The sequence below is a fragment of the Rhizobium halophilum genome (genome assembly GCF_021648825.1).
GTDB lineage: Bacteria > Pseudomonadota > Alphaproteobacteria > Rhizobiales > Rhizobiaceae > Neorhizobium > Neorhizobium halophilum.
In genome coordinates this window covers 272,226-363,191 of record NZ_JAKJHS010000004.1, presented here as the reverse complement: position 1 = coordinate 363,191, position 90,966 = coordinate 272,226, and the positions used below count along the sequence as shown (strand labels likewise).

At 60.7% G+C, this 90,966-nt stretch carries 90 protein-coding genes and 1 tRNA gene; 42 read left to right on the top strand and 49 right to left on the bottom strand.

The features are described from left to right. Window positions 1-138: 138 nt before the first annotated feature. From LXM96_RS11285 to LXM96_RS11275, 3 genes are all read left to right on the top strand, one after another. Window positions 139-309, top strand: a complete 171-nt coding sequence (locus LXM96_RS11285; RefSeq protein ID WP_239998553.1) for a hypothetical protein — start codon at window positions 139-141, stop codon at window positions 307-309. 219 nt (window positions 310-528) lie between these two features. Then, window positions 529-1,233, top strand: a complete 705-nt coding sequence (locus LXM96_RS11280; RefSeq protein WP_239998552.1) for a ribonuclease activity regulator RraA — start codon at window positions 529-531, stop codon at window positions 1,231-1,233. Beyond that, the gene (locus LXM96_RS11275; RefSeq protein ID WP_239998551.1) at window positions 1,230-2,156 is read left to right on the top strand and encodes a dihydrodipicolinate synthase family protein; all 927 of its coding nucleotides are present in this window, start codon (window positions 1,230-1,232) and stop codon (window positions 2,154-2,156) included. The genes LXM96_RS11280 and LXM96_RS11275 overlap by 4 nt, the downstream gene beginning before the upstream one ends. 42 nt (window positions 2,157-2,198) lie before the next feature. Here the strand turns inward: LXM96_RS11275 and xth are convergent, their stop codons facing one another. Then, window positions 2,199-2,975 (bottom strand): exodeoxyribonuclease III, encoded by a 777-nt coding sequence (gene xth, locus LXM96_RS11270; RefSeq protein WP_239998550.1) that lies wholly within the window; start codon window positions 2,973-2,975, stop codon window positions 2,199-2,201. Window positions 2,976-3,202: 227 nt separating this feature from the next. Between xth and LXM96_RS11265 the strand changes: the two genes are divergently transcribed. The 3 genes from LXM96_RS11265 to nadE are packed head-to-tail and all read left to right on the top strand — an operon-like array spanning window position 3,203 to window position 6,016. Next, window positions 3,203-3,460, top strand: coding sequence for an acyl carrier protein (locus LXM96_RS11265; RefSeq protein WP_239998549.1), 258 nt, complete (start codon window positions 3,203-3,205; stop codon window positions 3,458-3,460). Between the two features lie 10 nt (window positions 3,461-3,470). Next, complete coding sequence (locus tag LXM96_RS11260) at window positions 3,471-5,021, top strand: class I adenylate-forming enzyme family protein (RefSeq protein WP_239998548.1); 1,551 nt, start codon at window positions 3,471-3,473, stop codon at window positions 5,019-5,021. Next, a complete protein-coding gene (nadE, locus tag LXM96_RS11255) occupies window positions 5,018-6,016 on the top strand; it encodes an NAD(+) synthase (RefSeq protein ID WP_239998547.1) in 999 nt (332 codons plus the stop codon). Before LXM96_RS11260 ends, nadE begins: the two co-directional genes overlap by 4 nt. Window positions 6,017-6,027: 11 nt before the next feature. Here nadE and LXM96_RS11250 read toward each other — a convergent pair whose 3' ends face one another. Together LXM96_RS11250 and LXM96_RS11245 are read right to left on the bottom strand one after the other, a co-directional pair. Continuing rightward, window positions 6,028-7,143, bottom strand: coding sequence for a hypothetical protein (locus LXM96_RS11250; protein WP_239998546.1), 1,116 nt, complete (start codon window positions 7,141-7,143; stop codon window positions 6,028-6,030). Between the two features lie 110 nt (window positions 7,144-7,253). Further along, window positions 7,254-7,646 carry a PRC-barrel domain-containing protein gene (locus LXM96_RS11245; RefSeq protein ID WP_239998545.1) on the bottom strand — a complete coding sequence of 131 codons (393 nt, stop codon included), beginning with the start codon at window positions 7,644-7,646 and terminating at the stop codon, window positions 7,254-7,256. 206 nt (window positions 7,647-7,852) lie between these two features. On the opposite strand from LXM96_RS11245, the gene LXM96_RS11240 reads away from it, so the two are divergent. Beyond that, the gene (locus LXM96_RS11240) at window positions 7,853-9,550 is read left to right on the top strand and encodes a long-chain fatty acid--CoA ligase (RefSeq protein WP_239998544.1); all 1,698 of its coding nucleotides are present in this window, start codon (window positions 7,853-7,855) and stop codon (window positions 9,548-9,550) included. 74 nt (window positions 9,551-9,624) lie between these two features. Next, the gene (gene pgi, locus LXM96_RS11235; RefSeq protein ID WP_239998543.1) at window positions 9,625-11,250 is read left to right on the top strand and encodes a glucose-6-phosphate isomerase; all 1,626 of its coding nucleotides are present in this window, start codon (window positions 9,625-9,627) and stop codon (window positions 11,248-11,250) included. Between the two features lie 42 nt (window positions 11,251-11,292). Here pgi and LXM96_RS11230 read toward each other — a convergent pair whose 3' ends face one another. The 3 genes from LXM96_RS11230 to pyrC all read right to left on the bottom strand — a co-directional run bounded on the left by LXM96_RS11230 (window position 11,293) and on the right by pyrC (window position 14,099). Continuing rightward, window positions 11,293-12,219 (bottom strand): carbohydrate kinase family protein, encoded by a 927-nt coding sequence (locus LXM96_RS11230; RefSeq protein ID WP_239998542.1) that lies wholly within the window; start codon window positions 12,217-12,219, stop codon window positions 11,293-11,295. Window positions 12,220-12,272: 53 nt separating this feature from the next. Next, window positions 12,273-12,968, bottom strand: coding sequence for an orotate phosphoribosyltransferase (locus LXM96_RS11225; protein WP_239998541.1), 696 nt, complete (start codon window positions 12,966-12,968; stop codon window positions 12,273-12,275). A 90-nt stretch (window positions 12,969-13,058) separates the two neighbouring features. Next, window positions 13,059-14,099: a dihydroorotase gene (gene pyrC / locus LXM96_RS11220; RefSeq protein WP_239998540.1), complete on the bottom strand. Its 1,041-nt coding sequence runs from the start codon at window positions 14,097-14,099 to the stop codon at window positions 13,059-13,061. Window positions 14,100-14,323: 224 nt separating this feature from the next. Between pyrC and LXM96_RS11215 the strand changes: the two genes are divergently transcribed. After that, on the top strand, window positions 14,324-15,253 hold the full coding sequence (locus LXM96_RS11215) for a tetratricopeptide repeat protein (protein ID WP_239998539.1): 930 nt from the start codon (window positions 14,324-14,326) through the stop codon (window positions 15,251-15,253). Window positions 15,254-15,309: 56 nt separating this feature from the next. On the opposite strand, the gene LXM96_RS11210 is transcribed toward LXM96_RS11215, so the two are convergent. The 3 genes from LXM96_RS11210 to LXM96_RS11200 form a co-directional block, all read right to left on the bottom strand. After that, window positions 15,310-15,386, bottom strand: a tRNA-Arg gene (locus LXM96_RS11210). Window positions 15,387-15,518: 132 nt separating this feature from the next. Then, window positions 15,519-17,021, bottom strand: coding sequence for an ATP-binding protein (locus tag LXM96_RS11205; RefSeq protein ID WP_394801943.1), 1,503 nt, complete (start codon window positions 17,019-17,021; stop codon window positions 15,519-15,521). Window positions 17,022-17,157: 136 nt separating this feature from the next. Next, the gene (locus LXM96_RS11200; protein WP_239998538.1) at window positions 17,158-19,200 is read right to left on the bottom strand and encodes a HAMP domain-containing methyl-accepting chemotaxis protein; all 2,043 of its coding nucleotides are present in this window, start codon (window positions 19,198-19,200) and stop codon (window positions 17,158-17,160) included. Between the two features lie 450 nt (window positions 19,201-19,650). Between LXM96_RS11200 and rpmH the strand changes: the two genes are divergently transcribed. The 5 genes from rpmH (at window position 19,651) to argB (ending at window position 23,735) form a co-directional block, all read left to right on the top strand. Further along, window positions 19,651-19,788, top strand: coding sequence for a 50S ribosomal protein L34 (gene rpmH, locus LXM96_RS11195; protein ID WP_239998537.1), 138 nt, complete (start codon window positions 19,651-19,653; stop codon window positions 19,786-19,788). A gap of 27 nt (window positions 19,789-19,815) precedes the next feature. Next, on the top strand, window positions 19,816-20,208 hold the full coding sequence (gene rnpA, locus LXM96_RS11190; RefSeq protein ID WP_394801935.1) for a ribonuclease P protein component: 393 nt from the start codon (window positions 19,816-19,818) through the stop codon (window positions 20,206-20,208). After that, a complete protein-coding gene (gene yidC / locus LXM96_RS11185; RefSeq protein ID WP_394801942.1) occupies window positions 20,208-21,998 on the top strand; it encodes a membrane protein insertase YidC in 1,791 nt (596 codons plus the stop codon). The genes rnpA and yidC overlap by 1 nt, the downstream gene beginning before the upstream one ends. Before the next feature lie 122 nt (window positions 21,999-22,120). Next, complete coding sequence (gene yihA, locus LXM96_RS11180; RefSeq protein ID WP_239998535.1) at window positions 22,121-22,783, top strand: ribosome biogenesis GTP-binding protein YihA/YsxC; 663 nt, start codon at window positions 22,121-22,123, stop codon at window positions 22,781-22,783. Between the two features lie 64 nt (window positions 22,784-22,847). Next, a complete protein-coding gene (gene argB, locus LXM96_RS11175; protein WP_239998534.1) occupies window positions 22,848-23,735 on the top strand; it encodes an acetylglutamate kinase in 888 nt (295 codons plus the stop codon). A 2-nt stretch (window positions 23,736-23,737) separates the two neighbouring features. Here the strand turns inward: argB and LXM96_RS11170 are convergent, their stop codons facing one another. Beyond that, window positions 23,738-24,652: a DMT family transporter gene (locus tag LXM96_RS11170; protein ID WP_239998591.1), complete on the bottom strand. Its 915-nt coding sequence runs from the start codon at window positions 24,650-24,652 to the stop codon at window positions 23,738-23,740. 101 nt (window positions 24,653-24,753) lie between these two features. Here LXM96_RS11170 and LXM96_RS11165 point away from each other — a divergent pair, with 101 nt between their 5' ends. Further along, window positions 24,754-25,464: a pyrimidine 5'-nucleotidase gene (locus LXM96_RS11165; RefSeq protein ID WP_239998533.1), complete on the top strand. Its 711-nt coding sequence runs from the start codon at window positions 24,754-24,756 to the stop codon at window positions 25,462-25,464. A 102-nt stretch (window positions 25,465-25,566) separates the two neighbouring features. Beyond that, window positions 25,567-26,175: an EF-hand domain-containing protein gene (locus tag LXM96_RS11160; protein WP_239998532.1), complete on the top strand. Its 609-nt coding sequence runs from the start codon at window positions 25,567-25,569 to the stop codon at window positions 26,173-26,175. Window positions 26,176-26,237: 62 nt separating this feature from the next. Here LXM96_RS11160 and LXM96_RS11155 read toward each other — a convergent pair whose 3' ends face one another. After that, window positions 26,238-27,098 carry an LOG family protein gene (locus LXM96_RS11155; protein ID WP_239998531.1) on the bottom strand — a complete coding sequence of 287 codons (861 nt, stop codon included), beginning with the start codon at window positions 27,096-27,098 and terminating at the stop codon, window positions 26,238-26,240. A 130-nt stretch (window positions 27,099-27,228) separates the two neighbouring features. On the opposite strand from LXM96_RS11155, the gene dapD reads away from it, so the two are divergent. The 3 genes from dapD to LXM96_RS11140 are packed head-to-tail and all read left to right on the top strand — an operon-like array spanning window position 27,229 to window position 29,869. Next, on the top strand, window positions 27,229-28,083 hold the full coding sequence (dapD, locus tag LXM96_RS11150; protein WP_239998530.1) for a 2,3,4,5-tetrahydropyridine-2,6-dicarboxylate N-succinyltransferase: 855 nt from the start codon (window positions 27,229-27,231) through the stop codon (window positions 28,081-28,083). Window positions 28,084-28,092: 9 nt separating this feature from the next. After that, window positions 28,093-29,289 carry a succinyl-diaminopimelate desuccinylase gene (dapE, locus tag LXM96_RS11145; protein WP_239998529.1) on the top strand — a complete coding sequence of 399 codons (1,197 nt, stop codon included), beginning with the start codon at window positions 28,093-28,095 and terminating at the stop codon, window positions 29,287-29,289. Further along, window positions 29,273-29,869, top strand: a complete 597-nt coding sequence (locus LXM96_RS11140; RefSeq protein WP_239998528.1) for a hypothetical protein — start codon at window positions 29,273-29,275, stop codon at window positions 29,867-29,869. Before dapE ends, LXM96_RS11140 begins: the two co-directional genes overlap by 17 nt. A gap of 3 nt (window positions 29,870-29,872) precedes the next feature. Here the strand turns inward: LXM96_RS11140 and truA are convergent, their stop codons facing one another. The 3 genes from truA to def form a co-directional block, all read right to left on the bottom strand. Then, a complete protein-coding gene (truA, locus tag LXM96_RS11135; protein WP_239998527.1) occupies window positions 29,873-30,628 on the bottom strand; it encodes a tRNA pseudouridine(38-40) synthase TruA in 756 nt (251 codons plus the stop codon). Next, on the bottom strand, window positions 30,628-31,563 hold the full coding sequence (gene fmt, locus LXM96_RS11130; RefSeq protein WP_239998526.1) for a methionyl-tRNA formyltransferase: 936 nt from the start codon (window positions 31,561-31,563) through the stop codon (window positions 30,628-30,630). The genes truA and fmt overlap by 1 nt, the downstream gene beginning before the upstream one ends. A gap of 68 nt (window positions 31,564-31,631) precedes the next feature. Beyond that, window positions 31,632-32,147, bottom strand: coding sequence for a peptide deformylase (gene def / locus LXM96_RS11125; RefSeq protein WP_239998525.1), 516 nt, complete (start codon window positions 32,145-32,147; stop codon window positions 31,632-31,634). A gap of 181 nt (window positions 32,148-32,328) precedes the next feature. Here def and LXM96_RS11120 point away from each other — a divergent pair, with 181 nt between their 5' ends. Then, window positions 32,329-33,480: a DNA recombination protein RmuC gene (locus tag LXM96_RS11120; RefSeq protein WP_239998590.1), complete on the top strand. Its 1,152-nt coding sequence runs from the start codon at window positions 32,329-32,331 to the stop codon at window positions 33,478-33,480. A gap of 51 nt (window positions 33,481-33,531) precedes the next feature. Next, window positions 33,532-34,431 (top strand): ribokinase, encoded by a 900-nt coding sequence (locus LXM96_RS11115; protein ID WP_239998524.1) that lies wholly within the window; start codon window positions 33,532-33,534, stop codon window positions 34,429-34,431. 17 nt (window positions 34,432-34,448) lie between these two features. Here LXM96_RS11115 and LXM96_RS11110 read toward each other — a convergent pair whose 3' ends face one another. Continuing rightward, complete coding sequence (locus LXM96_RS11110; protein WP_239998523.1) at window positions 34,449-35,393, bottom strand: nucleoside hydrolase; 945 nt, start codon at window positions 35,391-35,393, stop codon at window positions 34,449-34,451. Between the two features lie 157 nt (window positions 35,394-35,550). Here LXM96_RS11110 and LXM96_RS11105 point away from each other — a divergent pair, with 157 nt between their 5' ends. Both LXM96_RS11105 and LXM96_RS11100 read left to right on the top strand, forming a co-directional pair. After that, on the top strand, window positions 35,551-35,979 hold the full coding sequence (locus LXM96_RS11105; RefSeq protein ID WP_239998522.1) for an Hsp20 family protein: 429 nt from the start codon (window positions 35,551-35,553) through the stop codon (window positions 35,977-35,979). Between the two features lie 47 nt (window positions 35,980-36,026). Next, window positions 36,027-36,284 (top strand): BQ00720 family protein, encoded by a 258-nt coding sequence (locus tag LXM96_RS11100; RefSeq protein WP_239998521.1) that lies wholly within the window; start codon window positions 36,027-36,029, stop codon window positions 36,282-36,284. Between the two features lie 3 nt (window positions 36,285-36,287). Here the strand turns inward: LXM96_RS11100 and trmB are convergent, their stop codons facing one another. From trmB to LXM96_RS11020, 16 genes are all read right to left on the bottom strand, one after another. After that, window positions 36,288-36,989 (bottom strand): tRNA (guanosine(46)-N7)-methyltransferase TrmB, encoded by a 702-nt coding sequence (gene trmB, locus LXM96_RS11095; RefSeq protein WP_239998520.1) that lies wholly within the window; start codon window positions 36,987-36,989, stop codon window positions 36,288-36,290. A gap of 84 nt (window positions 36,990-37,073) precedes the next feature. Further along, window positions 37,074-38,318: a methionine adenosyltransferase gene (gene metK, locus LXM96_RS11090; protein ID WP_239998519.1), complete on the bottom strand. Its 1,245-nt coding sequence runs from the start codon at window positions 38,316-38,318 to the stop codon at window positions 37,074-37,076. A gap of 163 nt (window positions 38,319-38,481) precedes the next feature. After that, window positions 38,482-38,901, bottom strand: a complete 420-nt coding sequence (locus LXM96_RS11085; RefSeq protein WP_239998518.1) for a helix-turn-helix domain-containing protein — start codon at window positions 38,899-38,901, stop codon at window positions 38,482-38,484. Window positions 38,902-39,040: 139 nt separating this feature from the next. Beyond that, window positions 39,041-40,633, bottom strand: coding sequence for an apolipoprotein N-acyltransferase (gene lnt / locus LXM96_RS11080; protein ID WP_239998517.1), 1,593 nt, complete (start codon window positions 40,631-40,633; stop codon window positions 39,041-39,043). Window positions 40,634-40,720: 87 nt separating this feature from the next. Further along, window positions 40,721-41,899, bottom strand: coding sequence for a transporter associated domain-containing protein (locus LXM96_RS11075; protein WP_239998516.1), 1,179 nt, complete (start codon window positions 41,897-41,899; stop codon window positions 40,721-40,723). Window positions 41,900-41,908: 9 nt separating this feature from the next. Further along, window positions 41,909-42,418, bottom strand: coding sequence for an rRNA maturation RNase YbeY (ybeY, locus tag LXM96_RS11070; protein ID WP_239998515.1), 510 nt, complete (start codon window positions 42,416-42,418; stop codon window positions 41,909-41,911). 15 nt (window positions 42,419-42,433) lie between these two features. Beyond that, a complete protein-coding gene (locus tag LXM96_RS11065) occupies window positions 42,434-43,489 on the bottom strand; it encodes a PhoH family protein (RefSeq protein ID WP_239998514.1) in 1,056 nt (351 codons plus the stop codon). A 36-nt stretch (window positions 43,490-43,525) separates the two neighbouring features. Next, entirely contained in the window at window positions 43,526-44,926 is a 1,401-nt protein-coding gene (miaB, locus tag LXM96_RS11060) for a tRNA (N6-isopentenyl adenosine(37)-C2)-methylthiotransferase MiaB (RefSeq protein WP_239998513.1), read from the bottom strand. Window positions 44,927-44,970: 44 nt separating this feature from the next. Further along, entirely contained in the window at window positions 44,971-45,765 is a 795-nt protein-coding gene (locus LXM96_RS11055) for a lysophospholipid acyltransferase family protein (protein WP_239998589.1), read from the bottom strand. After that, complete coding sequence (locus tag LXM96_RS11050) at window positions 45,765-46,193, bottom strand: Fur family transcriptional regulator (RefSeq protein WP_239998512.1); 429 nt, start codon at window positions 46,191-46,193, stop codon at window positions 45,765-45,767. Before LXM96_RS11050 ends, LXM96_RS11055 begins: the two co-directional genes overlap by 1 nt. A gap of 38 nt (window positions 46,194-46,231) precedes the next feature. Beyond that, complete coding sequence (locus LXM96_RS11045) at window positions 46,232-46,726, bottom strand: GNAT family N-acetyltransferase (protein WP_239998511.1); 495 nt, start codon at window positions 46,724-46,726, stop codon at window positions 46,232-46,234. Window positions 46,727-46,731: 5 nt separating this feature from the next. Continuing rightward, window positions 46,732-47,391 carry a tRNA (adenosine(37)-N6)-threonylcarbamoyltransferase complex dimerization subunit type 1 TsaB gene (tsaB, locus tag LXM96_RS11040; protein WP_239998510.1) on the bottom strand — a complete coding sequence of 220 codons (660 nt, stop codon included), beginning with the start codon at window positions 47,389-47,391 and terminating at the stop codon, window positions 46,732-46,734. 15 nt (window positions 47,392-47,406) lie between these two features. Further along, window positions 47,407-47,973 (bottom strand): NifU family protein, encoded by a 567-nt coding sequence (locus tag LXM96_RS11035; RefSeq protein ID WP_239998509.1) that lies wholly within the window; start codon window positions 47,971-47,973, stop codon window positions 47,407-47,409. A 113-nt stretch (window positions 47,974-48,086) separates the two neighbouring features. Continuing rightward, the gene (locus tag LXM96_RS11030; protein ID WP_239998508.1) at window positions 48,087-48,578 is read right to left on the bottom strand and encodes a universal stress protein; all 492 of its coding nucleotides are present in this window, start codon (window positions 48,576-48,578) and stop codon (window positions 48,087-48,089) included. Window positions 48,579-48,679: 101 nt separating this feature from the next. After that, window positions 48,680-49,744, bottom strand: a complete 1,065-nt coding sequence (gene trpS / locus LXM96_RS11025) for a tryptophan--tRNA ligase (RefSeq protein ID WP_239998507.1) — start codon at window positions 49,742-49,744, stop codon at window positions 48,680-48,682. Between the two features lie 50 nt (window positions 49,745-49,794). Continuing rightward, the gene (locus LXM96_RS11020; protein ID WP_239998594.1) at window positions 49,795-50,307 is read right to left on the bottom strand and encodes a hypothetical protein; all 513 of its coding nucleotides are present in this window, start codon (window positions 50,305-50,307) and stop codon (window positions 49,795-49,797) included. On the opposite strand from LXM96_RS11020, the gene LXM96_RS11015 reads away from it, so the two are divergent. After that, a complete protein-coding gene (locus LXM96_RS11015) occupies window positions 50,200-50,634 on the top strand; it encodes a YcbK family protein (RefSeq protein ID WP_239998588.1) in 435 nt (144 codons plus the stop codon). The two genes, LXM96_RS11020 and LXM96_RS11015, sit on opposite strands and share 108 nt — an antisense overlap. Before the next feature lie 2 nt (window positions 50,635-50,636). Here the strand turns inward: LXM96_RS11015 and murJ are convergent, their stop codons facing one another. The 3 genes from murJ to LXM96_RS11000 form a co-directional block, all read right to left on the bottom strand. Beyond that, window positions 50,637-52,208: a murein biosynthesis integral membrane protein MurJ gene (gene murJ, locus LXM96_RS11010; RefSeq protein ID WP_239998506.1), complete on the bottom strand. Its 1,572-nt coding sequence runs from the start codon at window positions 52,206-52,208 to the stop codon at window positions 50,637-50,639. Next, the gene (locus LXM96_RS11005) at window positions 52,205-55,048 is read right to left on the bottom strand and encodes a [protein-PII] uridylyltransferase (RefSeq protein ID WP_239998505.1); all 2,844 of its coding nucleotides are present in this window, start codon (window positions 55,046-55,048) and stop codon (window positions 52,205-52,207) included. Before LXM96_RS11005 ends, murJ begins: the two co-directional genes overlap by 4 nt. A 125-nt stretch (window positions 55,049-55,173) precedes the next feature. Next, window positions 55,174-55,983: a helix-turn-helix domain-containing protein gene (locus tag LXM96_RS11000; RefSeq protein ID WP_239998504.1), complete on the bottom strand. Its 810-nt coding sequence runs from the start codon at window positions 55,981-55,983 to the stop codon at window positions 55,174-55,176. 457 nt (window positions 55,984-56,440) lie between these two features. Between LXM96_RS11000 and LXM96_RS10995 the strand changes: the two genes are divergently transcribed. Further along, a complete protein-coding gene (locus LXM96_RS10995; protein WP_239998503.1) occupies window positions 56,441-57,316 on the top strand; it encodes an alpha/beta hydrolase family protein in 876 nt (291 codons plus the stop codon). Between the two features lie 215 nt (window positions 57,317-57,531). Here the strand turns inward: LXM96_RS10995 and mutS are convergent, their stop codons facing one another. After that, on the bottom strand, window positions 57,532-60,174 hold the full coding sequence (gene mutS, locus LXM96_RS10990) for a DNA mismatch repair protein MutS (protein ID WP_239998587.1): 2,643 nt from the start codon (window positions 60,172-60,174) through the stop codon (window positions 57,532-57,534). A 202-nt stretch (window positions 60,175-60,376) separates the two neighbouring features. Here mutS and LXM96_RS10985 point away from each other — a divergent pair, with 202 nt between their 5' ends. After that, complete coding sequence (locus LXM96_RS10985; RefSeq protein WP_239998502.1) at window positions 60,377-62,656, top strand: NADP-dependent malic enzyme; 2,280 nt, start codon at window positions 60,377-60,379, stop codon at window positions 62,654-62,656. Window positions 62,657-62,683: 27 nt separating this feature from the next. Here LXM96_RS10985 and LXM96_RS10980 read toward each other — a convergent pair whose 3' ends face one another. The 4 genes from LXM96_RS10980 to LXM96_RS10965 form a co-directional block, all read right to left on the bottom strand. Further along, window positions 62,684-63,502, bottom strand: a complete 819-nt coding sequence (locus tag LXM96_RS10980) for a GNAT family N-acetyltransferase (protein ID WP_239998586.1) — start codon at window positions 63,500-63,502, stop codon at window positions 62,684-62,686. Between the two features lie 204 nt (window positions 63,503-63,706). Further along, the gene (gene lspA / locus LXM96_RS10975) at window positions 63,707-64,207 is read right to left on the bottom strand and encodes a signal peptidase II (protein WP_239998501.1); all 501 of its coding nucleotides are present in this window, start codon (window positions 64,205-64,207) and stop codon (window positions 63,707-63,709) included. Next, the gene (locus LXM96_RS10970) at window positions 64,204-65,064 is read right to left on the bottom strand and encodes a TrmH family RNA methyltransferase (protein WP_239998500.1); all 861 of its coding nucleotides are present in this window, start codon (window positions 65,062-65,064) and stop codon (window positions 64,204-64,206) included. Before LXM96_RS10970 ends, lspA begins: the two co-directional genes overlap by 4 nt. Then, entirely contained in the window at window positions 65,061-66,188 is a 1,128-nt protein-coding gene (locus LXM96_RS10965; protein ID WP_394801934.1) for a class I SAM-dependent methyltransferase, read from the bottom strand. Before LXM96_RS10965 ends, LXM96_RS10970 begins: the two co-directional genes overlap by 4 nt. 68 nt (window positions 66,189-66,256) lie before the next feature. On the opposite strand from LXM96_RS10965, the gene LXM96_RS10960 reads away from it, so the two are divergent. The 3 genes from LXM96_RS10960 (at window position 66,257) to ptsN (ending at window position 68,112) form a co-directional block, all read left to right on the top strand. Next, a complete protein-coding gene (locus tag LXM96_RS10960) occupies window positions 66,257-66,715 on the top strand; it encodes an SRPBCC family protein (RefSeq protein WP_239998498.1) in 459 nt (152 codons plus the stop codon). Window positions 66,716-67,003: 288 nt separating this feature from the next. After that, window positions 67,004-67,579, top strand: a complete 576-nt coding sequence (hpf, locus tag LXM96_RS10955) for a ribosome hibernation-promoting factor, HPF/YfiA family (RefSeq protein WP_239998497.1) — start codon at window positions 67,004-67,006, stop codon at window positions 67,577-67,579. Between the two features lie 68 nt (window positions 67,580-67,647). Beyond that, window positions 67,648-68,112: a PTS IIA-like nitrogen regulatory protein PtsN gene (gene ptsN, locus LXM96_RS10950; RefSeq protein WP_239998496.1), complete on the top strand. Its 465-nt coding sequence runs from the start codon at window positions 67,648-67,650 to the stop codon at window positions 68,110-68,112. Between the two features lie 78 nt (window positions 68,113-68,190). Here ptsN and grpE read toward each other — a convergent pair whose 3' ends face one another. Beyond that, window positions 68,191-68,853, bottom strand: a complete 663-nt coding sequence (gene grpE / locus LXM96_RS10945; protein WP_239998495.1) for a nucleotide exchange factor GrpE — start codon at window positions 68,851-68,853, stop codon at window positions 68,191-68,193. Window positions 68,854-68,940: 87 nt separating this feature from the next. Then, complete coding sequence (gene hrcA, locus LXM96_RS10940) at window positions 68,941-70,014, bottom strand: heat-inducible transcriptional repressor HrcA (RefSeq protein ID WP_394801933.1); 1,074 nt, start codon at window positions 70,012-70,014, stop codon at window positions 68,941-68,943. 179 nt (window positions 70,015-70,193) lie between these two features. Between hrcA and rph the strand changes: the two genes are divergently transcribed. Genes rph through hemW form a run of 4 tightly spaced genes read left to right on the top strand, consistent with a single transcriptional unit; the run spans window position 70,194 to window position 73,175 of the window. Continuing rightward, window positions 70,194-70,913, top strand: a complete 720-nt coding sequence (gene rph / locus LXM96_RS10935) for a ribonuclease PH (protein WP_239998493.1) — start codon at window positions 70,194-70,196, stop codon at window positions 70,911-70,913. A 15-nt stretch (window positions 70,914-70,928) separates the two neighbouring features. Beyond that, complete coding sequence (locus LXM96_RS10930; RefSeq protein WP_394801941.1) at window positions 70,929-71,336, top strand: VOC family protein; 408 nt, start codon at window positions 70,929-70,931, stop codon at window positions 71,334-71,336. A gap of 9 nt (window positions 71,337-71,345) precedes the next feature. After that, a complete protein-coding gene (rdgB, locus tag LXM96_RS10925) occupies window positions 71,346-71,990 on the top strand; it encodes an RdgB/HAM1 family non-canonical purine NTP pyrophosphatase (protein WP_239998492.1) in 645 nt (214 codons plus the stop codon). Window positions 71,991-71,996: 6 nt separating this feature from the next. Next, complete coding sequence (hemW, locus tag LXM96_RS10920) at window positions 71,997-73,175, top strand: radical SAM family heme chaperone HemW (protein ID WP_239998491.1); 1,179 nt, start codon at window positions 71,997-71,999, stop codon at window positions 73,173-73,175. 55 nt (window positions 73,176-73,230) lie between these two features. Here hemW and dnaA read toward each other — a convergent pair whose 3' ends face one another. The 4 genes from dnaA to mutM all read right to left on the bottom strand — a co-directional run bounded on the left by dnaA (window position 73,231) and on the right by mutM (window position 77,766). Beyond that, a complete protein-coding gene (gene dnaA / locus LXM96_RS10915) occupies window positions 73,231-74,799 on the bottom strand; it encodes a chromosomal replication initiator protein DnaA (RefSeq protein ID WP_239998490.1) in 1,569 nt (522 codons plus the stop codon). 822 nt (window positions 74,800-75,621) lie between these two features. Then, window positions 75,622-75,888: a 30S ribosomal protein S20 gene (rpsT, locus tag LXM96_RS10910; RefSeq protein ID WP_239998489.1), complete on the bottom strand. Its 267-nt coding sequence runs from the start codon at window positions 75,886-75,888 to the stop codon at window positions 75,622-75,624. Between the two features lie 187 nt (window positions 75,889-76,075). Further along, window positions 76,076-76,852 (bottom strand): enoyl-CoA hydratase, encoded by a 777-nt coding sequence (locus LXM96_RS10905; protein ID WP_317208224.1) that lies wholly within the window; start codon window positions 76,850-76,852, stop codon window positions 76,076-76,078. A 23-nt stretch (window positions 76,853-76,875) separates the two neighbouring features. Continuing rightward, window positions 76,876-77,766 carry a bifunctional DNA-formamidopyrimidine glycosylase/DNA-(apurinic or apyrimidinic site) lyase gene (gene mutM / locus LXM96_RS10900; RefSeq protein ID WP_239998488.1) on the bottom strand — a complete coding sequence of 297 codons (891 nt, stop codon included), beginning with the start codon at window positions 77,764-77,766 and terminating at the stop codon, window positions 76,876-76,878. 149 nt (window positions 77,767-77,915) lie between these two features. Here mutM and ubiE point away from each other — a divergent pair, with 149 nt between their 5' ends. From ubiE to LXM96_RS10880, 4 genes are all read left to right on the top strand, one after another. Next, window positions 77,916-78,692 (top strand): bifunctional demethylmenaquinone methyltransferase/2-methoxy-6-polyprenyl-1,4-benzoquinol methylase UbiE, encoded by a 777-nt coding sequence (gene ubiE, locus LXM96_RS10895; protein WP_239998487.1) that lies wholly within the window; start codon window positions 77,916-77,918, stop codon window positions 78,690-78,692. 42 nt (window positions 78,693-78,734) lie between these two features. Next, a complete protein-coding gene (ubiB, locus tag LXM96_RS10890) occupies window positions 78,735-80,297 on the top strand; it encodes a 2-polyprenylphenol 6-hydroxylase (protein ID WP_239998486.1) in 1,563 nt (520 codons plus the stop codon). Window positions 80,298-80,396: 99 nt separating this feature from the next. After that, on the top strand, window positions 80,397-81,701 hold the full coding sequence (locus LXM96_RS10885; protein WP_239998485.1) for a hypothetical protein: 1,305 nt from the start codon (window positions 80,397-80,399) through the stop codon (window positions 81,699-81,701). After that, the gene (locus LXM96_RS10880; protein ID WP_394801932.1) at window positions 81,698-82,489 is read left to right on the top strand and encodes a COG3904 family protein; all 792 of its coding nucleotides are present in this window, start codon (window positions 81,698-81,700) and stop codon (window positions 82,487-82,489) included. The genes LXM96_RS10885 and LXM96_RS10880 overlap by 4 nt, the downstream gene beginning before the upstream one ends. 2 nt (window positions 82,490-82,491) lie before the next feature. Here the strand turns inward: LXM96_RS10880 and LXM96_RS10875 are convergent, their stop codons facing one another. Next, entirely contained in the window at window positions 82,492-82,683 is a 192-nt protein-coding gene (locus LXM96_RS10875) for a hypothetical protein (protein ID WP_239998484.1), read from the bottom strand. Window positions 82,684-82,748: 65 nt separating this feature from the next. Further along, window positions 82,749-83,144: a hypothetical protein gene (locus LXM96_RS10870; protein WP_239998483.1), complete on the bottom strand. Its 396-nt coding sequence runs from the start codon at window positions 83,142-83,144 to the stop codon at window positions 82,749-82,751. A 124-nt stretch (window positions 83,145-83,268) separates the two neighbouring features. Here LXM96_RS10870 and coaBC point away from each other — a divergent pair, with 124 nt between their 5' ends. Next, entirely contained in the window at window positions 83,269-84,480 is a 1,212-nt protein-coding gene (coaBC, locus tag LXM96_RS10865; RefSeq protein ID WP_239998482.1) for a bifunctional phosphopantothenoylcysteine decarboxylase/phosphopantothenate--cysteine ligase CoaBC, read from the top strand. Here the strand turns inward: coaBC and LXM96_RS10860 are convergent. After that, window positions 84,477-85,271, bottom strand: coding sequence for a class II glutamine amidotransferase (locus LXM96_RS10860; RefSeq protein WP_239998481.1), 795 nt, complete (start codon window positions 85,269-85,271; stop codon window positions 84,477-84,479). The two genes, coaBC and LXM96_RS10860, sit on opposite strands and share 4 nt — an antisense overlap. Window positions 85,272-85,454: 183 nt before the next feature. Here LXM96_RS10860 and otsB point away from each other — a divergent pair, with 183 nt between their 5' ends. Together otsB and otsA are read left to right on the top strand one after the other, a co-directional pair. Beyond that, on the top strand, window positions 85,455-86,294 hold the full coding sequence (otsB, locus tag LXM96_RS10855) for a trehalose-phosphatase (RefSeq protein WP_239998480.1): 840 nt from the start codon (window positions 85,455-85,457) through the stop codon (window positions 86,292-86,294). Continuing rightward, window positions 86,291-87,670: an alpha,alpha-trehalose-phosphate synthase (UDP-forming) gene (gene otsA, locus LXM96_RS10850; protein ID WP_239998479.1), complete on the top strand. Its 1,380-nt coding sequence runs from the start codon at window positions 86,291-86,293 to the stop codon at window positions 87,668-87,670. Before otsB ends, otsA begins: the two co-directional genes overlap by 4 nt. 54 nt (window positions 87,671-87,724) lie before the next feature. Here the strand turns inward: otsA and LXM96_RS10845 are convergent, their stop codons facing one another. Continuing rightward, window positions 87,725-89,308 carry a peptide chain release factor 3 gene (locus LXM96_RS10845; RefSeq protein WP_239998478.1) on the bottom strand — a complete coding sequence of 528 codons (1,584 nt, stop codon included), beginning with the start codon at window positions 89,306-89,308 and terminating at the stop codon, window positions 87,725-87,727. Between the two features lie 86 nt (window positions 89,309-89,394). On the opposite strand from LXM96_RS10845, the gene dut reads away from it, so the two are divergent. Together dut and cysK are read left to right on the top strand one after the other, a co-directional pair. Further along, the gene (dut, locus tag LXM96_RS10840) at window positions 89,395-89,859 is read left to right on the top strand and encodes a dUTP diphosphatase (protein ID WP_239998477.1); all 465 of its coding nucleotides are present in this window, start codon (window positions 89,395-89,397) and stop codon (window positions 89,857-89,859) included. Window positions 89,860-89,988: 129 nt separating this feature from the next. Further along, the gene (cysK, locus tag LXM96_RS10835; protein ID WP_239998476.1) at window positions 89,989-90,957 is read left to right on the top strand and encodes a cysteine synthase A; all 969 of its coding nucleotides are present in this window, start codon (window positions 89,989-89,991) and stop codon (window positions 90,955-90,957) included. Window positions 90,958-90,966: the final 9 nt, after the last annotated feature.

The window sequence follows — 90,966 nt, the reverse complement described above, 5'->3', positions numbered from 1 at the left end:
CATCAACACCTCCCGCAAAACGGAAAGTGTTACCCATGTCCCCGGTACGTTTCGTCACCTATCTCTCAGGTCGGGCACCTCAGTTCGAACCATCAACGCTGCTGATCGTTCTCCAACCATCACAATGGGAGAATGAGCATGCGTGATCGATCCGACAAATCAGAGCAGAAGCAGCAGACAGCCGACGATGCGGCTGTGTCGGCCAATGCGCCTACGCAACCCGTCGAGAACTTCGATCCGGGCAAGATCGACAAAGACCGGCGGATGTTCCAGAATGGCGATACGGACCGGACGACGGAGCAGGATTAACCCGCTTCGCCCCCGCGTGGGCACCGCATTGGCGTGACGTGTGGGGTTCTCGACGCCTGCCTCGCACGAGCGTCCGCCGCCATCCCCACGAACGCGGATGCTTTGCGACTTCTGAAGTGAGAAGCCAGAAAGCAGACCTTCCTTCCTTGACGCGCTGCAAAGGGCAATCGAATATCCCGCGCCGTGAAGGATTTGCCTTCCGCCGCGCGAGGAGATTCCATGCCGCCTGATCCGAAGATCGTCGAGACGTTGAAGAACGTCTCCACCGCCACGTTGACGACCGTCCTGCTCAAGAAGGGGCTGCGCAACGTCTGGATGCGCGGCACGAAGCCGCTGAAGCCGGGACAGGCGCGTGTGGTCGGCCCAGCCTTCACGCTGCGCTTCGTTCCTGCCCGCGAGGACCTGGCAACGCCGGAAAGCTGGGCCTCCCCCATCTCGACCCGCGCCGCAATCGAGGCCATGCCGGAGGGCTGCGTGGCGGTTGCCGACGCCATGGGCGTGCTGGACGCCGGCATCTTCGGCGACATTCTCTGCTCGCGCATGGTCAAGCGCGGCGTCGCCGCGCTGGTGACCGACGGGGTCGTACGTGACGCAGAGGGCGTGCTCGGCACCGGCATGGACGTTTGGTGCGAAGGCGTTGCCGCTCCGCCTTCGGTTGCCGGCCTCACCTTCGTCGGCTGGCAGGAGCCGATCGCCTGTGGCGGCGTCGCCGTCTTCCCGGACGACATTGTCGTCGCCGACCAGGATGGTGCCGTCCTGATCCCTGCCAAATTCCTTGACGCGGTGCTGGCGGAGGCTCCGGAACAGGAGCAAATGGAAGCGTGGATCATGACGGAGGTGGACCGGGGGGTCCCGCTGCCTGGCCTTTATCCGATGAATGCCGAGACGAAGGCGCGCTACCAGGCGTGGAAGGACGCACGATGAGCTTCTCTGCAGATTCCAAAGGCGTCTACGCCATCGCCACGACGCCATTCCTGCCGGACGGCGCGCTCGACACGACCTCCATCGACAGGCTTACAGATTTCTACCAGGACAGCGGCTGCACCGGCATCACCATCCTCGGCATCATGGGCGAGGCGCCGAAGCTGGAACCGGCGGAAAGCCGGGCAATCATCCGACAGGTGGTGGGCCGGTCGAAGGTGCCTGTCATCGTCGGCGTCTCGGCGCCCGGCTTTGCTGCCATGCGCTCCCTCGCCCGAGATGCGATGGACATGGGGGCGGCCGGCGTGATGATCGCGCCGACACCGGCGCTTCGGACGGACGAGCAGATCGTCAACTACTTCGGCCAGGCGGTGGAGGCGGTCGGCGAGGACGTGCCCTGGGTGCTGCAGGATTATCCGCTGACGCTCAGCGTGGTGATGTCGCCGAGTGTGGTGGCGAAGATCATCTCGAACCACCCGTCCTGCCTGATGCTGAAGCACGAGGACTGGCCGGGCCTTGAAAAGATTTCCAGGCTCCGCGCCATGCAGAAGGCCGGCGAGCTACGGCCCTTCTCGATCCTTTGCGGCAATGGCGGCATGTTCCTCGACTTCGAGCCGGAGCGCGGTGCCGATGGCGCGATGACCGGATATGGTTTTCCGGACATGCTGGTGGAACTCGTCGGCCTCCTCGCCGACCGGAAGCGGGACGAGGCGCACGACCTCTTCGACGCGCATTTGCCACTGATCCGTTACGAGCAGCAACTCGGGATCGGCCTTGCGGTGCGCAAGCATGTGCTGATGCGGCGCGGCGTCATCACGTCGGATGCGCAGCGTAAGCCGGGGCTGGCACTGACGGACACGGCGCGTGCGGAGGTGGACTATTTGCTCAAGCGGCTGGGCCGGCGCGACAAGCGGGCGATACTTTAGGCTCAATTCCTGGGGGCGGCGCTTAGGTGCGTCGCCGCCTCCCTAAGCCTTAGACAGCTCAATCCAGGTGGGTGCGTGGTCGCTTGCGTGCTCCCAACCACGCACCTCGCGATCCACTCCCGCCCGCTCCAGGCGATCGGCGATCGAGGGGCTCAGGAGCAGATGATCCAGCCTCAAGCCCGCGTTGCGTCCCCAAGCGTTTCGAAAATAGTCCCAGAAGGTGTAGATCCGTTCTTCGGGATGAAGTTGCCGAAGCGCATCTGTCCAACCCTGCTCCTCCAAGCGGCGAAATGCCTCGCGCACCTCGGGACGGAACAGCGCATCATCCCGCCATCGCTCCGGCGCATAGACGTCGCGATCGGTGGGCATGATGTTGTAGTCGCCGGCCAGTACTACCGGAGCCCCGCTCTCCAGCAGATGCTGCGCATGCGCCAGAAAGCGTTCGTACCAGGCAAGTTTGTACGCGAACTTTGGGCCGGGTGCGGGATTGCCGTTCGGCGCATAAAGGCAGCCGATCAACACGCCGTTCACCGCCGCTTCGATGTAGCGGCTATGGCTGTCTTGCAGATCACCGCCGAGCCCGCGACGCGTTTCGATCGGCTCCGCGTCATAAGCAAGAATCGCGACACCGTTCCAGCGTTTCTGCCCGTGCCAGACGGCACCATAACCGGCTGTCTCAATGGCAGAGAGGGGAAACTTCTCCTGGGGAGCCTTCAGTTCCTGCAAACAGACCACGTCCGGCCGCGTCTCGTTCAGCCAGCGCAGGAGGACCTCAAGGCGCCCATTGATCCCATTGACGTTGAAAGTGGCAATCTTCATTGCCTCTCCGCTCCCGAAACTTGTCTTGACGCCACCGACTGTCGCTATCGATCACTCTTGGTCGTTTGCGCCATAACGCCGGCAGTTCAGGATCGATGCAGTTTTGCAAAGTCTTTACGATGCCGTTTAGCAAAAGATTCAGTCAGGCATGACAGGGTGTCAGCTATTAGGGATGTCGCACCGCATTTGGATGGGGCGTCAAGAACAGTTCAAGTGGAGCGGTTGTTATGGCCCAGAGATTTCATTCTGCGGTGCGTGAATTCATTTCCGAGAATTTTCTGTTTCGGGCGGATGCTGATATTACTGACAGTCAATCGCTCCTCGAGGGAGGCATTATTGACTCCACTGGCGTCCTCGAACTGATCGCTTTCCTCGAGGCCACCTATGGGATCACAATCGCCGATGAGGAAATCATCCCGGAAAATCTCGACAGCATCGATAACATGACGTCCTATCTGGCACGTAAGCTGCCCGTGGCTGCGTAGACGCCAAGCCATGCGCATCGAGGCAAGGCTTGGCAACAGCGTGGAACGGTTTGCAGGGAAAACTGCTGTCGTCGCTGGCGAGAGCCGCCTCAGCTATGCCGACATTGATGATCGTTCCGGCAGTCTCGCCGCTGCACTGGTGGCAATGGCTGTGAGGCCAAACGACCGGATTGCCTTCCTGCTCGACAACGACGGTGAAGCACCCGTCAGCTTCTTCGGGACCTGGAAGGCGGGCGCCATCGCCTGCCCACTCCACCCATCGATGAAGGCACAAAAGCTTGCCGCCATCTTCTCCAGCACTGAACCTGCGGCTGTCATCACGCACGCGCGGTATCTTCCAAACGTCCGCGCTGCGATCGCCTTGTCGGGCAGGAAGATGGTCGTCATCGCGACACAAGCACCTTCGGATTTGGGTGGAGATCATCTGCGGCTTGAGGAGCTCTTGCGCAGGACGCAAACAAAATCGCTTCCGCGATTTCTCGACGATACCGCTCTTGCCCTCCTGATCCACACCTCCGGATCTACCGGCGACCCCAAGGGGGTAATGCTGACCCATGCGAATGTGGATGCGGCCTGCCAGTCGATCATCAGCTACCTGGAAAACACGGCCAGCGAGATTGTGCTGAGCGTGCTTCCGCTTTCCTTCGGCTACGGCATCACGCAGTTGGTGACGATGGTCTGCGTTGGTGGGACGCTGGTGCTTGAGAAAAGCTTCGCTTTCCCGCGAAAGATGATGGACCGGCTGGCTGAAGAGAAGGCCACCGGTCTTCCGCTAGTCCCTGCGATGGCCGCGTTGATCGCCGGGACGAAGGACCTTCCTGAGGGCTTTCTTCCGCACCTGCGATACGTGACCAGCGCCGCAGCTGCCCTGCCGCCTGTGCTGAGTGCGCGCCTCCAAGAGATCCTGCCGCAGACGAAGGTCTTTGTCATGTATGGTCAGACGGAATGTCTGCGGGTGAGCTATCTCTCACCAGAAGAGCTCGCCAAGCGTCCCACCTCCGTCGGCAAGGCAATCCCGGGCACGCGCGCTTTCGTCGTCGATGAGGAGGGCTTGCCTGCGACCCCAGGCACCATAGGGGAACTCGTGGTGGAGGGGCCGCACGTAATGGCCGGCTATTGGTGCGACGCGGAAACCGCATTGCAGGAGCTCAGGACTGCGGACAGGGAAAGACGTCTATCAACGGGCGATCTTTTTCGGACGGACGAAGAGGGCTTCCTCTATTTCGTCAGCCGGAAGGACGACATCATCAAGACACGCGGCGAGAAGGTCAGCCCTCAAGAAGTTGAGCGGGTGCTTTACGCGCTTGACGGTGTTCGCGAAGCTGCCGTGACCGGTGTCGAGGATCCGGTCTTCGGCCAGGTCGTGCGTGCCCATGTGGCGCTGGAAGAGGGGCGCCAGCTTTCGGAGAGGGATGTCATCCGTCACTGCGCCCAATACCTTGAAGACTACATGGTGCCGAAAAGCGTCGAGTTCCGGGCAGCCTTGCCCCGCACGACGACCGGCAAGATCAGAATGAGCGTCGGCGTCGAGGCCGAACCACAACTGGAGAATGCCGTATGACTCAGAGCATGAAGCACTTCGCGCATGAGATGTCCTTCTCTCCTGAAAGCCTCCGGCTCGACGCTGAAGCGGAGATCGAACGCATCTGCGCCTGGATCCGCACGGCGGTGCTGAAGGACCTGCGCAAGCGAGGCGTCGTTCTGGGACTATCAGGCGGCATAGATTCTAGCGTTACGGCGGCCCTGTGCGCTCGTGCCCTGGGGCCGAGAAAGGTCACGGGCATCTTCATGCCCGAGCACGATTCCGATCCCGAGAGCCTGCGTCTGGGACAGTCGCTCGCAACTGCCACAGGGGTGGAGACGGTGTTGGAAGACATCGGTCCGGCCCTTGCCGCCTCTGGCTGCTACGCGAGACGCGACGGGTTCATTCGGCAGATTGTTCCTGAGTTCGGTGAAGGCTGGGGGTGCAAGGTCGTGCTCGAGAATGCCCTTTCCAGCCGCGGTTACAACATTTCCTGGCTCGTCGTTGCCTCGCCGTCCGGAGAGCAGAGCCGTCATCGCATGCCGCTCGATGTGTACCTCGGGATGATCGCCGCTGCGAACATGAAGCAGCGGACACGCAAGCAGATCGAATACTACCATGCGGACCGGCTGAGCTATGCAGTTGCCGGCACCCCCAACCGGCTGGAATACGATCAGGGCTTCTTCGTGAAGAACGGTGACGGCGCGGCGGACTTCAAGCCGATCGCCCATCTCTACAAGACGCAGGTCTACCAGCTTGCCGAAGCGCTCGGCGTGCCGGAGGAGATCCGGCGGCGACCACCTACGACGGACACCTGGTCCCTGCCGCAGGGGCAGGATGAATACTACTTCTCGCTCCCGTACGACCGGATGGACGTGTGCCTCTATGGCCTCAACAATGGCATTCCGCGCGAGGCCGTCGGCGAGGCCGCTGGCCTACTCCCTGATCAGGTCGATGCGGTCTGGCGCAACATCGGTTCGAAGCGGAAAGTGGCAGAGTATCTTCATGCGATGCCGGCGACGATGCTCGACTGAAGGCGACGGCGTCAGTCGAAGCTATCGCCTATCAGTCGCATCCAACTCTCGCCCGCCAACCCACTGATCAAGGCGCGGCCTAAGCGGATCGGCTCCAATAGAGACTGGTCACGAGCATGAGCAAGATAGAAGGCGCGGCCGTGAAAACTCGTCTTGCGGGTGATGAGCTCCGGCGTCAGCCAGGGATGACCGGCACCGCGAAGACCCGCGCATCCTGCAGCATCGGCATGAGCAAAAAGGTCCTCGACGAGATCCCCGGCAGCGTCGGGGCTACAAAGCGCCTGCAGCAGCCAGCCAAGGCTCCCAGCGCGGCCGAAATAGGCATAGGCCCCTACGAGACCTCCCGCTCGGGTCTCCCCCACGCGCCAGAAAGGCGTCCCCAAGTGCCTCTTCTGAGCGGCCTGATCGATCAGCCAATCGAGCGAGGGAATGTCCCACTGCGGCCGCAGCGGAAACTGGTCCTTAAGGATCAGGGCGGCATCGCGAAACTCTGCGCACGTAGCCTCCCGGAACCGGATGCGCGGAGTCCGTGACTGAGGCTGGAAACGAAGAGTTGAGAGCCTTGTGTTCGCTGCGATCATGTCGGCCACGGATGCCATCGGCTTGAATACGCGTGCTGCACCTACGTTCTTTTCCATCAAGCGCACCGCGGTCGTGGCTGGTCGGAAGACGCGCAGCCAGTTCAGGCTGTAGCCGACATCGAAGGGCAAGGAGAGCTTCTGCCACATGCCAAGCGCCGTCGCATTGGCTGTCTCGGTCAGCGATAGGTCCTGCGGTCCGGCCAGAAAGGCGCGGATCAGGCGAGCGCCCGCAAGCGGGTTCGCCTCGGGGTTTTCTACCATCAGCGAGCCAGCGAAGGCGGCTCGTAGCGATCGACCGCCAAGTTCCAGACGGCCAGGAAAGACGCCGATGAACCCTTGTATTTGGCCGCTCTCCGACACCAGGATCTTTGAAGGAAGATCGCTGTCCTGCCACGGGTGCGCGAAGAGTATTTCGTGGAGGTGAGCCACCAGAGACGGCGGCGTGTGCTCCGATTTCCGGAACGTCTTCTGGAAAAGTTGAGCAACAGCAGGCAGGTCCTCGCGCTCCAGATCGCGCACTGATGCCTTTTCGGACCTCTGCAGCATGATGTTCCCTCGCCAGCCTTTTTCTAGGCGACGGGGGATGATTGCCACGAAGGCCTTAAACAAATGGAAAGAGGCCCCATGGGCCTCTTCAAGTATCTCTGCCGAACGTTCTACATCCAGTACGGCGGAACGCCGTAGTAGTCATAGATGGTGCGGCCCTTGTCCTGATACCAGCTGTCATCCTCGAGATCCTGATAACGCGGCGCTCCAGTGATCTGGTCCTTTGTCAGGTCGATGCGATAGCCGTCCAGTTCCTCGTCATATGTCAGCTTTTCCCATGGCAACGGATAGTAGTCATCGCCGATGCCAAGGAAACCACCGAAGCTCAGGACAACATAGGCAACGCGGCCGCCGCGCTTCTCTAGAAGCATGCGCTGAACCGAGCCAATGTGCTGACCATCGGCCCCATACACGCGGGTGCCTTCCACCTTGTCGCTGGCGATCAGCGAAGGGGTTTCTTTGGTGTAGGGATCCTGTCCTACACGCGGTTCATGATGGACCATCACGTACCTCCTCACGGTTGGTTGAGGTTCCAAAGGAAGGAACTCGTGCACCCGCGCTTCGTTCCCATTGACGCTTACGTCAAGGTTATATACCAAAATGTGAGAAGATGGCCTGGGGATGAGGACCGTGGCATAGTGAGACTCTGCAAGCAGAGCACTCTGCGCCCGGGAAGCAGGACAAGAACAAAAGGGAAGAGGAGGCCCCAATGAGCGACGTTTCAGTGAGAACAGGCGATCTATCAGAGAAGCTTTGGCTCGTTTCATATCCACCTTCCGTCCCTGCGGAGATGCCTGCGCTATCCTACAAGTCTCTGGCGGAACTTTTCGAAAGCTGCTGCTACGCATATCTTCCGCGCGTCGCCTTTTCCAGCATGGGCCGGGAGATGACCTACCGCGAGCTTGAAGCGGAGACGCGCAAGATTGGCGCCTGGCTGCAAGCGCAAGGCCTTGCGAAGGGCGACCGCGTCGCGGTGATGATGCCGAACGTTCTGCAAAACCCAGTGGCCACCTACGGCATTTTGCGCGCCGGCTTCGTGGTGGTGAACGTCAACCCTCTCTATACGCCGCGCGAACTCGAGCATCAGTTGAGGGACTCGGGCGCGAAAGCGATCTTCGTTCTGGAGAATTTTGCCCACACGGTGCAGCAGGTCGCGAGTAATGTGGGTCTTCGGCACATTGTTGTCACCTCAATGGGCGACATGCTCGGCCTCAAGGGCCACGTGGTGAATCTCGTGGTGCGCAAGGTAAAGAAGCTGGTACCGGCATGGTCCATTCCATCGGCTATCTCCTTCAAGAAGGTCTTGGCAGAGGGCGCGCATCATCCCCTGAAGCCCGTCGACATCGACAGCGATGATGTCGCCTTCCTGCAATACACGGGTGGGACCACGGGCATCTCAAAAGGGGCGACGCTGACGCACGCCAATCTGATCGCCAACAAGATGCAGATCTCGATGTGGCTCGACGCTGCCTTCCAGAACCGCCAGCGGCCGGAGGTGTTGAACTTTGTGTGTGCCCTGCCGCTCTATCACATCTTCGCACTGACGGTGAATTCGCTGATGGGGATCGCCATGGGCGGCCACAACATCCTGATCGCCAACCCGCGCGACATTCCCGCCTTCGTGAAAGAACTGCAGAAGCACAAGGTGCATGTCTTCCCTGGGCTCAACACGTTGTTCAACGCGCTGATGAACAATGCCGATTTCGCAAAGGTAGACTTCTCCTCCCTGATCCTGGCACTTGGCGGAGGCATGGCGGTACAGCGGCCGGTCGCGGAGCGCTGGCAGGCAATGACGGGGACGGCGATCACCGAAGGCTATGGACTGTCGGAGACTTCACCGGTCGCAACAGCGAACCGCTTCGACAGCCAGGAATTTACCGGCATGATCGGGCTGCCATTACCATCCACCGACATTTCGATCCGGGATGAAGAGGGCAACGCTCTACCAGTCGGCGAAGTCGGCGAGATCTGCATCCGCGGTCCGCAAGTCATGGCTGGTTACTGGCAGCGGCCGGACGAAACGGCCAAGGTGATGACCGAAGATGGTTTCTTCCGCTCCGGTGACATGGGCTATATGGACGAACGCGGTTACACGAAAATAGTCGACCGCAAGAAGGACATGATCCTTGTTTCCGGCTTCAACGTCTATCCGAACGAGGTGGAGGAGGTCGCGGCCATGCACCCGGGTGTGCTGGAGTGCGCGGCGGTCGGAGTCCCCGATCCGCATTCGGGCGAGGTCGTGAAACTATTCGTCGTCAAGAAGGATCCGGAGCTGACGGAAGAGGCGCTGAGGGAGCATTGTGCGGCCAACCTGACCGGCTATAAGCGGCCCCGGCTGATAGAATTCCGCAACGAGCTGCCTAAGTCGAACGTCGGCAAGATCCTGCGGCGGGAGCTGCGCGGCTGAAGGCGCGACGCGGCTTGATTTGGAAGTGAAAGCTTATAGGTTCCCGTGCATCCCCTGGATCACGAGGACCTTCCATGCAGGCCATCATCAAAGACCTGAAGAACACAGTTGCCGCAACGAACGCGACCGATCTTCGGGCGGCATTCGCCGCCGATCCGCGCCGGTTCGAGCGATACAGCGCGTCGCTCGATGACCTGCTGATGGATTTCTCGAAGATCGCCATCAATGAAGACATCCTGGGCCTGCTGGAACGTCTGGCTGACGAGGCGGGCGTCGCGGCGAAGCGAGAGGCGATGTTTTCCGGCGAGGCGATCAATTTCACCGAAGAGCGAGCTGTACTGCATACGGCGCTTCGAAACCGCACCGGCACCCCGGTCATGGTGGACGGCACGGACGTGATGGCAGACGTCGAGGCGGTGCTTCGCGCCATGGCTCGCTTTTCCGACGGCATTCGCTCTGGTGCGCTGAAGGGCGCGACTGGCAAGGCCATCACCGACATCGTCAATATCGGCATCGGAGGCTCTGACCTGGGCCCGGTGATGGCGACACTGGCGCTGGCACCTTTTCATGACGGCCCCCGCGCGCATTTCGTTTCCAATGTTGACGGCGCCCATATCGCCGATACTTTGAAGCTGCTGAATGCAGAATCGACGCTGTTCATCATCGCCTCGAAGACCTTCACGACAATCGAGACGATGACGAATGCCGCCACGGCGCGCGCCTTCATTGCCGAGAAGCTTGGCGAGGACGCGGTCAAGCACCATTTCGCGGCCGTCTCAACCGCGCTCGACAAGGTGGCGGCCTTCGGCATCGAGAGCGACCGCGTGTTCGGCTTCTGGGACTGGGTCGGAGGGCGCTATTCCATCTGGTCAGCGATCGGCCTGCCGCTGATGATCGCGGTCGGCCCGGAGAACTTCGGGCGCTTCCTTGATGGTGCTCACGCCATGGACAAGCACTTCCGCGAGGCGCCGGTGCGGCAGAACCTGCCGATGCTGCTTGGTCTCATAGGCTTCTACCATCGCAACGTGCTGGGCTACCCTTCGCGCGCCATCCTGCCCTATGACCAGCGGCTGCTGCGCTTCCCGGCCTATCTGCAACAGCTCGACATGGAATCAAACGGCAAGGGCGTCACCGTCGACGGCACGCCGGTCGACGGGGATTCCGGCCCCGTCGTCTGGGGCGAGCCCGGCACCAACGGCCAGCACGCCTTCTACCAACTCATCCATCAGGGCACGACGGTCATCCCGGCCGAATTCATGATCGCGGCGAACGGCTTCGAACCGGACCTGAGGCACCAGCACGAGTTGCTGATCGCCAACTGCCTCGCCCAGTCTGAGGCACTGATGAAGGGGCGGACGCTCGAGGAAGCCAAGGCGCAGCTGACGTCGAAGGGCGTGGACGAGACGAAAGCGGACTTTATCGCGCCGCACCGCGTGTTCCCCGGCAACCGCCCCTCGATCACCTTCGTTTACGACCAGCTGACGCCGTTCGCCCTCGGTCGCCTAATCGCGCTTTACGAACATCGCGTCTTCGTCGAAGGCGTGCTCTTCCGCATCAACTCCTTCGATCAGTGGGGCGTGGAGCTTGGCAAGGAGCTGGCGACAGGCCTGCTGCCGATCGTCGAAGGCAAGGAGAGCGCCGACGGGCACGACTCCTCGACGCAAGGGCTGGTGAAGGCGCTGGTGGGACTGAAGGCGTAGCCCCGGCCTCTTGTGCCGGCGGCGGAGCCTGCCGGGAGGAAACTAGAGGCCAATCTCATGGGCAAATGGTGGATTGGCGCCTGCCCTCGATACCGTGACGGCGGCCGCCTTGGCACCCAATGCCAGGGCCACCCTCACCTGATCTTCGGTCAAACTTGCCACCTTCTCCTTCGTCAGCAGGTCCTGCATCTTGAAGGAGGCCAAGATACCGGCGTCGAAAGTGTCGCCAGCACCGACGGTGTCGATCACCGTCACCCGCTCGCTTGGCACGGACGTCTTGAAGCTGCTGGTGTAGGCGGTCGCGCCTTCGGCGCCACGGGTCAGGACGACCAGCTTGGCACCCTTAGACAGCCAATAATAAGCACGGGCGTCGTCGTCACCTTCCAGGCCAAACCAGTCCAGGTCCTCGTCGGAGAACTTGATGATGTCGGACATCGCGGCCATGCGGGCGACGCGATCGAGGTGTTTCTGCTTGTCCTTGATGAAGCCGGGACGGATGTTCGGGTCAAAGGAGATGACGCGCTTCTCGTGCTCGCGTGCCATCAGCGCCTCATAGGTCGAGCCGCAGGGTTCCGGAATGAGGCTGATCGCACCGAAGTGGAGCGCCTCGCAATCATCGCCGAGCATCGGCAGGTCCGCTTCGGTGATCATGCGTCCCGCCGTGCCTTCATCATAGAAGGCATAGCTTGCCTGACCGTCGACCAGCTTGACGAAGGCAATGGTAGTCGGCCGTGAGGAGACGGCGGCGAAGCTGGAATCGACATGGCTGGCCGCCAAGGTCTCGCGCAGGATGTCGCCCATCATGTCGTCGGAAAGACCGGTGAAGAAGCCGGTCGGCTGGCCGAGGCGGCCGAGGGCGATCGCGGTATTGAAGACGGCACCACCGGCGTAGGGGGCAAAGCCCTTTTCCCCCAGCATCGTCTCGCGCGGCAACATGTCGATCAGCGCTTCACCACAACACAAGATCATGCTGGTCCTCCCAGAACTGCTGCGCTTTCGATACGTGAGCTTTTGTCGCTTGGCTAGAGCGAAAGCTCACTTACGCCGCCGTTTCGACCTGACCAGGCCAGGGGGGCGTCGAGGAAGGCTTCAACCTCGGCGAGAGTGTTCTCGTCGAAAAGATTTTGTGCCCGGGCAACCGAAAGCACGTTGCGCCAGGTGGCGATGTGATGCAGCTGGACCTTTCCCTCCGCGAAGCGCGCTTCGGCCTCCGAAAAGATGCCGTAAAAGAAGAGTGCGATCCCATGGTCAACCGTTCCGCCGGCGGCGCGGATGGCATCGATGAACTTGAACATGCTGCCGCCTGCAGTGGTCAGATCTTCGATAACAAGCACCCGTGAGCCTTCCGGCATATGTCCCTCGATCTGCGCGTTTCGACCGTGCCCCTTGGGCGCCTTGCGCACGTAGATCATCGGCAGGCCGAGCCGCTCGGCAAGGAAGGCCGCAAAGGGGATGCCTGCGGTCTCTCCCCCTGCAACGCAGTCAAACATCTCGAAGCCTGCATCGCGCACGACGGTGGCCGCCGCGAAGTCCATGATGGTGGAACGAATGCGGGGGTAGGAGATGAGCTTGCGGCAATCGATATAGACCGGGCTCATCATGCCGGAGGACAGCTTGTAAGGCTTATCGGCCGAGAAGTGCACGGCCCCGATCTCCCACAACATCCTCGCCATCAGCTCGGCCATGGTGCCGCGGTCGGTAAAGGTGGTCTGGATCATGCTGCCGCTCCTTCGTGTCCCTCTTCGAGGAGCGCCATAGCAGCATGCCGCTTCAGGCGCCAGATGGCTACACTGCGGCCAGCGCCTGCGTCAGGCCTCGACTTCCCAGTAAAGCGGGAACAGCGGATCGAAGACTGTGATGGCGCCCGCGCCTGTTTCGCGCTTCTTCGGAAACTGTAGCGGCTCGTCCCGCCTAACCAGCGTCATCCTTTCCTCGTTCGGCGGGAGTCCATACCATGCCGGACCGCTGAGCGAGGTGAAGGCCTCCAACTGCGCGAGCGCATTCTCCTCTTCGAAGACATGGGCAAGGCAACTCATCGTGTTGGGCGAGGTATAGATGCCCGCGCAGCCGCAGGCACATTCCTTCAGCGGATCCACATGCGGAGCAGAGTCGGTACCGAGAAAGAAGCGAGGATCACCGGACGTGGCGGCGGTTCGCAGCGCCAGTCGATGGTGCTCCCGCTTGGCGACCGGCAGACAGTAGTAATGGGGGCGGATGCCGCCGACAAGGATGGCGTTGCGGTTGATGATGAGGTGGTGCGTGGTGATCGTTCCGGCCAGGTTGGCGGAAGAGTTCTTGATGTAGTCCACACCCTCCTTCGTAGTGACGTGCTCCATCGTAATCTTCAGTTCCGGTAAACGCTTGCGCAGCGGATCCAGCACCGTTTCGATGAACACGGCCTCGCGGTCGAAGATGTCGACCTCGGCCGTCGTCACCTCGCCATGCACACAGAGCGGCAGGCCGATCTCAGCCATACGCTCCAGAACTGGCATCGCCTTGTCGATGTTGCGTACACCGCTGCTGGAGTTGGTGGTCGCCCCAGCCGGATAGAGTTTAACCGCTGTGATAAGGCCCCTTTCCTTTCCGGCTGCGACATCCTGAGGATCCGTCCCTTCCGTCAGGTAGAGCGTCATCAGCGGCTGGAACCGGTCACCGCTCGGCACTGCGGCCATAATCCGCTCCCGATATGCTGCGGCGTCAGCCGTTGTTACCACCGGCGGAACCAGGTTCGGCATGATGATGGCGCGCGCGAAGTGGCGGCTGGTGTCTTCGATCACGCCGCTCAACACCTCTCCGTCTCGCAGGTGCAGATGCCAATCGTCAGGGCGGCGGATGGTGAGCGTCTTCATCAGGAGCCTTCACAAGTCTTCGCTTGCGCTCGCATAGCATCAACCATGGGAAGGAAACAATCTCTGCTTCATCGTCCTTGAAGCAGCAGAACGTTCAATCAATCGCGAAAAAGTGTCGCCCTCTGTTACCCGCTCAAAGGGTCGAGGAACGTCACTGAGGAACCGGTACGCGATTCGAGCGTTCGATTAGCGAAACGTGAAGAATATGTGAATCGGAGCAGACAATGAAATCCCAGATATCGAAAGTCAACCGGGGTTTTGCATTTGCCACAAGCACGGCAGCAATTCTTTTGTCGATGGCAGCTGCTCCCGTGGCCGAAGAACAAGGCAGTGCACTGATTGCGCAAGGCGCTCAAGAAGAATGCGACCGTATGGCTGGAAGCGCCGCTGACAATCAGCGCAACACTGCCTTCAGTCCTGTGCCCGTAGGCAATATTGATCTTGCCGCTGTAGATGCTTGCCAGACCGCCTACGAGCAATCTGGCAATCCGCGTTTCGCTTACCAACTGGGCCGTGCGCTGAACCAGGCGCAGGAGATTAATCAAGCAATGGAGGCCTACCAAGCCGCTGTTGACGCGGACTACGCGGCGGCCAAGGTGAATTTCGGGATGCTGATGGGCCGCCTCGGCGATGCTGAAGCAGAGTTCAACATGTATTCCGAGGCTGCACAGAGCGGTAACGTGCTTGCGTCCTACAATCTCGGTGTCGCCTATCGTGATGGACTTGGAACGCAGCCGGACGTCAACAAGGCCCTGTACTGGTTCGAAAAGGCCGCCGCAGCCGGAGACAATACCGCGGCGTTCAACATCGGCGTCATCTATGATGAGGGGCAGTTAGTGCCAGCCGATGATCAAACGGCAATTGCTTGGTATGACCTGGCTGTTGCCCGCGGCAATGTTGATGCGATGATTAATCTTGGCATCATGCTGGAGACGGGGGAAGGAATTGAACCTGACCTGCAGCAGGCAGCGGATGTTTATGCGATGGCAGCGGAGAATGGAGATCTTTTTGCAGCCACGCGGTTGATCGAGCTACAGCAAGCCGGAGCGCTGGAGCCTCCCTCGGCGGTGGCTGGACTTGACGACGGGATGAAGACACTCGTTCTGAAAGACGGCGATATGGACCTTCCCACAAACCTTCCCAAGGACATCTGATCGTCCTGGAATACCGGGTGACCTTAGTGACGGCATACGAACGGGACTAGGAGAAATGGCGCACCCGAAGAGATTCGAACTCCTGACCCCCAGATTCGTAGTCTGGTGCTCTATCCAGCTGAGCTACGGGTGCGTGTGGCAAATCGGCGGTGCCGTCTGCGTGGGCGATCCTCTAAAGGCTCCCCAAACGTATTGCAAGCGATTTTCGGATCAAAGCTGATTTTTATGAGCTCGCGTTCACACGGTGGATAAACGCGCGGGATCGTCAGGCCCGGACGCGATAGTCCTCAAGTGCGACTGGCTGGTCGGGGATTTCTATTCGAAATTGCGTGCCCGGCCCCGGCTTCTCCACCAATGCGATCGTGCCGCCATGTGCCAGGACTAGCTCGCGCGCGATGACAAGCCCCAGTCCAGTACCTCCAGAACGCGCCGAACCGCGAAAGGCCGCAAAAAGGTTTTCCCGCGCCTTGCGCGGCATGCCCGGCCCCGTATCGTCAATCGAGATGCTGACGACGCTGCCGATACGCTGGGCACTCAGGGTGATTCTGCGGATCGTTGCCGAATCCTCCGGATGGAACGTCGTCAGGGCTTGGGCGGCGTTGCGGCAAATATTGTGAATCACCCGGAATAACTGTTCGCCGTCGGCATCCACCTCAAGGTCATCGGAGATCTGTTCGATGAACTCGATGCCGCCATCCGGATCAAGCGCCAGGATATCTCGCACTTCCTGGCATAGTGCGACCAACCGAAGCCGGCGCCGCCGGGGGGCTGCTTCCGTTGCCTGGCCATAAGACAGGACCTCGTTCGTATAGCCGACGGCGCGATCGATTGTTCGCAAAAGCTTAGGCGCGAAACTCCTGACCATCGGATCGTCGACATCGACCAAGCGGTCAGACATCAACTGCGCCGAAGCAAGAATATTGCGCATATCGTGATTTATCTTCGATACCGCGAGGCCTAGATCAGCGAGGTTTTTCTGCTGCTTCAGAGTGCGCTGAAGCTCTATCTGCATGGAGGCGAGATGGCGTCCGGCGACCGCAAGCTCCCCTTTGGCTGCATCACCCGCAAACACCCGCTGCGGATCCTCCGGTCGCTCAGAGAACCGCTGCATGTTGCGCGTCAGGTTTCGGATCGGGCGGATCATCATGCGATTGATGGCGAGGAAGATCAAAACGGCGGTGATCAGCGATATCACGAGCGACAGGGTGAACATCATGCGGGCGTAGCTCAACATATCCTTGCGCAACGCGTCGTCCGTCATCACCAGTTCGATGATCATGTCGGACTCGCCTACGGGCCCAAAGACCCGCATCACGCGACCGCCACCAAAGAAGAGGGTATCCATGGCGTCGCGGATGGAGACGAGAAGCGGCACATCGGCTAGATCGTATTGATCATCCACCTGTGGGGGGACATCGACGGCGGCCAACAGCCGCGAAGTGCCATCCTTGCGAAGCGCGATGACCTTGGTGCCCGTCGCCAGGAGCGTATCATCCTGTACGCTGCGTGGCAGTTCAGCTGGCTGAAGTCCGTCGATCACGATCCCGGCTGCGGCCGCGGTGTCGAGTTGGTCGCGCAGCCAATTCATACGCATGCCCGCAACCGAGGGCGCGAAGATCAAGACCTCGGCGAGCATCACGAAGAGAATTGTCATCCAGAGCAGGCGACCCGAAAGCCCGCGAAAAAGTGCCGGCATCGCCTCCGGCGCCGTCTCATGGGATGCACCGCTCAAATCCGTGGGCATTTCACCGCTCATGCGGCTCTCCAGACTGCAAGGCCGCCGATCCCCGCAGCAGCTATTTAGGTTGCGCCCCACACTCTTTTAGCAGCTTTTTCGCTGCGCACAAACAGGAGGGCCGGAAGCAACGCTTCCGGCCCTCCTCATGGCATTGCCTGGAGGTCGATCAGAATTCTTCCCAGTTTGCTTCGGCAGCGGCAGAAGCGGGTGCTCCCATTCCAAATGCCTTGGCGATCTTACCCGTCATTGCGCGGGCGGGAGAGACCCGTGCCGGCTGATCGGACGCAGCAACAGGGCGTGCCGGGGCAGCCGGGACATGACCTGCCATAGACGGAACTGCGCGAGCATTGCCGCCCCCGATATTGAAGCGCGAAACCATAGAGAAGAGACCGGAGGCTTCTGACGACAGCTTTTGAGTTGCCGCGGACGTTTCCTCAACCATTGCAGCGTTCTGCTGCGTCACCTGGTCCATCTGGTTGATGGCGGTATTGACCTCCTGCAGGCCGGTAGCCTGTTCTTTCGCTGCGATTGCGATGGAATGGATGTGGTCGTTGATGCGCAGCACCCTGCTCTCAATTTCGGAAAGGGCTTCACCCGTTTTCTGAACGAGCCGGACCCCACCGGCAACCTCTTCACCCGATTTGGTGATCAGCCCCTTGATATCCTTGGCAGCCGCGGCCGAGCGCTGTGCCAACTCGCGCACTTCCTGTGCGACCACCGCAAAGCCTTTGCCCGCCTCGCCGGCGCGCGCCGCTTCCACTCCGGCATTGAGCGCGAGAAGGTTGGTTTGGAAGGCGATTTCGTCAATGACGTTGGTGATCTGCGCAATCTCACGCGAAGCCTGTTCGATGCGCTCCATGGCTTCCACTGCATTGCGCACAACGGCACCGGACTGTACCGCGCTTTCCTTCGCTTCGCTTACCATGACCGTCGCTTCTTGGGCGCGCTCCGTCGAGGTGCGGACGACAGCCGTGATCTGGTCAAGAGCGGCCGATGTCTCCTCCAGTGCAGCAGCCTGCTGTTCAGTCCGCTTCGAAAGGTCGTTCGTCGCGCTGCTCAGTTCATTGGAGCCACCGCTGATCGTGCTGGTGCTGCCACGAACGCTCTGCATCGCATCGCGAAGGCTCTCGACGGCGGCATTCACATTCGCCTGCAGTTCCGCAAACGCTCCGCGGAAGTTGCCGGACATCTGTTGCGTCAGGTCTCCCTGTGCAAGCGATCGTGCCACACGACCCGTTTCGCTGACGCCAACCTCCACCGCGGTGAGAAGCTGATCCACGTTTCGGGCGAAATTGTCGAGGCTCTCATCGCCAAACTGCTTGTCGATGCGTTTGCTGAAGTCGCCTTCCACAGCGGCGCCGACGACTGCTTCCATGCGCACGCGCAAGTCATCACTGCGCGCCCGGCTGCCGCTCTCCTGCTCGTTCATACGCGCAACTTCGAGTCCATTGCGCTTGAAGACTTCCACGGCAGCAGCCATCTCGCCGATTTCGTCGGCCCGTCCGATGGACGGTACGGCGGTGGCGTAGTCACCGGCGGCGATTTTCTGCATGCTGCTGGTGATCTCAATGAGCGGCGCGCTCAACTGGCGGCGCCCGAGGTAAAAGCCAAATGCGGCACCAGCACCGACGCCGAAAAGCGTTACAATCTCTAAGGTGAGGACGATGGTGCTGCTAAAGGCATCCATCTCGGCGTCAACGGCGCTCAGTTCCGCCAGATCCGCAGCAACAATCTTGTCGATCTCGGCCTGGAATGCCTTGCGGTTATTGCGGTTGCCCTCGTTGTTGCCCTGGTCGTTTGCCGCCTCCGGTCCGACTTCCGTTCCAAGACGTACCGTCTCGCTTCGGAAAGCTCTAAACTCCGAAGCGCGCTGCATCAGGTTCTGAAAATCAGCCTGCTCGCTCTCGGTTACGATGGCTTTCCATTCCCCCAGCAGTTTGTCCATGCTGTCAAGGCTCTCATGAAGCCCCGCGCCGAATTTGGCAGCTTGATCGGTCGTCTTGGATGCATAGATTCCTCGAGCATCCATAACCACGGCCGTGACGAGACGGTTTAGGCTCTCTCCAAGATGGGCTCGATGCGCCGCAGCCTCATATGCATGCATCTTTGTGCGGTATTCCGACAAAGCGAAGAGAGACAAGCCCCCTACGATTAGCGCGACCGCACTCATCAGTCCAACAAGCATGTTTATCTTGCCGCGGATCTTCATCGCATTCCCTCTTCAAGTCACTTCTCTACTCTCAAGGAATTTTCGTGATGACGATTATCCCGAGTTCTAGTGCGAGATTTGGCATACAGGCATTAAGAAATGTTTGCCCCCTGAAGAGGAGGGCAATCGGCGAGCTAACGCCGAATTTTCATCCAAGCTACTGGTAAAAGAAGGAAAAATCCCCGAGGATCTGCCTTTCGGCATGCGACTATTGAAAGTAGCCCGTCACTTCAAAGGATCAAGAGCTCCTCAGGGAGGCCTAAAATAGTTAACCCGTTCATGTTTAGGCCCAGCGCACGCTCATTTGACTTTTCAGGCCGAGTGCTTTTATAAGCCGCGGACGTTCAGCCTTCGCAGGCTCGCGCGCATGCGACCTATGGCAGGACGTCTCCGAAACGCTGTTGCCGCAAGGCAAATCCAAGAAGGGCCGCACACCGCGGTGTTAAATAAATGTCTAAGCGTACCTTTCAACCGTCCAAGCTTGTCCGCAAGCGCCGCCACGGCTTCCGTGCCCGCATGGCGACCGCAGGTGGCCGCAAGGTTCTTGCAGCTCGTCGCGCACGCGGCCGCAAGCGTCTCTCGGCCTAAGGGCCGGGAACGCCCGTCACTCGGGCTGTGGCCACTGACGAGAAACACAAAACAACTGCCGGGCGGCTGAAAAGCCGCCCGCAGTTTCTTGCCGTGCGCGCTGGGGAAATGCGTCGAGGCAAGAACTTTCTAGTCGAAGTTCTTGATCGACAAGAGCCTGACACACAGGCACGCGTTGGTTTCACCGTCACCAAAAAGCACGGAAACGCCGTCGAACGAAACCGGATGCGACGCCGACTGAAAGAGGCGGTTAGACATTCTGCCGCGTTTGCAATGAAGCCGGGACACGATTATGTCATTGTCGCGCGGCGGGAGATCCTCACGATGCCCTTCGCCGAACTGACCGCCCAGCTTGTCGAGCGCATTACGGCACGGCCGAAACAAAAGCGGTCCGAGGAGGCCCGTTCCAGGAAAGCATGATGGAAAAAAACCGCAACTACTTCATCGCGATCGCCCTTTCGGTGGTGATCGTTCTTGCCTGGCAGTTCTTCTACATGAACCCGAGGATGGAGGCCCAGCAGCGCGCGCTGGAAGCGCAGCAGGCACTTCAGGGTGAAGCACCGCAGCCCGTCGCTCCAGAAAGCCCCGGCGTCACAAGCAGCGGCGCATTGCCAGGTGGAACACAGGCCGAGGCAACACAAAACCGTGAGCAGGCTGTTGCGGCAAGCCCGCGCATTGAAATCGACACCCCTGCCCTTTCCGGCTCTATCAATTTGGTGGGTGCGCGTTTCGACGACCTGAAGCTGCGCGAGTACCACGAGACCGTGGATGATGAGAGCCCGATCATCACGCTCTTCTCACCCGCCAACACCAGTGGCGGCTATTTCACGGAACTCGGCTACGTCCAGAGCGAGACGTCCGGTGCAGTTCCTGGGCCGGCCACGCAATGGACGCTTGCCAGCGGCGACACGCTCGCCGTCGATAGACCGGTCGTGCTGAGCTTCACCAACGACAAGGGCGTGGTCTTCAACCGGACCATTTCCATCGACGATCACTACCTGATCACCGTCACCGATCAGATTCAGAATCCGACGGGCGAGGCGGTGGCGGTCGCGCCATACGGTCGAGTCACCCGCTACAACAAGCCGGCGACCCCTTCCGTCTATGTCATCCACGAAGGCTTCATCGGCGTACTTGGCGAAAACGGCCTCATCGAGGAAAGCTATGGTGACGTCGAAGAGGAAGCGATAACCAACGCGAAGACGACGGGTGGATGGCTCGGCATCACCGACAAATACTGGGCAGCCACGCTGGTTCCGCCGCAGTCGCTGCCGTACGAGTCCCGCTTTACCCACTTCACTGATGGTCAGCCCCGTTTCCAGGCGGACTTCCGTAGCGACACCGTAACGGTGGAGCCGGGCCAGTCGGCAGAGGTTACGAATCTCGTCTTCGCCGGCGCCAAGGAAGTGCCGCTGGTCGACCAGTATGAGGAACAGTACTCGATCCCGCGCTTCGAACTCTTGATCGACTGGGGATGGTTCTACTTCATCACCAAGCCGATGTTCCACCTGATGGACTTCTTCTTCCGCTACTTCGGCAATTTCGGCGTAGCGATCCTGCTGACGACCATCGTCGTCAAGGCGATCTTCTTCCCGCTGGCCAGCAAGCAATATGCCTCCATGGCCAATATGAAGCGCGTGCAGCCGAAGATGGAAGAGTTGAAAGCAAAGCACGGCGACGATCGCATGGCCATGCAGCAGGCCATGATGCAGCTCTACAAGGAGGAGAAGATCAACCCGATCGCCGGCTGCTGGCCGATCCTCCTGCAGATCCCGGTGTTCTTTGCGCTCTACAAGGTGATCTACGTCACCATCGAGATGCGGCACGCGCCGTTCTTTGGCTGGATCCAGGATCTGTCCGCACCGGACCCGACGTCGCTGTTCAACCTGTTCGGGTTGCTGCCTTACGATGTCCCGGCCTTCCTGCTGATCGGTGTCTGGCCGCTGATCATGGGTGTTACCATGTGGCTGCAGATGCGCATGAACCCGACGCCGCCGGATCCGACCCAGGCGATGATCTTCAACTGGATGCCGCTGATCTTCACCTTCATGTTGGCAACCTTCCCGGCCGGCCTTGTGATCTACTGGGCATGGAACAACACCCTGTCCATCATGCAGCAGGCGCTGATCATGAAGCGGCACGGGGCGAAGATCGAGCTCTTCGACAACATCAAGGGGATGTTCCGGCGAAAGCCGGCCCCTACCAAATAATCAAAAGCCCCGGTCAATCCGGGGCTTTTTTGTTGGAGGCTGCCTTGCCGTCCGCCCCAGCTTGACAAGCAAGAGCAAAACCGGGAAGCCCTGCCTTCCAGGTATCCAGAAACGAGATGACCATGCCCGCGACCACGAACCCGGAAGAGAAGCCCCTCTTCGGCCGCCCCTGGATTTTCATCCGCGGCGTGCCATCGCTGAAATTCCTTCCGCCGGAAGGGCCGCTGGAGGTCGCTTTTGCCGGCCGCTCCAATGTGGGTAAGTCTTCGCTGATCAACGCCCTGGTTGGCCACAAGGGCCTTGCACGAACGTCGAACACGCCTGGGCGCACGCAGGAGCTCAATTACTTCGTGCCCGAGGGCTATTCCGGCGAGGGCGGCGACCTGCCGCCAATGGCACTCGTCGACATGCCGGGCTACGGCTATGCGCAGGCACCCAAGGACCAGGTGGATGCCTGGACGAAGCTCGTCTTCGACTATCTGCGGGGCCGGGCGACACTGAAGCGGGTGTATGTGCTGATCGACAGCCGCCACGGCGTCAAGAAGAACGACGAGGAGGTCCTGGACCTGCTCGACAAGGCAGCCGTGTCCTACCAGATTGTCCTTACTAAGACCGACAAGATCAAGGAGGCCGCCGTCCCGCGGCTGATCTCGGAGACTGCGGAGAAGATCCGCAAGCGACCGGCCGCCTATCCCGAGATTATTGCCACCTCCTCGGAGAAGGGGAAGGGGCTGGACGAGTTGCGCCAGACGATCGCCCGGACCGTCGGCTATTCCACCGTCTGATGCCGCGGTTCCATCTGAAACGATCCTGCGCTAAAACGCGCCGAACCAAATCACAGGGATATCCATGAGCGCGACCGACAGCGAACTGCAGGCGAAACTTCTGGCCCAGGCGCTGCCCTACATGCAGCGCTACGAGAACAAGACGATCGTCGTGAAATATGGCGGCCATGCCATGGGCGACACCGAGCTCGGCAAGGCCTTCGCGGCCGACATCGCGCTTCTGAAACAATCTGGTGTCAATCCGATCGTCGTCCACGGTGGCGGGCCGCAGATCGGCGCGATGCTGAACAAGATGGGCATCGAATCCAAATTCGAGGGCGGCCTGCGCGTCACCGATGCCAAGACGGTCGAGATCGTCGAAATGGTGCTTGCCGGCTCGATCAACAAGGAGATCGTGGCACTCATCAACCAGACCGGCGAATGGGCGATCGGACTCTGCGGCAAGGACGGCAATATGGTCTTCGCCGAGAAGGCGAAGAAGACCATCGTCGATCCCGATTCCAATATCGAGCGGGTGCTGGATCTCGGCTTCGTCGGTGAAGTGGTCGAGGTGGACAGGACCTTGCTCGACCTTCTGGCAAAGTCCGAGATGATCCCCGTCATCGCGCCGGTTGCTCCCGGCCGCGATGGCGCGACCTACAACATCAATGCGGATACCTTCGCCGGCGCGATCGCCGGCGCACTGCGCGCAACGCGCCTGCTGTTCCTCACGGACGTTCCGGGCGTCTTGGACCGGAACAAGCAATTGATCAAGGAACTCTCGGTCGCGGAAGCCCAGGCGCTGATCAAGGACGGCACGATCTCGGGCGGCATGATTCCCAAAGTCGAGACTTGTATCGAGGCGATCAAGGGAGGTGTCCAGGGCGTTGTGATCCTGAACGGCAAGACGGCGCATTCCGTACTGCTCGAGATATTCACCGAGCACGGGGCGGGCACACTGATCGTTCCTTGAAGTCAGATCAGGACGAGTGCCAGGATACCCAGCACGATCAACAGGCAGCCGGCGATCTCCAGCCGGTTGATGTGCTCCTTGAACACGAAGACGGACGAGGCGAAGGTGAAAAGCATCTCCACCTGCGCAAGCGCCTTGATGACCGCGGCCGGCTGAAGTGTCATGGCGGTGAACCAGCCGAAGGACGCGGTGGCACCGACGAAGCCGACGAGAACAGCTGGACGCCAGGCGGCAGCGACCTTCAGCAACTGCTCCCGCTCCTTGATGACCATCCATGCCAGCATGACCACCGCCTGCATGATGATGACCATCATCAGCGTGTAACCCGCCTGTACCACCGGATCGGGTCCTGGGAGGCTCGGTGCGAGCGAGAGTGAGGCATAACGGTAGGAGACGCCGGAAATCCCGAACAGCAAGCCGGATAAGAGGCCGAAGACCGCCGTACGGCTGCCGACCGAGGTAACCAGGGATCGCAGCGTCAACTCTGTCCTCGCGACCGATATGAGCATCACACCGACGACAGAGATCGTGATCGCAAGGATCGTGCCGATCGTTACCGTCTCCCCTACCAGCACCAGGGCCACGAGCGCTGCCTGTGCCGGTTCGGTTCGCGAATAGGCGGTTCCTACCGCAAAATTCCGGAAGGCGAAGATGTAGACCAGCAGGAAAGTGGCGCCTATTTGAGCTAGGCCACCGGCCACGGCCCATAGCCAGAAGCCGGTGTTTGAAACAGGCATGGGCCGCCCGAGCCCATAATGCAGGATCGCCATATAGGCGAGGGCAAATGGCACGCCATAGCCAAAGCGGACGAAGGTCGCGCCGGTGGTATTCAGCCGGCCGCGCAGGTGCTTCTGCAGCGCCGAACGCATGTTCTGCAGGAAGGCCGACGCTACCGTGATGGGAATCCAGAGTTCCATGCCGTCGCCGCTAGCACCAAGTATCATCTTCGCCAAGGGCACTTCGGCTTGCCTACAGCGTTAGGCGTTTTCTTTGTCAGCCACAGAGTGCATAAAACCTTATGACCCAGCCGAAGACCTCCCCAGAACCCGCCGATTTCACTCACGTGACGGAATGGGTGTTCGATCTCGACAACACGCTCTACCCCCACCACGTCAACCTGTTCTCGCAGATCGACAAGAACATGAGTGCCTTCGTGGCGGAACTCCTGCAACTGGAGCCGGACGAGGCTCGTGCGTTGCAGAAACGCTATTATCATGAACACGGGACCACGCTGCAGGGGCTGATGCTCCACCACGGCATAAACCCGGACGAGTTCCTGGAGCGCGCCCACGCCATCGATTACTCGCCGCTCATGCCGCATCCTGAACTAGGCGAGGCGATTAAGGCACTGCCGGGCCGCAAGTTCATCTTCACCAATGGCAGCGTGCCACATGCGGAAGCCGCTGCCCGCGCACTCGGCATCCTCGACCACTTCGACGACATCTTCGACATCGTGGCAGCCGACTACGTGCCGAAGCCTGCCGGTGCGACCTATGACAAATTTGCGAGCCTTCACCGCGTTGAAACGAAGAAGGCAGCGATGTTCGAGGACCTTCCGCGCAATCTGCAGGTACCAAAGGCGCTCGGGATGCGTACGGTCTTGTTGACGCCGAGGAACCTTGACGACGTCCTGATTGAGCGATGGGAGCGTCTGAGCGCGGAAGACGACCATATTGATTACGTCACCGACGACCTTGCGAGTTTCCTAACCGGCCTGGTCTCTCGCTGAACCTTACCGAAGTTTCATCCACGTTACGGATGTTTAAGTGGTTCTTCCTGGGGGGCCGCCGTAGCTTGAAGCTATAGAGCAACCAAAGGAAGGAGCCTCTCGATGAAGACCAAGAAGGTTATTCTCGCATCACTCGCCGCCGTTCTCGTGGCCGGTACGGCGCTGCCAAGCTTTGCGGCTCCCGGACGCGATGGTCCTCGTCACGGCGGCAGGGGCGGCATGATGCAGGAGATGATGTTCGTCCGTCTGCTGAAGACCGCGGATACCGACAAGGATGCCAAGATCACCAAGGAAGAGGTTTCAGCAAGGCAGGAGGCACTTTTCTCAGAGGTCGATGCTGACAAGGACGGAACCCTGATCCCAGGTGAACTTCGTGCCTATCGAAAGGCCAAGATGGAAGAGTTCCGCAAGGAGCGGGCGGAGCGGCGCGAGGAACGTCGACAGGAAACATCGCAGGCTGGAGAAGAAGCTGACAGCGAGGACCGCGCCGAGCACCGCGGAGATCGTGACCGTCGGCACGGTGGCCATCGCTGGGGCATGAATCACGGCCGCATGGGCGGGATGCAACTGATACGCCATGCTGACACCGACGAAAACGGCCAGTTCAGCAAGGCCGAAGTGGGTGCCGCCGTCGACAAGATGTTTACCCGTATGGATCGCAACGGCGACGGTGTGATCACCATCGACGACCTGCCGGACCGCCCCTTCTAATTGTCCCGATTAGAACGGCACGTCGTTGAACCCGCCCCACCGCCAGGGGCGGGTTTCTCGTTCTAATGCTCGTAGTAGTCGCCGATGATCTTCCAGGCTTCGTCGGCCGTTTCGACAAAATTAATGAGGTCCAGATCTTCCGGGGCGATCGTGCCGAAATCGGCCAGTGCCTGCCAGTTGACGATCCGGTGCCAGAAGTCCTTGCCGAAAAGGATGAAGGGGATTTTCTCCATGCGTCCCGTCTGGATGAGTGTTAGGGCTTCGAACATCTCGTCCATCGTGCCGAACCCGCCAGGGAAGATGGCAATCGCCTTGGCGCGCATCATCAGGTGCATTTTGCGGATGGCGAAGTAGTGGAAGTTTAGGCTGAGTTCGGGCGTCACGTAGGGGTTGGGCGCCTGCTCATGCGGAAGCACCACATTGAACCCGACTGTGGGTGCGCCGGCTTCCACAGCACCGCGATTACCGGCCTCCATGACACCTGGCCCCCCACCAGTCACCACAACATATTCCTGATGATCGTGTTTCTCACCGTGCAAGGCGCAGAGGTTTGCGAACTTGCGGGCTTCCTCGTAATAGGCTGAGGCCCCCTCCAGGTTCTTGCGCTGAGTCTCGTTTCGCGCCGCCCAGGGCGCCTGGCCCGGCGCTGGGATCCGCGCGCCGCCAAACAGAACCACCGTCGACTTGATTCCATGCTCGGCCAGGATCATCTCCGCCTTGAGGAGTTCCAACTGCAGACGGACGGGACGGAGTTCCTCACGGCATAGGAAGTCGTCATCTGCATAAGCGAGGCGATAGGAGGGCGACATCGATTGCGGCGTCTGGGGCACGCCGGCGGCGCTTCGCCGGTCGGTCGAACTGTCCTTGAGAGGGTCCCAGGCCCCGTCCTTGCGTCGCGGTTCGTCCTTCTTAAGCTTCGCCATGTCCTGCCTTCCAAGTCGGGCGCAAAGCGCCAATTCACGTTGACGGTAGAGTGACCGTCGCATAGATCAATCATCATCATCTGGCCAGCCGCCGGCCCCTATCCTACCCATGCGACGTTAAGGACTTCCCATGAGCAGCACGGATCTCACTTCCCTGGAAACGACCATCGAGACAGCCTTCGAACAACGAGACGGCGTTTCGGTTTCGACGAAGGGAGAGGTTCGCGATGCCGTCGACGCCGCGCTGAACCTTCTCGACTCCGGAAAGGCGCGCGTGGCGGAGCGCCAAGCTGACGGTTCCTGGAAGGTCAACCAGTGGCTGAAGAAGGCGGTGCTCCTGTCGTTCCGCCTCAATGACATGGAGGTCGTCAGAGGTGGCCCGGGCCAGTCGACCTGGTGGGACAAGGTGCCGTCGAAGTTTGAGGGCTGGGGCGAGAATCAGTTCCGGGCGGCTGCTTTCCGCGCCGTACCGAACGCGGTGGTTCGCCGGTCCGCCTATATCGCCCCCAACGTCATCCTCATGCCGTCCTTCGTGAACCTCGGCGCATATGTCGACGAAGGCACGATGGTCGACACCTGGGCAACTGTCGGCTCCTGCGCGCAGATCGGCAAGAACGTCCACCTTTCGGGCGGCGTCGGCATCGGCGGCGTACTTGAGCCCATGCAGGCCGGCCCGACCATCATCGAGGACAACTGCTTCATCGGTGCGCGTTCCGAAGTCGTCGAAGGCTGCATTATCCGTGAGGGCTCCGTGCTCGGCATGGGCGTCTTCATCGGCAAGTCGACAAAGATTGTCGATCGCGCCACGGGCGAAATCACCTATGGCGAAGTTCCGCCTTACTCGGTTGTCGTTGCAGGTACGATGCCCGGCAAGCCGTTCCCCAACGGCGAGATGGGCCCCGGCCTCTATTGCGCGGTGATCGTCAAGCGTGTGGATGAGAAGACACGCTCCAAGACCGGCATCAACGAGCTGCTGCGGGACTGATCCACAGCCATGCTTGCCACCAATCCGGTTGAAAACCTCCAGTCCCTCATCCGCTGCCGCTCTGTTACGCCTGCGGAGGCAGGGGCATTGTCAGCCTTGGAGTCCATGCTGGCACCGTTGGGCTTCCGGGTCGAGCGGATGATGGCGACTGCGGAAGGCACTCCGGACGTCGAGAATCTTTATGCGCGGATTGGCAATGCCGGGCCGCACCTGATGTTTGCAGGGCACACAGACGTCGTCCCGCCGGGAGACGAAGCCGACTGGTCGCATCCACCCTTTGCGGCCGACATCGTCGATGCGATGCTTTTCGGCCGCGGAGCTGTGGATATGAAGGGCGGCATCGCCTGTTTCGTTGCTGCCGTCGCAAGGCACATCGAAAAACACGGTCCGCCCAAAGGATCCCTTTCCTTCCTGATTACGGGAGACGAGGAAGGTCCCGCGATCAATGGAACGGAAAAACTCCTCCGTTGGGCGGCGGAAAGAGGTGAAACCTGGGATGCCTGCCTGGTCGGTGAACCAACCAACCCGGACGAGCTGGGCGACATGATCAAGATCGGTCGACGCGGATCGCTGTCGGGACGGATCACTGTTCAAGGCGTGCAGGGGCATGCCGCCTATCCGCATCTTGCGGACAACCCCATCCGCGGCCTCCTGCAATTGACCCACGCATTGATGGATGCGCCATTCGACCACGGCACGGACAACTTCCCGCCTTCCAACCTGGAGGTGACTTCCTTCGACACCGGCAATCCGGCGGTCAACGTGATACCCGCCAAGGCTACCGCGGCCTTCAACATCCGCTTCAACGACACATGGACGGTCGAGACCCTGCAGCAGGAGATTCTGCGACGTCTGGATTCGGCGGCGACAAACGGTGCCTTGCGGCCCAACCGCGATCGCGTGCGCTACGCAATCGAGTGGAACGAGCGGCCGAGCCATGTCTTCCTGACACGCAATGATCCCTTGATCGAGTCACTGACAGTGGCGGTCGAGCGGGTGACGGGCCGCCGTCCCACCCTCTCCACGACAGGCGGGACATCCGATGCCCGCTTTATCAAGGACTATTGCCCCGTCGTTGAGTTCGGCCTCGTTGGGCAGACCATGCACATGGTCGACGAACGGGTGGCGGTGGCGGATCTGGAGACGCTGACCGATATCTACGACAGCTTCATCGACAATTGGTTCGACCATGCCCGGACCGCTTGAGGTCAGGTTCTACCTCGCCGCGCTTTGGCAACTCGTCCGCGGTGATGCTGCAGGGCTCCGCAGGCTCGACCTTTCCGATCGGGGCCTGATGCGCTCGTTCTGGGCGATCCTCTGGTGCTTCCCAGCGATGACCATATCCTGGGTCTGGTGGCGCGCGCTCTTCCTGCGCGGCATGCCGGAAGAAGCCAGCGTCGGTGGGTTGTTCTTCTTCCGCCTAGGCATGCTGGAGCTCGCCAACTGGCTGGTTCCACTGATCCTGATCGGGCTTCTGGCCTGGGGGCTTGGCTTGGGGCGCAAATACTATGCCATGGTCGTGGCGGTAAATTGGCTATCCGTGCCGTTTGCCTATGCCTACGCGCTCCTTAGCCTGCTGCTGATGGTGACACCCGGCCTGACCGGGCTCTTGTCGTTGATCTGGCTCTTCCTGATGATGGCACTGGTGTTTTCCATCTCGCGCATTTTCCGGGTTATTTGCGGCCCGCATCCGCTGATGGTTGCAACACTGACACTGGTAATGATCGTGCCCATCATGCTGCTGTCAGACACGCTGGAGCGGTTCCTCGGCATCTATCCCGGCTAAGCTTTAGGGATCGTCTGGATAATCCACCTTCATGAAGTAGAGCCCTTCGGGCGGCGCGACCGGCCCACATTCCTTTCGGTCGCGTGCCTCCAGCGCCGCACGAACATCCGCGGGCGTCGTCTTGCCCTCGCCCGCAAGCTTCAGCGTGCCGGCAAAGGAGCGGATCTGATTGTGCAGGAAACTCTGCGCCGACGCGCGGATCTCGATCAGGTCCCCCTGCCGCGTCACGTCCAGCCGGTCGAGCGTCCGCAAAGGGCTTGTCGCCTGGCAATGGGCGGAACGGAAAGTGGTGAAGTCGTGATGGCCAACGAGCGTTTGCGCCGCCGCGTGCATGGCCTCGTGGTTCAGCGGCTTCGGCACCCACCAAGCCCGGTTTGCCTCGAGCGCCAGCGGCGCGGGACGGTTGATGATGCGGTAAAGATAGTGCCGCTTGACGGCCGAGAAGCGAGCATCGAACGTCTCGTCGACTGCCGTGACGTCGATGATCGCAACCTTTTCGCCGGCCATCCCCAAATGCGCGTTGAGCGCATTGCGCAACGTGTAGGGCTTCCAGTCGCGAGCAAGGTCCGCATGAATGACCTGGCCTTGCGCATGGACGCCTGAATCAGTCCGGCCGGCGCCGCGGACTGAGACGGTCTCGCCCGTCAGCGACAGGATGCCGTTCTGGAGCGCGGCCTGAACCGAGTGGCCGTTCTCCTGCATCTGCCAGCCGACATAGGTCGTGCCGTCATACTCGACGGTCATGCGAAAGCGGGGCATCAGCCAAGCCTCGTGCCGGGCGGTAAAGGCGTGCCGCGCAGGAAGTCGGCGGCTGGAAGCTGCTTGCCGCCCGCCTTCTGCAGGCGGGTGAGCCGGACCGCATTCGCGCCGCAGGCTATGGTGAGCATGTTGTCAAGGACGGTGCCGGCGTCCCCCTCGCCTTCAGCAAGGTCGGAGGCGAGCACCTTCACGCGCTCGGGACGTCCGTTGATTTCGACCTCGAACCATGCACCCGGGAAAGGTGACAGACCGCGGATATGGTTGTGAACCTCCTGTGCCCCTCGCGAGAAGTCTATGCGCGTCTCGGTCTTGTCGATTTTTGAGGCGTAGAGGACGCCGTCGTCCGGCTGAGGCGTCAGCGGCAGATCGCCCCCTTCGAGCTTCTCCATCGCCTCGAGCATGGCGCGGGCGCCGACAAGCATCAACTGGTCATGGAGTTCGCCAGCCGTGGTGTTGTCGCCAATGTCCACCTCGCGGGTAAGGGCGACCGGGCCGGTGTCGAGCCCCTTCTCCATCTTCATGACCATCATGCCGGTCGTCTTGTCGCCAGCCATGATCGCTCGCTGAATGGGCGCCGCTCCGCGCCAGCGAGGCAGAAGCGAAGCATGGCCATTGTAGCAGCCGAGCCGGGTGCCGAGCAGGATCGGCTCGGGAAGAAGCAGGCCGTAGGCCACGACCACCGCAACATCGGCGTTTAGCGCCCGAAATTGTTCGCGATCCGCCTCGTCCTTGAAGTTGAGCGGGGTGAAGACCGGAATCCCGAGGAGTTCCGCCGCCTGATGGACCGGCGACTTCTGCAGGTCGAGCCCACGGCGACCGCCGGGCCGCGGCGGCTGGCTGTAGACTGCGACGAGTTCATGCCCCGCCTCTTTAAGTGCGCGAAGCGTCGGGACCGAGAACTCGGGCGTTCCCATGAAGATGATGCGAAGGGTCATCGCGATCCTGTCTGCACTTTGCCGGCAACCTAGATGGTACGCAGCCGTCCGGCACCGAATGGCGGAACTTATACCGCGCGAGAACGGGCGGCCTTGGTGAACTTCTTGATCACCATCTCCCGCTTCAGCCGCGAAATGTGGTCGATGAAGAGGACGCCGTTGAGATGGTCGATCTCATGCTGGAGGCAGGTTGCAAGAAGCCCGTCCGCCTCGATGGTCTGCTGCTTGCCCTCGCGGTCCACGAACTTCACAGTCACCGTCGCCGGGCGCTCCACTTCGGCGTAATAGTCCGGAATCGAAAGGCAGCCTTCCTCATAGGTCGATCGTTCGTCGGAGGACGCAACGATAACCGGATTGATGAAGACCATCGGCCTGTTCTCTTCGTCCTCCTTGGAGACGTCGATCACAAGCATGCGGCGCGGCACGCCGATCTGGATCGCAGCGAGCCCAATCCCGGGCGCATCATACATCGTCTCCAGCATGTCATCGGCAAGACGGGTAATTTCGGCATCGACCTGCTCCACCGGTTTGGAGACCTGGCGCAGGAGCGGGTCGGGAAGAATGATGAGAGGCTTGATCGTCATGGCCTCCCATAGCGCATCTTTTTGATCGATGGAACAGGAGAGAACACCTTGTAGATGCGAGGGCGGCAGCGAAACGTTCATGATTTGATCTTTTTGCTGCGGCAATATCTGCTAGGGTGGCGCAATGGAAAACCTTACCTCCCTCTTCCGCTCACTTGGAGCATCACCCGACAGCCCTTGGATGGCGATCCTTGGTGTAGCAGCGTTCGCAGCCATCTTACTCTGGCTTGCGGCCTCTTCTCGGCGGAGAGCGGCCCAACTTGTGCGGCAGGCGGAGCAGTCGGAGGCACGCCTGGCCGAACTGATGCGCAGCCAGGCGGAGATGCAAGGGCGCCTGGCGACAATGGCCGAGACGTTGTCTCAGCGCCAATCGGAGCTGAACCAGGCGGTGAACCAGCGGCTCGACGGCATGAGCCATCGACTCGGCAACACGATCACGGAACAGACGAAGTCGACGCATGAGAACCTGCGCCTCCTGCAGGAGCGGCTGGCGGTGATCGATGCGGCGCAGAATAACATCCAGACGCTGGCAAAGGACGTCGTCGGGCTGCAGGCAATCCTTTCCAACAAGCAGACGCGCGGCGCATTCGGCCAGGGCCGGATGGAAGCGATCATTGCCGATGGCCTGCCCATGGGGGCCTACGAGTTCCAGGGCCAGCTTTCCAACGGCAAACGTCCGGACTGCCTGATCCGGATGCCGAACGGTGCCCCACCGCTGGTGATTGACGCGAAGTTTCCCCTCGAAGCCTGGAATGCATTTCGGGACGTTGCCGCCCCGGAGGCACGCAAGGCCGCGGCGGCGCAGTTCCGACGGGACCTCGAGGTCCACATCCGTGACATCTCGGAGAAGTACCTGATCAACGGCGAGACGCAGGAGATTGCCTTCCTGTTCGTGCCTTCGGAGTCAATCTTCGCCGAGATCCACGAGCACTTCGACGCGGTCGTGCAGAAAGCGCAGCGGTCGCGCGTGGTCATCGTCTCCCCGTCGCTGCTGATGCTGTCGATCCAGGTTATCCAGGCCGTTCTGAAGGACCAGCGGATGCGGGAACAGGCGCATCTCATCCAGGGTGAGGTCGCCATCCTGATGGAGGACCTCGGAAGGCTGGATGACCGGACCCGCAAGCTGCAGGGGCATTTCCTTGCCGCACAGCGCGACGTGGAGCAGATCCTGATATCATCCGAGAAGCTGACCCGGCGCGGCGCCAAGATCAGTGCACTGGAGCTTGAGCACGCAGGCGGTACATCACGGGAGCCGCAGTCCGAGCCGGGGCCGTCGCATGCCGTGGAGAGCCGTACCGGCCTTCTCAAGCTGCGGGTGGTTGACGAGGAGTGAGCGCCTCGGGCAGTGTCGCCCGACTTTTGGACGACGCAGAGAGACCACAGCATGATCACCGTCCTCGGCTCCATCAATATGGACCTCATTGCCAGCACTCCCCGCCTTCCCGAGCCGGGTGAAACGGTTGCCGGCACGGGCTTCTCGACAGCCGCCGGCGGCAAGGGTGCCAACCAGGCATTGGCAGCCCGGCGGGCAGGCAGCACTGTACGCATCGCCGGGGCTGCCGGTCGGGATGCATTCGCCGACCCCGCCCTTGCGCTGCTTTCCGATGCGGGCGTGGGCCTATCCGCCGTCAACCGGGTTGACGGCCCCACCGGCACGGCGCTGATCCTGGTCGGCGGCGATGGCGAAAACATGATTGCCGTGGTGCCGGGAGCCAACGGAACGGTGACCGCAACCCAAGCAAAGGAAGCGGTCGACGCCATGGCCGCGGGCGATGTGCTGATGCTCCAGCTGGAAGTCCCGAGCGAAGCAGTCGAGGCAGCGCTTCAGGCGGCCAAATCGAAGGGTGTAACATCCATCCTCAACACCGCCCCAATCACCAGCGATGCCGTACGGCTGGCAAAGCTCGCTGACATCGTCATTAGCAACGAAAGCGAATTCGAACTCCTGATCGACCAATCAGGGCTGACGCCGGAGAAGCGGCTGGAGGCGCTGCAGCAACTCCACGCAGAAACCGGCCAGACCTTTGTCATTACCCTTGGGGCCGATGGCGTCGTTGCAGCGCGTGACGGAAAGCTACATCAGGTCCAAGGACTGACGATCATTCCCGTTGACACTGTCGGTGCAGGCGACACGTTCTGCGGCTATCTCGCAGCAGGGATCGACAGCGGGCTCTCCTTCGAGGAGGCTTTGCGGCGGGCAGCCGTAGCGGGATCGCTGGCCTGCCTGAAGCACGGTGCCCAGCCTTCCATCCCAACGGCAGCCGAGGTTGCGGGCCACCTCTAAGGCTGGCCAGCTTCTCTTCAGAGGCGAGCGACCCTTTCCGCCAGCAGTGCGTAAAAGCCATCGGCATCGACGTTTCGCAGAACCGTTGCGTTCGGCTCGCGGCCCGAAACGCGCCACCAGTCGACCACGGTCATTCCCACCGTCAGCTCCGACTGTGTCTCGATCTCGACATTGCAGTGGCGGCCGGAGAAAAGCTCTGGCTTCAGCAGGTAGGCGATCACCGTCGGGTCGTGCAGCGGGCCACCCTCCGAACCGTACTTCTCTTCGTCAAAGCGCTCAAAGAACGCCAGCCAATCAACGAGAACCTGCGCTGGGCGCGTTCCCAACGCGGCGATCTTCGCCACACGTTCTTTCGTGGTAAGCAGTTGGTGCGTCACGTCGAGCGGGATCATGACGATTGGCATGCCCGAGGCAAACACCGTCGCTGCGGCTTCCGGATCGACATAGATATTGAATTCCGCCGCCGGCGTGATGTTGCCGCCCTCGAAGAAACCGCCCCCCATCAACACCAGTTCGCGGACACGCCCAGCGATCGCCGGCTCCTTCTGCAAGGCAAGCGCCACATTCGTGAGCGCGCCAAGCGTGCACACGGTTACTGTGCCGGATGGTTCGCGCATGAGCGTCTCGACAATGAAGTCGACGGCATGCTGGGGTTGCACTGCCATCGTTGGCTCCGGCAGCTCTGCACCATCAAGGCCCGTACGCCCGTGAACATGCTCCGCCGTCACCAGCTGACGCGACAGAGGGCGCCCTGCACCTTCGTATACCTTCGCGTCCGTGCGTCCGCAAAGTTCGCACACGATCCGGATGTTGCGGCTGGTCAGGGAAAGCGGGACATTCCCGGCAACGGCGCAAAGACCCAGTACGTCAAGCTCATCTGGGCTGGCAAATGCCAGCATGATGGCAGCTGCGTCATCCTGCCCTGGATCCGTGTCAATGATGATCTTTCTGCGCTCTGCCATGTCACCTTCCGCGATCAATTTGCGGCCCTAGCTACACGTGAGCCTAACCCGAAGCAATGCCAGCGGCTTGCGCTGCTGATCCGCTGTTCCCATATTCCGGTTACCCACGGCGCCATCATCTGGGCCGAATATTGGTCGCTTTGATAAGGACTGACAGATGAACCGCATCACGCCATTTGCGAGCCCGCTGCTTCTCGGGTTCGACGCGATGGAGAAGACCCTGGAGCGCCTCGCCAAGGCGAACGACGGCTATCCGCCCTACAATATAGAGCGGCTCCAGGCAAATGCCGCAGGTGATCCGGAGCGCCTTCGCATCACCGTTGCCGTTGCCGGCTTTTCGGAGCACGAATTGGATGTCACGACAGAAGAGAACCAGTTGGTCATCCGGGGCAAGCAATCGGAGCAAGCGGATCGAGACTTCCTTTATCGGGGCATCGCCGCGCGGCAGTTCCAGCGGATGTTCGTGCTGGCGGACGGCATGCAGGTGGCTGGAGCAACACTTCGAAACGGATTGCTTTCTGTTGATCTCATACGCCCGGAGCCGGCGCGGATGGTGCGAAAAATTAATATTTCCGTCTCAGAGTAGGAAGAACGACATCATCGTCGTGGTGCTCCTCAATGCTGGAGGCTGGAATGCTCCTCAAAGAAGCGAACATGCAGTTGACGCTCTCCGAGCTCGCCCATCTAGGGGCAGGAGAAGTCGGCTACATTCGCAAAATCCGTTCAGAAGACGTCTCTCGCTGCTTCCCTGAAGCACCCGAGATGGATCCAAACCTCGACCTCTGGGCGCTTTTTGGCGCAGACGGCACGCCGATACTCCTGACGGACAATCGATCCAGCACTTTCTTCAAAGCTGCGGAAGACGATCTGAAAACCGTCAGCCTGCACTGACCATCAGATCGTTCGGAACGTGAGGTAGGCCGACGAGCGACCTTCACGGCGAGCCTTGGCCTCATAACGCGTACCGGGCCAGCCCGTGAAGGGCGTCAACCAATCTGATGCCTCTTCTGCGGTCCATTCGAAGCCGCCATGATCGCGGCAGTGGATCAGGGTCCAGTTGACATAGGTATCGATGTCCGAGGCGAACAAGAAGAGCCCGCCGGGCTTCAGCACCCGATGAAACCGGGCGAGGTTCACTTCTGAGACGAAGCGGCGCTTCCAGTGCTTCCGCTTTGGCCAAGGATCCGGATAAAGCAAATCGATACGATCGACGGATGCCTCCGGAAGCCAGTCAAGCACCTGAGTCGCATCGTCGTCGTAAAGGCGAATGTTGTGCAATCCGAGCTCGCTCACCCGCCCCACAAGCTTTGCCATCGAATTGACGAAGGGCTCGACGCCGATAAAGCCAACACCCGGGCTCTCTTGAGCACGGTGTAACAAGTGTTCACCGCCGCCGAAGCCAATTTCCAGCCGCACCTCATTGACCGCAACCGGAAACAGCTCCGCCAGGCTTTCCGACGGTTTGATCTCCAGGTCCAGCTTCAACTTGGGAAGCACTGTCGCTAGACCTTCGGCCTGTCGCTCACGTAGCGGCTTTCCCTTCCGGCGTCCGAAGAAGGCTTCGGTGGAGCGGCTCGGGTGCTGCTGATCGGTCATTGGCAGGGTCTTTCAGTAACAGGAAAAGCGGGCGCTTTGAGAGCCACCCGCTTTACAGTTTTCTCGGAGCCTCCGTAAAGGCCATCAAGCAGCCTTCAAGGCTTCCTTCAGCGGCTTGACCAGATCGATCTTCTCCCAGGAGAAAGATCCGTCGCGACCAGGCTTGCGCCCGAAATGGCCATAGGCAGCAGTCTTGGCGTAGATTGGCTTGTTGAGGTCGAGATGCCGGCGGATGCCAGAGGGCGAGAGATCCATGACTGCGCGGATGGCCCGCTCGACCTGTTCCTCGCTCACACCGTTGCCTGTACCATGAAGATCAACATAGATCGACACAGGCTGGGCGATGCCAATAGCATAGGCGATCTGAATGGTGCAGCGTTCGGCAAGACCGGCGGCAACCACGTTCTTCGCGAGGTAGCGAGCCGCATAGGCCGCGGAGCGGTCCACCTTGGTGGTGTCTTTCCCTGAGAAAGCTCCGCCACCATGCGGAGCAGCGCCGCCATAGGTGTCGACGATGATCTTGCGCCCGGTCAGTCCAGCATCACCATCAGGTCCGCCGATTACGAACTTGCCGGTGGGATTGATATACCACTTGCAATCCTCGGCCACCGGCAGATCCCCGAGTGCCTCTTTGATATAGGGCTCAACCACAGAACGGACTTTGTCGGAATCCCAGCTTCCATCAAGATGCTGCGTCGACAGCACGATGGATTCGACACAGGCTGGCTTACCTCCATGATAGCGGACGGTCACCTGGCTCTTTGCATCCGGACCAAGCTTGCCGACATCCCCCTCGCCCTTCTTGCGAGCGGCTGCGAGCAACTGAAGAATCTTGTGCGAGTAATAGATAGGGGCCGGCATCAGATCCGGCGTTTCCTTGCAGGCGTAACCGAACATAATTCCCTGGTCGCCAGCACCCTCGTCGCCCTGCTTGTCGGCCGCACTGTCGACGCCCTGCGCAATGTCTGCGGACTGCGAGTGCAGAAGAACATCGATCTTCGCATTCTTCCAGTGAAATCCGTCTTGCGCATAGCCGATGTCGCGAATCGCCTTGCGAGCGGCCGACTTGAACTTCGACGGGTTGATGACGTCCTGTCCGTCCTTGTCCTTCTTCATCAGGCTTGCGGGCAAACGAACCTCTCCGGCAATCACCACGCGGTTGGTGGTGGCGAGCGTTTCGCATGCAATCCGCACAGACCATGGGTCCGTCCCCGATTTCCCCGCTTCACGGTAGACGAGATCCACGATCTCGTCCGATATCCGGTCGCAGACCTTGTCGGGGTGGCCTTCCGCTACAGACTCGCTGGTGAAGAGATAGTTCTCGCGCATTTTCGGGATTCCCCTCAAAGAAATAACAGCTCATGTGTTAGTGGCTAGCTCGGCCAAAGACAAGCACATAAATATATCTTTATATGTCAAAGTCGAGCGAGCCTGAGATCATCCCATAAAAAAAGCGGCTGGAAAGCCGCTCTTGGAGGGAAGGAGGGAGCGCCTAGTCGCCTTCAGCTTCCGCGGCCAACGATTTTACCAAGTCCACCAGACGCCGCCGCACCTTAGGATCTGATATCTTGACGAAAGCGCGGTTCAACTGCAGCCCTTCTGAAGACGAGAGGAAATCCACGACGTAATTGGAGCTCGACGCTTCCTCCATGCCGCCTGCAGTCGCCGGGTGCTCTCCCGGCGCGTCTTCAAAGAAGAAGGATACGGGCACGTTGAGAATGCTGGAAATATTCTGAAGACGGCTCGCTCCGACGCGGTTCGTGCCCTTTTCGTACTTCTGGATCTGCTGGAAGGTGATCCCCAAGCTTTCGCCCAGCTTTTCCTGGCTCATCCCGAGCATGGTGCGGCGAAGCCGGATACGGCTTCCGACATGGATGTCGATCGGGTTCGGTTTCTTTTTGTTTTCAATCATGATCTTATCCTGAAACTTGCTACGCGGTGAACCCGGTCGGTCAATCATGTTCAAGCGTCTGTGGCTAATCCGTGGCTGGGACCCAACGACGCCGCCATGAAGCACATGAGGGTCACTATGCGATTTAGGGGGTTTTTGGTCAATTCGCAGCTGATGTAAAACCCCTGCGCGCCGCAGATGCAATCAAGAACATCAGAATCAGGATGCCCCAGGCGTGCAAATTTCGTGCAGAACTGTCCCAGCTCCGCACAGACAACGATCCAAGGCGGGCGTCGACCACCCCTTTGGAGTTGAAATGCAGACCTTTCACGACACGCCCGAAGGGATCGACTACGGCCGAAATCCCGCTGTTGGCACCGCGAACCAAAGGAAGACCATTTTCAACTGCGCGGATCCGCGCCTGCTGGAAATGTTGATAGGGCCCAGGCGTATCACCGAACCAGGCATCGTTGGTGACGTTCAAAATGGCATCCGCACCATGGATGGCGTCTCCTATCTCCTGTGGAAAAATTACCTCGTAGCAGATCAAGGGAAACAGGCTGAACCCGCTTGGCAGCGTCAGCAGGGAGCGTTGAGCTCCAGCGGTGAAGCCGCCGGGGAGTGCCACAAGATTGTCGATGCCCCAGTCTCTTAGCCAGCCTTCGAACGGAACATACTCGCCGAAGGGCGTCAGGTGGACCTTGTCTGTCGCAGCAAGGATTTCCCCGTTAGAGCCGACGACATAAATCGAGTTGTAGAAGCGGGGAGCGTTGCCAGCCGCACCATATTCAACACGCACCGCCCCTGCGACCAAGATCTGGCCCTCCTGCAGAACCTCTGCAATACGCGACAGAGCATCTTTGTTCTCGGTGAGGATGAAGGGGACCGAAGTCTCCGGCCATACGATGATATCGGGACGAACCGAAGGCTCCTGCGGCGGCAGAGCGGTCAAGGAGAGATGCTCCTCAAAAATCTCTGTCCTATCCTTGTTCTCCAGCTTTCGGGATTGGTCTACAACCGGCTGCACCAGCCGGACTATAGGCGCATCCTCCTCTACTGGGGCATCTGCAACGGCAAGCCGATAGGCTCCATATCCGATGTGGGCTCCAAGGAGGCAACTGCCTGCAGCCAATCCTATCCCAAGGCCTCGACGAGTCCCGAAGAGGGCGGGAATGGAAAAAACGAAGACTGCCAGGGTGGTGACGCCCAGCAGTCCGATGACGCCTGCCGCCTGCATCAGCATCGGCATCGGCATCGCGCCATAGCCGACCGCGTTCCAGGGGAAACCGGTGGCCGCGAAGCCGCGGAGCCATTCGGCGATGCCGAAGCCGAAAGCGAGTGCCGCCAGCCGGCCCAAACCGTCCGACCACAGAATGGCTGCGACCATTGTGGCAAATCCGTAGAAAAGTGCGAGAAAGGCCGGCAGTCCAAGGACTGCCAGCGGAATTGCCCAGGCGAAGTCATCGGCTTCAACCAACAAGGCATTTCCAAGCCACCAGAGGCCCGCTACGAAGTAGCCAAGGCCGAACAACCAGCCGAGGAAAAATGCCGAACGCAAGCGCGAAACGGTGCCGCCTCCCGGGTGGGATGCCAGACCGTCCAGCAGCCATACGAGAACGGAAAAGGAGAGGAAGAGGGCGGCAAATACGTTGAAGGGGGGGAGCGCCAAAGCACCCACGGCTCCGGCAGCAATCGCCACGGCAATACGAGGCATCCCCCAGAGAAGCATTGTCCTGCCCGCCAGCCGCTCCATGTGAACGCTTCCCTTAGCCCCCGAATCAGGTCTGCAGTTTTTCAGAATTTGTAGTCTCTGTCGTCCCTTGCAAGACGATGCAGGCGGTTAATGGTGTTGCTCGCCCACGGGCGACGTCTCCGTGACCGGAGCCTCCTGATGCACTCGGTTCACCTCAACCGTTGCTGCCTCAGCCTCACCCTTTATCTGGCGCCGACGCGCTAGCGCGCGCTTACGCACCACCCGGACGCGCTTGATACGGCGCGGATCGGCCTCGAGGATATGGAACTCAAATCCTGGCAGGGCCTGGACGACCTCGCCCCTAACCGGGATGCGGCCCAGGGCCGAAAAAATCAGGCCACCAAGCGTATCAACGTCCTCCATGCTGTCACGAATGTCGAAATCGGACCCTATGGCCTTCGCAATTTCCTCGAGCTCGATACGCGCATCCGCAACGAAAATGTCCTCACCCGTACGAGAAAACATCACTTCTTCGTCGTCATGCTCATCCTCAACATCGCCGATAACCATCTCAACGATATCTTCGTGGGAGACCAGTCCGTCAGTACCGCCGTACTCGTCGATTACAAGCGCCATCTGTGTGCGCGCCGCCTGCATGCTCTGGAGCAAATCGGAGGCGAGCATCGACGGCGGCACGAAGAGGATCTTGCGGATGAGCCCAGCGTCCGAAACGGTTTTGCTGAGGTCGACACGACCGAGGTCGAACGCCGCCTTTGGCACACGAGCGGGCTTCTCCACCTTCTCGTTGACGAGCGGCATTGGCTCCGAGGGAGCTGCCGAACGGGGCCGTGCCCGGCGCTTGTTGCGGGCTTGCTTGGCGAGGTAAGAGAGAAGATCACGGATATGAACAAAGCCGCGCGGGTCGTCGAGCGTCTCGCAGTATACCGGCATGCGTGAGCGACCGGTCTCTTCGAAGAGGATCATGAGGTCGCCCAGCGTCATCGTCATGTCCACCGCTTCGATGTCGGCTCGCGGCACCATGACATCTTCCACCCGAACTTCGCGAAACCGCAGGATGTTGTGCAGCATCGCCCGCTCCTCAGGGGAGAACGCGCTGCTGACACTGGCATCTGTGAGAAGTGCATCGGCGAGATCTTCTCGAAGGCGCTCGCCCTGCGCCGGTCGCAGAAGCCTTAGTGCACGGGCCCAGAAGGAGGAATTGTTCCGGGTCGAGATTTCCAGTCGTTGCGGACTACTGCCTTCTTCCGAAGAATTGTCCGAACCGTCCTTGCCCTCGTGGGCAACAAGTGTCGAGATTTCGTTCATTGTTCCAAGCTAGCTGATCGGGTCTTGCCCCGCATAGGGATCAGATAGGCCAAGAGTGGCCAAAATGCGAGTCTCGAGCGCTTCCATCCGTTCGGCCTCGGGGATTTCCATGTGGTCGTAGCCGAAAAGGTGCAGGAAACCGTGCACCAGCAGATGGATCAAATGGCTCTCTGCATCTTTCTCAAGCTCAGTCGCTTCTCTCTCCACCGTCTCTCGCGCGATGACTATGTCGCCAAGCATGGGGCCCGGCATCTTCCCGGGAAGGAGAGGAAAGGCAGGGAAAGACAGCACGTTAGTTGGCTTGTCCTGGCCCCGCCATTCAGCGTTGATCTCTCTGATTGCTTCGTCGTCGGTGAATACCAAAGAGAGTTCGGCAGGATCCGGCGGGAACGGCTGCGCTTCCTCCGCCTCCAAATACGCGGCAGCCACGGTCAGTACTCGTTGGGTGAGCTGCTGAAGCTTCTCCTCGCCGGGCCAGTGATCGTCTTCCACGCTGATCTGGATGTCTAGGTTGGGCATGGCATGCCGACCGCGCTAGCGGCCGGTTTCTCCGCTTTCCTCGTGTACATCGTATTGGGCGTCGTATGCCTTGACGATCCGGCCAACGAGAGGATGGCGAACGACATCGACGTCCTTGAAACGCACCACAGAGAGTCCTTCCACATCCTTTAGGATATGGAGCGCTTCAACCAGTCCCGATTTCACGCCGCGCGGGAGGTCGACCTGGCTGGGATCGCCGGTCACGATCATCCGGGCGTTTTCGCCCAAACGCGTCAGGAACATCTTCATCTGCATCGAGGTGGTGTTTTGCGCTTCATCGAGGATCACGGCAGCATTGGAAAGCGTACGTCCGCGCATGAAGGCAAGGGGCGCAATCTCGATTACACCTGCGGTGATTGCACGCTCGACCTTGTCGCCGGGAATCATGTCGTAGAGTGCGTCATAGAGCGGCCGCAGGTAAGGATCGACCTTTTCCTTCATATCGCCCGGCAGAAAGCCCAAGCGCTCACCAGCTTCAACGGCTGGACGAGAGAGAATGATCTTGTCCACCGCTCCGCGCTCCAAAAGCTGCGCGGCATGTGCAACAGCCAGATACGTCTTGCCGGTACCGGCGGGACCGACACCGAACACGAGCTCCGACCGCTCCAGGGCACGCATGTAGGCGTCCTGGGTAGGAGTGCGGGCAGCGATGGTCTTCTTGCGAGTCGAGATCTGCGCCATGCTGAGCTTGGCCTTGCGTTCCATTGTCGGCAGCTGCAGTTGATCATCAGCCGCCATGGCCATACGGATCGCACCCTCAACATCCGAGGTTTCAACACTTGCCCCCCTCTGAAGGCGGTCGTAGAGAAAATCGAGAGCGCGGCGAGCCTGGTTCGTCGCCGTTACATCTCCCGATATAGTGACCGAATTGCCGCGGGCGCGGGCGTCCACATGGAGCCGTTGCTCAATCAGCTTCAAATTCTGGTCGAACTGTCCAAAAAGCTCGCTGGCGAACCTGTTGTTCTCGAACGTGAGCACGAAGTGGTTGGCGTCGGTCGCAGCAGTTCTTGGTTGACGTGCGGGTGAAGAAACCAGTTCGTTTGCGTTCAAGTAGGCAAGCTCCTCGCCATGTCGTTCAGGATGCGCTCAAGGCCCCACCGGCTCTGCAAACAAGCTGTTGGGTCCAGTTCCAATGATTCGTACCGGAATAATGTCACCGATCTGCGATGGTTTTGCATCAACATTCACAGACTGTAGCCACGGAGAGCGCCCGATGATCTGGCCAGGCATCCGCCCAGGCTTCTCGAGCAGCAGATCGATGACCTTTCCAACGCATGATTTGGCGAACGCCGCCTGCTGTTTCAAGAGCAGAGACTGAAGTCTTTCAAGCCTCTCAGCCTTTACTTCTTCGGGAATCTGATCCGGGAGGTCCGCGCCAGGTGTGCCGGGGCGGGTTGAGTACTTAAAGGAGAAGGCCTGCGCGTAGTTGACCGCTTCGACGATTTGCAGGGTGTCCTCGAAGTCTGCGTCCGTCTCACCGGGGAACCCGACGATGAAATCGCCCGACATCGCCATATCCGGCTTCACGCTACGGATACGAGCGATCAGCCTCAAGTATTCCTCCGCCGTGTGACGACGGTTCATCGCCCTCAGGATTCGGTCCGATCCCGACTGCACGGGGAGATGGAGGTAGGGCATCAGCGTCCGCAGGTCGCGATGCGCCTGAATCAGCCGGTCGTCCATGTCGCGGGGATGGCTTGTGGTGTAACGCAGTCGGGCAAGGCCGGGTATCTCAGCCAGCCGGTACAGCAGGTCTCCAAGCCCCCACTCCCGCCCGTCTGGGCCCGTCGCGCGCCAAGCATTCACATTCTGTCCAAGAAGCGTAACTTCCCGCACGCCGGAATCAACCAGGCGTTGGGCTTCATCGAGGATTTGACGCAGCGGTCGCGACACCTCGGAGCCGCGGGTATAAGGTACGACGCAGAAGGTGCAGAATTTGTCGCAGCCTTCCTGCACGGTAAGAAAGGCGCTGACGCCGCGCGCGCGGACCTGAGCCTTCTCAGCCATCGGCAGGTGCTCGAATTTGTCTTCAACCGCATAGTCGGTGTCAACGACACGGTCGCCCTCCCGCGCGCGTCGCAGAGCCGCCGGCAGGCGATGATACGTCTGCGGACCGATCACCACGTCGACGGAAGGCTCTCGTCTGAGGATCTCTTCGCCCTCTGCCTGCGCGACACAGCCGGCAACGCCGATCATCAGTTCTTGCCCCTGCGCGGTGCGTGCTTTTTTCATGTCGCGCAGGCGCCCAAGCGCGGAATACACCTTGTCTGCTGCCTTCTCGCGGATATGGCAGGTGTTGAGAAGGATGAGGTCCGCCTCCTCCATCTCCTCCGTCGGCGCATAACCTTCGCTCGCCAGGGCGTCGCCCATGCGAATGGAATCATAAACGTTCATCTGGCAGCCATAGGTCTTGATGAAGACCTTGCGGGTATTCGCGTTGGGCTGGCTCTCTGCCGGGGATGCGGTCGAAATCGGATCGGTGCTCATGATCGGGCTGCTTACCGCAAGACGGCCTGCAATAGAAGGGTCTGTTACTTGTAGTCGCGGCCACGCAGTCGGGCAATCAGCATTCGGCGGATTTGCGCAGCCACCGTTGCGCTGAGAACCTTGCGATTATCGCCGGTCCTGAACTCGATCGTGTCGCCGAAGGTGATCTCCACGTCGATCGCCTCCGCTTTCAGGACCCCCATCAGATGAGGGACAAGCTCGATATCGCCTGGCCAAGCTGCGATCGGGCGATGATAACGGCCCATCGCCATGCCATAAACCCGGGTGTAGGCGATAGCGACCGGCTGAACGTGGACGACCTGCCCCGGCACCTGAGGAACGGCGGCCGCAGCGGCACCGAACAGCGACGACTTGATCTCCAGCACCCGGTTGCCGTCCGAGGTGGTGCCTTCGGGGAAAAGAACGACGATTTCGCCGCCCGCCAGTCGATTGGCAATCTCGTTTACCTGGTGGCCCGCCTTTCGCTTCTGTTCGCGAGCGACAAAGATGCTTTTCTGAAGCTTTGCAAGCACTCCGAACACGGGCCACTCGCCGACTTCAGACTTGGCGATGAACACCACGTCTGCGACTGCCCCGAGGACGAGGATATCCTTCCAGGAGGCATGGTTTGCGGCAAGCAAAAGCGGACGACGTTTTTCCAGTCGACCATGGACGTGGATGCGAATGCCCAGCAGCCGACACGCAAAACGATGCCAAAGCCGCGGAAGCGTGCGTCGAAGCTTCAGGTCCAGCGCCAAGCCAGCCAGTTGGAGCGGCAAGAGGACCAGAGTAACAATCGAAAGAGTCAGGACGACGAAACCGGTCCGCAACCAGGTGATCAAGCGTCATCCTTGTCGAGCGGAATCCCGTAGAGCTCAAGCCGATGTCCGACGAGGCGGAAACCGTGCTCCCGTGCAATGCGCTCCTGCAGAGCCTCGATTTCTGGCGAGTGGAACTCGATGACGGTGCCCGACTTTACGTCGATCATGTGGTCATGATGCTCTTCGGGCACGGTCTCATAGCGCGATCGCCCGTCGCGAAAGTCGTGCTTCTCAATGATACCCTCGTCCTCGAACAGCTTGACGGTTCGGTAAACGGTGGAGATCGAGATGCGCGGATCAACCTTCGAGGAACGGCGATAGAGTTCCTCGACATCGGGATGATCGTCTGAGTCTTGAAGGATGCGGGCGATGACGCGGCGCTGGTCGGTCATCCGCATGCCTTTGTCGGCACACAGCTCCTCAAGCGTTCTGGAAAGATCCGTCATGACCTTGCCGCCTTCAATCAAATCACGGTTCGACCGACCTAGCGAAGATCGCGCCGCATGACAAGCGCGGTGGATTTGGTCCCGTCGGATGCCGAGTAATAGGCCGGTCGCTCCGCGATGGTTTCGAATTTGAGCTTCCGGTAGAGGTGGACGGCCGGATGGTTGGCAGCCTCGACCTCAAGAAAGATGGTTTCTCCGCCCCGCTGGCTCGCTTCTCGCAGCGCTGCCTGCATCAGCCGCCACCCAACCCCGGCACGGGCGAATTTTTCCGAGACCGCTATGGTGAGGATCTCAGCTTCACCCGCCGTCTCGCGAGCAAGCACGAAGCCTCCGAGCGGCCGGGAGAAGAAGGCGTTGGTTTGACGCGCGACGAAGCCAAACACGTTGGGCTGCAGGAGCAGGCTGGCAAACTCGTCGTCGCTCCATTGCCTGGGGAAGCGATCGCCGTGGACGTCGGAAATCTCAGCGCAGTCTTCTATGACCAGCGGGACTATCTCGAAAAAGGGCTTCCACTGGAAGTATCCGTCAATCATTGGCCTCAGGCTCGAGCAAGCGCATAGCCCGTCTGCGGCTTCGCGTCCGGACCGCGCAGATAGAGCGGTTTGGGCGCACCGTGGACGGTTCGCGCGGCGCCAAGTCTGGCTACGACGGCGATGTCGAACCGGTCGACAGCCAGCCCGCTCGCCGGCGCCTCCAGGACGAGCGATCGCCCGGAGCCTACGACTTCGGCCGGCAACGAACGGGCTAGTTCGGCTGTCTCTTCCGGGCTCATCGCTGCGGGGTGCGTGAGGGGACTTCCATCGGTCGCGAAAGCCTGCACGTAGAGCTCTCCACGCTTGGCATCCATGGCGACGACAAGCGGCCTGGGGGCGTCGTTTTGACGGAAACCGTGCGCCAACACCTCAAGCGTCGTTACGCCGACACACTCGGCACTCAATGCAAGGGCTAGACCGCGTGCGGTCGCGACGCCGACGCGAACCCCGGTAAACGAACCCGGACCGATAACCACAGCGACGCGCTGAACATCCGCCAAGACCCGCCCAGCTTTCGCCAGCGCCTCATCGATCACGGCCATCAAACGTTCGGCATGCCCTTTGCCGATCATGTCAGTGACGGCGCTCAGCATCTGCCCGCTGTCACTGTCGAACACGGCTGCAGAGCAATCCACGCCAGCCGTATCGATTGCCAGGACGATCATTGCTCTGCGACGTTTCTAGAGAGCTTCAACTGCTTGGACTTCAGGCACAAAGTGGCGAAGCAAATTCTGTACTCCGTGCTTCAGCGTCGCGGTCGAAGACGGGCAGCCGGAGCAGGCGCCCTTCATGTTGAGGTAGACTGTGCCATCCTTGAAGCCCTTGAAGGTGATGTCGCCGCCGTCCTGAGCAACCGCCGGGCGTACGCGCGTCTCAAGCAGTTCCTTGATCGTGGCGACCACCGTCTCGTCACCGTCCTCGTAAAACTCGCCTTCTTCGTCGGAGATTTCGGCAGTCGTCGTGCCCCCATCCATCACAGGCTGACCGGACATAAAATGTTCCATGATAGAGCCGAGGATCGCAGGCTTCATGTGCTGCCAATCCCCTCCGCTCTTGGTGACGGTAATGAAGTCGTAGCCGAAGTATACGCCGGTCACCCCGGGGACTGCGAATAATCGCGAAGCCAGCGGCGACGCCTCCGCATCCGTCTGATCGCGGAAGTCGGCAGTACCCTTGTCCATCACGATCTTGCCCGGAAGGAACTTCAGGGTCGCCGGGTTCGGCGTAGCCTCGGTCTGAATGAACATCTCACATCTCCTGAGCGCCGACCGGCACCGCAAACTTAGAACTATTCAAAAGAAGATAGTCGCAACCACGTTTTCGTTCAAGTGCGCCTAATGACAGCCGTCGTCAAGGCAACTTAACAGAGCGCGTCGATCTCCTCGTCCGTCAGGCTGTCAGGGAGAACTGTGACGGGAATGGGGAAGACTGCACCTCGTCCGGCAATCGCAGACACTAGCGGGCCTGGGCCTTCCTTGGCGGACGCCGCGGCAAGGACGAGGATGGCGATGTCGCGATCTTCTTCTACCAGCGCGTTTATCTGCTCGGTGGCATTCCCCTCGCGGATGACAACCTCGGGATCGGTGCCGATTGTCTCACGCACCTTCTGTGCGGTCCTCGCCATGATCGCTTCAGCCTCTTCGCGCGCTTCGGCACGCATGATCGCCTCTACGCCCAGCCACTGCTGGAAATCTCCCTCGGGAATAACAAAGAGCAAAACGAGCCCACCATTGGAGTTCTTGGCGCGACGTCCCGCGTAGTGAACGGCACGCTCACATTCCGGCGTGCCGTCAATCACCGCCATGAACTTGCGGCGATGACCCTCTAAACTCGAAAGACGTTTGGAAACCATGTTAGCCCCCTCTCCCAGTCCCTAACCCCTCCGGGCCCGAGCAGCGGAATTTATACCAAAGCCCAGAAATGAAAACCGGCCCCGCTACGGGACCAATAGCTTCAGCGCAGGAAACCGATGATGTCGGAGACATCCGCCATCACACCTTCTGCGCGTGCTCGGGCTCTCTCGCCACCGTCGCGCAGGATGGCGTCGATGTGGGTGGTATCGTCCATCAGGCGGCGCATTTCGCCGGTGATGGGCGAAAGGACGTGAACCGCCAGATCCGCAAGCGCAGGCTTGAACGTCGAGAACTGCTGCCCACCGAACTCCTTCAGAACGTCCTCCTTTTTCTTGTCCGAAAGGGCCGCATAGATGCCGACGAGGTTATCGGCTTCCGGACGCCCCTTCAGGCCCTCGACCTCGCTCGGCAGGGAATCCGGATCCGTCTTGGCCTTGCGGATCTTCTTCAGTATGGTCTCCCCGTCGTCCATAAGGTTGATGCGCGACAGGTCTGACGGATCAGACTTCGACATCTTCTTTGTGCCGTCCTTCAGCGACATTACGCGTGGAGCCGGTCCATCGATCAACGGCTCCACCAGCGGGAAATAACCATGGATCGGCTCTTCGCCCACCACCATGTCGACCCCGGTACCTGACGTGCGGATCTTGTCCTGGAAATCGATATTGAATTTCTGCGCAATATCACGCGCGAGTTCCAGATGCTGTTTCTGATCGTCGCCAACCGGTACGTGGGTGGCGCGATAGACGAGAATGTCAGCGGCCATCAGACTCGGATAGGCGAGCAGACCAAGAGAGGCATTCTCGCGATCTTTGCCGGCCTTGTCCTTGAACTGCGTCATGCGGTTCATCCAGCCGATCCGCGCGACACAGTTAAATATCCAAGCAAGTTCTGCGTGCTGCGGGACGGCCGACTGATTGAATACGATGTGCTTCACCGGATCGATACCCGATGCGATGAAAGCAGCGGCGATCGACCGGATTTGGCCCTTCAGATCCTCGTGGACCAGCTGGGCGGTAATGGCGTGAAGGTCCACCACACAATAGATGCAGTCGTTGTTTTCCTGCAGTGCGACGAATTTGCGGATCGCACCAAGATAATTGCCCAGATGCAGGTTCCCTGTCGGCTGGACGCCGGAAAAAACAAGCGGCTGAAAGGTGTTCATATTGTCCTCAATAGGCTGGTGGAGGGCCCCAGGCCCAGCGGGCCATGTTGCTAACGGGCCGGCTTATGCACCTCAACAGGCACCCGATCAAGAGGCGTCCATGCCCCCTGGCGCTGCCTCTTGCCTTCTTTCTGCCGCAATTGCGCATCGCTTTTTCGGAGCGAAGCCGTGGCTGGCGTTACCAAGCCCGCCCCTGCCGCTAATTTAGGCGACACCGAACTGTTGGCGCCCACCGAATGCATAGCTTCATATGAAACTAGAACATTCTGATTCAGCAGCTTAAAAAGTACGTTCTTCTTCTTCTTGAGGCGACTGCGCCTCCTATCTTGCAGTGCAGCAGACCATCCGCTAGAAGCCAAAGCAAATTTTGACCTTATTTGCGACATTTTCTGGAACGACTTTCTTGTCGCCAACGGAGGCTCGAGATGATCACGAGCCAGATTTTGGGGGATACCATGCGCATTGTTTATAGTGTCGCGCTTGCGTCCTTGCTCTCGTTCGCAGTGAGCGGAGTTGCGGAAGCCGACAGCAGTCAGAAACGCCGCGGCAACATCTTCAAACATGATTACACCGCAGCCTATACGGTTCAACGCGTCAGCGTCAGGACGAGCTGCTTTCCGAATAAGCTTAGAGCTATCCTCGCTCACATTGCGGTGCGGACAGGAAAGAAGCCGATGGTGACCTCCGGTCACCGCCCAAGATCCGGACGATCGCAACACACGCGCTGCTACGCAGCCGATATCCGCGTTCCCGGGGTGTCGGAGAAGAAGATACTGGCCGCTGCTGCATCGGCTCCGGGAATTGGCGGAATAGGGCGCTATTGCAATGGGCTCGTGCATGTCGACATCGGCCCCAAGCGGCGCTGGGCTCATTGCGGACGCCGGAAGTAGCTCTAACCCTCGGTGGGCTTGCGCTTCAGGTTTCTCCGGATCATCCCCATATCGGCCCCGCCGAGCAGGAAGGCGACGGGGAAGTAGATCGTCATGGCCAATGCCAAGAGGCAGCCGAGGGCCAAGACCTGCTGGAGAAGTGGTACCTGCGGCAGTAGCCATGGTGCGGCGTATGGCAGAAGGTAAACCAGCGCGCCGGCCATCACGCCTGCGGAAACCAGAAGCAGCAATGCTCGGCGAAACAGCTGCCACTCCCATAGGAGATCGCCGCGCCAGAGAAGTGTTGCAAACAAAAGCGTGGTGTTGAGCCATCCTGCGGCGGCTTCGGCGGTGGCGATGCCGCGCTCCGCCAGAAGCGGGAACAGTGTGATGGCGAGCCCCGAATTCACGATGACCGAGATAATCGTGAACCGCATCGGCGTGCGGGTGTCTTCGCGGGCGTAGAAGCCCGGCTGCAGAGCCTTGATCATCACGAAGCCGGGTAGGCCGATGCCGTAGATCGCCAGGATGGAGGCAACGACTTCGGTATTCTGAGCGGAAAAGGCACCGCGCTCGTAGAGCACCCGGATGATCGGCTCCGACAGCACCCAAAGGCCTGCCGCCGCGGGCAGGGTCAGGAAGAGAACAAATTCGAGCGAGCGGTTCTGAATTCCCGCCGCCTCCTTCATGTGACCGCCCTTTAGCGCTCGTGACAGTTCCGGCAGCAGCACGACCCCAACCGCAACCCCGACGACGCCGAGTGGCAACTGGTAGATGCGATCAGCATACTGTAGTGCGGCGATGGCACCATCCTTGGTAGAGGCGATTGCCTGGCCGATCACTTGGTTGATTTGCGTGACACCACCGGTAATCGCCGCCGGTACGGCGAGAACGAGAAGCCGCTTGACGTTCGGCGTCATCCTGGGCCGCCGGAAGCCGATCCTGATGCCTGCATGGCGGACTCCGAAGTAGACTAGGGCCAGTTGCAGGATGCCGGCGACCAGGACGCTCCAGGAGAGATACCACGCCGTCGATAGCGCATCCGCCCCGCTCCACCAGGCATAGCCGAGCGCCGCGATCATCACGACGTTCAGGAAAACTGGAGCAATGGCCGCCGCAAAGAAATGATGTAGCGAATTCAGCATGCCGCTCATCATCGCCGTCAGCGACATGCACATCAGATAGGGAAACATCACTGCGGCCAGCCGGACGGTGAGTGCCGACTTTTCTGGATCATCAGCGAAGCCCGGCGCGATGATCCAGTCGACCAGCCACGGCATCGCCAGTTCCATGGCAATGGTGATCAGCATCAACACCGAGAACAGGACGCCGAAGACTTCCTCGGAGAAGCGCCTGGCGCCGTCCACCCCATTGGTCTCGATCTCTTTGGAGAACAGCGGCACGAAGGCCGCGTTGAAGGCCCCTTCCGCAAACAGGCGACGGAAGAGGTTGGGGAAGCGGAAGGCGGCATAGAAGACGTCGGCCATCGTGCCCGTGCCGAGCGCTGCCGCCATCAGTGTCTCGCGGGCAAAACCGAAGAGCCGGCTGCCGAGCGTTGCTCCCCCGACGGTGGCAAACTTGCGGACGAGGCTCATGCTTCAGCCTTGGAACGGCGTGGTGTCTGTTGCGCACGACGTGCGGGCATGGGCGCCGGCGCAATCATGCCGGAGGGCATGCCGCGGCGCAGCTCGTCTTCCTGCTCGGACATCACAGCTTTCAGCCGCGCAATGATATTGCTCTGCCGGTTTTCGTTGGTGATCTTCGAGCCGAGGAGATCAGTGACATAGAAGGTGTCGATCACCTTCTCGCCGAAGGTCGTGATACGTGCGGAGTGGATATCGAGCGAGAGATCGGCCAGAACGGCCGTGATCTCCGCCAGAAGACCGGGCCGGTCAAGGCACTCGACCTCCACCACGGTGAATTTGTTCGAGAGGCCGTTCGACAGCACGACCGAGGGCGGAATGTCGAAGGCCTTGTTGCGCTTCTTGCCCTTGGCCCGCGTCGCAATCACTTCGGGCAGACGCTTCTTGCCGGACAGCACGTCCTCGATCATCCGGCCGATGGTTGCCGCGCGGCGCATTTCGTCTTCGTCGCTGGCGAACTCTCGGTTGATGAGGATGGTGTCGAGGGCACGACCATCGGTCGTCGTATAGATCTGTGCGTCCGCGATATTGGCACCGGCGGCGGCACACGCGCCGGCGATGATCGACAGAAGCCTTGGATGGTCCGGCGCCAGCACAGTGATCTCGGTGATGGCGTGGAAGGAGTGCGTGCGCACCATTGTCGCCAGCGCATGCCCGGCCCGGTCGGTGTCGCGGATGAACTGGGCGTGCCGCACCTGGTCCTCCAGGTCGACCGAAAGAAGGTACGGCTGGTAGTGGAGCCGCGAATAGACTCGCCGGTCCTTCTGGCTCCAGTCCGCAAGAGCGGCAAAAAGCTCCTCCTCCGCCTGTTTTGCCCGCTCCTTGCGCGAGACTTCCGAGAAGCCGCCGGACAGCAGGAGCTCCGTCTCGTAATAAAGCGTGCGCAGCAACTGCCCCTTCCAACCGTTCCAGACGCCGGGGCCAACGGCTCGGATATCGCAGATGGTGAGGATCAGGAGCAATCTCAGGCGATCCATCGACTGCACTTTTTCGGCGAAATCGGTGATCGTCTTGCGGTCATGAAGATCGCGCGTCTGCGCCGTCATTGACATGATCAGATGCTCTTCGATGAGCCAGACCACAAGCTCGGTCTGCTTGGCATTGAGCCCGAAACGCGGGCAAAGCTTGCGGGCGATGCGTGCGCCGGCAATCGAGTGATCCTCCTGCCGCCCCTTGGCAATGTCGTGCAGCAGGACTGCCACATAGAGCGCTTCCCGTTCATCGACCGAAGGCATCAGCTTGTTGGCGAGCGGATGGATGTCGGCCGCCTGTCCCTTGTCGACCTCGGAAAGAGCCTCCACCGAGCGTATCAGGTGCTCATCGACCGTATAGTGGTGATACATGTTGAACTGCATCATGGAGACGATGCGGCCGAAATCCGGGATGAAACGTCCCAGCACTCCCGCCTCGTTCATCCGCCGCAGCATCAGCGCCGGCTCTCGACGAGACGTCAGCATCGAGATGAAGAGGCGGTTGGCCTCGTCGTTGTTACGGACCTCGTCGTTGATCAGGGAAAGCGAGCGCGTGACCCGCTTCAAAGCATCCGGGTGAAACTCGAGCCCGTTGATGTCTGCAACATGGAAGAAGCGGATGATGTTGATCGGATCGCGCTTGAAGACCTCGGAATCGGCAACCGTGATACGTCCACGGTCCTGCACAAATTCCACCGTACCCGGAATCTTGTGCACGCGTCTGGTGAAGCGCGAGATGACGCGCTTGATGCCGGGGGCGTCCTTGGCCTGCTCGTCCTCAAGGGCTGCACAGAAGATGCGCGTTAAGTCCCCCACGTCCTTGGCGACAAGGAAGTAGTGCTTCATAAAGCGTTCAACAGCCGCTAGGCCCGGCCGCCTATGATAGCCCAGGCTCTCGGCAATCTCCCGCTGAATGTCGAAGGACAGCCGTTCCTCCGCCTTGCCCGTGAGGAAGTGCATGTGGCAACGCACGGCCCAGAGAAAATCGTCCGCCTTCTGGAAGACCTTCCATTCGTGCCGCGACAGGACGCCGAGCTTGACCAGTTCATGCGCATCACGGATGCGATAATAGTACTTGGCGATCCAGAAGAGCGTCTGCAGGTCGCGCAGGCCGCCCTTGCCTTCCTTGACGTTGGGTTCGACGAGATAGCGGGTGTCGCCTGCCTTCTGATGGCGCTGGTCGCGCTCGGCGAGTTTTGCTGCGACGAATTCAGGCCCGGTACCGGCGACGATCTCGGCATCGAAGCGCTTTTCCAGCTCGCCGACCAGCGCCTCCTCCCCGCAGATATAGCGGCTTTCCAGGATTGCAGTGCGGATCGTCATATCCGTCTTGGCGAGCTGGATGCACTCCTCGACCGTGCGGGTGGCGTGACCAACCTTGAACCCCATGTCCCACAGAACGTAGAGCAGGAACTCGATCGCCCTTCGCATCGCGTCTGAATTCTTCGACGGCACCAGGAAGAGCAGGTCGATATCGGAACCGGGCGCAAGTGTCTCACGCCCGTAACCGCCGACAGCTGCGACCGCCACCTGCGGCGCTTCCGGATGCAATCGCTCCGCCACGACCTCGTGAAGAACTTGGATCAACTGATCCTGCAGCCACGACAGTCGCCGCGCGCAGGCAAGCCCCCCGCCATCCTTGTCGAGAAGGCCGCGTATCCTCTTGCGGCCTTCGACGCTCGCCGCCCGCAGCACCGCAAGCAGAGCCGCCCGCGTCTCCAGCACTGTTTGTCCGCTACCCGCAGCGGCCGCGCGGCACTCGTTACGCAGCTGGTCTACATCAATGATGCCTGAGAAATCGATCGAGTCGTCGTGAGCCATGTCGTCCTGCTGCTGCCAGCGTGTCGCAAGCAGCCTATATCTGCTCCGCGCTGTGCTTCACAGTCTTTATGATGACAGAAGCGTTCACACTTCGTGTGCGCCGGTGCGACTGTCGGCTGAGGCGGTCATTGAGCGCCGTTACCGCCCTGCCTCTTTTTCGCGCGCCACTGGGAGGGACTGGTTCCGGTCACCCTGCGAAACTCGCGATTGAAGTTTGATTTGGTGCCGAAGCCGGAGTCGAACATAACGGTGGTCACCGGCTTGTCAGTTTCCTGCAGCAGACGGCAGGCCTCGCTGACGCGTCTATTGTTGACAAATTGCGAGACGTTCAGACCAGTCGTCCGATTGATGGCGGCAGAGACGTCGCGCGGCGGGAGGCCTGCGCTGCGAGCGAGGCGCGCCAGGCTTAGATCTTCGCGGCCGTAGAGCTTGTCGTAGTCCAAAGCAGCTTGCACCTTCGCCACCAGCAACCGGTCATCAGGTGACGGCTCGGCATTCCCCGCCGTGACACCCGCCGCCAATGGCGACTGTGGCTCCGGCAGAAAGTAGTAGACCAGCACGACGGCAATGGCGACCAGGTTCAGCAGCCCCACGGCAGTGGGCACCAGAGCCTGCCCATACACCCAGCTGGTCAGCGAGACGATGGCATCCGTGACAGCGAAGAAAATCATCAGCCCGGCCGTCAGCCGTGCAGCACGCAAAGCCGGGACTTCGCGATTAAGAGGTGCCTCCGCTACCGCGTTAGAATTGCTGGCCGTCAACCGAAAGAGCAACAGTCCGTAGACAATGAAAATCACCGCCAGCAAGGGGTCGACCAGCAGCGGGAGGGTGGCCATCGCCAGGGCCACTGACAGAGGCGCACCCAGATGCCACCAGACCTGCTTCATAGGTGAGGCGGCAAGGGCGCGGAACGCAAGATAGGCGAGCGGCGGCATGATGCCCGCCGTAACCGGCTGAACGAACGCAAGGGCGCGAACTCCATAGCCGAAGCGCAACCCGACAATTATTCCCTGCAAAGCATAGGCGAGCAGGAAAGCTCGTAAGTAGCGTCGTGAGCCTCGCACCTCTACGCCCTCAAGCGAACGATGGAGCACCAGGACGAAAAGCAGTCCCGCGACAAATGGCAAGGGGATTGAGAACAAATGCAGTAACTCAGCAAGAACGGCGCGACTAGTTGGCGAAAGAAGCCTTACCACGCTGGCACGCGAAGGACATGAGAAGAAACGGGGTACTTGCCTTCGGGGCCTCACCCGACGGTCCAACATCGCGATGCAGGACCACCTTGAACGCATTTGAGGTCGTGGCTGCCTCAGGAACGGGCATCCAGTCTGCGCAATCGTCAGGCTGCGAGTGATCCAGCCCTCAGCCACAATACGAGAAGTGGAGAATGCCATGGCAAGGTGGTCGAAGCTCTTCCTGGCGGCGTTCGCCTTATCATCGATCCAGCAGCCGGCTGAAGCCCTGGACAACGTCGGTGTCCACCATATGGTGGTTCCCTCCGACGAGCGCGGCGGCAATCTCGATGTTACAGTCTGGTATCCAGCGAAACCGGGCGGCAAACAAGTCGTTCTGGGCGAGAGCAAGTTTTTCGTGGGAACGCCCGCAATGGACGCCGCACCCATCTCAGAATCGACGTTTCCAATCATCTTGCTTTCGCATGGCGCTGGTCTGGCAGGGAACCCGCAGTCCATGAGCTGGATTGCAGTGCCGTTGGCCCAGAAGGGGTTTGTGGTGGCGGCACCTACGCATCCGGGCGGTTCAGGAGGGAACAGGTCGGCAGCCGAGACGATGCGAATCTGGAAAAGGCCTGCCGATCTCACGGAAACCCTGGATGGGATAGAGCAAAGTACCTTTTTCCGGGAACATCTTGAGCGCGGAAAGGTCGGTGTTGTTGGTCTTTCAATGGGCGGCACCACGGCTCTGGCGGTCGCAGGCGCGCGCATCGATCCCCGTCTCCTTGCAGCCTATTGCGATACCGATGCAAACAACGCTTCGCTTTGTGAATGGGTCAGGCAAAGCGGAGTTGATCTTCACAGCATGGATCTGCAATCGGCTGACCGCGACAACAGGGACAACCGCATAAAATTCGCAGTAGTAATTGACCCTGCACCCATCGATGTGTTTGACATCGAGAGCTTCTCGCGGATTTCGATCCCCGTTAACCTGATCAATCTCGGTCGGCCGGGAGAGATCCCGTCAACCGCACAGGCTTCAGAGGCAGCAGGAACTGATCGACAAGTCGAGCTATTCCGTTGTCACGGACGCTAGTCATTTCAGCATGTTTCCCGAGTGCAAGCCCCGGGGCCTCACGACTTGCCGAAGTAGAAAAGATTGGTGATCCGATATGTACTGACGGCGGAGGACGGCCCAGGCGCGAACTCCATGCGCAAATGATCGATATGACAATCACAGCGTTCACCAAGGCGCTGACGTCATCGCGATGAGCGCGACTTCGGCCCGCGGCTCCAATTAGTCACCCTGTGTCAGCCAAGCTGCTTCTTCAGTGCGTACAGCGCGTCCAGCGCCTCGCGCGGGGTCATGTCGTCCGGATTGATCGACTTCAGGACTTCCTCGACCTTTGAGGGGCCCGCTTGGCGTTGCTCCTCGCGCCGGACGGCCACCTGGAAAAGGGGGAGGTCGTCGATCAGCTGGCTGGCCGGGTTCTTGCGATCGGAATCTTCCAGCTTGGTCAGGACATCTCGGGCACGGGCAACGACGGAGGGCGGCAGACCGGCGAGCCGCGCCACCTGTATGCCGTATGATCGGTCTGCCGCGCCCGGACCCACCTCATGGAGGAAGATGACTTCGCCATCCCACTCCTTCACCCGCATCGTCGCGTTGGAGAGCCGGTTCAGCTTTTCCGAGAGCACCGTCAGTTCGTGGAAATGGGTTGCGAAAAGGCCACGGCAGCGGTTCGCCTCGTGCAGGTGCTCGACGGCTGCCCAGGCGATGGAAAGCCCGTCGAAGGTCGCAGTCCCGCGACCGATTTCGTCCAGGATCACCAGCGAGCGGTCGGTCGCCTGGTTTAAGATCGCCGCCGTCTCGACCATCTCGACCATGAAGGTGGAGCGGCCGCGGGCGAGGTCGTCGGAAGCACCGACGCGGGAGAAGAGACGATCAACGACGCCGATATGGGCCGATGCCGCCGGGACGAAGGAGCCCATCTGCGCCAGGATCGCGATCAGCGCGTTCTGGCGCAGGAAGGTCGACTTACCGCCCATGTTTGGGCCGGTCAGCAGCCAGAGCGCGCCGAACTCGCCTCCCTGGGGCGAGAGGTCGCAATCATTGGCGATGAAGGGGCCGGAGGACTGGCGTCGCAGGGCCTGTTCGACAACAGGATGGCGACCGCCTTCGATCGCGAACATCCGGGAATCGTCAACCGTGGGGCGGTGATAGCCCCACTCCTCTGCAAGCAGAGCGAGACCTGAGGCAACATCGACGGCGGCAATGGCGCGGGCGCCGCGCTTGATCGCCTCGGCCTCGGCGGTCACGCCCTCGACCATCCGGTCGAAGGCTGCAAGCTCGATCGAAAGCGCACGGTCGGCGGCATTGGCAATCCGGCTTTCCAGATCGGCAAGCTCGGTGGTGGTGAAGCGCATCGCGTTCGCCATCGTCTGGCGATGGATGAAGCGCGCTTTCGCCTCCGCGCTGTCGGTCATCGGGCCTGCATTCCCTGCCGTCACTTCGATGAAATAGCCAAGCACGTTGTTGTGCTTGATCTTCAGCGATCGGATGCCGGTTTCCTCGGCATACTGCAGCTGGAGGCCGGCGATAACCCGTCGCGACTGATCGCGCAGCGCGCGCGCCTCGTCGAGTTCCTCATGGGCGCCGTCGCGGAGAAAGCCGCCGTCCCGTTTCAACAGCGGCAGCTCGTCCGCCAGCATCTCGCTCAGTTGGCGTTCGACTGCCTGGGGCAAGGCTTGAAGTTCGGCGAGCGCTTCGCCGAGTTCCTCCGGTAGCATCGCCTTTTCAAGAAACGCCACAACGTCCCGCGATGCCCGCAGGCCCTGCAGGATGGCTCCAAGGTCGCGCGGTCCGCCGCGGTCCAGCGCCAGGCGCGACAGCGCGCGCGGCATGTCCGGCACCTGCTTCAAGGCAGCACGCAAGTCGGAGCAGAGCGACGGCTCCTCAAGCAGGAACCAGATGGAATCGAGACGACGGTTGATCTGCGCCGGGTCCGTCAGCGGCGACATCAGCCGCTCGGCGATCAACCGGGCGCCACCGCCGGTGACCGTACGGTCGATCGCCTTCAGGAGCGTCCCTTCCCGGTCGCCGGACAGCGTCCGCGTCAGCTCAAGGTTGCCGCGGGTGGCTGGGTCGATGAAGAGCGTCGATGCTGCGCTTTCACGCTCCGGAATCCCGAGCGGCGGCCGCTCGGCGATCTGCGTCTTCTCCACATAAGCCACTGCGGCAGCAGCGGCCGCGAGTTCAGCACGGGAAAAGCTGCCGAAGCCGTCGAGGGTGCCCACGCCGAAATAGCGGGTGATGCGGCCCTCGGCCGTCGCACTGTCGAACAGCACGCCCGGCTGCGGCACGGCCACCTTGCCTAGCACGTCGAAGACCGGCTTCAGCTCCGGGTCGTGGAACATCGTGTCAGGCAGGATCAGCTCGCGCGGATCGATCCGCAGGATATCCGCCAGCAGCCGCGACTGGTCCGTCTCCGCCAACCGGAAGACGCCAGTCGAGATGTCGATCCAGGCAAGTGCCAGCTGCGGCTCAGAAGTACCGCGGATGCGGGCAAGTGCCATCAGATAGTTCGATTCCGAAGGAGAAAGCAGCTTCTCCTCGGTCAGCGTCCCAGGCGTAACCAGGCGGACGACGTCCCGCTTCACCACCGACTTGGAGCCACGCTTCTTCGCCTCAGCCGGATCTTCCACCTGCTCGCAGACTGCCACCCGGAAACCTAGCGAAATGAGCTTCTGCAGGTAGTCGTCCGCGGCGTGGATCGGCACGCCGCACATGGGAATGTCCTGTCCCATATGCTGGCCGCGCTTCGTCAGCGTGATGCCAAGCGCCCGGGCAGCCTCGACCGCATCTTCGAAGAAGAGCTCGTAGAAGTCCCCCATGCGATAGAACAGCAGCGATCCCGGGTTGTTCGCCTTGATCTCGATATACTGTTCCATCATCGGCGTTGCCGTCGCGCGGCTCTCCTCCGAGACAAGCTCGGCGGCGGTCAGAGCATCGATGGCGAAGCGTGGGTGTTGGGTCACAGGCCGGTTTTCTGTTGCGCAAGAGGATGGGCAACACTATCGATTGTGACCCGCAAAAGACAACCGATAGAGCGGCCGGGACAGGGGCTGCCCACAAAAAGCTGGAGGAGCTTCACCCATGAACGACAAGGCCGCCCGCACGCGTGCTTCCGTGACCGAACAGGAAGCGCTTGCCTTTCACGCCCAGGGACGCCCGGGGAAGCTCGAAATCAACCCGACGAAACCCATGGCGACACAGCGCGACCTTTCGCTCGCCTATTCGCCGGGGGTGGCCGTACCGGTGAAGGCAATCGCCGCTGACCCGGCATCGGCTTACGACTACACGACGCGCGGCAACATGGTGGCGGTGATTTCCAACGGGACCGCGATCCTCGGCCTCGGCAATCTTGGCGCGCTGGCCTCCAAGCCAGTGATGGAAGGAAAATCCGTTCTCTTCAAGCGGTTCGCCGATGTCGACTCGATCGATCTCGAGGTGGACACCGAAAACGTCGACGAGTTCGTCAACTGCGTGCGCTTCCTCGGACCCTCCTTCGGCGGCATCAACCTGGAAGACATCAAGGCTCCCGAATGCTTCATCATCGAGAGCCGCCTGCGGGAGCTGATGGACATTCCGGTGTTTCATGACGACCAACATGGCACAGCAATTATTGCCGCCGCAGGCCTCATCAACGCCCTGGAGCTGACGGGGCGGGATCTCAAGACGACGAAGCTCGTCTGCAACGGCGCCGGTGCAGCGGCAATTGCGTGCATGGAGCTCATCAAGGCGATGGGCTTCAACCCCGACAACATCATTCTCTGCGACACCAAGGGCGTGATCTACCAGGGCCGCTCGGAGGGCATGAACCAGTGGAAGTCCGCCCATGCGGCGAAGACCGACAAGCGGACACTGGAAGAGGCGATGGCGGGCGCCGACGTCGTGTTCGGCCTGTCGCAGAAGGGCGCCTTCTCGGAGGAGATGATCCGTTCGATGGCGGAGAAGCCGATCATCTTTGCGATGGCCAACCCTGACCCGGAAATCACACCGGAAGAGGTGGCGCGCATCCGTGACGACGCAATCATGGCCACGGGCCGGTCCGACTACCCGAACCAGGTGAACAACGTCCTCGGCTTCCCCTATATCTTCCGCGGTGCGCTCGACGTTCGCGCGACGCAGATCAACGATGCGATGAAGATTGCTGCCGTTCACGCGCTGGCCAATCTGGCGCGAGAGGATGTGCCGGATGACGTGGCTGCGGCCTATCAGGGCAACCGGCCGCGCTTCGGCTCGCAATACATCATTCCCGTCCCCTTTGATCCGCGGCTCATTTCGGCAATCCCGGTGGCTGTCGCCGAGGCTGCAATGGAGAGCGGAGTTGCGCAGAAGAACATACCGGATCTGAACGCTTATGCGCGCGAGCTATCTGCCCGTCGCGATCCCATGGCAGTAACCACCCAAGGTATCTACGAACGGGTACGCCGCTTTCCGAAGAGGGTCGTCTTCGCCGAGGCGGAAGAAGAACAGGTTATGCGGGCTGCGGTATCCTTCGCCCATCAAGGCCTTGGAACCGCGATCTTGCTCGGGCGTGACGACGTGATCCTCGCTACGGCAGAAAAAGCCGGCATTGATCTCGACAGGCCAGGCATCGAGATCGTGAACGCACGGATTTCAAACCGCGTTGAGGCCTACATCGATCATCTTTATGCTCGGCTTCAGCGGCAGGGATACCTGTTGCGCGACGTGCAGCGCCTGATCCACAACGACCGCAACCATTTTGCCGCGACGATGGTCGCTGTCGGCGATGCGGATGCCATGGTCACCGGTACGACGCGCAACTATGCAACCGCCCTGCAGGACGTTCGCCGCTGCATCGATACCAAACCGGGACACAAGGTCATCGGCATCTCGCTGGCACTGTCGCGCGGCCGCACGGTTTTCGTCGCCGACACGGCGGTGCACGACATGCCGACAGCGGAAGAGCTCGCCGACATCGCGGTCGAGGCAGCGCGTGTGGCACGGCGGATGGGATATGAGCCCCGTGTGGCCATGCTTGCCTATTCGACCTTCGGACAGCCAACCGGCGAACGCTCGGAGCGCGTGCGTGAAGCGGTCAAGATCCTCGACAAGCGCCGCGTCGATTTTGAGTACGACGGCGAGATGGCAGCCGATGTGGCACTCAACCCGCAGCGGATGGAACAGTACCCGTTCTGCCGGCTGTCCGGTACGGCAAATGTCCTAGTGATGCCGGCGATCCACTCGGCATCGATCTCGACGCGAATGCTTCAGGAGCTTGGCGCGGCGACCGTGATTGGCCCGCTGCTGGTCGGATTGGACAAGTCGGTGCAGATCACCTCGATGGGGGCGAAGGACAGTGATATCGTCAACATGGCGGCGATCGCCGCCTATAACGCCGGGAGCTGATCCCGGCTGTTCCGCGTCGCCTGCTGCCTAGCTTGCGAAGCGGCCGGCATCGGCACCGTAGTAGTTGATGTAGCGGTCGGAGATCGACGAGATCGGCAGCACCACCAGCACATCGGTGGTGTTGAAGGCCTGGTCGACCACCGCGCCGGCGCCGATCATGGCGCCAAGGCGCAGATAGCCTTTCACCAGCGGCGGCATGGCGGCCAGCGCCTTGCGCGCATTGATTGCCTCGAGCGGCATCAGGTCCATCTCGCGGTAAAGCTCGGGACGCGCTGAAGCCATCCACTCGCCTTTGACGCGGGCGTTGTGGTGTAGGAACGAGAGTGCCAGCGCGTGCTCTTCCGGTCGGATGCCGGGGAAGGACGCGCAGCCGAACATGGCCGACATACCGTGCTTGAGAGCATAGGCCCAATTGCCCTGCCAGAGGAGTTCGACCGTGCGCTTGGTGCGATAGGCCGGCAGCACGCAGGAGCGGCCAAGCTCCATGAATTGCTTGTCCGGATGCCGAGCAAGCAGCGGTGCGACGTCGAATTCTGAAGAGGAGTAGAAGCCGCCATGTGCGATCGCCACCTGCTGCCGGAGCAGGCGATAGGTGCCGACAATCTGATCCTCGATGTCACCCTCTATCGCCCGATCGACCACCAGAAGATGGTCGCAGAAGGCGTCATAGGCGTCGATGTCGCGGCGCTGGCGCATTGCTTCTGGCGGCAGCTGCGCCTTCATCTCTTCGACGAAAACGCGGTAGCGCACAGCCTGAGCAGCATCGATCTCGCGCGCCGTACGGGCGAGGCGGGTCTCAAGGCTTCCGATGCGGCCGAACACGTCATCGGCCGGGTCCGCCAGCATCTGCTGATTAGGTACTGCGTTCACGTCTTGCTTCAGGAGTTCGAGAGCCATGGTGATTGTCCGCCAGTTCAAGTCACCGCCAATAATCATTATCCAACGACAGAAAAATGACAATGCTATGCGACGGACAGAAAAGGCGTTCCGGCTCAGCAGATGACGATGACCGATGCCTCCAGCGACCGGATCATTCACACTCCAGCCGGCCTATGGATCGGCCTTGGAGTTCTTCTTTCCGCCAATGATCTCGTCCAGAATCACCATCCCCGCACCGATCGAGATGAAACTGTCCGCGAGGTTGAAGACTGCGAACGACCAGGCGGCGGTGTGGAACAAGATGTAGTCCACCACGTGGCCATAGAGAAAACCATCGATCAGATTGCCAATAGCGCCAGCGATGATCAGAGCGAAGCCGAGATGCGCAAAAGAGCGTTCAGGTGGCGTTCGCCTCCACAGCCAGACGACGAAGCCGACAATGACGATCCGCATGCCGATGATGAACTCTCGCTCCATGCCCGACAGCAGTGAGAAGGCGACGCCGAGGTTATAGGTCCGGTAGAGCGCCAGGACTGGAAGCAGAGGCACCGCCTCCTGCAGGGGCAGGTATGCCTCTACTGCAAACTTGATTGCCTGATCGAGAATAACCGCGACAACAATAATCAGCACGGCAACGGCCGGCCGTGAAAGAGCATGCGTCCGCGAACTCATCGAATGTCATCCAGTGACAGGAGGTGACGGCGCGTCTCGAACAGCATGACCGCTGTTGCGATGGCAAGATTAAGGCTGTCTGCCCTGCCCTGCTGCGGAATCCGGACAAGCCGGTCGGCGGCCTTGGCCAGAGCGTCAGGCAAGCCCGACTGCTCATTCCCCATCAAAAGCGCGATCGGCTTCTTCGTGTAATCCACCGTACGGTAATCGACAGCCCCCTCCAGATGGGTCGCAACCACCTCGACGCCAGCCCTCTTGCGCCAAGCAAGAAACTCGTCGGGAGCAGTCCTCACCAGCGGGATCGCAAAGATCGACCCCATCGTCGCTCGCACCGTTTCGAGCGAGAACGGATCCGTGCAGTCGCCAATGAGAAGGACACCTGCGGCGCCGGCCGCGTCCGCCGTACGAATGATTGTCCCGAGATTTCCTGGATCGCGCACCCGATCCAGGGCAACATAGGTGGCGTCCTTTTCCGGTTGAAGCGCATCCAGCGACGCCCAGCGCTGATCGAAAATACCCACGACCATCTGCGGGTTGTCCCTCCGCGTGATGGAGGAGAGCACCTTCTCGCTTACCTCCAGAACCAAGCCGCCACTCGCAAAGGTCTTTGCGGCCACTTGTTCCACAAGAGGCTTTCCTTTGGCCGCCTTGGCGTAGACCAGCGTTCGGATTGTCCAACCCAGTTCCAGGGCGTCGATGATAAGCTTCAGTCCCTCAGCCATGAAGGTACCGTTCTGCTCGCGGTCCTTCTTGCTGGTAAGAGCCTTGATGTCCTTGATGATCGGGTTTGAGAGGCTGGTGACCTCCTTGACCTGCCCTACCCGACGCGCTCCGGCCCGTCTCGTCTCGTCTGTCATTCGGGAATCCAACGGCTGAAAAGGGATGTCGAGAGAGCGCGGCCGCGGCTCTCGCCTTCAAGGCCCGCCTCGCGGATTACAAGCTCGCCGGATTCGACGACGCCGCCTGCGCCGCGCATGATGTCACGCATCAGCTCGTGGATCGAATAGAAGCTTGCCCGGATGGAATAGGCCGTCAAGACGAGCCCGAGCGCCTTGGGAGAAAGGAGTTCGCGGCAGATGTCGAGCATCAGCGGCAGGTGCTCGAACAAATGCCAGACCTCGCCATTCGGACCGCGGCCGAATTTGGGCGGGTCCGTAAGGATGATATCATAGCGATTGCCGCGACGCTCCTCGCGCTGGATGAACTTCATTGCATCCTCGCAGATCCAGCGGATCGGCGCTCGTTCCAACCGGGAAAGCGCCTGGTTCTCCCTCGCCCAGCCGATCGCCTTCTTCGAGGCATCGACATGGGTGACCTCGGCACCGGCGGCAGCGGCCACAAGCGAGGCGACACCGGTATAGCCGAAGAGATTGAGAACCTTGACCGGCCGGCCCGCGGCCTCGACCTGCTGCTTCATCCATTGCCAGTGGACGATCTGCTCTGGAAAAACGCCGACATGGCGGAAAGACGTGAACCGGCCGAGAAAATCCACGCCGAGGAGTGACAGGGGCCAAGTTTCGCCAAGCGCCTCTCGCGGGAAACGCCAGCGGCCCATGCCATCCTCGTCCGTATCGCCGGTAAAGATCGCATCCGCCTTTTCCCAGGCAGACGCGCCCACCGAAGGCCGCCACAGTGCCTGGGCCTCCGGTCGAACGATCCGATAGGGCCCGTACTGCTCAAGCTTGAGCGCGTTGCCCGTGTCGATCAGGTGAAAATCGCCAGCACCGGATGATTCGAGGATCAACGGTAGGCGCTCGGCCGGGCGCTCACCTTCGCGGTCGAACAGCACGCGCTGCGGCCCAGCTTCCTCTGGCGTCCCGGGTGTCGCCGTTGATCCGGCACGGGAACGTGTGACCTGGGCAGGACGGGCTGAATGGGCCTTCGCCGGCAGGCGCCCCTTGCCTTGCCTTCTAACGGAGCGATTGTCCTTGTTCCTCAACGTTTTCTTCCAGCTTACTCGTGGTTGGGCTGCAAATAGCATTCGGCTGGCACTTGGCAAAGCGCTTTCCCCTGCCGTAACCTTATCTGGGATGATCGGAGGAGGTCAGCATGGATGTCGATGGTGAAGAGCGCATCGCCGCGCCGCGGGACGTGGTATGGGAGGCCTTGAATGATCCAGAAGTCCTCAAGCAGTGCGTGCCAGGCTGCCAAAGCCTCGAACGACGCTCCGCCACGGAACTGGTGACGACCGTCCGCATCAAGATTGGTCCCGTCACAGCAAACTTCAACGGCGAGATCACCCTCTCCAACATCAACGCTCCTGAAAGCTACACAATTTCCGGTGAGGGCAAGGGCGGCATCGCCGGTTTCGGCAAGGGTGCAGCGGATGTCGTGCTTGTGGAGGACGGGGAGGAAACGATCCTCCGCTACACGGCCAAGGCTCAGGTAGGCGGGAAGCTTGCACAGATGGGGTCTCGCTTGATCGATTCCGCATCCCGTAAGCTCGCGCAGCAGTTTTTTGCCGACTTCAATGCTGCCGTAGCCGGCAGCAGAGAAGCAGCCTCGTGAAGGCACCTCCGCATCATCGTTCGAGCCCGCTCCCGTCATTGTCTATCTACCCAAATGCCGGTTTGCCCGTTGTCACACCACCTACTGGTTCGGGATCTCTATTAGCGATGCGTTGACTTTCGTGCCCCCCGGAGTTAGAAGCCCGCCCGAATTGCAACGGATGCAAAGAACAACCCCCAATCTCAGTCTTCCAGTCTCATTTTCATTCCCGCGACCTGATACGCTTGGATGAGGGGGCAGCTTGGCGTAGACTGAAACACGCAAGTCACGACAAGAAGGAATTAATCCATGAGTGTGCGTGTATCTGGTAAGCAGATGGAAATCGGCGACTCGTTCCGCCAGCGGATTGAATCGCAGATCGCCGACGCTATCACCAAGTACTTCGACGGCGGGTATTCCAGCCAGGTCATCGTGGCCAAGGCGGGCTCCCGCTTTTCGAGCGATTGCTCCGTTCACCTCGACACGGGCATCGTTCTTCATGCAGCAGGCCAAGCCAACGACCCACAACTTAGCTTCGACGCAGCAGCTGAACGCATTGAAAAGCGGCTGCGCCGCTACAAGCGGAAGCTCAAGGACCATCATGCCGGTGCGCAGGGTAATGGACAGGCCAATATCGCATACACCGTCATGGATGCGGTTCCCGAAGAGGGTGACGAGATCCCAGAGGATTTCGCGCCAACCATCGTGGCTGAAAGCTCCAAGCAATTGAGAACGATGTCGGTCGCTACCGCCGTCATGGCGTTGGACATGACCGACGAACCGATCCTCCTCTTCCGCACACCCGGGAACGAGGAACTCAACATCGTCTACCGCCGACATGACGGCAACATTGGCTGGATCGACGCCGCCAATATCAAAGGCTAACGGATCTCTGGGCGAGCGTTGGCAACAGCGCTCCCTCCACCCCTGTGGTGGTACAAAGGATGAAGAGAATGGCTTTGGCAGATTTGCTGCAGCAAGATGCAATAATTCCCGCTCTGAAGGTAAACTCCAAGAAACAACTGCTGCAGGAGCTTGCCGCCAAGGCTTCCAAGCTTGCTGGCGTGCCGGAACGGGAAATCTTTGACGTCATCCTGCAGCGCGAGCGGCTGGGCTCAACTGGCGTCGGACACGGTGTGGCGATCCCGCACGGCAAGCTCAACAGCATCTCCGCCATTAAGGGCGTGTTCGCCCGGCTCGAGAACCCTGTTGATTTCGAAGCACTGGACGATGAGCCCGTGGATCTCGTTTTCCTGCTGCTCGCGCCCGAGGGCGCCGGTGCCGATCACCTGAAGGCACTTTCGCGGATTGCCCGTGTGCTTCGGGATCAGGATCTGGTCCACAAGCTTCGGCAGACTGATTCAGCGTCTGCCATCTATGCATTCCTCAATGAAGAGCACGCGTCGAACGCCGCTTGAACCTTCGGTACACCCATGAAAAAACCGCCTGAATCTTTCGATGCAGGCGGTTTTGTCGTGTTTATCGGAGGGACAGCTTCAGCTTTGTGCTTTCTCGGATGCCTCGACTGTACCGTGTTGCGCCTCTGCCTTGGGGCCGCCCTTTGAAACACCCACCATGGCGGGGCGCAGGACGCGTTCGCCGATGGTGAAGCCTGCCTGAACAACCTGGAGAACCGTGTTATTGGGCACATCCGCATTGGGGATCTCGAACATGGCTTGATGGAAGTTCGGGTCGAACTTCTCGCCCTCCGCTTCGATTTTCTTGACACCATGCCGCTCCAGCGCCGACAGCATGGAGCGCTCCGTCATTTGCACGCCTTCGAGAAGTGTCGTTAGAGTCTGATCTGCATTGTCCCGGACATCAGCCGGCACGGCGTCGAGTGCACGGCGGAGGTTGTCAGACACTGCGAGCATGTCTCGGGCGAAACCGGCAACCGAATAGGATTTGGCATCCTTGACGTCTCGCTCAGTCCGGCGGCGCAGATTTTCCATTTCAGCCGCCATGCGAAGAAATCGGTCGCGCAGTTCCGCATTCTCTGCCTTTAGAGCCTCGGTCGGATCTGGCTCGGCAACTGGCGCTTCAGCCGCATCCGTAGCTTGCGACCCCTCGAGAGCGGACGCCAAGGTTTCCGCACTGTTTTCGGAGGCCTGTTCGTTTCTGGCCGCGTCAGGTCGGTTCGTCTTTGTCTCTTCGGTCATGACCTTCTCCGGTGTACGTGTTCACGAAGTCGTGCCCGATATCGAGGTTTGAGCTACAAAAATCAAGGCTTCGAAGGCGATGGGCAGCTAGATCGGCTGACGAGTCAGTCGGGCCAGGAGCTGGGCGGTGTAATCGACCATCGGAACCACCCTCGCATAATTCAATCTGGTCGGCCCTATTACACCCACGGCTCCGACTATCCGCTCTTCCTGGTCGCGATAGGGAGCGACGATGAGTGACGATCCGGAAAGAGAGAAGAGCTTGTTCTCCGATCCGATGAAGATGCGGACACCAGGCCCTGTTTCAGCAAGATCCAGAAGTTCGATGAGGCTGTCTTTCTTCTCCAGGTCGTCGAACAGCATGCGCAGCCGATCGAGATCTTCCGTCTCCGTAATGCTTTCCAGAAGATTGGCGCGGCCTCGAACGATCAACTGGTTAGGCTTATCGTCGTCGTGACTTCCGGACCAGACGGCGAGACCGCGTTCAACCAGATCCTGGCTGAGAACCGTCAGTTCGTCCTGAACCGCGGCCTTGAGCATCTGAAGTTGGCCCCGAAGCTCAACCAGCGTCTGCCCGCCGAGATGCGCATTGAGGAAGTTGGCAGCTTCAACGAGTTGCGAGGACGTCACCCCCGCCGGCAGCTCAATGATCCTGTTTTCTACCTGGTTATGCTCGCCAACAAGCACAGCGAGCGCCTTTGTCGGTTCTAAACGGATGAATTCCACATGTTTCAGCACCGGGTCGCTTTTGGTCGTGATAACGATACCCGCGCCACGCGACACACCGGACAACATCTGACTCGCCTCGTTCATCAGCGCTTCCAAGGGCCGGTCACGCTCCTCCGGCCGGATCTGGCGTTCGATTGAAGTCCGCTCTTCCTCCGAAAGATCACCCACCTGCATGAAGGCATCAACAAAGAAACGCAGGCCTGACTGCGTCGGCAGCCGCCCCGCGCTGATGTGCGGAGCGTAGATAAGACCTAGTTCCTCAAGATCGCTCATGACGTTGCGAACCGAGGCGGGCGATAGTGACATCGGCAAAAGGCGGGAAAGATTTCTAGAACCGACGGGTTCCCCCGTATCCAGATAGGATTCGACGATACGTCGAAAGATTTCGCGGGAACGGTCGTCCAGCGGCGCGCCGTTGTCCCTCCGTGCCATGAAGCTCATCGTCCTGTTCTTGCCTCTTGTGACTGCTCCAAAACTATAGTCCCTCGCTCGCGGGTTCGCCAACAGCGTTTTCGCTCACTGGGGTGCGCCGCCCTTTGAGCCGCCCTTTTTCTTTGCAAATGCACAGGTAGGCCCTTAGAAGGCGGTACGAACTCTTCGGGGAGCAACAGATGCGGCCTTCAGGCAGAAAAACCGACCAGATGCGCAAGGTGTCTTTCGAGCGCAATTTCTCTAAGCATGCAGAAGGCTCCTGCCTGGTGCGGTTTGGCGACACACATGTGTTGTGCACCGCCAGCCTTGAGGAGAAGCCGCCGGCGTGGCTTCGCAACAGTGGCAAGGGTTGGGTGACTGCCGAATACGGCATGCTTCCGCGCGCGACCGGTGACCGCATGAGGCGCGAGGCAACGGCTGGCAAGCAGGGCGGGCGCACTCAGGAAATCCAGCGGCTGATCGGCCGATCCTTGCGGGCAGTCGTCGATCTTTCCGCTCTTGGAGAGAAGCAGATTACCGTCGATTGCGATGTCATTCAGGCCGATGGCGGAACGCGAACTGCCGCCATCACGGGCGGCTGGGTCGCGCTTCACGATTGCCTGAAGTGGATGGAAGGCCGCTCCATGGTGAAGCTCGACAAGGTGTTGAAGGACCACGTCGCGGCGATCTCCTGCGGGATCTTTGCGAGCCAGCCGGTGATCGATCTCGATTACCTGGAAGACTCCGCTGCGGAGACAGACGCTAATTTCGTCATGACTGGCGCGAGCGGCATTGTCGAGATTCAGGGCACGGCGGAAGGGGCTCCTTTCACCGAGGAAGAATTCCTTTCCCTTTTGAAGCTGGCGCAGGCGGGAACGCAGGAACTGGTGGCGTTGCAGAAGCAAGTGATCGCCACTTGAACGGAGGACCTGGTGCTGATCGAGGGTATTCTGGAAACCGCGCTCTATGCTGACGACCTTGATGCAGCCGAGACGTTCTACGGTGGGACCCTGGGCCTGGAGCGGATCGTTCGCGCGGGGGATCGGCATGTCTTCTTCCGCTGCGGGCAAGGCGTCCTTCTTATCTTCAATCCGACGGAAACCGTGAAAGCGCCACCAGAGGATGGGCCGCAGGTGCCGCCGCATGGAGCGCTCGGCGCGGGCCACGCCTGTTTCCGCGTCGCCCGAAACAAACTGGACGACGTGGCGGTCCTCCTGAAGTCCGCCGGGACGCCTATTGAAAGCAACGTCATTTGGCCGAACGGTGCCCGTTCCCTCTATTTCCGCGATCCAGCGGGGAACAGTCTGGAATGTGCCGAACCAGGCCTCTGGTCAATTGGCTGAGGAATAAGCATGCGCAAGCTCGATACTAAGACGATCGTCGTGGCTAGCCACAATGGCGGGAAGATCCGAGAAATTGCTGAGCTGATTGGTCCCTTTGGTTTTTCCGCCAGGTCGGCGGCGGAACTGCAGTTCGAAGAGCCTGAGGAGACTGGTACCACCTTCGAACAGAATGCGGCGATCAAGGCGCTGGCCTCGGCCAAGGCCTCAGGCCTTCCGGCCCTGTCGGATGATTCCGGTCTGATGGTGGATGCGCTTGGGGGCGCTCCTGGCGTTTATACAGCCAACTGGGCCGAACGCGAGGACGGTAGCCGCGACTTCCAGATGGCAATGGAGAAGGTGGAGAATGCACTGCAGGAAAAGCACTTAACCCGCGCAGATCAGCGAACGGCGCGCTTCGTGAGCGTGCTCTGCCTCGCCTGGCCGGATGGCCACACGGAGCTTTTCCGCGGCGAGGTCGAGGGCACCGTTGTCTGGCCACCTCGTGGTGAGAAGGGTTTTGGCTACGATCCCATCTTTAAGCCCAATGGCTACGATACTACCTTTGGGGAAATGAGTTCAGACGAGAAACACGGCTGGAGCCGTGGCGAGCCGGAAGCGCTATCCCATCGCGCCCGAGCCTTCAAACGCTTCGTCGAAACCTGTCTGGAGGCCTGAGGCCCGGTGAACTTCGACGCGACACTCTTGCCCGACACCGGCGAACCCGGTTTCGGGATCTACGTGCATTGGCCCTTCTGCGCGGCCAAGTGCCCTTATTGTGACTTCAATAGCCATGTCCGCCATCGGTCGGTGGACCAGCCTCGGTTTGTCGCCGCCTTCCTTAAAGAGATGGAGACGATGCGGCGGATGGCAGGGCCGAAGACCGTCACCAGCATCTTTCTTGGCGGAGGGACTCCTTCGCTGATGGAACCGGCGACCGTTGCGGCGGTGCTCGACGGGATTGCACGCCATTGGCACGTGCCCAATGGGATCGAGATCACGATGGAAGCCAATCCTTCCAGTGTTGAAGCCGAACGTTTCCGAGGTTATCGAGCCGCCGGCGTCAACCGGGTCTCGCTCGGCGTCCAGGCGCTGAACGACCTTGATCTGAAGTTCCTTGGACGGTTGCATGACGTTGCCGACGCGCTGAAGGCGATCAGACTGGCGCGGGAGATCTTCCCACGCATGAGCTTCGACCTCATCTATGCGCGCCCCAACCAGACGGTTTCGGCTTGGGAGGCGGAACTGAAACAGGCTATTTCCTATGCTGTGGACCACCTGTCGCTCTACCAACTCACGATCGAGGAGGGCACGGCCTTCTACGGTCTGCACAAGGCGGGCAAGCTGATTGTACCCGACGGCGATCAATCCGCCGACCTCTACGAGGCGACCCAGGAGATTACGGCGCGGCACGGAATGCCGGCCTATGAGGTTTCCAATCATGCCCGACCCGGCGCAGAGAGCCGGCACAATCTCACATACTGGCGCTATGGGGAGTACGCCGGCATCGGTCCAGGTGCTCATGGCCGGCTAACGCGGGGACCGCACAAGATCGCAACGGCGACGGAGCGTCACCCGGAGACGTGGCTCGAACTCGTTGAGGCTTCCGGCCATGGAATGCGGGATCAGGAGGAACTGGGGCGCGACGAGCAGGCGGACGAACTCCTGCTGATGGGTCTGCGACTGACGGAAGGTGTTGATCTTGCAAGGTGGCAGCAACTTTCCGGCCGCGATCCGGATCCGGCGCGCGAGCAGACGTTGCTGGAACATGGATTCATCGAGCGGCTCGGCAATTCGCGATTGCGCTGCACGCCCAAAGGCATGCTCGTGTTAGATGCGGTGGTGGCAGACCTGGCATGCTGAGGCCTGCCCCATAGAAAGAAAGCGGCCGGCATCAACCGGCCTACTCCTCACGTCCTCACGCATTATTCTCGTTGATCAGCCGCTTCAGAAGCTCGACCTCGTGGCTGAGCTTTGTGTCGCCGCCAATCAGGTCTTCGATCTTGCGAACGGCATGCAGCACGGTCGTGTGATCTCGCCCGCCGAAGCGCCGGCCGATTTCGGGGAAGGAGCGCGGGGTGAGGGTTTTCGCTAGGTACATCGCGATCTGCCGCGGCTTGACGACGACGCGGGTGCGGCGATTGGACACCAACTCCTGACGCGAAACATTATAGTGGCGCGCGACGATACGCTGAATATCTTCGATGCGGACGCGCTTCGCTTCGCCTGCCCCGACAAGATGGGCCAGGAGCTCATCGACTCGCTCAAGCGAGAGCGACGGCTCGAATGACTTGCGGAAGATCAATTGATTGAACGCGCCCTCAAGCTCGCGACCGCTGCTTGCGACACTGCGGGCAACGTGAGACAGGATCTCGGCCGGAATTTCGAGCGTCGGATCATCCTGCTGGGCAGCTTCAAGGCGCTGCTTCAGCATTTGCAGACGCATCTCGTAATCCGGCGTTTCCATCTCGATAGCGACGCCGCCCTGGAGGCGCGAACGAACCCGCGGATCGAGCGATTCCAGTTCCCACGGCGCACGGTCTGCGGCGACAACCACCTGTTTGGCGCTGTCCAGCAGCGTGTTGAGCAGATGGCAAAACTCGTTCTGGATCATCTTGCCCTGCAGGAACTGCATGTCGTCGATGATGAGCAGGTCGATACTGCGCAGCGAATCCTTCAACGTTAACGCGTCATTGTCGCGAATTGCAGTGGCGAAGCGCCACATGAAATATTCGGCTGTCAGGTAGACGACACGCGGCGAACGCGCGCTTGATACTGCGGCATTGGCGACCGCCTGAAGAAGATGGGTCTTGCCCAGGCCGACCCCCGAATGGATGAACAGCGGGTTGAAGCGGACTGCGCCGGCTCCAGCCTCCGCGATCGTCTTGGCCGCAGCAAGTGCCACGCGGTTCGAGGGACCTTCCACATAGGTCTCGAACGTATAGCGGGAATCGAGCGGCGAGCCGAAAAGCGGCGCAGCTGCCGGGCGCGCCGCAGCCAGCGTGGGGAAGGACGCGATCTTACCGATTTCCCGAGGTGTGCTGCTGCGGGGGAAAGGAAGGGGAGCGCTGGCCGGCGAGGACGCTATCTCCACCGGAAGCGGACGTTGCTCGCCTTCAACGGGACGCGCGGCGCGGCTGGCGCTGCGAACGAGGATCTCTACTCTTAGAACAGCCGGATCCTCGGCTTGAATGATCGTCGTGATCAGGTCGAGATAACGGTTGTTGATCCAGGATTTCAGAAACGTCGTCGGAACGCTCAGGCGTACCACGCTCTTGGAGATGGAGTGGAGCTTCAATCGTCCGAACCAGCTAGCATAAACATCCTGACCAACCTGGGCCTTCAGACGCTTGCTGAAACGCTCAAACAGAGCTTCATGCTTCATCTCTGAGTTTTCCCCTGCCGCTGGGTTCATCTTTATATCGAATGCCTGCCGCGCCCTGTCTGCCTCGCCTGCTGCACGGGCTGATCCGGTATTCGTCTGCATGTGGTTGCCGCCTTCCAAGTTCTCTCTGTGCTGCCAGCGCCTCGCGTCGCCGCCAAAACACTCGTATCTGAGATCCGCCCTCACATCATGAGAGGCCGGATCGAAGCCCCATTGCCGCGTCGCATCACCTTCGCCCGCCAAAGGCAACCGGCTTCGCAATCTACCCCTCGAAGGCTTTCGCCCTCCTGCAGGCAACCCACCTCGTACCGGGGCCTGCGCTCCATCTCCCTTTCTCGCCGGCAAGCCGGTATACATTTGGGCACAGCGGTGGGCTTCCAAAAGTCGCTCAGACTCCCGGCGCACAACCGCTGGTTATGTGAAGAGCGGGCACAGAACTCCCGCAACAAGGGTCAAAAAGACACGCCCCGTCAGGATATCCTGCGGCTAGCGATGGCCCTTTGGTGAAGTCGTCCCGCGCCCTTGCTGAAGGCATTTAGGCAGGATCACCGATCAAGATCAATGCCGAAATTTACCCGGAATTAATTGGCAGCCGTTGACTCTGACATGCCGTTTGGCATCACCAATTTTGGCCGCGAGAGAATCGCTGTTGAATCAATGAGATTCGAAAATGACAGCAACCAAGGGGCGTGTTTCCCAGAAAAAATAAAAAAAAACTTGACTCAGTTTTTGCCTTCACGGGCCTCCCCGAAAAGGGCCGCCCTCTTCAGATCCTTCAGTAAACTACTGATTTTTACAGATAATTTCTGTTACGCGGACGTCATAGAGGATGTGGCAGAGCGGCAACACCTGCCAGCGATGAACCATGAATCAAGAAAGCCCGGCGGATCGCCAGGCTCGCTCACAACATGTTGAATATGAAGGTTAGGCGGCCAGTGCCTTCACACGCGCGGCAAGGCGCGAGACCTTCCGGGACGCCGTGTTACGATGAACAACGCCCTTGGAAGCAGCACGCTGCAGTTCCGGCTGGGCCGCCTTCAGAGCAGCAGCAGCAACCGCGGCATCGCCAGAAGCGATTGCTTCTTCAACCTTGCGGAGGAAGCCGCGCACGCGCGAACGACGAGCCTTGTTCACTGCGGTACGGCGAGCGATCTTGCGGGTCGCCTTCTTCGCCGAAGTTGTATTGGCCATGTATGCCTCTCTACGAATTCGAACCAAACCCACACTTGCCGCGACCGGTCATTGTGCGACCTTACCTTCAGCAATGAGGGAGCATTAGAGGAAGCCTTTGGTCAGGCTTTCCCAACTGTGGCGCGGCATATAACTTGAAAGGCAGGATCAGTCAACGCGCAATTTGTGCTTACTTGGCCGTTCCAAGCTACCGATTGCTAAAGTTCGGCTTCCGTTTCTCCACGAAAGCGGCCATGCCTTCCTTTTGATCCTCTGTGGCAAACAGCGAATGGAATAACCGGCGTTCGTAGCGAAGACCCTCCGCCAGCGTCAGTTCGTTCGAGCGTCCGACGGCTTCCTTTGCCATCAGCACGGCGGCACGTGAATAGGACGCTATCTTAGCTGCCGCTTCCACTGCCTCGTCCAGCAGGCGCTCCGGCGGAACGATGCGAGCAACTAGCCCCGCCCTTTCGGCCTCGGCGGCATCCATCATTCGGCCCGTCAGTACCAGGTCCATGGCCTTTGCCTTCCCCACGGCCCGGGTCAGCCTCTGGGAGCCTCCCATCCCAGGGATGATGCCGAGCGTGATCTCCGGCTGGCCGAACTTGGCTGTATCCGAGGCAATGATGAAGTCGCAGATCATCGCAAGCTCGCACCCGCCGCCCAAGGCATAGCCGGAAACCGCCGCGACAATGGGCTTGCGCGTAGCCGCGATTGCTTCCCAGCCGCCGAGGAAGTCGCCGAGATAGGCATCTACGAATGTCACCGGCTGCATCTCCTTGATGTCCGCGCCGGCGGCGAAGGCTTTTTCAGAGCCGGCTAACACGACGGAGCCGACCCTATCGTCGCTGTCACATCCGCGAAGCGCCTCGCTCAGCTCCCGCATAACCGTGGAGTTGAGGGCGTTCAGCGCCTGCGGCCGATTGAGCGTGATCAGCATGACCGCCCCTCGCTGTTCCGTCAGCAGCGTCTCAAATTCCTTCACGATGAACCTCCCCTTGCATGGCTCTATTTCTGACATCCGGCGCAGAAGAATGTGGACCGGCCGGACTGGACGATGCGCGCGACGGTACCGTTGCAAGCGGGCGTTCGGCAAGCCTCTCCTTCCTGATCGTAGACGGAGAAGGAATGCTGGAAGTAGCCGAGCGAACCATCTGCCTGGATGTGGTCCCGCAACGACGAGCCTCCTGCCGCGATGGCATCGGCGATCACCGCACGGATCGCGTCCGTGAGCACGACCAGTTCCTTCTTCGGCCGGCCTCCTGGCGTCACCAGCGATCCGGCACGGCGGCGCGGGGAGAGATGCGACCGCCAGAGCGCTTCACAGACATAGATGTTGCCGAGGCCGGCAATCACGTTCTGGTCGAGCAGGGCCCCCTTAAGCGGCTGGCTTTTTCCGGCAAAACGCGATGCCAGATAGGAGGCGTCGAGGGCATTGCCCGTCGGCTCCGGCCCGAGACCGACGAAGGCTGGATACGTGTCGAGTGCGCTGCGCTTCCACAGATGCATGAAGCCGAAACGCCGAGGATCATTATAGACGACTCGCTGCGAACAGTCCTGGGAGGTGAGGTGGACGACGACGTGGTCGTGCTTCTCGTCCTTTGAGCGGGGGTGGTGGAAACTTCCCGGCGTTTCTGCGGCGCGTTCTGCCTCCACGCGAAACGAGCCGGACATGCCGAGATGCGCGATGATCGTCCAGTCGTCTTCCAGGTCGATCAGCAGGTATTTCGCCCGGCGTCCGAGCGACAGGATGCGCTTGCCCGCCACGAGTTCGGCAAACCGGTCGGGGAACGGGAACCGCAGATCCGTGCGGCGGAGCTCGAGCTCTCTTATCGTGGCGCCTTCCATGGCAGGCGCCAGCCCGCGCCTGACCGTTTCCACCTCTGGCAATTCCGGCATGGGTTTCTAACTTCCTGTTCCAACGCCTGCTTGCCTGGTCTATAGACCGGGGCCGAACGTCGCACTGCTCCTCTGGGCTTGCGACACAGATAGCGAGGCGCAGATGATTTCGCTATGGTCGCCGGCCAGATGACGAGCAAGGAGTTCCGATGACTGAAGCGCGCACCTCTGCCGAAGGCGGCATGGAAACCTCTTACGGCTTCCGCCAGGTCGCCGAGGGGGAAAAGCAGCCACTTGTCAACGACGTCTTCCATAAGGTAGCGAAACGCTACGACATCATGAACGACGTGATGTCTGGTGGCATGCACCGCGTCTGGAAGGATGCTCTCGTCGCCACTCTCAATCCGCGCAAGGACGAAAACTACAAGGTTCTTGATGTTGCCGGCGGTACGGGCGACATCGCGTTTCGCATCCTGGAGGCTTCGGGCCGCAAGGCGCATGCGACGGTGCTCGACATCAACGGTTCTATGCTGGCCGTCGGCGCCGAGCGGGCGGCAAAGCTTGGGCTCTCGGACCATCTGACTTTTGTGGAAGCAAATGCCGAGGAACTGCCGTTCGAGGCCAATTCCTTCGATGCCTATACGATCGCCTTCGGCATCCGGAACGTGCCGCGGATCGACGTGGCGCTAAAGGAAGCCTACCGCGTGCTGAAGCGCGGCGGGCGGTTGCTCGTCCTGGAATTTTCCGAAGTCGACTTGCCGATGCTGACCCGCCTCTACGACGAGTGGTCGTTCAACGCGATCCCGCGTTTCGGCAAGATGATCACCGGCGACAGCGAGCCCTATCAGTATCTGGTGGAGTCCATCCGCAAGTTTCCCAATCAGGAAAATTTCGCCGCCATGATCCGCAGCGCCGGGTTCTCTCGCGTGACTTACACCAACTACACGGGCGGCATTGCTGCGCTCCACTCCGGCTGGAAGCTCTGACCGGATGGCCATGGCATGCGGCGTGAAGGCTAGAGGCGGCTCATGAGTACCATCGGCGCCTATTTCCGACTGGTTCGTGTCGGCTGGGTCCTGGTGCGCGAGGGCGTGGTATCGGCGCTCCCAAGCCAGGACATGCCGCCCGCTATCGGCGTGCTGAAATCACTGGCCGAACCTTTCACGCGCTTTCGGGCAAAGAAGCAGGCCCGAAGCGCAAGGCTTTCCCGTGCTGTGGACAGGCTTGGGCCGTCTTACGTCAAGATCGGGCAGTTTCTCGCGACGCGTCCCGATGTCGTCGGCGTCGATTGGGCGCTCGACCTCTCGATGCTGCAGGATCGCATGCCGTTTTTCCCGACGGAGACGGCGAGGATCGCGATCGAAGGGTCACTCGGCCGGCCGATCGACGACCTGTTTGCGGAGTTTGGCGAGCCGATCGCTGCCGCCTCCATCGCCCAGGTTCATCCGGCGCGCGTGGCCGGCAAGAAGGTGGCAGTTAAGGTCGTGCGCCCCGGCGTTCGTCAGCGCTTCGCCCATGATATCGAAAGCATGTATCTGCTGGCACGGATGCAGGAGCGGCTGATCCCCTCGAGCCGCCGCCTTCGTCCGGTGGAAGTGACTCGGACGCTGGAGCAGACCACCAAGGTCGAGATGGACCTGAGGCTGGAAGCGGCAGCCCTTTCGGAGATCGCGGAGAACACGAAGAACGATCCCGGCTTTCGGGTGCCGGAGGTCGATTGGGAGCGAACCGGCCGCGACGTCATCACCATGGAGTGGATCGACGGCGTTAAGATGTCGGATCTGGCGGGTCTCAGGGCGGCCGGCCACGATCTCGACCGGCTTGCCGAAACCCTCATCCAGTCCTTCCTGCGCCACACGCTGCGCGATGGCTTCTTCCATGGCGACATGCACCCGGGCAACCTGTTCGTCGATCCTGTCGGCACCATTGTTGCGGTCGACATGGGCATTGTCGGACGGCTGGGGAAGAAGGAACGGCGGTTCCTGGCCGAAATTCTCTATGGCTTCATCATCCGCGATTACCGGCGGGTGGCTGAGGTTCATTTCGAGGCGGGCTATGTTCCGTCGCATCACGATGTCGCAAGCTTCGCCCAGGCAATCCGCGCGATCGGCGAGCCAATCCACGGGCAGCCGGCGGAAACGATCTCGATGGCCCGCCTGCTTGCCCTTCTCTTCGAGGTAACGGACCTCTTCGAGATGGAGACCCGGCCCGAGCTCATCATGCTGCAGAAGACCATGGTTGTCGTCGAGGGGGTATCGCGCATCCTCAATCCGCGCTTCAACATGTGGAAGGCAGCCGAACCGGTGGTCGGCGACTGGATCCGCGACAATCTCGGCCCGAAGCGGGTCGTCAGCGACCTGCGCGACGGCGTGAAGGCGGCGGTGAAGCTCGCCGAGGCGCTTCCGGAAATTGCCGCCAAGACGGAAAAGCTGCATCACGAGGTGGTGCAGATGAGCGAGCACGGCCTGCGGTTCGATGCGCAGACCGCCGAAGCGATCGGCAAATCGGAAGCACGCCACAGCCGCTCGGGCCGCGTCGCGCTCTGGATCATCGCGCTCTGCCTTGTCTATCTCGCCTTCGCCATTGGATAGCGGCGGATCGAGGCTCGCGTGGACGTGCGTCCGCGAGCCTTCATTTCGCCCCCTTCTTCGGACTTTGTTAAGGAATTCATTCCTCCCGGAGGGCTTTTGATGGCGCTTGGCGCATCGCATCGTTTGCAGGATGGCGTCATTGCCGTCGAAACCATGACCCGCTTTGCGCTGGCGGTGCTTGCCCTCGCCTCCGGCGTCTACACCTATCTCGGCGTTCGCAGCCTGCTCGACGGTTCGGCGACCGCCGTGTTCTTCGCTGCGATCATCTATTCCGCCTCCGTTTCCGTCGCGATCTACGCCTTCTGGTCCTACATGGCGCGGTTTTACCCCCATGTGACAGGTGCTGCTGCCCGCGGTGCGATGCTCGGCGTCATGGCGTTGGGCTGCGCCATGATCATCGCCATGTCGAGCTGGCTGAACGCGGCGGCACTCGCCGGATCGGCGGCGCTTGAGCAGCATCTTGCCGAAACGGTTGAAGATTACACGGCAGACCTCGACCAGGCGCACCAGAACGCGCTTGCGGCGCAAAGCCTCCTGCCGGACATCCAGCGCACCTCCGAACGCTTTGCAAGACTGGCGGAAGACGAGCGCGAATCCGGCGCCCTGACGGGCACCACAGGCTCAGGAAGTGTCGTACAGCTGCTCTCGCAGATGTCTGCGCAACTCAGCGAACTTGAGACCGGCATCACAGCATCGCGCGAACGGGTCAACACACTCTTTGATCAAGGTCGTGCGCATCTTGAGACAATGCGCGGCCTTGTCTCCGCACCCGGCGCGATTGCTCCCCGCAGCGACGAGTTCTCGGCAGAGGTCGTGGCGCTGTCCGGCGTCATCACCTCGCTGGAGCAGACGTCGATCGCACCGTCCGTCAAGCGAGCCGCCGAGGATCTTTCCCTCGGCTTCATCGCACCCGTTGCCGATGGCCGCGCCGCCGATCTCGCCAACCGCCAGGACCAGGTGATGGAGACGATACGCGCTTCGGTTGCGGCGCAGTCCCAGGTGCTGTCCCAGGCCGCAGACGACATTCTTGCCCGCGAACCGGTGGCCGACCGTCGCTTTGTACCGCTTTCCTCCGCCGAAGCCGTTCTTCGCTATGCGGCGGACTTCATCCCTGCATGGGCCGGTGCGATTTCGATCGACCTCCTGCCTGCGGTGCTCGTCTTCATCCTTACGGTGGTCCATGGGGCGATCCGCCGGCAGGAGGAAAGACTGCCTTTCGCCCAGCGGATCACCGCTGCGGAGCTGCTCGAGTCGCTGGAAGTCCAGCGGGCGCTCGGCCGCAATGGTTTGGACGTCGAAAAGGCGCTGCAGGATGCGGAGGACGACGAGATGCGGGAACGCGAGTCCAACATCACCAGCCTTGAGATGGCGGCCAAGACACCGCGCAAGGGCCCTCCCGCATGAGGCCTCCCTCGCTTGCGCTGCGTCTGAAGGAGACATTTCTGCGAACCGACGACGGGGCGCTCATGCGCTACGCGTTCTTCAGCCTTCTTGCAGCCGCTGGTATCTTCGTGGCCATCGATGTGCGGGAACTCAGCCTCGCCAATGCGAATCTGCCTGGCCATGACCCCATGCACACCGACGCGCCGGTTCTGCCGCCGGCACTCACCGATGGCGTGCCGCAAGCGCCTCCGGTCCAGCCTGAAAGTCCGCCGGAGGTTCTGCGCCAGCCGATGCGCTTCGAATTACTTTCGGGCGGCACGCTTCGTGCGGAGGGTTCGATTGATCTCGGGGCGGCGGTCAGGTTCGCAGAGGAAATCGAGGCGCGCGGCGAATACGTGAAGTCGGTGGCGCTGAACTCACCGGGCGGCTCTGTGGACGACGCTCTCGCGATGTCGATGCTCATCCGGGAAAAGGGGCTGAACACGAGAGTCGCCTCGAAGGCGCTTTGCGCTTCGTCCTGCCCGATCGTTTTTGCCGGAGGTGTCAGCCGGGAAGCCGACAAGGATGCCGTCGTTGGCGTCCACCAGGTGTTCAACGCCGGTCAAGCTCGCCCCTCGCCTGAACAGGCAATGTCCGGCGCACAGAGCACAACTGCCCGTATCGCGCGCCACCTGGACGAGATGGGCATCGGCGCCGGACTTTGGATCAACGCCCTGGAAACACCGCCGGACCGGCTCTATTACCTTACCGTCAATGAGATGACTGAGTTCAAGCTGACGACCGATGCGGTTGCGACGGCGAAGCAGTAGGACTAGCGCTGTTCAGGAGGGCCGGACGCGATCCGCGCCTTCACCTCCGACAAACTCTCGGTGCCAGCCTTCTTCAATCCCGCTCCGGCAAGCTCCAGGGCGACGCCAGGGTGCTCCCGGACAAGCGTCTTCAAGGCAGCAAGAAACGCCACGGTCCCTATCCGCGCCGCCGGCGTCTTGCCAAAACGCTTCAACGCCAGCCGCTCCAGGCGGCCGGCTCTCCGTTTCTGGCGCCGATGCGCCTTGGCTTCAGTCTCGCCTAGTGCGTGGCGCTGCTGGCGAAAGGGCGATCTTCCTTCGCCTCCTCCCGCGACTGGCGCGTCGACCGCTTGTCATCCTTCGTCTGCGGGAGATAGGACCTTGCGGATTCGGTCACGGCACCCATGGCCGCATGCGCAGCACTCTGCACCGCATCACCTGCAATCCCTATTGCGCGCGCACCTTTGCGAGCGCCTTTTTTGCCCGCATGCGCCACCTCATCCCGCTCTTCCGCCAGGACCGCAGCGGCCGCGGCTGCTCCCGCCATTAGCGCCTTGCCGAGGATGTCGCGGCCCGTCTTGCTGGCCAGCATGGCTTTCAAAGACTTGGACTTGCGGATGGACTTCGGCACCTTGAAGCCAGCCACCTTCTTCGGAATTCTGTTCTTCTTGGCCATCGGGATCTCCTTTGGCGAGAAAAACGCTGAAGAGGCTGCCGCTGTTCCCGGCCCCCGCCCCTGCCGGATTGCAACTCGCGCGTCAAAGGCTTAGCTTCGCGCCACCCTCAGGACGGGCGACGGCATGGAACTCTCCGACAAGCGCATCCTTCTCATCATCTCGGGCGGCATTGCCGCCTATAAGAGCCTTGACCTCATCCGCCGCCTTCGCGCGCGGGGCGCCTCTGTGCGTCCGGTGATGACGGCAGCCTCGCAGGAGTTTGTCACGCCGCTGGCGGTCGGCGCGCTTTCCGCGTCGCATGTCTACACCGAGCTCTTTTCTCGCGAGGACGAGCAGGATGTCGGGCACATCCGCCTCGCCCGCGAATGCGACCTCGTTCTGGTGGCGCCGGCAAGTGCCGACCTCTTGGCGAAGATGGCGTATGGATTGGCAAATGATCTTGCGAGCACGATTTTGCTTGCAAGCGACCGTCCGGTGCTCGTGGCGCCTGCGATGAACCCGAAGATGTGGTCTGCTGCCGCAACGGCGCGCAATGTTGCAACATTGAGGGCCGACGGGGTTCACTTCATCGGGCCGATGCGTGGGGAGATGGCGGAGAGTGGTGAGGCGGGGCTTGGCCGCATGGCGGAACCGCTCGAAATTGCGGATGCTGTCGGCCGCCTGCTGGGCAGCGCCAAAGGCCCGTTGTCAGGCCGAACCGCCATCGTCACCTCCGGACCCACCCACGAGCCGATCGATCCGGTGCGTTATATTGCCAATCGCTCCTCTGGGCGCCAGGGACATGCGATCGCAGCCGCCTTGGCACGGCTCGGGGCGGATGTGACGCTGGTGTCCGGACCTGTTTCGATTGCCGATCCGCCGGGTGTACACACCATCCATGTGGAGCGTGCGGAGGAAATGCTCCGGGCCGTGGAGGCGCGACTGCCGGCTGACATCGCCGTCATGGTCGCGGCCGTTGCCGACTGGCGGGTGGCGGGTGCTGCGGACCAGAAGATCAAGAAGCGGCAGGGCGAAGGCCCGCCGGCGCTCGAGCTGGCGGAGAATCCCGATATCCTCAGGACTGTGGGGCATCATCGGCAACGTCCAAAGCTCGTGGTTGGCTTTGCCGCGGAAACGCAGGACCTGGAAGAGAATGCGGTTCAGAAGCTGCGGCGCAAGGGAGCGGACGTGATCGTTGCCAACGACGTATCGCCCGAAACCGCCATCATGGGGGGAAGCCGAAATCGCGTGAACATCGTCTCGGCCGCCGGCATCCAGGACTGGCCGGACATGAGCAAGGACGAGGTAGCCGAGCGGCTGGCGACGCTGATCTCCGAACTTCTTCCCGACGCTTAGGCTGCCTGCGCCGGCATCTCGGGAAGGAATGGCTCCACCGTTATCCCTTTTTCACCGACCACCACGATGCTCCCGTCCGGTATTTCGGCCCAGCGGTCCACCTCGTCATTCAGTGGTTCAGAGACCAGACAGTAGCTCAGCGGATCACCCAGCGGAGCAGCATAAAGTGTGGGCGGGCGGCTGTCGGTCGCATAGCGTACGGCATAGAGCGAGCGACCATCCGATAAGGCTGCGGTGAACCGCACGAGAACCTCGCCACCCAGATCGGCTGACAGTCCCTCCACCGTGGCAATGGCCCTCGCAAGTGCTCCCTGAGGGTCCCGGTCGAGTCCCAATTGCAGCGCCAGAAGGAAAAGCAGCTCGGAATCCGTGGCTCCGGTGCGGGCGTGGAACAGCTCGTCGCACAGCATCGCCTCCATGCGTCGGCGGATGCGGTCGAACCCGGAAATCTGGCCATTGTGCATGAAGGACCAGCGCCCGTGCACGAAGGGGTGGCAGTTGTCGCGGCGCGTTGCCCCGTGGGTGGCGGCACGTACGTGGGCGAGAAACAGCGGCGAGCGGATCTGCCGAGCCAGGCTGCGCAGGTTGCAGTCGGACCAGGCCGGCAGGATGTCACGGTAACGGCCGGGCTCCGCGTGGTCACCATACCAGGCAATGCCGAAGCCGTCGCCATTGGTCGCCGTCTTGGCGCGGGTCGCGCAGTGTGACTGCTCGATCAGGGAATGCGCAGGGGAAGAAACGAGCTCTTCCAGGTAGATCGGATTTCCACGATAGGCTGCCCAGCGGCACATGCTCTCAGAGCTCCGGCTTTCGTATTCGACGCACTCCTACGGAAGATTCGCCGCAGAAGCGTTAACGCAACGTAAATCCTGCACCTTAAGTGGCGGATTTGTGACAGGCCCGCTATTCCCCTTATGGCGCCGGAACCCGGTCCCGACCTTGCCACATCGGTCTGGTGGTCTACATAGCATGTCATGTCGCCTTCCAATCTATCGCACGCCGGAGATGATCAAGACCCGCTTCAGCCATTCGATTGGCTGGTAAAGACGCTGGTCGAGGAACCTGACCGCTGGGCCCTCTTTCTCGATATCGACGGCACCCTGATCGACCTTGCGCCGTCCCCGGATGAGATCATCGTTCCGCAAGAGCTCCCAGGCCACCTTTGGCGAATATCGCAGCATCTTGAAGGAGCGCTCGCGCTGGTCACCGGACGTGCCCTGCCTTACGCCGACGAGCTATTTCAGCCTCACCAGTTCCCGATTGCCGGTCTGCATGGCTCAGAGCGCCGGCTCGCCGATGGCAGGTTGGATCGCGTCACGGCAACCGAAGCCTTCGAAGAGGTGAAGAACGCGCTATACGTTGCAGCGGGCCAATGGCCGGGTATCCTGATCGAGGATAAGGGCGCCGCTATTGCCGCGCACTATCGCCAAGCACCGGAGAGACGGGCCGAACTGGAAAAAGTGATGGAATATTACCTGCTGCAGGCAGGAAACGACTTTGCCCTCCAGCGCGGCAAGATGGTCTTCGAGATCCGCCCGGCACGCGCCGACAAGGGCGGGGCCTTGGAGGCTTATCTTAGTGAACCACCCTTCAAGGGGCGCCGACCGATCGCAATCGGCGACGACGTGACCGACGAGGCGATGTTCAAGGTGGTCAACAGCCTGAACGGCAAGTCAATCCGTGTCGCCGAGAGGAGCGATGGCACTGAAGCACGCGCAGTGATCGCGTCGGCCGCGCTCGTTCGCGATGCCTTGGCACGTATCACCGAACAAACCACACCACATGATCTATCTCAGAAAGGAAGACGCACTTGAGCCGCCTCGTGGTCGTTTCCAACCGGGTTACCTTGCCAGCCAAGGGCGGCGCTGCGCCGGCCGGTGGCCTTGCCGTGGCACTTCAGGCTGCGCTGGAGGAGCGAGGGGGCATCTGGATGGGCTGGTCTGGCAAGTCCAGCGGCACGAAAGAGCCGGAACCGCTTTCGCTGCAAGAACACGGCAACATCACCTACGCCCTGACCGACCTCACCAAGACGGACGTCGAGGAGTACTACGAGGGATTTGCCAACCGTGTGCTTTGGCCGATCTGCCATTATCGCCTGGATCTGGCGGAGTACGGCCGGAAGGAAATGGCTGGCTACTTCCGCGTGAACCGCTTCTTTGCCCACCGGCTGGCGCCGCTTCTCGAGGAAGACGACGTTATCTGGGTGCACGATTACCACCTTATCCCCCTCGCGGCCGAACTGCGTCAGATGGGCGTGAAGAACAAGATCGGCTTTTTCCTCCATATTCCCTGGCCGCCTGCGGACGTCCTGTTCACCATGCCCGTTCACGAGGAGATCATGAGAGGGCTCTCCCACTATGATCTGGTGGGCTTTCAGACGGATCATGATCTGTCGAACTTCGGCGGCGGCCTTGTCCGGGAGGGCATCGGCGAAGCTCTCGGGGATGGGCTCTTCACCTCCTACGGACGGACCTTCAAGGGCGGCTTCTATCCAATCGGTATTGAGACAAGGGCGTTTTCCGAGTTTGCGACTAAGGCAGCACGCAACATTATGGTGCGCAAGGCGCGCCAGAGCATCGAAGGCCGCGACCTGATCATTGGGGTCGACCGGCTAGACTATTCCAAGGGTATTACCCAGCGGATCGATGCTTTCGAGCAGTTCGTCAAGGTCAATCCAGGTTACCACAACAAGGTCACCTACCTGCAGATCACGCCTAAGTCTCGCTCTGAAGTTCCCGAATATGAACAGATGCAGCGCACGGTGGCAGAACAGGCAGGCCGTGCCAACGGCGCAATCGGGACTGTTGACTGGGTACCGATCCGTTACATCAATCGCTCGATCGGGCGCCCTGTGCTTGCAGGTCTGTATCGACTTGCAAAAATCGGGCTTGTCACCCCGTTGCGCGACGGGATGAACCTTGTTGCAAAGGAATATATCGCGGCTCAAGATCCTGAAGATCCTGGCGTTCTCGTGCTGTCGCGCTTCGCGGGCGCAGCACGTGAACTCAAGGGCGCTCTTCTGGTCAATCCCTACGACATCGAAGGGACTGCCAACGCCATTGCCCGCGGCCTGAGCATGTCTCTCGAAGAGCGGCAGGAGCGGTGGCGCAGGATGATGGACCACCTGCTCGAGCACGACGTGATGCGCTGGTGCGACGACTTCCTTGCCGATCTCGCTCCTGAGCGCTGACGGTGCAGATCATCTTTCGGCGCCAACGACGCGAGCTCTTCCGCCACAAGGCTCTCACGCCGCCTTGGCGACGTGATACTCCTTAATAGCCACCATCTTGATGGTTGGATAGCGTTCGGCCTCATAGCGCAGCGAAAACGCATCCTGCGCCAGGAAGACCGGATCCCCATCCAGATCGCGGGCAATATCGCCGCGCTTGACGTTGAGGAACTTCTCCAGTTCCGCCGGCTGGTCGGATGAGATCCAGCGGCAGACGGAGAATCGGGACATCTCGAACGAGACGGGCAGCGTGTACTCCGCCGCAAGCCGTTCCTTCAGCACGTCGAGCTGCAGGGCACCGACGACGCCGACGATGGCCGGCGAGCCGTCCTCGGGCGAGAAGAGCTGGACGACGCCCTCCTCCGCCATCTGCTGAAGAGCCTCCTTCAGCTTTTTCGCCTTCATGGCATCCTCCAGCCGCACGCGGCGCAGGATCTCCGGCGAGAAGTTCGGTACGCCCTGGAAGACCAGCTGTTCGCCTTCGGTCAGCGTGTCGCCGATGCGAAGCGTCCCGTGGTTCGGGATACCGACGACGTCGCCCGCATACGCGGTATCGGCAAGCTGCCGCTGGGAAGCGAAGAAGAATTGCGGCGCGGTGAGCCCAAGCTGCTTGCCGGTGCGGGCGAGCCGAGCCTTCATGCCGCGCTCCAGCTTACCGGAGCAGACGCGCGCAAAGGCGATGCGGTCACGATGGTTCGGATCCATGTTGGCCTGAATCTTGAAGACAAAGGCCGTCATCTTGTCTTCGGCTGCGTGCACGGTGCGGGTGTCGGCGACCTGGTCGCGCGGGGGTGGGGCGAAATCGCCCAGCGCGTTGATCAAGTCGCGGACGCCAAAGTTGCGAAGCGCCGAGCCGAAGAAGACAGGGGTCATGTGCCCCTCAAGGAAGGCCTGCTTGTCAAACGGGCGGCAGGCTTCGCGCGCGAGTTCAAGTTCCTCGATGAAGGTGTCCCGCTCGTTTTCCGGCAGCTTGTCGGCAATCGCCTGCGGTCCGTTCACCTTCGTCGTCACCACCTGCGTATCGGAACCCCGAAAGCTGTTGTGAGCAAGATGATAGGCTCCGCAGAATGTCTTGGACCGGCCAACGGGCCAGGTGACCGGTGCGGTATCGAGCGCCAGCTTTTCCTCGACCTCGTCGAGGATCTCGAAGGGATCGCGGCTTTCGCGGTCCATCTTGTTGATGAAGGTGATGATCGGGATGTCGCGCATCCGGCAGACTTCGAAGAGCTTCAACGTCCGCGGCTCGATGCCCTTGGCGGCGTCGATGACCATGACGGCGGCATCCACCGCCGTCAGCGTGCGGTAGGTATCGTCTGCGAAGTCTTCGTGGCCGGGCGTATCGAGGATGTTGAAGACGTTGCCGCCATACTCGAAGGTCATCACCGACGTGACGACGGAGATGCCGCGCTCGCGCTCGATCTTCATCCAGTCCGAACGGGTCTGGATACGATCCTTCTTCGCCTTGACCTCGCCGGCAAGCTGGATGGCGCCGCCGAACAGCAGCAGCTTCTCGGTGAGCGTGGTCTTACCCGCATCCGGGTGCGCGATGATCGCAAATGTACGGCGGCGGGAAACCGCCTCGGCGAGACTTTCGGCCATATCTGGTAAATCCTGTGAGTTGCCGCGTATCTAGCGATTTCGCAGCACATATGCAATTGACCGGGAAGAACCGAAGGAAACTGCCCATGCGCGATGTCATCGGACCGCTTATCACCCTGATCCGGCTTCCGCACGGCGAGGGCCTGCCACTGCCGAGCTATGAGACGACGGGTGCTGCAGGAATGGACCTGCGGGCTGCGCTGCCGGAGGGCGAGACGCTGACGCTTGAGGCGGGCGAGCGCGCGCTGGTGCCGACCGGCTTGGTATTCGAGCTTCCCCAAAACTTCGAGGCGCAGGTGCGGCCACGATCTGGCCTGGCGTTCAAGCACGGCGTCACCTGCCTCAATACGCCGGGAACGATCGACAGTGACTATCGCGGCGAGGTAAAGGTGCTGCTTGTCAATCTTGGGCAGGAACCGTTCTCCATCGAGCGCGGCATGCGGATCGCGCAGATGGTGGTGGCGCCGGTGATCCAAGTGCGTGTGCAGGAGGCGGGCGAAGCCAGTTCCACCTTGCGAGGCGCAGGCGGCTTCGGTTCGACGGGGGTATAAGGAGCAAGCCCTGCCCGGACACGGCTTCGCCGTGGAACAAATTTCTGCGGCATACTGCCGATCCGATCTCTCTTCGCTGGCCTTGCGACGAAACTCGCCCTACCTTGTCGGCAACCTAGGGAGAGCAACATGGCAGACACAAAGAAGGCTGGCCGCGGCCGGATCTATTCCTCCATTACTGAAACGATCGGTGACACGCCGATCGTGCGCCTCGACAAGCTGGCCAAGGAGAAGGGCGTCAAGGCAAATCTCCTCGCCAAGCTCGAGTTCTTCAACCCCATCGCATCGGTCAAGGACCGCATCGGCGTTGCAATGATCGAGAGCCTGGAAGCTCAGGGCAAGATCACGCCCGGCAAGACGACGCTGGTGGAGCCGACCTCCGGCAATACCGGCATTGCACTTGCCTTCGCTGCGGCCGCAAAGGGCTACAAGCTGATCCTGACCATGCCGGAGACGATGTCTATCGAGCGCCGCAAGATGCTCGCCCTGCTCGGTGCCGAACTGGTGCTGACCGAAGGTCCGAAGGGGATGAAGGGTGCCATCGCCAAGGCAGAGGAACTCGCTTCCACTCTTCCCGACGCGATCATCCCGCAGCAGTTCGAGAACCCGGCAAACCCGGAGATCCACCGCAAGACGACGGCCGAAGAGATCTGGAACGACACCAATGGCGAGGTCGACATCTTCGTCTCCGGCATCGGCACCGGCGGAACGATCACCGGCGCCGGCCAGGTGCTCAAGGGCCGGAAGCCCGAGATCAAGGTGGTTGCGGTGGAGCCGACCGACAGCCCGGTGCTTTCGGGCGGCAATCCCGGCCCACATAAGATCCAGGGCATTGGCGCCGGCTTTGCCCCGAAGATCCTCGACACCGAAATCTACGACGAGGTCGTGACCGTTTCAAACGACGAAGCGTTCGAGATGGCACGTTTGGTCGCCCGCCTCGAAGGGGTGCCGGTTGGGATCTCCTCCGGCGCGGCCTTGACCGCCGCGATCCGGGTCGGCAGCCGCGAGGAAAATGCCGGCAAGAACATCGTCGTCATCATCCCTTCCTTCGCCGAACGCTATCTGTCGACGGCGTTGTTCGAAGGCCTGGGCGGCTGATCGGCGAGT

Bases quoted from the DNA above. Each gene is read 5' to 3' on its own strand.
- LXM96_RS11285 (WP_239998553.1), top strand. From the start codon at position 139: ATGCGTGATCGATCCGACAAATCAGAGCAGAAGCAGCAGACAGCCGAC.
- LXM96_RS11280 (WP_239998552.1), top strand. From the start codon at position 529: ATGCCGCCTGATCCGAAGATCGTCGAGACGTTGAAGAACGTCTCCACC.
- LXM96_RS11275 (WP_239998551.1), top strand. From the start codon at position 1,230: ATGAGCTTCTCTGCAGATTCCAAAGGCGTCTACGCCATCGCCACGACG.
- xth (WP_239998550.1), bottom strand. From the start codon at position 2,975: ATGAAGATTGCCACTTTCAACGTCAATGGGATCAATGGGCGCCTTGAG.
- LXM96_RS11265 (WP_239998549.1), top strand. From the start codon at position 3,203: ATGGCCCAGAGATTTCATTCTGCGGTGCGTGAATTCATTTCCGAGAAT.
- LXM96_RS11260 (WP_239998548.1), top strand. From the start codon at position 3,471: ATGCGCATCGAGGCAAGGCTTGGCAACAGCGTGGAACGGTTTGCAGGG.
- nadE (WP_239998547.1), top strand. From the start codon at position 5,018: ATGACTCAGAGCATGAAGCACTTCGCGCATGAGATGTCCTTCTCTCCT.
- LXM96_RS11250 (WP_239998546.1), bottom strand. From the start codon at position 7,143: ATGCTGCAGAGGTCCGAAAAGGCATCAGTGCGCGATCTGGAGCGCGAG.
- LXM96_RS11245 (WP_239998545.1), bottom strand. From the start codon at position 7,646: ATGGTCCATCATGAACCGCGTGTAGGACAGGATCCCTACACCAAAGAA.
- LXM96_RS11240 (WP_239998544.1), top strand. From the start codon at position 7,853: ATGAGCGACGTTTCAGTGAGAACAGGCGATCTATCAGAGAAGCTTTGG.
- pgi (WP_239998543.1), top strand. From the start codon at position 9,625: ATGCAGGCCATCATCAAAGACCTGAAGAACACAGTTGCCGCAACGAAC.
- LXM96_RS11230 (WP_239998542.1), bottom strand. From the start codon at position 12,219: ATGATCTTGTGTTGTGGTGAAGCGCTGATCGACATGTTGCCGCGCGAG.
- LXM96_RS11225 (WP_239998541.1), bottom strand. From the start codon at position 12,968: ATGATCCAGACCACCTTTACCGACCGCGGCACCATGGCCGAGCTGATG.
- pyrC (WP_239998540.1), bottom strand. From the start codon at position 14,099: ATGAAGACGCTCACCATCCGCCGCCCTGACGATTGGCATCTGCACCTG.
- LXM96_RS11215 (WP_239998539.1), top strand. From the start codon at position 14,324: ATGAAATCCCAGATATCGAAAGTCAACCGGGGTTTTGCATTTGCCACA.
- LXM96_RS11200 (WP_239998538.1), bottom strand. From the start codon at position 19,200: ATGAAGATCCGCGGCAAGATAAACATGCTTGTTGGACTGATGAGTGCG.
- rpmH (WP_239998537.1), top strand. From the start codon at position 19,651: ATGTCTAAGCGTACCTTTCAACCGTCCAAGCTTGTCCGCAAGCGCCGC.
- yidC (WP_394801942.1), top strand. From the start codon at position 20,208: ATGGAAAAAAACCGCAACTACTTCATCGCGATCGCCCTTTCGGTGGTG.
- yihA (WP_239998535.1), top strand. From the start codon at position 22,121: ATGCCCGCGACCACGAACCCGGAAGAGAAGCCCCTCTTCGGCCGCCCC.
- argB (WP_239998534.1), top strand. From the start codon at position 22,848: ATGAGCGCGACCGACAGCGAACTGCAGGCGAAACTTCTGGCCCAGGCG.
- LXM96_RS11170 (WP_239998591.1), bottom strand. From the start codon at position 24,652: ATGGAACTCTGGATTCCCATCACGGTAGCGTCGGCCTTCCTGCAGAAC.
- LXM96_RS11165 (WP_239998533.1), top strand. From the start codon at position 24,754: ATGACCCAGCCGAAGACCTCCCCAGAACCCGCCGATTTCACTCACGTG.
- LXM96_RS11160 (WP_239998532.1), top strand. From the start codon at position 25,567: ATGAAGACCAAGAAGGTTATTCTCGCATCACTCGCCGCCGTTCTCGTG.
- LXM96_RS11155 (WP_239998531.1), bottom strand. From the start codon at position 27,098: ATGGCGAAGCTTAAGAAGGACGAACCGCGACGCAAGGACGGGGCCTGG.
- dapD (WP_239998530.1), top strand. From the start codon at position 27,229: ATGAGCAGCACGGATCTCACTTCCCTGGAAACGACCATCGAGACAGCC.
- dapE (WP_239998529.1), top strand. From the start codon at position 28,093: ATGCTTGCCACCAATCCGGTTGAAAACCTCCAGTCCCTCATCCGCTGC.
- LXM96_RS11140 (WP_239998528.1), top strand. From the start codon at position 29,273: ATGCCCGGACCGCTTGAGGTCAGGTTCTACCTCGCCGCGCTTTGGCAA.
- truA (WP_239998527.1), bottom strand. From the start codon at position 30,628: ATGCCCCGCTTTCGCATGACCGTCGAGTATGACGGCACGACCTATGTC.
- fmt (WP_239998526.1), bottom strand. From the start codon at position 31,563: ATGACCCTTCGCATCATCTTCATGGGAACGCCCGAGTTCTCGGTCCCG.
- def (WP_239998525.1), bottom strand. From the start codon at position 32,147: ATGACGATCAAGCCTCTCATCATTCTTCCCGACCCGCTCCTGCGCCAG.
- LXM96_RS11120 (WP_239998590.1), top strand. From the start codon at position 32,329: ATGGCGATCCTTGGTGTAGCAGCGTTCGCAGCCATCTTACTCTGGCTT.
- LXM96_RS11115 (WP_239998524.1), top strand. From the start codon at position 33,532: ATGATCACCGTCCTCGGCTCCATCAATATGGACCTCATTGCCAGCACT.
- LXM96_RS11110 (WP_239998523.1), bottom strand. From the start codon at position 35,393: ATGGCAGAGCGCAGAAAGATCATCATTGACACGGATCCAGGGCAGGAT.
- LXM96_RS11105 (WP_239998522.1), top strand. From the start codon at position 35,551: ATGAACCGCATCACGCCATTTGCGAGCCCGCTGCTTCTCGGGTTCGAC.
- LXM96_RS11100 (WP_239998521.1), top strand. From the start codon at position 36,027: ATGCTCCTCAAAGAAGCGAACATGCAGTTGACGCTCTCCGAGCTCGCC.
- trmB (WP_239998520.1), bottom strand. From the start codon at position 36,989: ATGACCGATCAGCAGCACCCGAGCCGCTCCACCGAAGCCTTCTTCGGA.
- metK (WP_239998519.1), bottom strand. From the start codon at position 38,318: ATGCGCGAGAACTATCTCTTCACCAGCGAGTCTGTAGCGGAAGGCCAC.
- LXM96_RS11085 (WP_239998518.1), bottom strand. From the start codon at position 38,901: ATGATTGAAAACAAAAAGAAACCGAACCCGATCGACATCCATGTCGGA.
- lnt (WP_239998517.1), bottom strand. From the start codon at position 40,633: ATGGAGCGGCTGGCGGGCAGGACAATGCTTCTCTGGGGGATGCCTCGT.
- LXM96_RS11075 (WP_239998516.1), bottom strand. From the start codon at position 41,899: ATGAACGAAATCTCGACACTTGTTGCCCACGAGGGCAAGGACGGTTCG.
- ybeY (WP_239998515.1), bottom strand. From the start codon at position 42,418: ATGCCCAACCTAGACATCCAGATCAGCGTGGAAGACGATCACTGGCCC.
- miaB (WP_239998513.1), bottom strand. From the start codon at position 44,926: ATGAGCACCGATCCGATTTCGACCGCATCCCCGGCAGAGAGCCAGCCC.
- LXM96_RS11050 (WP_239998512.1), bottom strand. From the start codon at position 46,193: ATGACGGATCTTTCCAGAACGCTTGAGGAGCTGTGTGCCGACAAAGGC.
- LXM96_RS11045 (WP_239998511.1), bottom strand. From the start codon at position 46,726: ATGATTGACGGATACTTCCAGTGGAAGCCCTTTTTCGAGATAGTCCCG.
- tsaB (WP_239998510.1), bottom strand. From the start codon at position 47,391: ATGATCGTCCTGGCAATCGATACGGCTGGCGTGGATTGCTCTGCAGCC.
- LXM96_RS11035 (WP_239998509.1), bottom strand. From the start codon at position 47,973: ATGTTCATTCAGACCGAGGCTACGCCGAACCCGGCGACCCTGAAGTTC.
- LXM96_RS11030 (WP_239998508.1), bottom strand. From the start codon at position 48,578: ATGGTTTCCAAACGTCTTTCGAGTTTAGAGGGTCATCGCCGCAAGTTC.
- trpS (WP_239998507.1), bottom strand. From the start codon at position 49,744: ATGAACACCTTTCAGCCGCTTGTTTTTTCCGGCGTCCAGCCGACAGGG.
- LXM96_RS11015 (WP_239998588.1), top strand. From the start codon at position 50,200: ATGCGCATTGTTTATAGTGTCGCGCTTGCGTCCTTGCTCTCGTTCGCA.
- LXM96_RS11020 (WP_239998594.1), bottom strand. From the start codon at position 50,307: ATGTTTGAAGATGTTGCCGCGGCGTTTCTGACTGCTGTCGGCTTCCGC.
- murJ (WP_239998506.1), bottom strand. From the start codon at position 52,208: ATGAGCCTCGTCCGCAAGTTTGCCACCGTCGGGGGAGCAACGCTCGGC.
- LXM96_RS11005 (WP_239998505.1), bottom strand. From the start codon at position 55,048: ATGGCTCACGACGACTCGATCGATTTCTCAGGCATCATTGATGTAGAC.
- LXM96_RS11000 (WP_239998504.1), bottom strand. From the start codon at position 55,983: ATGCCGCCGCTCGCCTATCTTGCGTTCCGCGCCCTTGCCGCCTCACCT.
- LXM96_RS10995 (WP_239998503.1), top strand. From the start codon at position 56,441: ATGGCAAGGTGGTCGAAGCTCTTCCTGGCGGCGTTCGCCTTATCATCG.
- mutS (WP_239998587.1), bottom strand. From the start codon at position 60,174: ATGATGGAACAGTATATCGAGATCAAGGCGAACAACCCGGGATCGCTG.
- LXM96_RS10985 (WP_239998502.1), top strand. From the start codon at position 60,377: ATGAACGACAAGGCCGCCCGCACGCGTGCTTCCGTGACCGAACAGGAA.
- LXM96_RS10980 (WP_239998586.1), bottom strand. From the start codon at position 63,502: ATGCTGGCGGACCCGGCCGATGACGTGTTCGGCCGCATCGGAAGCCTT.
- lspA (WP_239998501.1), bottom strand. From the start codon at position 64,207: ATGAGTTCGCGGACGCATGCTCTTTCACGGCCGGCCGTTGCCGTGCTG.
- LXM96_RS10970 (WP_239998500.1), bottom strand. From the start codon at position 65,064: ATGACAGACGAGACGAGACGGGCCGGAGCGCGTCGGGTAGGGCAGGTC.
- LXM96_RS10965 (WP_394801934.1), bottom strand. From the start codon at position 66,188: ATGCTATTTGCAGCCCAACCACGAGTAAGCTGGAAGAAAACGTTGAGG.
- LXM96_RS10960 (WP_239998498.1), top strand. From the start codon at position 66,257: ATGGATGTCGATGGTGAAGAGCGCATCGCCGCGCCGCGGGACGTGGTA.
- hpf (WP_239998497.1), top strand. From the start codon at position 67,004: ATGAGTGTGCGTGTATCTGGTAAGCAGATGGAAATCGGCGACTCGTTC.
- ptsN (WP_239998496.1), top strand. From the start codon at position 67,648: ATGGCTTTGGCAGATTTGCTGCAGCAAGATGCAATAATTCCCGCTCTG.
- grpE (WP_239998495.1), bottom strand. From the start codon at position 68,853: ATGACCGAAGAGACAAAGACGAACCGACCTGACGCGGCCAGAAACGAA.
- hrcA (WP_394801933.1), bottom strand. From the start codon at position 70,014: ATGGCACGGAGGGACAACGGCGCGCCGCTGGACGACCGTTCCCGCGAA.
- rph (WP_239998493.1), top strand. From the start codon at position 70,194: ATGCGGCCTTCAGGCAGAAAAACCGACCAGATGCGCAAGGTGTCTTTC.
- rdgB (WP_239998492.1), top strand. From the start codon at position 71,346: ATGCGCAAGCTCGATACTAAGACGATCGTCGTGGCTAGCCACAATGGC.
- dnaA (WP_239998490.1), bottom strand. From the start codon at position 74,799: ATGCAGACGAATACCGGATCAGCCCGTGCAGCAGGCGAGGCAGACAGG.
- rpsT (WP_239998489.1), bottom strand. From the start codon at position 75,888: ATGGCCAATACAACTTCGGCGAAGAAGGCGACCCGCAAGATCGCTCGC.
- mutM (WP_239998488.1), bottom strand. From the start codon at position 77,766: ATGCCGGAATTGCCAGAGGTGGAAACGGTCAGGCGCGGGCTGGCGCCT.
- ubiE (WP_239998487.1), top strand. From the start codon at position 77,916: ATGACTGAAGCGCGCACCTCTGCCGAAGGCGGCATGGAAACCTCTTAC.
- ubiB (WP_239998486.1), top strand. From the start codon at position 78,735: ATGAGTACCATCGGCGCCTATTTCCGACTGGTTCGTGTCGGCTGGGTC.
- LXM96_RS10885 (WP_239998485.1), top strand. From the start codon at position 80,397: ATGGCGCTTGGCGCATCGCATCGTTTGCAGGATGGCGTCATTGCCGTC.
- LXM96_RS10880 (WP_394801932.1), top strand. From the start codon at position 81,698: ATGAGGCCTCCCTCGCTTGCGCTGCGTCTGAAGGAGACATTTCTGCGA.
- LXM96_RS10870 (WP_239998483.1), bottom strand. From the start codon at position 83,144: ATGGCCAAGAAGAACAGAATTCCGAAGAAGGTGGCTGGCTTCAAGGTG.
- coaBC (WP_239998482.1), top strand. From the start codon at position 83,269: ATGGAACTCTCCGACAAGCGCATCCTTCTCATCATCTCGGGCGGCATT.
- LXM96_RS10860 (WP_239998481.1), bottom strand. From the start codon at position 85,271: ATGTGCCGCTGGGCAGCCTATCGTGGAAATCCGATCTACCTGGAAGAG.
- otsB (WP_239998480.1), top strand. From the start codon at position 85,455: ATGTCGCCTTCCAATCTATCGCACGCCGGAGATGATCAAGACCCGCTT.
- LXM96_RS10845 (WP_239998478.1), bottom strand. From the start codon at position 89,308: ATGGCCGAAAGTCTCGCCGAGGCGGTTTCCCGCCGCCGTACATTTGCG.
- dut (WP_239998477.1), top strand. From the start codon at position 89,395: ATGCGCGATGTCATCGGACCGCTTATCACCCTGATCCGGCTTCCGCAC.
- cysK (WP_239998476.1), top strand. From the start codon at position 89,989: ATGGCAGACACAAAGAAGGCTGGCCGCGGCCGGATCTATTCCTCCATT.